119 protein-coding genes, 4 tRNA genes, 2 pseudogenes and 2 riboswitches (1 of these 127 only partly in view) are annotated in these 115,343 nt (G+C 43.3%); of the genes and pseudogenes, 17 read left to right on the forward strand and 108 right to left on the reverse strand.

Annotation, left to right across the window (positions count from 1 at the left end; genetic code table 11):
- Positions 1 to 740 (forward strand): annotated as a pseudogene (locus tag CALPO_RS13040) (IS3 family transposase); the annotation flags it as partial.
- Between the two features lie 48 nt (positions 741 to 788).
- On the opposite strand, the gene CALPO_RS0101890 reads toward CALPO_RS13040, so the two are convergent.
- The 12 genes from CALPO_RS0101890 to argC form a co-directional block, all read right to left on the reverse strand.
- Positions 789 to 1,220, reverse strand: a complete 432-nt coding sequence (locus CALPO_RS0101890) for an ACT domain-containing protein (protein WP_026485812.1) — start codon at positions 1,218 to 1,220, stop codon at positions 789 to 791.
- Between the two features lie 12 nt (positions 1,221 to 1,232).
- Positions 1,233 to 2,531: a phenylacetate--CoA ligase family protein gene (locus CALPO_RS0101895; RefSeq protein WP_026485813.1), complete on the reverse strand. Its 1,299-nt coding sequence runs from the start codon at positions 2,529 to 2,531 to the stop codon at positions 1,233 to 1,235.
- Between the two features lie 5 nt (positions 2,532 to 2,536).
- Positions 2,537 to 3,112, reverse strand: coding sequence for an indolepyruvate oxidoreductase subunit beta (locus CALPO_RS0101900; RefSeq protein ID WP_026485814.1), 576 nt, complete (start codon positions 3,110 to 3,112; stop codon positions 2,537 to 2,539).
- Positions 3,109 to 4,848 carry an indolepyruvate ferredoxin oxidoreductase subunit alpha gene (gene iorA, locus CALPO_RS0101905; protein WP_026485815.1) on the reverse strand — a complete coding sequence of 580 codons (1,740 nt, stop codon included), beginning with the start codon at positions 4,846 to 4,848 and terminating at the stop codon, positions 3,109 to 3,111. Before iorA ends, CALPO_RS0101900 begins: the two co-directional genes overlap by 4 nt.
- Positions 4,845 to 6,146, reverse strand: coding sequence for a phenylacetate--CoA ligase family protein (locus CALPO_RS0101910; RefSeq protein ID WP_026485816.1), 1,302 nt, complete (start codon positions 6,144 to 6,146; stop codon positions 4,845 to 4,847). Before CALPO_RS0101910 ends, iorA begins: the two co-directional genes overlap by 4 nt.
- Positions 6,147 to 6,261: 115 nt before the next feature.
- On the reverse strand, positions 6,262 to 7,341 hold the full coding sequence (aroB, locus tag CALPO_RS0101915; protein ID WP_218915132.1) for a 3-dehydroquinate synthase: 1,080 nt from the start codon (positions 7,339 to 7,341) through the stop codon (positions 6,262 to 6,264).
- 1 nt (position 7,342) lies between these two features.
- Positions 7,343 to 10,579, reverse strand: a complete 3,237-nt coding sequence (gene carB, locus CALPO_RS0101920) for a carbamoyl-phosphate synthase (glutamine-hydrolyzing) large subunit (RefSeq protein ID WP_026485818.1) — start codon at positions 10,577 to 10,579, stop codon at positions 7,343 to 7,345.
- A 12-nt stretch (positions 10,580 to 10,591) separates the two neighbouring features.
- Positions 10,592 to 11,647, reverse strand: coding sequence for a glutamine-hydrolyzing carbamoyl-phosphate synthase small subunit (gene carA, locus CALPO_RS0101925; protein WP_026485819.1), 1,056 nt, complete (start codon positions 11,645 to 11,647; stop codon positions 10,592 to 10,594).
- A 2-nt stretch (positions 11,648 to 11,649) separates the two neighbouring features.
- The gene (locus CALPO_RS0101930) at positions 11,650 to 12,837 is read right to left on the reverse strand and encodes an acetylornithine transaminase (protein WP_026485820.1); all 1,188 of its coding nucleotides are present in this window, start codon (positions 12,835 to 12,837) and stop codon (positions 11,650 to 11,652) included.
- A gap of 11 nt (positions 12,838 to 12,848) precedes the next feature.
- Positions 12,849 to 13,733, reverse strand: coding sequence for an acetylglutamate kinase (argB, locus tag CALPO_RS0101935; RefSeq protein ID WP_051585778.1), 885 nt, complete (start codon positions 13,731 to 13,733; stop codon positions 12,849 to 12,851).
- Complete coding sequence (gene argJ / locus CALPO_RS0101940; protein ID WP_026485822.1) at positions 13,730 to 14,947, reverse strand: bifunctional ornithine acetyltransferase/N-acetylglutamate synthase; 1,218 nt, start codon at positions 14,945 to 14,947, stop codon at positions 13,730 to 13,732. The genes argB and argJ overlap by 4 nt, the downstream gene beginning before the upstream one ends.
- A 32-nt stretch (positions 14,948 to 14,979) precedes the next feature.
- Positions 14,980 to 16,017 (reverse strand): N-acetyl-gamma-glutamyl-phosphate reductase, encoded by a 1,038-nt coding sequence (gene argC, locus CALPO_RS0101945; protein WP_026485823.1) that lies wholly within the window; start codon positions 16,015 to 16,017, stop codon positions 14,980 to 14,982.
- Between the two features lie 291 nt (positions 16,018 to 16,308).
- Positions 16,309 to 16,415: riboswitch (SAM riboswitch) on the forward strand.
- Positions 16,416 to 16,498: 83 nt separating this feature from the next.
- On the opposite strand from argC, the gene CALPO_RS0101950 reads away from it, so the two are divergent.
- The 4 genes from CALPO_RS0101950 to CALPO_RS0101965 all read left to right on the forward strand — a co-directional run bounded on the left by CALPO_RS0101950 (position 16,499) and on the right by CALPO_RS0101965 (position 19,832).
- Positions 16,499 to 17,770, forward strand: a complete 1,272-nt coding sequence (locus tag CALPO_RS0101950) for a homocysteine synthase (RefSeq protein ID WP_035171977.1) — start codon at positions 16,499 to 16,501, stop codon at positions 17,768 to 17,770.
- 5 nt (positions 17,771 to 17,775) lie between these two features.
- On the forward strand, positions 17,776 to 18,894 hold the full coding sequence (gene metX, locus CALPO_RS13045) for a homoserine O-acetyltransferase MetX (RefSeq protein ID WP_035171980.1): 1,119 nt from the start codon (positions 17,776 to 17,778) through the stop codon (positions 18,892 to 18,894).
- Positions 18,895 to 18,975: 81 nt separating this feature from the next.
- Positions 18,976 to 19,524, forward strand: coding sequence for an adaptor protein MecA (locus CALPO_RS0101960; RefSeq protein ID WP_026485825.1), 549 nt, complete (start codon positions 18,976 to 18,978; stop codon positions 19,522 to 19,524).
- A 68-nt stretch (positions 19,525 to 19,592) separates the two neighbouring features.
- Positions 19,593 to 19,832: an HPr family phosphocarrier protein gene (locus tag CALPO_RS0101965; protein ID WP_026485826.1), complete on the forward strand. Its 240-nt coding sequence runs from the start codon at positions 19,593 to 19,595 to the stop codon at positions 19,830 to 19,832.
- 137 nt (positions 19,833 to 19,969) lie between these two features.
- On the opposite strand, the gene CALPO_RS0101970 is transcribed toward CALPO_RS0101965, so the two are convergent.
- Both CALPO_RS0101970 and CALPO_RS0101975 read right to left on the reverse strand, forming a co-directional pair.
- Complete coding sequence (locus tag CALPO_RS0101970) at positions 19,970 to 20,701, reverse strand: YesL family protein (RefSeq protein WP_026485827.1); 732 nt, start codon at positions 20,699 to 20,701, stop codon at positions 19,970 to 19,972.
- Positions 20,695 to 21,447, reverse strand: coding sequence for a 2-phosphosulfolactate phosphatase (locus CALPO_RS0101975; RefSeq protein ID WP_026485828.1), 753 nt, complete (start codon positions 21,445 to 21,447; stop codon positions 20,695 to 20,697). Before CALPO_RS0101975 ends, CALPO_RS0101970 begins: the two co-directional genes overlap by 7 nt.
- 162 nt (positions 21,448 to 21,609) lie before the next feature.
- On the opposite strand from CALPO_RS0101975, the gene CALPO_RS0101980 reads away from it, so the two are divergent.
- The 3 genes from CALPO_RS0101980 to CALPO_RS0101990 all read left to right on the forward strand — a co-directional run bounded on the left by CALPO_RS0101980 (position 21,610) and on the right by CALPO_RS0101990 (position 24,333).
- The gene (locus CALPO_RS0101980) at positions 21,610 to 22,554 is read left to right on the forward strand and encodes a slipin family protein (protein ID WP_026485829.1); all 945 of its coding nucleotides are present in this window, start codon (positions 21,610 to 21,612) and stop codon (positions 22,552 to 22,554) included.
- Positions 22,555 to 22,681: 127 nt separating this feature from the next.
- Positions 22,682 to 23,170, forward strand: coding sequence for an Lrp/AsnC family transcriptional regulator (locus CALPO_RS0101985; RefSeq protein WP_026485830.1), 489 nt, complete (start codon positions 22,682 to 22,684; stop codon positions 23,168 to 23,170).
- The gene (locus CALPO_RS0101990) at positions 23,167 to 24,333 is read left to right on the forward strand and encodes an aminotransferase class I/II-fold pyridoxal phosphate-dependent enzyme (protein WP_026485831.1); all 1,167 of its coding nucleotides are present in this window, start codon (positions 23,167 to 23,169) and stop codon (positions 24,331 to 24,333) included. Before CALPO_RS0101985 ends, CALPO_RS0101990 begins: the two co-directional genes overlap by 4 nt.
- Positions 24,334 to 24,362: 29 nt before the next feature.
- On the opposite strand, the gene CALPO_RS0101995 is transcribed toward CALPO_RS0101990, so the two are convergent.
- Positions 24,363 to 24,881 (reverse strand): sigma-70 family RNA polymerase sigma factor, encoded by a 519-nt coding sequence (locus CALPO_RS0101995; RefSeq protein ID WP_026485832.1) that lies wholly within the window; start codon positions 24,879 to 24,881, stop codon positions 24,363 to 24,365.
- Positions 24,882 to 25,092: 211 nt separating this feature from the next.
- Positions 25,093 to 26,286, reverse strand: coding sequence for a methionine adenosyltransferase (gene metK, locus CALPO_RS0102000; RefSeq protein ID WP_026485833.1), 1,194 nt, complete (start codon positions 26,284 to 26,286; stop codon positions 25,093 to 25,095).
- A gap of 144 nt (positions 26,287 to 26,430) precedes the next feature.
- Here metK and CALPO_RS0102005 point away from each other — a divergent pair.
- Positions 26,431 to 26,512: transfer RNA gene (locus tag CALPO_RS0102005), tRNA-Tyr, on the forward strand.
- 63 nt (positions 26,513 to 26,575) lie between these two features.
- Here the strand turns inward: CALPO_RS0102005 and CALPO_RS0102010 are convergent.
- The 3 genes from CALPO_RS0102010 to CALPO_RS0102020 form a co-directional block, all read right to left on the reverse strand.
- Positions 26,576 to 26,647, reverse strand: a tRNA-Thr gene (locus tag CALPO_RS0102010).
- Positions 26,648 to 26,656: 9 nt separating this feature from the next.
- Positions 26,657 to 26,728, reverse strand: a tRNA-Glu gene (locus CALPO_RS0102015).
- Between the two features lie 19 nt (positions 26,729 to 26,747).
- Positions 26,748 to 26,820: transfer RNA gene (locus CALPO_RS0102020), tRNA-Pro, on the reverse strand.
- 251 nt (positions 26,821 to 27,071) lie between these two features.
- Between CALPO_RS0102020 and CALPO_RS0102030 the strand changes: the two genes are divergently transcribed.
- Positions 27,072 to 29,429 (forward strand): phosphodiester glycosidase family protein, encoded by a 2,358-nt coding sequence (locus CALPO_RS0102030; RefSeq protein WP_026485834.1) that lies wholly within the window; start codon positions 27,072 to 27,074, stop codon positions 29,427 to 29,429.
- Positions 29,430 to 29,533: 104 nt separating this feature from the next.
- The gene (gene yyaC / locus CALPO_RS0102035; protein ID WP_245589873.1) at positions 29,534 to 30,064 is read left to right on the forward strand and encodes a spore protease YyaC; all 531 of its coding nucleotides are present in this window, start codon (positions 29,534 to 29,536) and stop codon (positions 30,062 to 30,064) included.
- On the opposite strand, the gene CALPO_RS0102040 is transcribed toward yyaC, so the two are convergent.
- From CALPO_RS0102040 to CALPO_RS0102080, 9 genes are all read right to left on the reverse strand, one after another.
- Positions 30,050 to 31,705: a methyl-accepting chemotaxis protein gene (locus CALPO_RS0102040; RefSeq protein WP_026485836.1), complete on the reverse strand. Its 1,656-nt coding sequence runs from the start codon at positions 31,703 to 31,705 to the stop codon at positions 30,050 to 30,052. The genes yyaC and CALPO_RS0102040 overlap by 15 nt on opposite strands.
- Positions 31,706 to 31,751: 46 nt before the next feature.
- A complete protein-coding gene (locus CALPO_RS0102045; RefSeq protein WP_026485837.1) occupies positions 31,752 to 32,777 on the reverse strand; it encodes a LacI family DNA-binding transcriptional regulator in 1,026 nt (341 codons plus the stop codon).
- A 104-nt stretch (positions 32,778 to 32,881) separates the two neighbouring features.
- Positions 32,882 to 34,459 carry a citramalate synthase gene (gene cimA / locus CALPO_RS0102050; RefSeq protein ID WP_035171984.1) on the reverse strand — a complete coding sequence of 526 codons (1,578 nt, stop codon included), beginning with the start codon at positions 34,457 to 34,459 and terminating at the stop codon, positions 32,882 to 32,884.
- A gap of 79 nt (positions 34,460 to 34,538) precedes the next feature.
- A complete protein-coding gene (locus CALPO_RS0102055) occupies positions 34,539 to 35,930 on the reverse strand; it encodes an RsmF rRNA methyltransferase first C-terminal domain-containing protein (protein ID WP_026485839.1) in 1,392 nt (463 codons plus the stop codon).
- Positions 35,931 to 35,983: 53 nt separating this feature from the next.
- Positions 35,984 to 37,141 (reverse strand): DUF4097 family beta strand repeat-containing protein, encoded by a 1,158-nt coding sequence (locus tag CALPO_RS0102060; RefSeq protein ID WP_026485840.1) that lies wholly within the window; start codon positions 37,139 to 37,141, stop codon positions 35,984 to 35,986.
- A 5-nt stretch (positions 37,142 to 37,146) separates the two neighbouring features.
- Positions 37,147 to 37,527, reverse strand: a complete 381-nt coding sequence (locus CALPO_RS0102065) for a DUF2089 domain-containing protein (RefSeq protein WP_026485841.1) — start codon at positions 37,525 to 37,527, stop codon at positions 37,147 to 37,149.
- A gap of 157 nt (positions 37,528 to 37,684) precedes the next feature.
- Positions 37,685 to 37,963 (reverse strand): SHOCT domain-containing protein, encoded by a 279-nt coding sequence (locus CALPO_RS0102070; RefSeq protein ID WP_026485842.1) that lies wholly within the window; start codon positions 37,961 to 37,963, stop codon positions 37,685 to 37,687.
- Position 37,964: 1 nt separating this feature from the next.
- Complete coding sequence (gene thiI, locus CALPO_RS0102075; RefSeq protein WP_026485843.1) at positions 37,965 to 39,122, reverse strand: tRNA uracil 4-sulfurtransferase ThiI; 1,158 nt, start codon at positions 39,120 to 39,122, stop codon at positions 37,965 to 37,967.
- A gap of 4 nt (positions 39,123 to 39,126) precedes the next feature.
- Complete coding sequence (locus CALPO_RS0102080; protein ID WP_026485844.1) at positions 39,127 to 40,278, reverse strand: cysteine desulfurase family protein; 1,152 nt, start codon at positions 40,276 to 40,278, stop codon at positions 39,127 to 39,129.
- Positions 40,279 to 40,386: 108 nt separating this feature from the next.
- Here CALPO_RS0102080 and CALPO_RS0102085 point away from each other — a divergent pair, with 108 nt between their 5' ends.
- Positions 40,387 to 41,421 carry a hypothetical protein gene (locus tag CALPO_RS0102085; RefSeq protein ID WP_026485845.1) on the forward strand — a complete coding sequence of 345 codons (1,035 nt, stop codon included), beginning with the start codon at positions 40,387 to 40,389 and terminating at the stop codon, positions 41,419 to 41,421.
- Positions 41,422 to 41,465: 44 nt separating this feature from the next.
- Here the strand turns inward: CALPO_RS0102085 and CALPO_RS0102090 are convergent, their stop codons facing one another.
- Positions 41,466 to 41,687, reverse strand: coding sequence for a NifU family protein (locus CALPO_RS0102090; protein WP_026485846.1), 222 nt, complete (start codon positions 41,685 to 41,687; stop codon positions 41,466 to 41,468).
- A gap of 324 nt (positions 41,688 to 42,011) precedes the next feature.
- Here CALPO_RS0102090 and CALPO_RS0102095 point away from each other — a divergent pair, with 324 nt between their 5' ends.
- The 3 genes from CALPO_RS0102095 to CALPO_RS0102105 are packed head-to-tail and all read left to right on the forward strand — an operon-like array spanning position 42,012 to position 44,747.
- A complete protein-coding gene (locus CALPO_RS0102095) occupies positions 42,012 to 43,262 on the forward strand; it encodes a magnesium transporter (protein ID WP_026485847.1) in 1,251 nt (416 codons plus the stop codon).
- A 5-nt stretch (positions 43,263 to 43,267) separates the two neighbouring features.
- Positions 43,268 to 44,509, forward strand: coding sequence for an Nramp family divalent metal transporter (locus CALPO_RS0102100; RefSeq protein WP_026485848.1), 1,242 nt, complete (start codon positions 43,268 to 43,270; stop codon positions 44,507 to 44,509).
- 22 nt (positions 44,510 to 44,531) lie between these two features.
- Positions 44,532 to 44,747 (forward strand): DUF3006 domain-containing protein, encoded by a 216-nt coding sequence (locus CALPO_RS0102105; protein ID WP_026485849.1) that lies wholly within the window; start codon positions 44,532 to 44,534, stop codon positions 44,745 to 44,747.
- Here the strand turns inward: CALPO_RS0102105 and CALPO_RS0102110 are convergent.
- The 17 genes from CALPO_RS0102110 to CALPO_RS14740 all read right to left on the reverse strand — a co-directional run bounded on the left by CALPO_RS0102110 (position 44,744) and on the right by CALPO_RS14740 (position 59,906).
- Positions 44,744 to 46,159, reverse strand: coding sequence for an AAA family ATPase (locus CALPO_RS0102110; protein WP_051585864.1), 1,416 nt, complete (start codon positions 46,157 to 46,159; stop codon positions 44,744 to 44,746). The genes CALPO_RS0102105 and CALPO_RS0102110 overlap by 4 nt on opposite strands.
- A 68-nt stretch (positions 46,160 to 46,227) precedes the next feature.
- Positions 46,228 to 46,752, reverse strand: coding sequence for a hypothetical protein (locus tag CALPO_RS0102115; protein WP_026485851.1), 525 nt, complete (start codon positions 46,750 to 46,752; stop codon positions 46,228 to 46,230).
- Positions 46,753 to 46,870: 118 nt separating this feature from the next.
- The gene (locus tag CALPO_RS0102120) at positions 46,871 to 48,619 is read right to left on the reverse strand and encodes an NADH-dependent [FeFe] hydrogenase, group A6 (protein WP_026485852.1); all 1,749 of its coding nucleotides are present in this window, start codon (positions 48,617 to 48,619) and stop codon (positions 46,871 to 46,873) included.
- 20 nt (positions 48,620 to 48,639) lie between these two features.
- Positions 48,640 to 50,442, reverse strand: coding sequence for an NADH-quinone oxidoreductase subunit NuoF (gene nuoF / locus CALPO_RS0102125; protein ID WP_026485853.1), 1,803 nt, complete (start codon positions 50,440 to 50,442; stop codon positions 48,640 to 48,642).
- A 15-nt stretch (positions 50,443 to 50,457) separates the two neighbouring features.
- Positions 50,458 to 50,826 carry a (2Fe-2S) ferredoxin domain-containing protein gene (locus CALPO_RS0102130; RefSeq protein WP_026485854.1) on the reverse strand — a complete coding sequence of 123 codons (369 nt, stop codon included), beginning with the start codon at positions 50,824 to 50,826 and terminating at the stop codon, positions 50,458 to 50,460.
- Positions 50,813 to 51,361, reverse strand: coding sequence for an ATP-binding protein (locus tag CALPO_RS0102135; RefSeq protein ID WP_218915133.1), 549 nt, complete (start codon positions 51,359 to 51,361; stop codon positions 50,813 to 50,815). Before CALPO_RS0102135 ends, CALPO_RS0102130 begins: the two co-directional genes overlap by 14 nt.
- A gap of 11 nt (positions 51,362 to 51,372) precedes the next feature.
- Positions 51,373 to 51,867, reverse strand: a complete 495-nt coding sequence (gene nuoE, locus CALPO_RS0102140; RefSeq protein ID WP_026485856.1) for an NADH-quinone oxidoreductase subunit NuoE — start codon at positions 51,865 to 51,867, stop codon at positions 51,373 to 51,375.
- A 176-nt stretch (positions 51,868 to 52,043) separates the two neighbouring features.
- The gene (locus CALPO_RS0102145) at positions 52,044 to 52,730 is read right to left on the reverse strand and encodes a PHP domain-containing protein (RefSeq protein WP_026485857.1); all 687 of its coding nucleotides are present in this window, start codon (positions 52,728 to 52,730) and stop codon (positions 52,044 to 52,046) included.
- Positions 52,727 to 53,059 carry a DRTGG domain-containing protein gene (locus CALPO_RS0102150; RefSeq protein WP_026485858.1) on the reverse strand — a complete coding sequence of 111 codons (333 nt, stop codon included), beginning with the start codon at positions 53,057 to 53,059 and terminating at the stop codon, positions 52,727 to 52,729. Before CALPO_RS0102150 ends, CALPO_RS0102145 begins: the two co-directional genes overlap by 4 nt.
- Positions 53,056 to 54,372 (reverse strand): [Fe-Fe] hydrogenase large subunit C-terminal domain-containing protein, encoded by a 1,317-nt coding sequence (locus CALPO_RS0102155; protein WP_026485859.1) that lies wholly within the window; start codon positions 54,370 to 54,372, stop codon positions 53,056 to 53,058. The genes CALPO_RS0102150 and CALPO_RS0102155 overlap by 4 nt, the downstream gene beginning before the upstream one ends.
- A gap of 11 nt (positions 54,373 to 54,383) precedes the next feature.
- A complete protein-coding gene (locus CALPO_RS0102160; RefSeq protein ID WP_026485860.1) occupies positions 54,384 to 54,800 on the reverse strand; it encodes an ATP-binding protein in 417 nt (138 codons plus the stop codon).
- A 15-nt stretch (positions 54,801 to 54,815) separates the two neighbouring features.
- Entirely contained in the window at positions 54,816 to 55,151 is a 336-nt protein-coding gene (locus CALPO_RS0102165) for a hypothetical protein (RefSeq protein ID WP_026485861.1), read from the reverse strand.
- A gap of 10 nt (positions 55,152 to 55,161) precedes the next feature.
- A complete protein-coding gene (locus CALPO_RS0102170; RefSeq protein WP_026485862.1) occupies positions 55,162 to 55,944 on the reverse strand; it encodes a hypothetical protein in 783 nt (260 codons plus the stop codon).
- Positions 55,945 to 55,992: 48 nt separating this feature from the next.
- The gene (gene typA / locus CALPO_RS0102175) at positions 55,993 to 57,831 is read right to left on the reverse strand and encodes a translational GTPase TypA (protein WP_026485863.1); all 1,839 of its coding nucleotides are present in this window, start codon (positions 57,829 to 57,831) and stop codon (positions 55,993 to 55,995) included.
- Positions 57,832 to 57,946: 115 nt separating this feature from the next.
- Positions 57,947 to 58,849: a C40 family peptidase gene (locus CALPO_RS0102180; protein WP_026485864.1), complete on the reverse strand. Its 903-nt coding sequence runs from the start codon at positions 58,847 to 58,849 to the stop codon at positions 57,947 to 57,949.
- A gap of 2 nt (positions 58,850 to 58,851) precedes the next feature.
- A riboswitch (cyclic di-AMP (ydaO/yuaA leader) is annotated at positions 58,852 to 58,986 on the reverse strand.
- A complete protein-coding gene (locus tag CALPO_RS0102185) occupies positions 58,983 to 59,579 on the reverse strand; it encodes a lactate utilization protein (RefSeq protein WP_051585779.1) in 597 nt (198 codons plus the stop codon). It overlaps the preceding riboswitch by 4 nt.
- Before the next feature lie 153 nt (positions 59,580 to 59,732).
- Positions 59,733 to 59,906, reverse strand: a complete 174-nt coding sequence (locus CALPO_RS14740; protein ID WP_169736175.1) for a hypothetical protein — start codon at positions 59,904 to 59,906, stop codon at positions 59,733 to 59,735.
- A 274-nt stretch (positions 59,907 to 60,180) separates the two neighbouring features.
- On the opposite strand from CALPO_RS14740, the gene CALPO_RS0102195 reads away from it, so the two are divergent.
- Positions 60,181 to 60,864 (forward strand): 4'-phosphopantetheinyl transferase family protein, encoded by a 684-nt coding sequence (locus CALPO_RS0102195; RefSeq protein WP_026485866.1) that lies wholly within the window; start codon positions 60,181 to 60,183, stop codon positions 60,862 to 60,864.
- Here the strand turns inward: CALPO_RS0102195 and CALPO_RS0102200 are convergent.
- The 5 genes from CALPO_RS0102200 to CALPO_RS0102220 are packed head-to-tail and all read right to left on the reverse strand — an operon-like array spanning position 60,854 to position 64,071.
- A complete protein-coding gene (locus CALPO_RS0102200) occupies positions 60,854 to 61,078 on the reverse strand; it encodes a YlzJ-like family protein (RefSeq protein WP_026485867.1) in 225 nt (74 codons plus the stop codon). The genes CALPO_RS0102195 and CALPO_RS0102200 overlap by 11 nt on opposite strands.
- Before the next feature lie 2 nt (positions 61,079 to 61,080).
- Positions 61,081 to 61,800 carry a ClpP family protease gene (locus CALPO_RS0102205; RefSeq protein WP_051585781.1) on the reverse strand — a complete coding sequence of 240 codons (720 nt, stop codon included), beginning with the start codon at positions 61,798 to 61,800 and terminating at the stop codon, positions 61,081 to 61,083.
- A 53-nt stretch (positions 61,801 to 61,853) separates the two neighbouring features.
- Positions 61,854 to 63,071 (reverse strand): aspartate kinase, encoded by a 1,218-nt coding sequence (gene dapG / locus CALPO_RS0102210; RefSeq protein WP_026485869.1) that lies wholly within the window; start codon positions 63,069 to 63,071, stop codon positions 61,854 to 61,856.
- Positions 63,072 to 63,098: 27 nt separating this feature from the next.
- Positions 63,099 to 63,356, reverse strand: a complete 258-nt coding sequence (locus CALPO_RS0102215; protein WP_026485870.1) for a YlmC/YmxH family sporulation protein — start codon at positions 63,354 to 63,356, stop codon at positions 63,099 to 63,101.
- A 10-nt stretch (positions 63,357 to 63,366) separates the two neighbouring features.
- Positions 63,367 to 64,071 (reverse strand): polysaccharide deacetylase family protein, encoded by a 705-nt coding sequence (locus CALPO_RS0102220; RefSeq protein ID WP_026485871.1) that lies wholly within the window; start codon positions 64,069 to 64,071, stop codon positions 63,367 to 63,369.
- A gap of 146 nt (positions 64,072 to 64,217) precedes the next feature.
- Here CALPO_RS0102220 and CALPO_RS0102225 point away from each other — a divergent pair, with 146 nt between their 5' ends.
- On the forward strand, positions 64,218 to 65,075 hold the full coding sequence (locus tag CALPO_RS0102225; RefSeq protein ID WP_026485872.1) for a P-loop NTPase family protein: 858 nt from the start codon (positions 64,218 to 64,220) through the stop codon (positions 65,073 to 65,075).
- Between the two features lie 106 nt (positions 65,076 to 65,181).
- Here CALPO_RS0102225 and CALPO_RS14370 read toward each other — a convergent pair whose 3' ends face one another.
- The 57 genes and pseudogenes from CALPO_RS14370 to flgB form a co-directional block, all read right to left on the reverse strand.
- Positions 65,182 to 65,358 (reverse strand): Spo0E family sporulation regulatory protein-aspartic acid phosphatase, encoded by a 177-nt coding sequence (locus tag CALPO_RS14370; RefSeq protein WP_169736176.1) that lies wholly within the window; start codon positions 65,356 to 65,358, stop codon positions 65,182 to 65,184.
- Between the two features lie 187 nt (positions 65,359 to 65,545).
- Positions 65,546 to 67,648: a polyribonucleotide nucleotidyltransferase gene (locus CALPO_RS0102240; RefSeq protein ID WP_026485873.1), complete on the reverse strand. Its 2,103-nt coding sequence runs from the start codon at positions 67,646 to 67,648 to the stop codon at positions 65,546 to 65,548.
- Positions 67,649 to 67,718: 70 nt separating this feature from the next.
- Positions 67,719 to 67,988, reverse strand: coding sequence for a 30S ribosomal protein S15 (gene rpsO / locus CALPO_RS0102245; RefSeq protein WP_026485874.1), 270 nt, complete (start codon positions 67,986 to 67,988; stop codon positions 67,719 to 67,721).
- Positions 67,989 to 68,081: 93 nt separating this feature from the next.
- On the reverse strand, positions 68,082 to 69,029 hold the full coding sequence (locus CALPO_RS0102250; protein ID WP_026485875.1) for a bifunctional riboflavin kinase/FAD synthetase: 948 nt from the start codon (positions 69,027 to 69,029) through the stop codon (positions 68,082 to 68,084).
- A gap of 2 nt (positions 69,030 to 69,031) precedes the next feature.
- A complete protein-coding gene (gene truB / locus CALPO_RS0102255) occupies positions 69,032 to 69,901 on the reverse strand; it encodes a tRNA pseudouridine(55) synthase TruB (RefSeq protein ID WP_051585782.1) in 870 nt (289 codons plus the stop codon).
- Between the two features lies 1 nt (position 69,902).
- Positions 69,903 to 70,871: a DHH family phosphoesterase gene (locus CALPO_RS0102260; RefSeq protein WP_051585783.1), complete on the reverse strand. Its 969-nt coding sequence runs from the start codon at positions 70,869 to 70,871 to the stop codon at positions 69,903 to 69,905.
- Positions 70,855 to 71,223 carry a 30S ribosome-binding factor RbfA gene (gene rbfA, locus CALPO_RS0102265; protein ID WP_026485878.1) on the reverse strand — a complete coding sequence of 123 codons (369 nt, stop codon included), beginning with the start codon at positions 71,221 to 71,223 and terminating at the stop codon, positions 70,855 to 70,857. Before rbfA ends, CALPO_RS0102260 begins: the two co-directional genes overlap by 17 nt.
- Before the next feature lie 15 nt (positions 71,224 to 71,238).
- Positions 71,239 to 73,338 (reverse strand): translation initiation factor IF-2, encoded by a 2,100-nt coding sequence (gene infB, locus CALPO_RS0102270; protein WP_026485879.1) that lies wholly within the window; start codon positions 73,336 to 73,338, stop codon positions 71,239 to 71,241.
- Between the two features lie 128 nt (positions 73,339 to 73,466).
- Complete coding sequence (locus tag CALPO_RS0102275; protein ID WP_035171995.1) at positions 73,467 to 73,787, reverse strand: L7Ae/L30e/S12e/Gadd45 family ribosomal protein; 321 nt, start codon at positions 73,785 to 73,787, stop codon at positions 73,467 to 73,469.
- Positions 73,765 to 74,046, reverse strand: coding sequence for an RNase P modulator RnpM (gene rnpM / locus CALPO_RS0102280; RefSeq protein ID WP_026485881.1), 282 nt, complete (start codon positions 74,044 to 74,046; stop codon positions 73,765 to 73,767). Before rnpM ends, CALPO_RS0102275 begins: the two co-directional genes overlap by 23 nt.
- Before the next feature lie 14 nt (positions 74,047 to 74,060).
- Entirely contained in the window at positions 74,061 to 75,098 is a 1,038-nt protein-coding gene (gene nusA / locus CALPO_RS0102285) for a transcription termination factor NusA (RefSeq protein ID WP_026485882.1), read from the reverse strand.
- A 16-nt stretch (positions 75,099 to 75,114) separates the two neighbouring features.
- Positions 75,115 to 75,573: a ribosome maturation factor RimP gene (locus CALPO_RS0102290; protein ID WP_026485883.1), complete on the reverse strand. Its 459-nt coding sequence runs from the start codon at positions 75,571 to 75,573 to the stop codon at positions 75,115 to 75,117.
- 124 nt (positions 75,574 to 75,697) lie between these two features.
- Complete coding sequence (locus CALPO_RS0102295; RefSeq protein WP_026485884.1) at positions 75,698 to 79,837, reverse strand: PolC-type DNA polymerase III; 4,140 nt, start codon at positions 79,835 to 79,837, stop codon at positions 75,698 to 75,700.
- Between the two features lie 9 nt (positions 79,838 to 79,846).
- Entirely contained in the window at positions 79,847 to 80,470 is a 624-nt protein-coding gene (locus CALPO_RS0102300) for a glycosyltransferase family 2 protein (protein ID WP_026485885.1), read from the reverse strand.
- A 15-nt stretch (positions 80,471 to 80,485) separates the two neighbouring features.
- The gene (gene ispG / locus CALPO_RS0102305; protein WP_026485886.1) at positions 80,486 to 81,529 is read right to left on the reverse strand and encodes a flavodoxin-dependent (E)-4-hydroxy-3-methylbut-2-enyl-diphosphate synthase; all 1,044 of its coding nucleotides are present in this window, start codon (positions 81,527 to 81,529) and stop codon (positions 80,486 to 80,488) included.
- A 4-nt stretch (positions 81,530 to 81,533) separates the two neighbouring features.
- Entirely contained in the window at positions 81,534 to 82,550 is a 1,017-nt protein-coding gene (rseP, locus tag CALPO_RS0102310; protein WP_026485887.1) for an RIP metalloprotease RseP, read from the reverse strand.
- The gene (locus CALPO_RS0102315) at positions 82,551 to 83,693 is read right to left on the reverse strand and encodes a 1-deoxy-D-xylulose-5-phosphate reductoisomerase (protein ID WP_026485888.1); all 1,143 of its coding nucleotides are present in this window, start codon (positions 83,691 to 83,693) and stop codon (positions 82,551 to 82,553) included.
- 12 nt (positions 83,694 to 83,705) lie between these two features.
- Complete coding sequence (locus CALPO_RS0102320) at positions 83,706 to 84,470, reverse strand: phosphatidate cytidylyltransferase (RefSeq protein WP_026485889.1); 765 nt, start codon at positions 84,468 to 84,470, stop codon at positions 83,706 to 83,708.
- Positions 84,470 to 85,195 (reverse strand): isoprenyl transferase, encoded by a 726-nt coding sequence (locus tag CALPO_RS0102325; protein ID WP_051585784.1) that lies wholly within the window; start codon positions 85,193 to 85,195, stop codon positions 84,470 to 84,472. Before CALPO_RS0102325 ends, CALPO_RS0102320 begins: the two co-directional genes overlap by 1 nt.
- Positions 85,196 to 85,209: 14 nt before the next feature.
- Positions 85,210 to 85,731 carry a ribosome recycling factor gene (frr, locus tag CALPO_RS0102330; RefSeq protein WP_245589901.1) on the reverse strand — a complete coding sequence of 174 codons (522 nt, stop codon included), beginning with the start codon at positions 85,729 to 85,731 and terminating at the stop codon, positions 85,210 to 85,212.
- Between the two features lie 40 nt (positions 85,732 to 85,771).
- Positions 85,772 to 86,482, reverse strand: coding sequence for a UMP kinase (gene pyrH / locus CALPO_RS0102335; protein ID WP_026485892.1), 711 nt, complete (start codon positions 86,480 to 86,482; stop codon positions 85,772 to 85,774).
- A 95-nt stretch (positions 86,483 to 86,577) separates the two neighbouring features.
- Positions 86,578 to 87,228, reverse strand: a complete 651-nt coding sequence (gene tsf / locus CALPO_RS0102340; RefSeq protein ID WP_026485893.1) for a translation elongation factor Ts — start codon at positions 87,226 to 87,228, stop codon at positions 86,578 to 86,580.
- 21 nt (positions 87,229 to 87,249) lie between these two features.
- The gene (rpsB, locus tag CALPO_RS0102345) at positions 87,250 to 87,957 is read right to left on the reverse strand and encodes a 30S ribosomal protein S2 (RefSeq protein WP_026485894.1); all 708 of its coding nucleotides are present in this window, start codon (positions 87,955 to 87,957) and stop codon (positions 87,250 to 87,252) included.
- A 122-nt stretch (positions 87,958 to 88,079) separates the two neighbouring features.
- Positions 88,080 to 89,396 (reverse strand): DUF342 domain-containing protein, encoded by a 1,317-nt coding sequence (locus tag CALPO_RS0102350; protein ID WP_169736177.1) that lies wholly within the window; start codon positions 89,394 to 89,396, stop codon positions 88,080 to 88,082.
- A 14-nt stretch (positions 89,397 to 89,410) separates the two neighbouring features.
- Complete coding sequence (locus CALPO_RS0102355; protein ID WP_026485896.1) at positions 89,411 to 90,145, reverse strand: sigma-70 family RNA polymerase sigma factor; 735 nt, start codon at positions 90,143 to 90,145, stop codon at positions 89,411 to 89,413.
- Positions 90,146 to 90,167: 22 nt separating this feature from the next.
- Complete coding sequence (locus tag CALPO_RS0102360) at positions 90,168 to 90,650, reverse strand: chemotaxis protein CheD (RefSeq protein WP_026485897.1); 483 nt, start codon at positions 90,648 to 90,650, stop codon at positions 90,168 to 90,170.
- A complete protein-coding gene (locus tag CALPO_RS0102365; RefSeq protein WP_051585785.1) occupies positions 90,650 to 91,270 on the reverse strand; it encodes a chemotaxis protein CheC in 621 nt (206 codons plus the stop codon). The genes CALPO_RS0102360 and CALPO_RS0102365 overlap by 1 nt, the downstream gene beginning before the upstream one ends.
- Positions 91,270 to 91,701 (reverse strand): chemotaxis protein CheW, encoded by a 432-nt coding sequence (locus CALPO_RS0102370; protein ID WP_026485899.1) that lies wholly within the window; start codon positions 91,699 to 91,701, stop codon positions 91,270 to 91,272. The genes CALPO_RS0102365 and CALPO_RS0102370 overlap by 1 nt, the downstream gene beginning before the upstream one ends.
- 14 nt (positions 91,702 to 91,715) lie before the next feature.
- Positions 91,716 to 93,662 (reverse strand): chemotaxis protein CheA, encoded by a 1,947-nt coding sequence (locus tag CALPO_RS0102375; RefSeq protein ID WP_026485900.1) that lies wholly within the window; start codon positions 93,660 to 93,662, stop codon positions 91,716 to 91,718.
- Positions 93,663 to 93,667: 5 nt separating this feature from the next.
- A complete protein-coding gene (locus CALPO_RS0102380) occupies positions 93,668 to 94,273 on the reverse strand; it encodes a flagellar brake protein (RefSeq protein WP_026485901.1) in 606 nt (201 codons plus the stop codon).
- Entirely contained in the window at positions 94,264 to 95,115 is an 852-nt protein-coding gene (locus CALPO_RS0102385) for a MinD/ParA family protein (RefSeq protein WP_026485902.1), read from the reverse strand. Before CALPO_RS0102385 ends, CALPO_RS0102380 begins: the two co-directional genes overlap by 10 nt.
- 3 nt (positions 95,116 to 95,118) lie before the next feature.
- Positions 95,119 to 96,108 carry a flagellar biosynthesis protein FlhF gene (locus CALPO_RS13050; protein ID WP_051585786.1) on the reverse strand — a complete coding sequence of 330 codons (990 nt, stop codon included), beginning with the start codon at positions 96,106 to 96,108 and terminating at the stop codon, positions 95,119 to 95,121.
- Positions 96,105 to 98,150 (reverse strand): flagellar biosynthesis protein FlhA, encoded by a 2,046-nt coding sequence (gene flhA, locus CALPO_RS0102395; RefSeq protein ID WP_026485903.1) that lies wholly within the window; start codon positions 98,148 to 98,150, stop codon positions 96,105 to 96,107. The genes CALPO_RS13050 and flhA overlap by 4 nt, the downstream gene beginning before the upstream one ends.
- A complete protein-coding gene (gene flhB, locus CALPO_RS0102400) occupies positions 98,147 to 99,235 on the reverse strand; it encodes a flagellar biosynthesis protein FlhB (RefSeq protein WP_026485904.1) in 1,089 nt (362 codons plus the stop codon). Before flhB ends, flhA begins: the two co-directional genes overlap by 4 nt.
- Positions 99,235 to 99,993 (reverse strand): flagellar biosynthetic protein FliR, encoded by a 759-nt coding sequence (gene fliR, locus CALPO_RS0102405; protein ID WP_026485905.1) that lies wholly within the window; start codon positions 99,991 to 99,993, stop codon positions 99,235 to 99,237. The genes flhB and fliR overlap by 1 nt, the downstream gene beginning before the upstream one ends.
- Positions 99,990 to 100,259, reverse strand: coding sequence for a flagellar biosynthesis protein FliQ (gene fliQ / locus CALPO_RS0102410; protein ID WP_026485906.1), 270 nt, complete (start codon positions 100,257 to 100,259; stop codon positions 99,990 to 99,992). Before fliQ ends, fliR begins: the two co-directional genes overlap by 4 nt.
- Positions 100,260 to 100,268: 9 nt before the next feature.
- Positions 100,269 to 100,937 (reverse strand): flagellar type III secretion system pore protein FliP, encoded by a 669-nt coding sequence (fliP, locus tag CALPO_RS0102415; protein WP_026485907.1) that lies wholly within the window; start codon positions 100,935 to 100,937, stop codon positions 100,269 to 100,271.
- Positions 100,930 to 101,208 carry a flagellar biosynthetic protein FliO gene (gene fliO / locus CALPO_RS0102420; RefSeq protein ID WP_026485908.1) on the reverse strand — a complete coding sequence of 93 codons (279 nt, stop codon included), beginning with the start codon at positions 101,206 to 101,208 and terminating at the stop codon, positions 100,930 to 100,932. The genes fliP and fliO overlap by 8 nt, the downstream gene beginning before the upstream one ends.
- A 1-nt stretch (position 101,209) precedes the next feature.
- Positions 101,210 to 101,571 (reverse strand): annotated as a pseudogene (locus CALPO_RS13055) (response regulator).
- Positions 101,572 to 101,587: 16 nt separating this feature from the next.
- The gene (fliY, locus tag CALPO_RS0102430) at positions 101,588 to 102,679 is read right to left on the reverse strand and encodes a flagellar motor switch phosphatase FliY (RefSeq protein ID WP_035172007.1); all 1,092 of its coding nucleotides are present in this window, start codon (positions 102,677 to 102,679) and stop codon (positions 101,588 to 101,590) included.
- On the reverse strand, positions 102,669 to 103,664 hold the full coding sequence (gene fliM, locus CALPO_RS0102435) for a flagellar motor switch protein FliM (RefSeq protein WP_026485910.1): 996 nt from the start codon (positions 103,662 to 103,664) through the stop codon (positions 102,669 to 102,671). Before fliM ends, fliY begins: the two co-directional genes overlap by 11 nt.
- Before the next feature lie 9 nt (positions 103,665 to 103,673).
- Positions 103,674 to 104,090, reverse strand: a complete 417-nt coding sequence (locus CALPO_RS0102440) for a flagellar basal body-associated FliL family protein (protein WP_026485911.1) — start codon at positions 104,088 to 104,090, stop codon at positions 103,674 to 103,676.
- Between the two features lie 59 nt (positions 104,091 to 104,149).
- Positions 104,150 to 104,830, reverse strand: coding sequence for an OmpA family protein (locus CALPO_RS0102445; protein ID WP_026485912.1), 681 nt, complete (start codon positions 104,828 to 104,830; stop codon positions 104,150 to 104,152).
- Positions 104,823 to 105,623: a motility protein A gene (locus CALPO_RS13060; protein ID WP_035172010.1), complete on the reverse strand. Its 801-nt coding sequence runs from the start codon at positions 105,621 to 105,623 to the stop codon at positions 104,823 to 104,825. Before CALPO_RS13060 ends, CALPO_RS0102445 begins: the two co-directional genes overlap by 8 nt.
- Positions 105,624 to 105,824 carry a flagellar FlbD family protein gene (locus CALPO_RS0102455; RefSeq protein WP_026485913.1) on the reverse strand — a complete coding sequence of 67 codons (201 nt, stop codon included), beginning with the start codon at positions 105,822 to 105,824 and terminating at the stop codon, positions 105,624 to 105,626.
- 14 nt (positions 105,825 to 105,838) lie between these two features.
- Positions 105,839 to 107,104: a flagellar hook protein FlgE gene (locus CALPO_RS0102460; protein WP_026485914.1), complete on the reverse strand. Its 1,266-nt coding sequence runs from the start codon at positions 107,102 to 107,104 to the stop codon at positions 105,839 to 105,841.
- Positions 107,105 to 107,122: 18 nt separating this feature from the next.
- On the reverse strand, positions 107,123 to 107,497 hold the full coding sequence (locus CALPO_RS0102465) for a flagellar hook capping FlgD N-terminal domain-containing protein (protein ID WP_407638200.1): 375 nt from the start codon (positions 107,495 to 107,497) through the stop codon (positions 107,123 to 107,125).
- Between the two features lie 21 nt (positions 107,498 to 107,518).
- The gene (locus tag CALPO_RS0102470; RefSeq protein ID WP_026485916.1) at positions 107,519 to 108,829 is read right to left on the reverse strand and encodes a flagellar hook-length control protein FliK; all 1,311 of its coding nucleotides are present in this window, start codon (positions 108,827 to 108,829) and stop codon (positions 107,519 to 107,521) included.
- Between the two features lie 15 nt (positions 108,830 to 108,844).
- On the reverse strand, positions 108,845 to 109,381 hold the full coding sequence (locus CALPO_RS0102475; protein WP_026485917.1) for a MotE family protein: 537 nt from the start codon (positions 109,379 to 109,381) through the stop codon (positions 108,845 to 108,847).
- On the reverse strand, positions 109,382 to 109,825 hold the full coding sequence (fliJ, locus tag CALPO_RS0102480) for a flagellar export protein FliJ (RefSeq protein WP_026485918.1): 444 nt from the start codon (positions 109,823 to 109,825) through the stop codon (positions 109,382 to 109,384).
- 2 nt (positions 109,826 to 109,827) lie between these two features.
- Complete coding sequence (fliI, locus tag CALPO_RS0102485) at positions 109,828 to 111,138, reverse strand: flagellar protein export ATPase FliI (protein WP_026485919.1); 1,311 nt, start codon at positions 111,136 to 111,138, stop codon at positions 109,828 to 109,830.
- Positions 111,131 to 111,862 carry a FliH/SctL family protein gene (locus CALPO_RS0102490; protein WP_026485920.1) on the reverse strand — a complete coding sequence of 244 codons (732 nt, stop codon included), beginning with the start codon at positions 111,860 to 111,862 and terminating at the stop codon, positions 111,131 to 111,133. Before CALPO_RS0102490 ends, fliI begins: the two co-directional genes overlap by 8 nt.
- The gene (fliG, locus tag CALPO_RS0102495; protein WP_026485921.1) at positions 111,855 to 112,862 is read right to left on the reverse strand and encodes a flagellar motor switch protein FliG; all 1,008 of its coding nucleotides are present in this window, start codon (positions 112,860 to 112,862) and stop codon (positions 111,855 to 111,857) included. Before fliG ends, CALPO_RS0102490 begins: the two co-directional genes overlap by 8 nt.
- Before the next feature lie 8 nt (positions 112,863 to 112,870).
- Positions 112,871 to 114,424, reverse strand: a complete 1,554-nt coding sequence (gene fliF / locus CALPO_RS0102500; protein ID WP_026485922.1) for a flagellar basal-body MS-ring/collar protein FliF — start codon at positions 114,422 to 114,424, stop codon at positions 112,871 to 112,873.
- Positions 114,425 to 114,442: 18 nt separating this feature from the next.
- Positions 114,443 to 114,745: a flagellar hook-basal body complex protein FliE gene (fliE, locus tag CALPO_RS0102505; protein ID WP_026485923.1), complete on the reverse strand. Its 303-nt coding sequence runs from the start codon at positions 114,743 to 114,745 to the stop codon at positions 114,443 to 114,445.
- An 11-nt stretch (positions 114,746 to 114,756) separates the two neighbouring features.
- On the reverse strand, positions 114,757 to 115,200 hold the full coding sequence (gene flgC / locus CALPO_RS0102510) for a flagellar basal body rod protein FlgC (protein WP_026485924.1): 444 nt from the start codon (positions 115,198 to 115,200) through the stop codon (positions 114,757 to 114,759).
- Positions 115,197 to 115,343, reverse strand: partial view of a flagellar basal body rod protein FlgB gene (gene flgB, locus CALPO_RS0102515; RefSeq protein ID WP_035172013.1) — the end only. 252 nt of this gene lie beyond the right edge of the window; only the last 147 of its 399 coding nucleotides appear in the window; the start codon falls outside the window, past its right edge — the gene reads right to left on this strand; the stop codon is at positions 115,197 to 115,199. Before flgB ends, flgC begins: the two co-directional genes overlap by 4 nt.

Consider the following 115,343-nt stretch of genomic DNA (forward strand, 5'->3'; position numbering starts at 1 on the left):
GCCAGATAAATATGTCGAAATCAAGGAATTAATACAAACTATCTATCATGAGAATAAAGGCAGATATGGGTACAGAAGAATTACATTGGAATTACCAAACCGTGGATACTGTATTAATCATAAAACAGTACTAAAACTCATGAATGAATGCGGAATTAAATGTCAAGTAAGAATCCGTAAATACCGTTCCTACAAAGGTGAAATTGGGAAAGTTGCTCCGAATTTACTACAGCGTGACTTTAAAGCAGAAAAGCCAAATCAGAAATGGGTTACCGATGTAACGGAGTTTTCGCTGTTTGGTGCTAAACTTTATCTTTCACCTATACTTGATTTATATAATGGAGAGATTATAAGCTATAATATTTCAGATAGACCAACATTTTACCAAACCATGGATATGTTGGATAAAGCCTTTGCTAAAATTCCTGATGGCACAAACCTTATTTTGCACTCAGACCAAGGTTGGCAGTATCAGATGAAACAATACCAGTACAGACTACGAAAGAAAGACATAATTCAGTATGTCCAGGAAGGGCAATTGTCTTGATAATTCTGTTATGGAAAATTTCTTTGGTTTATTAAAATCAGAACTGTTATACTTACAGGAATTTGACTCTATTGACCATTTTAAGAAAGAATTAGAGGAATACATAGACTATTACAATAATAAGAGGATTAAGTGTAAACTAAAAGGACTGAGCCCGGTTCAATACCGGATTCAGTCCCAAGGAGTAGCTTAATTAAACTGTCTAACATTTGGGGTTCAGTTCATTATCATCAACTCTCTTTTATAGTCCATACACCTCTTCATCTGTAAGCACCCTCAGATCGGTTTTCTTCAACAATTCTACGACCTTTTCAGGCTGCTCCACTTTTAAAAGCACAAAGGCTTTATCTGCTGTCCTCTTAACAAAAGAATAAGCGTATTCTATACTTACCTTTTGCTCCTCCAGCACTTTCAATACATCCGCAAGTCCCCCTGGTCTGTCCTCCACTTCCACAGCCAGGACCTCGGTGGTTTTGACGGTAAAGCCATTATCCCTAATAATCTTCACAGCCCTATCGGGGTCATTTACTATAATCCTCAGTATGCCGAAGTTAGTGGTATCAGCTAAAGACAGCGCGCTTATATCTATGCCATTGTCCCCTAGTAATTTTGTAATATCAGCAAGCCTGCCAGGTTTATTTTCTAGAAATACAGACACCTGTTTAACCAGCATATTATCACCTCATCATATTTTACGCCTGTCTATTACCCTTCTGGCTTTTCCTTCAGACCTTTCAATGGTCTTAGGCTCCACCAGTTTTACAGACACGTTTATCCCTACAGTGCAATAGATTTCATGGGCTATTTTCTTTCTCAAATCCTCCAGCCCTTTTACCTCATCAGAGAAAAATCTATCGGATACTTCAACCCACACCTCCAATTGGTCCAGGTTATCCACCCTATCTACTACCAGCATGTAATGGGGCTCCACCTCTCCTACGTTTAAAAGAGCCGTTTCGATTTGAGATGGAAATACATTCACACCCCTTATTATCAGCATATCATCGCTCCTGCCCAATATCTTATCTATCCTGGCGTGGGTTCTCCCACATGGACACTTCTCGCTATTTAAGGCCGTTATATCCCTGGTCCTGTACCTTATGACAGGTAAAGCCTCTTTAGCGATTGACGTTATGACCAATTCCCCTTTTTGTCCTTCAGGTAGCACCTCTCCTGTAACAGGGTCTATTACCTCGGCTATAAAACAATCTTCGTAGATGTGCAACCCGTTTTTACACTGGCACTCCATGGCCACGCCTGGGCCTATCAATTCGCTCATACCGTATATATCCAGAGCTATAATGTGCAACTTTTGCTCTATTTCCTTCCTCATGTTTTCACTCCAGGGCTCAGCGCCGAATATACCGGCTTTCAGCTTGAGATCTTCCGGTTTAATTCCCTCCTCTTCCATAGTTTCAGCCAGATAAAGGGCGTAAGAAGGAGTACATGCGAGGATAGTGGTGCCAAAGTCCTTCATAAACATTATCTGTCTCCTGGTATTGCCACCTGACATAGGGACTACAACAGCCCCCACTTTTTCAGCGCCGTAGTGCAGCCCCAAACCCCCTGTAAAAAGGCCGTAACCATAGGATACCTGCACAATAGAATCTCTTCCACCACCGGCGCTTACGATGGCCCTGGCTACCAGCTCTGACCACGTATCTATATCCTTTCTGGTATAACCTACTACCGTGGGCTTGCCTGTGGTGCCCGATGAAGCGTGTATCCTCACCACCTCGCTTAAAGGCACCGCAAACATCCCAAAAGGATAAGTCTGCCTTAAATCGTCTTTTGTGGTAAAGGGGAGCAGTTTTATATCCTCAAGGGCATTTATATCCTCTGGGGTCAATCCCGCTTTTTGCATCTTCTCCCTGTAATAAGGCACGTTATGGTATACCCGCTTCACAGTATCCTTCAGCCTTTTTAGCTGAAGCTCTTTTAACAGTTCTCTGTCCATACATTCAACTGTCTTGTTCCAATACATTTTACCTACTCCTCATATCCCATATTAAAGGCTTTCACATTTAAATCTACCGTCTTTGGCGGCACACAATTCTTTAGCGCTTCAAGCCATACGCTTTTGGGCACCTGCGATCTTTTCGCCAACACCCCTATCAAAACCGTATTCACGGCCTTGGCACTTCCGCACTTCTGGGCCAATGACAATGCGTCCACCTGTATACAGTTAATACCGCGCTCTTTAAAAGAGTGAAATATATTATCAGGATAACGGGCAAATCCAAGGACTACAGGAGCTGGAAGGATCTTCTGGGTATTGACGATGGCCATGCCTTCTGGCTTCAGGTATTCTATCCACCTCATCGCTTCCAGTTGTTCAAATCCCAGTATTATGTCAGCCTGACCTCTTTCGATAAGAGGAGAAAGCACTTTATCACCGTACCTAACGTAGGTAACTACGCTACCACCTCTCTGGGACATGCCGTGGACCTCGGATACTTTTACATCATAGCCCATAATCTGGGCCATTTTCCCTATTATACGGCTGGCTAAAAGCGTACCCTGGCCTCCTACCCCCACTATCAATATACTCTCTACCTTGCTCATACATCATCACCAGCTTCCAAAATAGACTGCGCAGGGCATATATCAGCGCAAAAGCCACAACCGTTGCACAGCGCGGCATCAATTCTATAAAAACCCTGTTCCTTTTTTATAGCAGGGCATCCTATACCCAGGCACATCTCACACTCTATGCATATATTCTCATCAATAAAAAACGGCTGGTACGTACGCTTTTTATCCAACAATATACAGGGTTTCCTGCTTATTATAACAGAAGGTTCATCGCTACACACAGCCTTTCTAACGGCCTCTTCTACCTCATGAACCCTATAGGGATCTACAACCGCCACGTCGTTTACGCCTATAGCCTTTATCAGAGCTTCCAGATCCAGTTTATACGCAGGATCCTTTCTTATGGTAAAACCTGTAGCCGGATGATCCTGATGCCCTGTCATACCTGTGGTGGAGTTATCCAGTATAATCACCGTAGAGGCGCCCTTGTTGTACACAATATCTATTAGACCTGTTATGCCAGAGTGTATAAAAGTAGAATCACCTATCACAGCCACCACTTTTCTGGAAAAATCCCGGCCTAAAGCTTTTTCCATGCCGTGAGCCATGCCGATGCTGGCACCCATACACACGCACGTATCCATGGCGTTTAACGGCGGCAGCGCTCCCAGGGTATAACAGCCTATATCCCCTGTCACCACCAGTTTCAGTTTATTTAACACATAATAAACACCGCGATGAGGGCATCCAGGGCACAAAGCCGGTGGCCTTGCAGGTATTCCCTCATCAGCCTTAAAATACTGACGGCTATACGAACCTCTTATGGCTTTTTCTATAATCTCTGCGCTCAACTCGTACATCGGCGGGAATAGCTCTTTGCCCACTACCCTTATGCCCAATGCCTTTATTTCCGTTTCTAAAAATGCATCCAGTTCTTCTACCACGTATAAGTTTTTAACCCTGCCAGCGAACTCCCTTATCATTTTCTCAGGCAGGGGATACACCATGCCCAGCTTTAAAACCGACGCTTCAGGCACAGCTTCTTTCACGTAATGGTAGGAAATACCGCTGGTTATTATACCAGTTGTCAAATCATTCCACTCTATCCTGTTTACGCTTGACGCCTCGGCAAATTCTTTTAACTTTTTTATGCGCTCTAATACCAGTGGGCGGCGCTTTTTGGCCATAGCCGGCATCATAACGTACTTATCCATATCCTTTTTATAAGGCCTTATATGCTCTTCCCTGCATCCCAGCTCTACAAGACCTCGGGAATGGGCTGTCCTCGTAGTCATCCTGACAAAAACAGGGGTATCGTATTGTTCACTTAACTCAAAGGCCAGCTTTGTAAAGTCCTTCGCCTCCTGGCTATCCGATGGCTCCAGCATGGGCACAAACGACGCCCTGGCGTAGTTGCGGCTATCCTGCTCATTTTGCGAGCTGTGAAGCCCCGGGTCGTCAGCTACCAGGATTACCAACCCGCCATTTACCCCCGTGTACGAAACGGTGAAAAGGGGATCAGCCGCTACATTTAAACCCACGTGTTTCATTGACACAATAGCCCTTGCACCGGCAACAGATGCACCTATAGCCACTTCCAAAGCCACCTTTTCATTAGGCGACCACTCGCAATAAACCTCTTTGTACCTGGCGATGCTCTCTGTTACCTCTGTGCTAGGGGTGCCCGGATAAGCTGTGGCGACTTTCACCCCAGCTTCAAACGCCCCTCTGGCAACAGCTTCATTTCCCAGCAATAATTCTTTCAACGATCATCACCCCTCAGATCTATAACCCTTTTTGCCTTTCCTTCAAACCTCTTGAGAGTCCTAGGCTCTACCAGATTCACCTTTGCCTCTACCAGCAATGCCACCTTTAACCTGTGCCTTATGCTCTCCCTCAACATCTCCAGCTCCCTATACCTTTCCAGCAAAGATGGGTCCAATACTTCTACGTCTATCTCCAGCTCATCCATATAGCCATTCTTCCTCACGATGATCTGGTAATGGGGTCCTACTTCTGGTATGTTGAGTAAAACCTCTTCAATCTGAGACGGAAAGACGTTGACCCCACGGATTATGAGCATATCGTCAGTCCTGCCCCTAACCTTAGACATCCTGGCCATCGTTCGCCCGCACGCACATGGCTTAGGGCTTATGCTCGTAACATCCCTGGTCCTATAGCGAAGCACAGGCAATGCCTCCTTGGTAAGTGGGGTTATTACCAGCTCGCCGGTACACCCGTAGGGCAATGGCTCGCCGCTTTCGGGATCGATTATCTCGGCTATAAAATGGTCTTCTGCTATATGCATGCCGTCTTTGTAAACGCATTCTCCAGAAACCCCTGGACCCATGACCTCGCTTAAACCATAGTTTTCCGTGGCCAGGATACCCCACCGTTTTTCAAGCTCAGCCCTCATCTCCTCTGTAGAGCCTTCTGCGCCAAAAAGTCCAAGGCGCACAGGCAGCTCCTTAGGATTTATCCCCATGTTCTCCGCTACCTCCGCCATGTACAGTGCATAAGAAGGGGTGCTCACCAACACCGTTGAGCCAAAATCCCCCATCAGCTTTATCTGCCTTTCGGTGTTTCCGCTGGATACAGGCACCACCGTGGCTCCGATTCGCTCCAACCCATAATGCAAGCCAAAAGCCCCTGTAAAAAGGCCATAGCCAAAGGCTATCTGAGCCACATCTTCATCACTGGCTCCCGCTTCTACAGCTATCCTTGCTACCAGTTCAGCCCAGGTGTTCAGATCGTTTCTGGTATAGCCCACCACCGTAGGTTTACCGGTAGTACCCGAGGAAGCGTGTATCCTCACCACTTCTTTCATAGGAACGGCGAAAAGCCCGTAAGGGTAATTATCCCTGAGATCGTCCTTGGTTGTAAAGGGGAGTTTTACTATATCCTTTACACTTTTTATGTCCGCAGGCTTTATCCTCGCTTCTTCAAACCTTTTCCTGTAAAAAGGAACCCTGTCGTACACATATTTTACCAGCTGCCTCAACCGCTCTGACTGTAAATTCTCAATTTCCGATCTCGACAGCTTTTCATTATCAGACCATATCAAAGCAATGCCCCCTTAAAAGTATATGAGATTATATTATTCTACAAAACCTATAAAAAATCCTTTAAACACAAATTTTAACGTTTATCACATTTTTTTAATAAAAAAATAAAGAGCGTCAGTTGTAAAGAACGCTCTCTATCTCGCAGGGGTTTATCTCTAGTCGGAAAAACTTCCTATTTTCATCCACTAGAGCGAAAACTATTTTGCCGTCATAGGCCTTTTTATCGCTGGTCAGCTTGTTTAGCACATCTTCAAAGGGAAAAGGGTCAAAGACCGTGGGCAAGCCTGCCCTCTCGATTAGACTAACTATGCTGTTAAAAAACCCCTCTGATATCATTCCTCGCCTTAAAGCTATTTTAGAGGCGTACACCATGCCCACAGCCACCGCTTCCCCATGGGTGTACTTTTTATACCCCGTCAACGCTTCAAGGGCATGGCCCAGCGTATGGCCGAAATTCAATACAGCCCTCAGGCCGTGCTCGGTTTCGTCCTGACTCACGACCTGTGCTTTTATCTCGCACGAACGCCTCACAGCGTGCTTAAGGACATCCATATCCAATGAGAGCAATTTCTCCATGTTCAAGTCAAGCCATTTAAAAAACTCATCATCCCATATAATTCCGTATTTTATAACCTCGGCAAGACCCGTCTTTAACTCCCGCTGAGGCAGCGTCCTCAACGCCTTTACATCGATGAACACTGCCCTGGGCTGGTGAAAGGCGCCTACAATGTTTTTGGCTTCCGGGAGGTTTACAGCGACCTTTCCACCTACGCTGCTGTCCACCTGAGCCAGCAACGTCGTAGGTATCTGGATAAAATCTATACCCCTCATATAAGCAGAGGCTACAAACCCCGCTATATCCCCCACCACTCCCCCACCTAAGGCTACAATACATGAGCTCCTGTCCAATCCATAGCTCAACGCGTCCTGCAATAGCTTTTTAGCCATTTCCATAGTCTTGCTCTCTTCCCCTGCAGGGATCACTGAATAGGCCACCATGTACCCAGCTGCTTCCATGGAACGGCGCGCGCTTTCAAGGTAATGTCCTTTTACATTTTCATCGGTTACAATCATGATCTTCCTTGAGCTTACGCGCTTTAACAGCCTGTTGCCCACATCGCCTATATCGCAGAACTCTATTGGGTAACTCTTCGCACCTAGATCCACCACAAGATCCACGTTACCACCCCTCAATTCATGCCTCTTTTCTCGTTCCAATTTTTCTTATATTGTCATATTCATTCATGGAATAATAGCTTACGTCAAGGCCCTTTTGCATCTCCTCCAGGACATAACAGAACGCAGCTGCTGTGTCTAATGAAGTCATGCATGGCACACCGTACTGTAACGCCGCTCTCCTCAGCTTATACCCTGCTGTATGGGCATCTTTTCCTTTTGTAGGTATATTAATGACGAAGTCTATGGCATTGTCTTTGATCATATCGATAACCCTTTTAAGGCCATCTTCTGTTTTTATATCGATGCACTGAGCCACTATTCCGTTTTTCTGTAAAACCTTATGGGTATCTTTTGACGCCAGCACCCTGTAACCCATGGCAACAAGCCTGGGAACAAAATGCAAAGCATCTTTCTTAAAATTATCACAAAGGGAAATAAATACCCTCTTATGAACAGGAAAATCCATCCTAGCCCCTTTAAAAGCCTTGTAAAGGGCAGCCGCAAAATTAATGTCTATGCCTAAAGCCTCTCCTGTGGATTTCATCTCAGGACCCATGACCAGATCAGATCCAGCTAGCTTTTGGTGAGAAAAAACAGGCGCCTTCACAACCCAATAATCCGGTTCTGGCCACAACCCATCAGTATACCCCATCTCTTTCAACGTTTTTCCCAAAGCTACATTTACGGCCACCTTTACCATGGGAATACCGGTGACCTTGCTCAATATAGGAACAGTACGGGATGCCCTAGGGTTCACTTCTATCACAAAGACCCTGCCGCCCTTTAAGACATACTGGATATTTATCAGCCCTTTTACGTGTAACGCTTTGGATATCTTCCTTGTGTAGTCAATTATAAGCTTTTTCTCGTCTATAGTCAAAGTGCGGGGAGGATATACAGCGAAGCTATCTCCTGAATGCACGCCCGCTCTTTCGATATGTTCCATAATACCCGGTATCAACGTACACTCACCGTCGCATACAGCGTCGACCTCTACCTCTTTGCCTTCGATGTACTTGTCTATGAGCACCGGTAAATCCGGAGATACCTTTATGGCATTTTCCACATAGCTTACCAGCTCTTCTTTTCTGCGCACCACGTCCATAGACTGCCCTCCTATAACGTAGGAAGGCCTGACCAGCAGCGGATAACCCAACCTTTCAGCTACATCCAGCGCTTGTTCCACCGTCGTAGCATAATCCCCTTCTGATTGAGGGATATTAAGGCTCTTGAGAAATTTCGCAAATTTCTCCCTGTCCTCTGCAACGTCGATGTACTTCTGCTGCGTACCTAGAATGGCCACGCCGTGCTTAATAAGACCTTTAGCCAGGTTAATGGCGGTTTGGCCACCAAACTGCACCAAAACACCTATAGGCTTTTCTTTGTCCACAATGTTCATAACATCTTCAACGGTCAACGGTTCAAAATACAGCGCATCAGCCGTATCAAAATCAGTGCTCACGGTCTCAGGATTGTTGTTCACAATGATGGCCCTCATACCTGCTTCCTTTAAAGCCCATACAGCGTGAACCGAACAGTAGTCAAATTCTATGCCCTGCCCTATCCTAATAGGACCTGAGCCCAGCACCAGTACACAGGGCCTTTTTTCTTCCACTACGTCGTCTTGCTGTTCATAAGTAGAATAGTAATAAGGCGTAACGGACTCAAACTCCGCCGCACATGTATCCACCGTCTTATAGACAGGGACAATTCCGTACTCTATACGCTTTGCCCTCACATCCTCTTCGCTTACCCCGGCTAATTCTGCAATCATCCTGTCTGAAAAACCCAATTGCTTGCTGGCTTTAAGGACATCCCTTTGATGCCATTTCTCTGCTATGACCCTTTCGTGCTTTACGATGTTTTGTATTTTATCTAAAAACCACATGTCTATGCTGGTGATATCGTGTACCTCTTCCACCGTCCAACCGCGCCTTAAAGCTTCCGCTATATAGAACAGCCTCATGTCATTGGGCTTACGCAGCTTAGAAACTATCTCTTCATCAGACCAACTGTGGCTTTCTTTCACTTTAAGGCCGTACACTTTTATCTCCAGCGACCTTATGGCCTTCTGAAGAGAGGCTTCAAATGTCCTGTCTATGGCCATTACCTCACCGGTCGCCTTCATCTGAGTACCTATAGTTCTGTCAGCGGTATAGAATTTGTCAAAAGGCCAGCGCGGTATTTTGGTAACTACATAATCTAGAGCCGGTTCAAAACACGCAGTGGTCTTACCTGTCACCGGATTCGTGATTTCGTCAAGGGTTAATCCCACGGCTATTTTAGCAGCAACCCTGGCAATGGGATACCCTGTGGCTTTTGACGCCAGAGCACTGGATCTGCTAACCCTTGGGTTTACTTCGATGACGCAATACTCAAAGCTGTGGGGATTTAAAGCAAATTGTATGTTGCACCCGCCTTCTATCTTAAGAGCCCTGATTATTTTCAAGCTGGCAGATCGAAGCATCTGATACTCCACATCAGACAGCGTCTGAGAAGGAGCTACCACGATGCTGTCACCGGTGTGCACGCCTATAGGGTCCAGGTTCTCCATGTTACATATAGTTATGCAGTTATCATTGCTGTCTCTCATGACCTCATATTCTATCTCTTTCCATCCATAAAGGCTTTTCTCGATTAAGACCTCGTGCACCATGCTCAATTTCAAACCGACTGAAACAATCTCCACAAGCCTTTCTTCGTCTTGCGCAATTCCTCCCCCTGTACCCCCCAGTGTATAAGCAGGACGGACTATAAGAGGATATCCTACTTCGTGGCCAAACTCCAGCGCTTCTTCTACGCTGTGTACAATCCTGCCCGGGGCAATGGGCTCATTCAGATCGTTCATGAGTTTATTAAAAAGCTCGCGGTCTTCTGCTCTTTTTATGGATTCTACCGATGTCCCCAGCAGCCTTACGCCAAATTTATCTAAGACGCCAGACTCCTGCAATTCTACAGCAAGGTTTAGCCCTGTTTGACCCCCTAGTGTAGGCAAAATTCCGTCAGGCCTTTCCTTTTCGATGATTCTGGACAGCGTATCCTTGTCAAGAGGCTCAATGTACACCTTATTCGCCATATTCTCGTCAGTCATGATGGTAGCAGGATTGTTGTTGACTAGCACGACCTTTATACCCTCTTCTCTTAAAGCCTTGCAAGCCTGGGTACCGGAGTAGTCAAATTCTGCTGCTTGACCTATGACAATAGGTCCTGATCCTATAACCAATACTTTGTTTATTCCATCTTTAACCGGCAAAATAACATCCCCCTACGTGAGATAATCGATAAACTCCTTGAAAAGATACATTGAATCAGTCGGTCCCGGTGAAGCCTCCGGGTGATATTGCACAGAAAATACCGGCAGGTATTTGTGCCTTATGCCTTCCACTGTATTATCATTTAAATTCACATGGGTAACCTCTATATCACTTCCAACGCTTTTTGCGTCCACTGCATAACCGTGGTTTTGCGATGTGATGTAGACCTTGCCAGACCGTAAATCCTTTACAGGGTGATTGGAACCCCTATGGCCATACTTGAGCTTATAAGTATCAGCACCTAAGGCCAAGGATATAACCTGATGGCCCAGGCAAATACCTAGGATAGGCAATCTCCCTTTTAGCTGGGCAACCAGTTTAATCGCGTCGATGGCGTTTTTGGGATCTCCCGGGCCGTTACTCAAAAACAAGCCATCAGGTCTAGCTTCCATAACCTGCGACGCTGTGGCGTTATAGGGAAAAATCACCATGTCCAGGTCAAAACGGGAAAGACACTTCAATATGTTCTTCTTAACCCCAAGGTCGATCACTGCCATTCGCTTGCCTCTGCCTTCTATACGGTAAGGCTTTTTCACGCTCACATATTGCAACAGATCCACCTTTTCCTCTGAAGACAATTCCTCGATATATCCAGATAAATTCCCTTCCTCGGTAGTTATAAGGCCTTTCATGGTACCGGAAGATCGGATTTTTTTTACCAATGAGCGGGTATCAATCCCTGATATCCCTATCACGCCATGCGCTTTAAGGTAATCTTCTAGGGTCATACTGGAGCGAAAATTAACAGGTCTATGCTCAATTTTTTTAACGACAAACCCTCTGACTTTGGGACTATCAGACTGTGAGTCGTCGCCGTTTACACCGTAATTGCCTATAAGGGGGTATGTCATGACGACGATCTGCCCTGCATAAGAAGGATCTGTCAATATCTCCTGATATCCCGTCATCCCCGTGTTAAAGACGACCTCTCCCTTTGTAACACCGCTGGCCCCAAAGGATTCACCCTGGTATATAGTACCATCTTCCAGCACCAAGAAAGTCTTCATCGTTAAACCTCCATTTCTTTCAACACCTGATCTAATATCTCAACAGCTTTATCCACTTCTGCTTTTGTGATAATAAGAGGGGGCACCATCCTCACGACTTTATGCCCTGCGGATAAAACCAATAAACCCTTTTTCATAGCCCTGTTGACGACTTCTGCTACCTCTTGCATATTGAATTCCACGCCCAGCATCAACCCTCTACCCCTTACTTCATTTATAACAGGGTGGGTCTTATTGAGCTCCAACAGCCTGGATTTCAAATACTCACCTATTTCCCTGGCGTTATCAATCACGCCACCTAAAAGCTCTTTTATGACCGCAACCCCTGCCGCGCAGGCAACAGGGTTGCCCCCAAAAGTAGAGGCGTGATCTCCCGGTTTAAACGCTGAAGCGACTTCATCGGTAGCAATCATCGCCCCCAGAGGTAGTCCTCCCGCAATGGCTTTGGCCAAGGTCATGATGTCAGGTTGAACCCCGTAATGCTGATAGGCAAAGAGCTCACCGGTTCTACCCATCCCACACTGAACTTCATCAAATATCAGCAACAGCCCCTTCTCATCGCACAATTCCCTCACTTTGCGCAAATAACCTTCATCTGCTTCATATATACCCCCTTCTCCCTGAATAGGCTCCATCATTACGGCACATGTGTTTTCGTCAATGGCGTCTTTTAAGGCATCGATATCGTTAAATGGTACGTACTTAAACCCTTCTACCAGGGGCTCAAACCCCTCATGATACTTTGTCTGCCCTGTCGCTGTCAACGAACCCAACGTCCTGCCGTGAAAAGAGTGCTGCATAGTTATAATGCCGTATTTATGTTCACCGTATTTTTTCTTAGAATATTTCCTCGCAAGCTTTATCGCTGCTTCATTGGCCTCTGCGCCGCTATTGCAAAAAAAGACCTTGTCGCCAAAAGAGTTTTCTACCAAAAGCTTAGCCAACTCCACCTGGGGTATGTGCCAGTAGAGATTGGAACAGTGAATCATATTTTCAACCTGTCCCTTGATGGCTGCAACTACAGAAGGATGACAGTGACCCAGGTTGTTGACGGCTATACCTGCCACAAAGTCCAGGTATTCATTGCCCTGCTCATCGTACACCACAGCACCCTTACCCTTTACTAGCACCACAGGATACCTATTGTACGTATTCATTACGTACTCTTTGCCCATCTGGATGTAATCCATTTTAATCCTCCTTACCGCACGACCATCGTCCCTATTCCTCTGTGAGTAAAGATCTCCAAAAGCATAGAATGAGGCATACGGCCGTCAATTATATGGGTTTTCTTTACACCTTTCTCAATGGCGTTTATACAGCATAACACCTTCGGGATCATTCCGCCATCGATGATCCCCTTCTCAATATAGCTCAGCGCAGTTTTTATATCTAAAGAAGATATCAAAGAACCTTTATCCCTGTAGTCTTTGTATATTCCCTCTACATCGGTTAGCATTATAAGCTTTTCGGCGCCAAGGCTTCCAGCTATCTCACCCGCTACAGTATCGGCGTTTATGTTATAGGTCTCGCCGTCCTCACCTATAGCCACAGGCGCTATGACCGGAATATAATCTTCCCTTACAAGCAACTGAATCACTTCTGTGTTGACATCCTTGACATAGCCCACAAATCCCAGATCGCCATTGGACAGATCTTTACCGGCGGTTACCAGCCCGCCGTCTTTGCCGCTTAAACCAATGGCCTTTCCTCCATAACGGTTTATATAAGAGACAATTTCTTTGTTAACTTTACCTGTCAATACCATCTCCACTACTTCCATAGTTTCTCTATCGGTAACCCTCAGGCCATTTACAAACTGTGGCTTTTTGCCTAATTTCCTTAGAACGTCGTTGATCTCCGGACCACCACCGTGTATTATCACCGGATTTATACCGACAAACTTCAAAAGCACTATGTCTTCCATGACCATGTGCTTTAGCCGGTCATCTACCATCGCATTGCCACCGTACTTTATGACAAAGGTCTTTCCCCTGAAATTTTTGATGTAAGGCAGGGCTTCTACCAAGATATTGGCTTTTTCAATAGCCTCCATAATCTTATTCTCCTCCACAACCGCTATCATGTCCTGTAACTCCCGTTTATCTTTACATAATCGTAAGACAGATCGCATCCCCACGCTGTAGCGTGGCCGTACCCTTGCTTTAAATCCACAATCACCTTTATATCCTTCTCTTTCAGTATTTCTCTTGCCTTGTCCTCAGAAAAATCCAATCCCATGCCATTTTGGGCTAATATCAATTCTCCTGCCTTACTGCAAATGTATATGTCCACCAGCTCTGGATTAAAATCTATACCTGAATAACCCACTGCACATATAATCCTTCCCCAATTGGCGTCCTCGCCAAATATTGCCGCTTTCACCAGATTGGATCGAGTTATCGATCTGGCCGCTTTGACAGCGCTGAGCTCATCAGGGGCATTTTTAACCTCCACTTCCATAAACTTAGTGGCGCCTTCCCCATCCCTCGCCATCATCTTAGCCAATTCCACGCACACTGTCTCCAGCCCTCTATAAAACGCATCAAAATCCTCTGTGCCCCATTGAATGGGTCTGTTGCCAGCCAGACCGTTAGCCAATACCACAGCCATATCGTTGGTGCTGGTATCCCCATCCACACTTATCATATTAAAAGACCTGACAGTGGCGCGTCTAAGAGCTTTTTCCAACGCATCTGCCTCAATACTGGCGTCGGTAGTGATGAAGCACAACATCGTGGCCATATTAGGGTGTATCATACCTGAACCTTTTGCCATCCCACCTATCGTCACTTTTTTACCGCTAACATCTATTTTTACAGCCATCTCTTTCTTAAACGTATCCGTGGTCATAATCGCACAAGCCGCATCAACCCCGCCTTCCTTGCTTACATTCCTGCAGCATTGAATAATGCCATCTCTCACCTTTTCCATGGGCATCCTAACGCCTATAACCCCCGTGGACGCGACCACTACATCCTCAGTCCTGCACCCCAGCTCTTTGGCAGTCAACTCCGCCATTTCTTTGGCGTCCTTCATACCCCTCTCACCGGTACAGGCATTGGCATTCCCGCTGTTGGCCACAATAACCTGAGCCCTTTTGTCCCTTAAATTCTCCATCGTTATTTTTAGCGGCGCCGCTTTTACTCTATTTGTAGTAAAAACCCCTGCCGCAACAGCCGGTACCCGAGAGTATACCACTGCCACGTCTTTTTTATATCTCTTAATTCCACAATGAACTCCTGCCGCTAAAAAGCCTTCCGGAGCCGTAACACCGCCTTCGTTGAATATGACATCCATGACTACTCTCCTCTCACCACCAGTTTCGCAGGTCACGGGTAAATCGCCGGAAAATCCAACCCCGTATTTTCCGGTAATCCAAAAAGTGAATTCATATTTTGGATAGCCTGACCTGATGCTCCTTTAACGAGATTATCTATAGCAGATATTATAATAAGCTTACCCGTGTGCTCATCGTATGCCAAACCGATATGGCAGTTGTTTGACCCATAGGTATCCTTTGTACGGGGAAACTGCCCTTCATCCAGTACCTTGACGAAAAATTCTTTGCTGTAAAATTCCCTGTAAGCCTCTCTTACCGTAGATAATGTAACGTCATCTTTTATATCACAATAGATGGTGCTCAAAATTCCTCTTGTCATAGGCACAAGATGAGGTATAAAAGTCACTTTAACATCGTTTCCTGAAAGATAACTTAACTCCTGTTCAATCTCTGGCGTATGCCTGTGATGTGTAACGCCATAGGCCTTTACGCTCTCATTGCATTCTGTGTACAGGTTATTGAGGGTTGGATTATGACCTGCACCAGATACCCCCGATTTAGAATCAATGATTATACCTTCCGCTTTTATAAGCCCGCACCTTAGCCCAGGAGCCAGTCCCAATATCACACTGGTGGGATAGCATCCAGGGTTAGCCACTACGTTGGCCCCTTTCAGCTCTAGCCTGTGTATCTCCGGAAGGCCATATACTCTCTTTATCCGCTGGTCAATAGGAGGAACAGGTCCATACCACTTCTCGTATACAGAAAAGTCATTAAAGCGAAAATCTGCACTTAAATCTATGAGCTTTTTATGCTTTGCTACAACCTCATTGGCCAGTTCATGGGCATGGCCATTGGGCAGCGCCGAGAAAATCACATCGGATTTTTTTATAATGTCTTCTTTATGTAATTCTTCAAATTTCATACCCACATACCCTTTTAAACTGGGATACAGATCGCTGTAGTCTTTATCTTTATAGTTATAAGACGTAACGCTTACGATCTCTACTTCGGGATGCAAAGCCAGTAACCTTATAAGCTCTACCCCTGTATATCCAGAAGCTCCTACGACGCTTGCTTTTATCATATCTACCCCCCTTTCTTTTTTACTTCCTATAAATTGTATAACAATCTCTGTTTCAATACAATAACTTTTGATTTAATATTTATACATAAAATAGACGTCAATACAGGGACAAAGGACATCATTTTCGCATAATTAATAATTATTATGTATAATAATTCATCGTTTATTACATTATACTCGCTAATGAATAAAAATGCAATATTTTTTACCATTAAATTTTGGCTATTGCGTTAATTCAATTTGTATGCTATAATTTCCGTAATTAAAAAATAAAATAATCAGTAAAAAAACCTCTTATCAAGAGTGGCGGAGGGACTGGCCCGATGAAGCCCGGCAACCGGCACGTTGGTGCGACTGGTGCCAATTCCTGCAAAACGATGAGTTTTGAGAGATGAGAGGGGGTACATAGAGTATGCGCCCTCTTCTCATTAGAAGAGGTTTTTTAATGCCTATTTTACAATTATAAGGAGGAATCTGCTCTATGAAATTTGACACACTGGCATTGCACGCAGGGCAAAAACCCGATCCAACTACCGGTTCTCGGAGCGTGCCTATCTATCAGACTACATCGTACGTGTTCAACAGCCCAGAGCACGCAGCAAACCTCTTCGGTTTAAAGGAAGAGGGCAATATATATACAAGAATTATGAATCCAACGGTAGACGTCTTTGAAAAGAGAATAGCCGCTTTGGAGGGCGGTGTAGGAGCTCTTGCTACCTCTTCAGGGATGGCAGCTATCACTCTTTCAATACTCAACATCGCTTCAGCAGGAGACGAAATCGTAGCCTCCACCAACCTGTACGGGGGCACCCACACTCTTCTAGCGAATACATTGCCTAAATTTGGCATTAAAACGGTATTTGTAGACCCAGAAAGACCTGAGGAAGTAAAAAATGCCATAAATGAGCGAACTAAAGCCATATTCGGTGAGATCATCGGCAATCCCAAAACAGATATTTTTGATATAGAAACCTATGCTCAGATCGCCCATGAAAACCACATACCGTTGATAATAGACAATACATTTGCCACCCCTTACTTATGCAGACCTTTTGAATTTGGAGCAGACATAGTCGTGCATTCTGCCACGAAATTTATCGGCGGTCACGGGACTTCTATAGGCGGCGTCATCGTGGATTCAGGCAAATTCAACTGGGATAACGGTAAATTCCCCGAATTGGTAGAACCTGACCCAAGCTATCATGGCTTAAGCTATACCAAGAGCTTTGGCAAAAGCGCTTATATTGTAAAAGCGCGGGTGCATCTTATGAGAGATATAGGAGCGTGTTTGAGCCCATTTAATGCCTTTTTGTTGCTGCAAGGGCTTGAGACGTTATCGTTGAGGATGCAGAGGCATTGTGATAACGCTCAGAAAGTCGCCGAATACCTTTACAAAAGCCCTTATGTAAATTGGGTAAATTACCCAGGATTACCTGACAACAAATACCATAACTTGGCTCAAAAATACATGCCAAAAGGTTGTGGTTCTGTTTTCACTTTTGGAATAAAAGGGGGACTGGAAGCAGGCAAAAAATTTATAAGCAGCGTTAAGCTGTTCTCCCACCTAGCCAACGTAGGTGACGCCAAATCCCTTGTCATACATCCTGCCAGTACAACTCATCAGCAGCTTTCAGAGGAAGAACAACTGGCATCAGGCATTACAGCGGATACGGTAAGGTTATCCATAGGCATAGAAGACATAGACGATATAATCGAAGACCTGGATCAGGCATTAAGAGCATCCCAGGGGTGAAGCCCATGATCGTAAAAAAGAGGTACCTCCACCTCACTAAGGACGAAATTGCTTTTACCACTGAAAGCGGCTACACCTTTGATGAGCTCACAATAGCATATGAGGTATACGGAAAACCTGATATATACAAAAACAACATCGTGCTTGTACTACACGCCTTGTCAGGGGACAGCCATGCTGCTGGCAGGTATTCAGAGGACGACAAAAAACCAGGTTGGTGGGATGGACTCATAGGGCCAGGCAAGTACATTGACACTGAAAAATACTGCGTGATCTGCTCCAACGTCCTGGGAGGATGCCAAGGTACCACAGGCCCATCGTCTATTAACCCTCGAACAGGAAAACCATACGCTTCTGACTTCCCTGAAATCAATATAAGGGATATGGTCAGGGTGCAGAAAATACTGTTGGACTATCTTGGGATATCCCATTTAAAAGCCGTCATAGGTGGTTCTATGGGAGGAATGCAAGCGCTGGAGTGGGCTGTTACTTATCCCACCATGATGGATAAAACCATTGTGATAGCAGCAACCCCTGTGCTGTCTCCATTTAACATAGCTTTTAATTACATTGGAATTACTGCAATATTAAATGATCCTAACTGGAACAACGGTTATTACTACGATAAAAAATTAAAACCTGACAAAGGCCTCTCCCTAGCAAGAATGATAGGAATGATAACCTATAAAAGCGATGAATTGTTTGACATAAGGTTTGGCAGAGAACAAGATCCTCAAGGGAAGTTCCAGTGCGAAAGATACCTGGAACACCACGGCCAATCGTTTCTTAAGCGGTTTGACGCAAACTCTTATATATGCATTTTAAAAGCCATGAATGCCCACGACATCTCAAAACCCTATGGCACGATGAAAAAGGCTCTGCAGAGAATAAAATCCGAATTACTAGTTGTAGGCATTGACACCGATATCATATATCCGCCTAAGTATCTAAAAGAATTTGTAAGCAACCTCAGCCGAGTAGGTGGATGTGCTGTATACTGTGAAATATCCTCAAATCAGGGACATGACTCTTTTCTGGTGGATATAGACCTATTGGGGCCAGCGGTAAAAAACTTTATTGAACAAACAGAGACAGATGAAAAACCCAAAATCGTGGAGCTGTAAAGCTTCACGATTTTTTTAAATTACTTTTTTAAGAAAAAAGTGATATAATATTACTGTAAACAAAATATGGAGGTGGGGAAAATGAAAATTGAAAAAATCAGCGATAACAAGCTAAGGATTTTGATCACCGCCTCAGATTTAAGGGAACGCGATCTGGATATAGAAGACCTCTACCGCGATAACTCGAAAGCCCATTCCCTTTTCTGGGATATAATCTATCAGGCATACCTGGAAGAGAGCTTCGACGTAGATGACTCCAAATTGATAATCGAGGTAGCACCCGTTTCCTCTGATAGCTTTGTGGTAATAGTAACGCGGATACCCAACAACATTATATCCAAAAAGATCATGCGAGAAAATACCGCATTAAAAAACGTGTATTCCTTTGACGCCATAGAGGACTTGATGAATTTATCTCACAGAATATTAGGCCTATTCCGGGGTAGTAGCACCCTTTATAAATACAAAGATAAATATGTGCTCGTGATGTTTGGATACCTAACCAAAAAAGTACAGGCAATTATATCCGAATACGGTCACAAAGAAAATACCTCAGAAGCTTTGCTAAACGAGTACGGCAATAAGATAATTGATAAAAAGGCCATTGAAACCATGTGTCAATATTTCTAAACAAATCATTGACTAAACAGGAAAAATAAAATATTATATAGGTATAAAGGAATAAGGGGGAATACCGTATGAAAAAAGTAAACGTCGATCTTCACTCGATCGATAGGGTTAAAGAATTTGTGGAAATCACGAGCAAATATCCTTTTGAATTGGACCTGATATCAGGCAGATATGTAGTAGATGCCAAATCAATCATGGGCATTTTCAGCTTAAACTTGAGCAAACCCATTGAATTGGTAATTCACAGTGACGACGAAGCGGAAGTAAACAAGTTTATGGATGAAATAAAGGATTACGTAGTCAAATAGTAGTACACAAACTACCAAGCCGCAAACCTCCGTACATACCTCGTGGTTATACGGTGGTTTATGAAGAGCTCATTGCAACAGCCTGCCTTGTAATATATGGCTATTGGAAACCTCCAATAGCCATATATTTTATATACCTATCTCTGCGCCCCATCCTTATCAACGTCCTGCTCTTTTTTCATCTGCTCAACCTTCTTGTCTATGTACTGGTAAAACACCGACCGGCAGTAGACATTTACCAGTAACCCCATAAGGCTCAAGCTGATCAGGAAAAACGGTAAATAGGCCAACAACATGCTAACAATGGCAATGGCTATACATAAAAGCACTATGCCTATATTGTGAGGCAATTTAATCACCGTAAATATAAAAGCGTTTTTATACACATCCCGTATCCTTAACTCATAGGTGACCAGCAGGGGAAATATGTAAACATTCATCAACACAAAGACAAAAGCGATCATCAAGACTAAGTATCGCGCCACAACTCCTATAGTAGCCAATGGGACAGAAGAATAAAATTTGAAGTTAACATAGAGCACCAGTCCAACGGCGGCATTTATCAAAGAAACAGCAAAACTCTCCTTTAAATTCTTTAATGCTCCATCTTTAAAATCGCTCCACACCCATACCGGCCTACCCAAAGAGTAGTTTCTTAACACATAATTAAAACCAGCTAAAGCCGGTCCAATCGTGACAACAGGTATACTAAAGACGACCAGCAACAAGTTAAGCTGCACTAGTTTCCAGAAATGGTTTCTAAGCACATCAAAAAAACGAGCAGCTCCCCCCTTGGGTATATCTTCTTCTTTTAAATCAGGCCTGTGTTCATTTCCGTAATACCACCTGTTAAAAAAACCACCTAACATGATCCCCTGTCAGCCTCCTTTTGATAAATTCGCCCTTTAATAGTGCCGTTATAATATCTGGGCAATATATCAAATACACCCTCTTTTAAACAAAACTCCACATCCCTCTGATACCCGATGCTTATAAGGTAATTATAGTGATAACAATTCCGCAACAGGCGGTGCAAATCATGGCTACTCCCTTGATACAAAAGCACGCTGGCATAAGAAAGATCATCCAGCTGTGCTCCTGGCAAGCGCGATATAACGGCTCCCGCCGTCACGATGTCCTCCAGAGAAAACTTTCGCGTGGTTTTATCTTCCGTCCCCGCACACAGAATGATGACATCGGCATTAATGCCTTCTAAATAACGTGCAACAGCCTTTACATTGAGCATGCTGCATATGATAATTTCCTTAGCAGAAGATGCCTTTTTAATAGCTTTCGTGCCGTTAGTAGTCGTAAGTATTATGGTCTTATCTGCTACTACTTCATGGGTGTATTCCAAAGGAGAGTTGGAAAGGTCAAAACCCTCAATTAAAACGCCATTTCTTTCCCCGCCCAGTAAATACGCGTCCCTATCCAGCTTCTGGGCCAGCGACAACGCTTCTTCAACCTCCGAAACAGGTATAACCTCCTTGCATCCGTTGTTAATAGCCGTAACAATGGTGCTGGTAGCCCTCAGCGTATCTATCACCACGGCAATTTTATCAGAAAAATCCCTTGAAGTAGCACTTTCCAACGTGGCATATGTATCAATTCTCATACTTCACACCTTCTAAACTACAGTATAAATGTACAGTTTTTAATTATACCATAAAATCATCCGCTCGCAAACGTAAACAGCTACAAATTTCAAAATTCCTGGTCACTTATACAAATATATGCTATAATTAATCCAAGCGGCAGAAAAGCGAGGGGATATAATATGAATTTCCAGTTCGCTACAACCGCGCTGATGGTAATTTTTTTGATTGAAACCGGTTGGTGGATTGTCTGGATGGCAATAGCGTTAACCCGCAAGATTTACGCCAATTTTTACTTCATGCTGGCATCGTTTTTAGCCTGGGGCTTTGCAGACATCATGGCGCTAAAAGGCCTAAGCCGTTTAGAAAACGCGTATGCGGTAATTTGTGTAGTTTTGATCATTGTACCGTTTATATTGCTTCCAGGTATGGTTTCAATAATAGCAGAATACCAAAGAGGCGTTTTATTCAGATTCGGAAAGCTCAGCGGATTATTGCAGCCTGGACTTAACGTCATTTTCCCTTTTGGAATCGACAGGGTATGGAAAATCGATTTAAGGACCTTAACAATCGATGTGGCAAAGCAGGAGGTCATCACAAAGGACAACGTCCCCATTATGGTAGATGCTGTGGTGTACTTCAATGTTTCCAACCCCATCCTGGCAACAACACAGGTGGTAAACTATACCCAGAGCACCACTTTGCTCGCCCAAACTATACTCAGGTCCGTTTTAGGCCAGCATGAACTCGACGAAATGCTCACAAAGAGGGCCGAACTCAACGAGAAACTGCGAGAACTGCTGGATAAAGACACTGACCCTTGGGGGATTAAAGTAACCGCGGTAGAGATAAAGAGCGTGGAGCTCCCTGACACCATGAAAAGGGCTATGGCTAAACAAGCTGAAGCAGAGAGGGAAAGGAGAGCCAAAATCATTTCAGCAGACGGCGAATACCAGGCAGCGCAAAAGTTATTACAAGCAGCGCAGCTTATCTCTGAAGAACCCGCTGCACTGCAATTGAGGTATTTGCAAACGTTGCCGGAGATCGCTGCTGAAAAAAACTCCACAATACTGTTCCCATTGCCCATCGAACTGCTAAAGGCGTTTTCTAATTTAAATAAAAACTAAATCTGCCGCTTTCCCACCGCCTTAACTGGTGGTGGGTTTAATTTTGCCTTGATTGTACCCATGGATTGTTATATAATTTAGCTTAAATACTATTACAGAAAAATCAAAAAATCAGGAGGTTGCTACAATGGACAAATGTTTGGACATAATTGAGCTCCTCTACGAAAACAGCAGGCTCACCGACGAACAAATCGCCGCAATGACAGGACTAGATCTTAGCGAAGTGAAGGATATAATTAAAAAACTGGAAGATGACAAGGTGCTTTTAAAATACAGAGCACTGGTTAACTGGGAAAAAACGCAAAAAGACGTAGTTCACGCCTTAATAGAAGTAAGGGTCACACCGCAACAGGGACATGGCTTTAACGCCATAGCTGAAAGAATATGCCAGTTTGATGAAGTGACATCGGTGTCACTGGTATCAGGGGGATACGACCTGGCAGTAGAAGTAGAGGGAAAAACGATGAAAGAGATCGCTTTGTTTGTAGCAGAACGCTTGGCTCCTTTAGACGGCGTATTGAGTACAGCAACCCATTTTATACTGAAAAAATACAAGCAAGAGGGTGTTCTCTTCACCGATGGACCTGAAGACCAGAGATTGGTGGTAACACCATGAACACCGACAAGTACATATCAGACGTGGTAAAAAATATTCCACCTTCCGGAATTCGAAAGTTTTTTGATCTGGTGATAAATGCTAAAGACATAATATCATTAGGCGTAGGTGAACCAGATTTCACAACCCCATGGCTGATCAGGAAAGAAGGCATTGAATCCCTCGATAGCGGCAAGACTACTTACACCTCTAATTTAGGGCTCATAGAGCTGCGGATTGCCATATCTCAATTTCTAAAAAACCACTACCAACTAGATTACGATCCTGACACAGAGATAATGATCACCGTAGGCGCCAGTGAGGCTATAGATCTGGCGTTGAGATGCCTGCTCAACGATGGCGATGAAGTTCTCATACCAGAACCCAGTTACGTTTCTTATGCCCCGTGCGTTGCCCTTACAAGAGGTGTCCCCGTATACGTACCTACCGACGACAAAAACGATTTTATAATAACTCCTGACGACATTAAAGCGAAAATAACCTCAAGAACAAAAGCGCTAATACTTCCATACCCCAACAACCCCACAGGCGCCATAATGAAAAAAGACGACCTGGAAAAAATAATCGATGTGATCGTTCAAAACGACATCATAGTTATATCAGACGAAATATACAGTGAGCTCACATACGATGGAAACCACGTAAGCATAGCTTCACTGCCGGGCATGAAAGAACGAACGATAGTCATCAATGGCTTTTCAAAAGCTTTTGCCATGACAGGCTGGAGGCTGGGTTACATCGCTGCTGCACATGGATTTATAGAGGCTATGAACAAGATCCATCAGTACACCACCATATGCGCTCCTATAATGGCGCAATTGGCCGCTATAGAGGGTCTCAAAAAATGCGAGAGCGACATAGTGAAAATGCGCAATACTTACGACCTTAGGCGAAAGCTGATTGTAAAAGAATTTAGAGAAATGGGCTTGGATTGCTTTGAGCCCAAGGGGGCTTTTTATATCTTCCCTTCTATTAAGAAAACAGGTCTTTCCTCTGAAGAATTCTGTCATCGCCTTTTAAGAGAACAAAAAATTGCGGTAGTACCCGGCAACGCTTTTGGCCCCAGCGGCGAAGGATTTATAAGGGTTTCATATGCTTATTCTATTGATAAAATAACCAGGGCTACAGAGCGGATAAAAAATTTTGTATCAAAGCTGATTTAGAGGGTAGAGGTACTCCCTCACCCTCTAAATTATTTTATCAACTGTTTTTTCAGCTTGTCCAAAGCCCTCTCTTTTAACCTTACGACGCTCATGTAGTGTTTTTTATAACTTTTCGCGATTTCACTTAACGTTTCTCCTTTAAAATAGTAACGTATTATGACGTCTCTCTGCTTAGGGCTTAAAGTCATCAAAGCCTTCTTAAGATCAGCGATTTCCATGGCTTCAAACATCTCTGTCTCTTTTTCATCAGAAGATGATACCAAGCCTTCTATAAGAGGCAGGCTCTCTTTGCCCTTTCGCAGCTGGTTCAGAATATAGTACTTAAGCCTTGTCTTGAAATACGCCAGAAAAGGTCCTCTTTGTACTTCATAGTCTTTTACGCACTCAAGCAACATCACGTACCCGTCTTGTATTAGATCTTCAACCTCATAGCGATTGTATCTACAGGCACAAGACACAATAAGGGGCTTTAACCTCTGCGCCAGCACCTCAACGGCTTTTTTGTCGCCTTCTTTTCCTTTAATCGCCAGTTCATCGATGTAATCCATCGCGAAACTCCTTCGGGCCCTTTCAGATTTCCCGGGATAACTATATATTATATTATAAGTGTTATTAGAACAAATGTTCGGTTTTTAAAAACAAAGCAAATATATTAATTTATTTTTCTTCCTACCAACAAAAAACACTGCTTTTTTTAAAAACCCCGAATCCCATTTCTTTAGATTTAAAAAATAATAAAAAAAGGGCAAAAGCCCTTTTTTAACAACCTAACACCTGACGCCTAAGAATATCGGCTTTGTCCGTCTTCTCCCATGGGAGATCTAGATCAGTGCGCCCAAAAGGCCCGTATACTGAAATCTGCCTGTAAATAGGCCTTCTGAGGTCAAATGCTTTGATGATCGCGGCAGGCCTTAAATCAAAATTCTCTTTTATCAAGTCGACTAAGCGCTCATCACTCACTTTCCCTGTTCCAAAAGTATCTACCGAGATAGAAATAGGACGGGCAACGCCTATAGCGTATGCCAACTCCACCTCGCACTTATCAGCAAGCCCCGCAGCTACGATGTTTTTAGCCACATACCTGGCCGCAAAAGCGCCAGAACGATCTACCTTTGTAGGATCTTTTCCAGAAAATGCTCCTCCTCCATGTCTTGCAAAACCGCCATATGTATCCACTATAATTTTCCTTCCTGTCAAACCTGTATCGCCATGGGGCCCTCCAATTACAAATCTTCCCGTGGGGTTGATGAAATACCGGGTATTTTCATCCAATAATTCCGGCGGAATCACCGCTTTAATCACGTGCTGGATAATATCCCTTTCAATCGTATCGTGATCTACTTCCGGTGCATGTTGAGTTGACACCACCACCGCATCCACCCTGGTGGGCTTACCGTCATTGTACTCTACAGTTACCTGGGTCTTGCCGTCAGGCCTCAAATAGCCCAACTCTCCGCTCTTCCTCACATCTGCCAGTTTCTTAGCCAGCTTTTGTGCCAACATTATAGGCATAGGCATCAGCTCAGGGGTTTCATTGCACGCGTAGCCAAACATCATGCCCTGATCTCCTGCCCCTATCATGCTCAACTCTTTATCTTCATCAATCCCTTTTTTCAACTCTAAAGACTGGTTAACTCCAATAGCAATATCCGACGATTGCTCTTTTATAGATGTAATAACAGCACAGGTTTCTGCATCAAAACCGAACTTAGCCCTGGTATAGCCTATATCTGCAATAACCTCTCTCACTATACGGGGTATATCCACATAACAAGATGTGGTTATCTCACCCATGACAAGAACCATACCTGTAGTTGCAACCGTCTCGCAAGCAACCTTTGCGTCGGGATCATTAGCTATTATCTCATCTAGAATAGCATCGGATATCTGATCGCATATCTTGTCAGGATGACCTTCAGTTACAGCTTCCGAAGTAAAAAACGATCTTGCCATTTGTCTTTATACACCACCTTTATCTTTATTTATCGCATTAGATCGACTTATAGTATAACATATTTATATAAGTATGTCTACTTGGATAGAAATTTTTATATTGACAAAGCCGCTTATCCGTGTTATTATATAAGTCGTGAATACGGAGGGATACCCAAGTGGCTAAAGGGGGCAGACTGTAAATCTGTTGGCTTGGCCTTCGATGGTTCGAATCCATCTCCCTCCACTGCGTAAAGGCTGAAAAAGCCTGTTTTTTTATGCCCTTTTTACATCTGAATAAAAATAAAAAAGCTGGCAATAGGGCTCGAACCTACAACCTGCTGATTACAAGTCAGCTGCTCTACCATTGAGCTATGCCAGCATACTACAGTGACCCCGACGGGATTCGAACCCATGTTACCGCCGTGAAAGGGCGATGTCTTAACCACTTGACCACGGGGCCTTATTTATTCAATTTAAAATCGGGGCGGAGGGATTTGAACCCCCGACCTCATGGTCCCAAACCACGCGCGCTCCCATCTGCGCCACGCCCCGAGCAGCACTATATATTTTACTAAATAAACATATAAATTTCAACTGTAATATTCAACTGAAATTAACTATTTTCCTCATGTTTTTGCCTTTTTTCTCTTAATATCTCTCTATAACTGTTATTTTCTCTTTATTTTGTATATACCATTTTGTAACTCAAATGTAATACCATTGTAACATACAGCTATCGTTTATATTGTACAATAAATGCGTCCACATCGTGATCATTTTTGTCTAAATTAGGAGGTATTGTTATGAAAAAATTCATCCTAAAGTCACTCCTGCTGGTTATGGCATCATTAATGTTTACTGTAAACTTAAAACCGGCGTTTGGCTATAGCGCACTGGACACAAGAGTACAGACCGAAATCGTAACAGAAGGCGTTACGCGGCAATACATAACAAAATATACCACAGCGGGATGGCTATACCTCAGCGTGCTAAAAGTAGACCTGCACAACCCTTACATAACCCTCAATGCAATTTTTAATGATAACAAATTATCAACTAAAAAAACAGTGCTACAAATGGCTACCACATCAGGTGCCCTAGCCGCCGTAAACGGGAATTTCTTTGATCCAGCTTCCAGCAACGTCCCTTCCCAACCCATAGGGGTTATTATAAGCGACAACCGCATAATATCGTACTCTGATCCTGGTAAAGATTTTGCAACCTTCAGCCTTACATCTGATAAAATTCCCGATATTTCCCTCTGGAATGCCGTAGGTTTGAAAGTTGTAGCCCCTGATGGCACTAGTGCGCCTATAGACCGCGTCAACAAATTCAGTGATTTCAACAATATCACCTTATACGACAGGATGTGGAGGGACACCACTTACGGAGTATCTAAAGGATTTCCAGGAATGGTAGAAGTTATAGTAGATCAAGACAACACTGTCGTAGAAGTAAGGGACAGACAACCCCCTGCCAACATACCTGTAGGAGGATATGTACTGGCTTCTTCCAATGCAGATAAGAGGAATTTTCTGCTAAAGTTAAAGCCCGGCGATGGGGTTAAAATTCAAGCATCCCCTCTATTAGAAAATTTGAAGACAGCTTTAGGCGGAGGTTCTATGCTGGTAAAAGAGGGCAAGGTACTCCCGCCACCATCTAACAAAAACGCTTTTCCATCCTACAATTCTCAGGCAGCCAGGACAGCTATAGGTTATACCCAGGACAAGCGTTACATCATCCTGCTGGTCGTAGACAAGAGTAAGCCCAACTCTATAGGCCTGACGTATAATGAACTGGCACAGGAGATGAAATCTCTGGGGGCATATAATGCCATGAGTTTTGACGGCGGAGGATCTTCTTCCATGGTAGCAAGGCCTTACGGCGATACTGAATTAATAACTGTAGCCAATGGAAGTCAGGGAAATTGGACAAGACCTGTAGTAAGCGGTCTTGGGATATTCAGCACGGCACCCTCAAGTGGCGTGGCAAAACTGGTGTTAAAAGCAGATGATTACAACACATACCCCGGCGTGCCAAGGACTATAAAGGTAGTCGCATTGGATTCCCATGAAAACCCTGTAAACATCGATACATCCAAAATAACATTTAATGTACAAGGCTCTACAGGAACTATGGACGGCAATGTGTTTACGCCTGACTCCCCAGGCGTTGCGGTGATATCAGCGGTTTACGAAAACATATCTAGCAGTATTTCCATAAACGTCCTTGAAGATGTGGCAGAATTAAAAGCATCTTCAATCGTGGCAAACCCAGGTCAGAAAAAAGATGTAGTTATATACGCAAAAGACAGCAGAGGAAAAAGAGCGCAATTGACCTTAAAAGACGTTAATTACAAAATCTACGGCGACGTAGGTACTGTCGACGGTATTGCGTTTATAGCGGGCAAATACAACAGAACAGGTGCTATTTCTGTAGAATTCATGGGATACAGGTTAAACATACCCGTCAAAGTAGGTACAGGTTCCCAATTCGACTCAAGCCAGTTGCCTCAGGCTACTAATTTTATAGACATAGACAAAGGCAATCGAGAGATAACAGATCCGGACCTCAAAATAGCTGTCATAGGTCAAACAAAAGTAAAAACCTTATTTGACCTATTGATGTTAAGGAATTTCATAGAGGAAGCCAATAAAAACAATACGCTGGTCGTAGCCATGGGGGATAATGAAAGCAATTTGTTAAAAGAATTGAACATAACTCCTATCGTCACCACAAACAAAGGCTCATATACATACGGAAATTCTACTTTTATAGTTCTGAACACCTCCAAAGGCGGCATCAAAGACACAGATCCTGCCCAATGGCCATGGTTTAAAGATCAGCTTCAAAAGGTTAAGACCGACAACGTATTCATAGTACTGCCCACCAACGTATGGGGAACAGGTGGCTTCAAAGATCCGGAAGAATCTCGATTATTTGAAGACGTATTGATGAACATAAAAAACAGCGGCAAAAATGTCTGGATACTTCAAAACGGCTATGATAGGGTATACACCACTGTCAACGACGGAATAAGGTACATATCCACCAACGGTTTATCTAACAGCTCTCTGAAAAACATTCACGGCAATGTATACATCAACATCTACGTAAAAGGAAACGTCATCTCCTACACCGTAAACCCCATATTTAAATAGCGCCAATATAAAAGTGTACTTAAAGTTTTTAAATCCTTTAAGTACACTTTTTATTCGTCTGGAATATATTTATTAATAAATGAAATAGATGAGGAGATGAGAAAATGGCCTATACATCCCACATCGATGAGAGAATAAATCACACTCATCCCCAAGCCATTAACTTTTTAGCTAAAATGCTCCAGCGCCTTTTTATAGGATATAACGACGTATTTCTGTGCATCGGAACCGATAAATACATAGGAGACGCATTAGGTCCCCTGGTCGGAGACAAACTTACAAAGATGCACCGCGATCTCATGGTCTACGGCACGTTAAAAGAACCGGTTCACGCTGTCAACATAGTAAAAACGCTCCACCTTGTTAGGAAAAAACACCCTCAATCCCGTATTGTGGCTATAGATGCATGTCTTGGGGAACCATCCAGTATAGGTGACATATGTATAAAGGATCAGCCATTGTTTCCGGGAAAAGGGGTTGGGAAAAACCTCCCCCCTGTAGGTGAAATTTCCATCGTGGGCATTGTGGACGTATATGATGATATGTACTCATTGCGCAATACCCGGCTTAACCTGGTCATGGATATGGCTGACGTAATATCTAAAAGTATATATTCAGCATTACATAGCCTTTAACGCAGACATAATCTCTGACAAATTTTTATTCTGCACATTTATATCGTTTATCTGTTCATATATTTCATTTACATTTTTTCTGTTGTTTTCGTTTACAGCGTTAAGCATTTCCTGGATTTGCTCAGAAGCAGCCAACAGCTCCTGTACCTGCGCAGAAATCTCTTCTGAAACAGCCATAACCTGTTCCACTCCCTGCTGGGATTTTCTCACACTGTCTACATTTTCCGCAGATATTTCTTCCACACTGGCTACCATTGAAGTTATGGTATCGAAAATCTCCATTATCCTCTTAAAAAGGCCGTTTACAGCGTATACCTTTTCCACTGCTGACTTGGATTTGGATAGATTATCCCTTATTTTCGCCGACGCTCTATAAGCGTACTCCATTACGTCTTTTACAATAGCATTGATGTTGTCGGCATTTTCTGCCGATTGACTGGCAAGCTTTCTGATTTCCGTAGCCACCACAGCAAATCCCTTTCCATGAGCTCCAGCTCTGGCCGCTTCGATAGAAGCATTTAAAGCCAAAAGGTTTGTCTGCGAAGAAATCGACTGTATGACGTTGAGGATCTCTCCAATCTGTTGAATTTTGGAATTTAATGTGGCTATCTCTTCTGAACTGGAATCAATTTCCTGCATAATAAAATTAAGGCTTTGCACTGTATCAGCTACACTCTTGCTGCTCTCTTTTACCCTATGGGACATTTCTTTGATCTCATTCACCGCTTCAGAAACGCTCTCTTTTAAGGCGTCAGAAGAAGAAACCAGCTGATCGTTTACCGTAGACACAGTGGATATAGCTTGTACCACTTCACTAACCCCACTGGTAATCTGCTTCACACCGTCTACCAGTGAATTAAGTGAATCCGTAGCCTCTTTGAGGCTTATAGTGTTGTTCTTAGACATCTCCTGAATGTTACTGGATTTAGAGGAAACGCTCTTTGCACTGCGCTCTATGCTTTCAACGTTCTCGTGGATATTCTTTACAAAAATATTCAATTTTACCAAAAGCCTTATACCACCTATAAGGCTCAACAGTACTGCCGCTATCCCTATTACCAGCGAAAAACTCTTGACCCTCTGATAATTGGCTATCATGCTATTAAACCGATCGGTATAGTATTTCGTGAAACTTATATTAAACTGCGTCAGTATATCCGACAAGGTCTTAGAATCCACCATAATACTGCCTATCAGACTAGCGTCTTTATCGGGGTTATTGGACAGTTTTTTAGCGTTATTCAACACGTTCTTGCTGGTCTCCAACAACGAATTCATCTTCGAACTGAAGTCATTGTAATAAGCAGTACCTTTAGCTTCTTCCAGCGTATCCTTAAAATCCTTTAGCTGGCTATCTATATTAGAAGCATCGTATTGCAAAGTCTGAGCCGTATAATTGCCAGATAGATAATTACTCAAATTATCGTTAAAGGATGAAACCTCAACCGCCAGCATATTAAATTTTACAATCTGGCTGGAGACCATATTCTTGGTGTGGCTTAAGTTTTCCATATTCATCATTACGTTGATATATGTGAAAAGTGAAAGAAATAAAATGATGGTGAAAAATAATACAAACAACAGTATAATTTCTCGCCTCAACGTAAAGCTCAAAGATAAGTTAAACCCTTGTTTTTTCAAATTAAACCTCCCCTTTTTATGTATTTAAGCGGCTTGCGCCGCTTAATCACTTTCTTCTCTTTTTTGCTTTCGCACTGGTATCTCTTTCAATCAACTGATAAGGCAAGTTCACAGAGATCTCGTCCAATTTTTCACCATTCAATTTCTTTATAAGCATTCGGGCAGCCACCGCACCTATATCGTATATAGGCTGCCTGATCGTGGTAAGCGCCGGCCTTATTATCGAAGCAAAAGGTATATCGTCAAAGCCGACTACAGAGATATCCTGAGGTATCTTATAACCCCTATCCAGAATACAATTTACAGCACCTATAGCCATGATGTCATTGGCCGCAAACACCGCCGTTATATCCTTGTGAACATCGAGAATATCTCCCATGGCTTCATAACCGCTCTTTATGCCGATCTTAGACACACGCACCAGTTCCTGTCTAAAATCTATTCCGGCATCATAAAGAGCCTGTTTATATCCTTCAAACCTTTTCATCCCTAATATCTCATCAGACAGCGGACCGCCGATATAAGCGATTTTCTCATGGCCTAGCTCTATGAGGTAATTGGTAGCATCATAAGCTGCGTTATAATTATCTATGCTGACATAAGGGATATCCATGCCCTCAATGTGCCTGTTTACAAAAACCGACTTTACATCATTCTCTTTAAACCACCTGACGTGTTCCTCCGTGAGGTTTGTGGTCATAAATATGATTCCGTCTACCTGTTTCTCTGTCAACAGATTGAGGTACTCCATCTCCTTTTTGAGCTCGCCGTAAGTATTGCAAAGCAATATGCTGTAATTGTACATGTTGGAAATCTCTTCGGTACCCTTAACCAACTCTGAGTAATAGGCGTTAGATATATCAGGCACGATAATTCCTATGATATTCGTCTTCCTCAAGACGAGACCCCTAGCCAACAGGTTAGGCCTATAACCTGTCTCCCTTATGGCCTCAAGTACCCTTTGCCTTATCTCAGGAGAAACGGGTTTGGAATTATTCAAAACCCTGGACACAGTTGAAATAGAAACACCAGAACGCTTAGCCACATCTTTAATAGTGACTTTTATTTTCAATCACCTCACTTATAAATATCGTATTGCCATAAAAAAACTTAAGAGCAATCTATAAAATTTTTACACACAACTATTATAGGAAAAATTTTTCCCACTGTCAACATTTAATTTTTCCTCTTTTCCTCTTCTTTTGCCAACTTGTATTCAATGGAATCTACCAATGCATCCCAACTGGCCTGAATTATATTTGTAGAAACGCCCATGGTACTCCAGCGCTCTTCTCCGTCCCCGCTCTCTATTAAAACCCTTACCTTTGCAGCAGTAGCTCCGTCGCTGTTCAATACCCTTACCTTATAGTCCGTCAGCACTACCGTCTTCAGCACAGGGTAAAAGTACTCCAGAGCCCTTCTAAGCGCTGCATCTAGAGCGTTTACAGGTCCATTGCCCTCAGCGGCAGTGACCTCTTCTACACCATCCACCGCTACCTTAACCATAGCTGTGGCGCTTGTATTTAAATCCCACGGTATCTGATCGATAACCTTAAAGTACCTGATGTCAAAGTGTTTTTTAAATTTCCCCAAAATCTTTTTAACGATCAGGTAAAACGATCCCTCTGCTCCTTCAAACTGATAACCTTCGTATTCCATTTTCTTTAATTCATCTATTATCCTTCTGGTCTCTGGGGAGTCCTTGGTTAACGTGGGCTCTATTTCTTTTATCTTGGAAAGTATTGTGCTCTTGCCCGACACCTCAGACATAAGGATACGCCTTTCATTGCCCACTGCCTCAGGATCGATGTGTTCATATGTCCTGGAATTCTTCAGCACTGCATCTATATGCATGCCGCCTTTATGCGCAAATGCGCTATCCCCGACGTACGGCATCCTGTTATCGTGCTGCAAGTTGGCTACTTCGCTTATAAACTTTGAAACAGATGTAAGCATTTTAATATTATCCTCAGGTATACATTTATATCCCATCTTCAATTGAAGAGCAGGAATTATAGAGCACAAATTGGCATTCCCGATCCTCTCGCCATAACCGTTGATACATCCCTGGACCATCGAAGCACCGGCTTTAACAGCTGCAATAGAGTTGGCAACAGCTAATTCAGAATCGTTATGGGCATGGATGCCTATAGCCACGGGAATGCTGTTTACAACCTCCCGAACAATTTCGCGCACTTCATCGGGAAAACTGCCGCCGTTGGTATCGCAGAGCACTACCCATTTAGCGCCTGCATCTGCCGCTACCTTTAAAGATTTTATCGCATACTCCTTGTTGGCTTTATAACCGTCAAAGAAATGCTCAGCGTCAAATATGACTTCATATCCCTTTGAGGCAAAAAACGATACAGTCTCGTATATCATATTTAAATTTTCTTCAAGAGAAGACCTTAAAACGTCTGTGACGTGCAGGTCCCAACTTTTCCCGAATATACATATCGTATCTACCTCTGCTTGCAGTAGCGCCTGCACATTGGCGTCCTGATCTACCTTTATTCCTGGTCTCCTGGTGCTGCCAAAGGCGACAATTCTAGCATTTTTTAACTTTATCTCCTTCAGCCTTTTAAAAAAATTAGCATCTTTAGGGTTAGACCCCGGATTTCCTGCTTCTATAAAGCTTATACCAAATTCATCCAATTTTTTGACGATTTTCAACTTGTCTTCCACAGAATAGGAAATACCCTCAGCTTGCGCGCCATCCCTTAGTACAGAATCATATATATATATCACTGCGATATTCCCCCTTTTGCAAAATATTAGAATATTGCTTATATTTTATTGCCAACGCCATGTTTTGTCAACACATTTGTCTCCTTTACCAATCAATCCTAAGCCCTTTAGGATAATGGTTCTTAAAAATTCCCCCAGCAACCTTTCCCCAGCCCAAAGCAAAACCGTCAACGCACACCAGTAACCATCCTTTTTCTCTGGCCATATCCCCCGACAATTCTATTGGCTGTCCCCGTAGGTAATTCATAACTGCCTCTCCATCGGATTCTAGGTCAACATACCGCAGGACGTCATTAAAACGCAACGATAAAGCCATAGCGTGGGAAGGCTCAAATCTGCCCTTCTTCAACTGCCCAAGGTGCCAGCCATAGCGCAATACCTTCAAATTTCTAAGATCAGGTAAAAGGTCTGGCACCTGGTATACATCATCCCCTATTGTCACTATTCTACCATCGTCAAAAGGCTTCGCCATGGTTTCCCGGCAAAAATCGTAGAAAAACTGCAACCTAGCATCACCTGTTTTTAACATTCTACTGTTGCTCTTGTTACCTGTATATCTTATATCATCACTTTCCAGTTTCTTTAAAATCGCTATAAAGTGCCCTTCTCCTCTTATTCTGTGGGGCCACAACCTCATACACTTGGCCAATTGGGGATTGCCATCGCCCCAATCAGGCCTGCCTCTTGAAAACAACCTGCTAACAGGCACATCTATCAGCTCAAAATCAGGTCGTCTTTTAAGAAACTGAGATATCACCTGTTCGTTTTCCTCAGGCGAAAAGGTGCACGTAGAATAACTCATAAGCCCTCCCGGTTTTAGCAGGTCTGCAGCAACCTCCAGTATCCTGATTTGTGTCCTCGAGCAGGATCTAACCATACCCTCAGACCAGGAGTAACAGACCTCCGGATCCTTTCTGAACATCCCTTCACCAGAACACGGTGCGTCCACTACGATTTTATCAAAAAAGTTTTTAAATGAATGTAAAAGACTATCCGGAGAATTGTTTAACACCACAGCGTTTTTAATCCCTAACCTTTCAATGTTTTCAACCAGCGCCCTGGCCCTCAGCGGATTTATCTCATTAGCTACCAACAATCCCTTTTCCCCTATTTTATTCGCTATATGGGTAGCTTTACCTCCAGGTGCGGCACTAATATCCAACACAACCTCTCCAGGCTGTGGAGACAGTGCCTCTACCACCGCCATAGCGCTGGGTTCTTGAACATAATAAAGCCCTGCAGCGTGGTAAGGATGTTTGCCGGGTTTTATACCTTTTTCATAGTAAAAACCGGTTGGACACCATGGCACCCTTTGAAGCTCATGGGGAAATATTCTTGCAAAATCCTCTACAGCCACCTTGGAGGTGTTAACCCTTAGCCCGTAACACCTTTCGCTGTAATAGCTTTGTATAAAATCATTGTACTCATTCCCTAAAAGTTCTTTCATTCTCTTAAGGTAAGCATCAGGTAAAATCAAGCGCTACACCACTTTCTCTATAAAAATCAAGTAAATAGCTCAATTACATCTAATTATATCACAACTTTCTTTTCACAAGGCGTCTCTCGATATACACTTATACTGCCATTACTGGAAATCGCCTTGATGTTCACGCTAGATTGCGCCAATTCATAATCTTTGCTCTTATATTTAAAGCTATTCTTTCCTGAGTAATTTATATTGCCTAAAGCCACTGTAACCCGCCCATTACAGGTAGAAAGCCCTATTTCATAAGCCCTGTCGTCACCATCTAAAATGCCAAGGCTTATACTGCCATTAGAATTGGTAAGCTCTATGCGTCCGTTGCGCTTTTGCATCATTTTTAAACTAACAAGCCCAATACTCCCATTAGACGTGATAAAGTTTACGTCCCCTATTTCACTACTGGTGCACTCTATTTTACCGTTAGATTTCATCACAAGGACACTCGATGCGTAAAGGGTATCAAGAGATACTTTGGCATTGGATGTCTTGCATTTTACTTCATCAGATCTTGCATCTACGACTTCTATCCTTCCATTGCTGGATTCTGCGGTTAATTCTAAACAAGTAAGTTTTTCTATACATATTTTCCCGTTGGACGTCCTTAAATGGACCTTTTTGTAGTCCTTATGAGGAAGCCACAAAATAATGTTTAAGTACTTTGTCATGTCTTTATCATAACCTACTGAAAAGTAAGGATCTTTCTCTGAGTTCAACATATCGACTATTTTAATGCCTGTTAAATCACCGTCAACTTCTGTATAAAAGTCCGACCTTACACCCCAATTCAGCTGCGCTCTTAATTCATCCCCGCCGTATACCCGTAACTCTATTTTACCGTTTAATCCATTGACATCTATACTTAAACCCTCAGGTATGTTAGCCCAGGACTTCGTCGTACTTAATTCGCGAACCATACCGTTAAAAGGCGATATATCAAACAACTTGATACCAGTTCCGCTTAAGAATTTCTCTATAAACCGCTCGGCGAGACTAGCCGCTTTTTCCCCTATGCTTTCACCAATGCTCCCTATTTTCTCTCCAAAATCCTCGCCCCACCTGTTCAATTGCTCGATTTTTTCTTCAAAGCTCTCTCCTCTTTTTGTCTTTTTATCTTCTCCCAGGGCCTGTAGCAAAAGCATCGCCTCTTTGCTGTTTATTTTCCCTTCTTCCAGCATTTTTAAAATCATCATCTTTTCCTCATCCATCCACTTTACCTCCCATCATTTAACAATTTAATCGCCTCACTGGCCGAAATCTCTCCTCTGTCCAGTTTAGCCAGTATCCCCATTTTTCTATTGAAGTCGTCAGCAGGCGTGTAAGCTGTGTCGTCTAGCCCAAGTGCTGATATCACATTCTCTAACCTGTTTTTAACCGTGGGATATGAAATGCCCAGTTCTTTTTCCACATCCTTTATATTACCTCTGCATTTGATAAAAACCTCTAGAAACTCCTTTTGTTCTCTGGTCAGGTGACAAAATCGGCAGAGTTCAAATTGTCCTTTGATGTCTATATCGCATTGAGGGCAGTGCAAGTGGGTTACTTCCAGTCTTTCACCGCATATAGGGCAGAGACCCAGCACTTCCTTCTTCAAATACAACACCTCTTCCCCATATTTATTAATATTTTTATTTTCTGAATACATTATAGTTTTGTTTGTAAATAATGTCAACTCACGTATTAAAATATTTAATATGTACATTAAAATAATTTATACATCCAATAAGCGTAAAAAAAGAGCCTTGCGGCTCTCATTCTTTCAGCTTTTGTTTCATCCTGTCGTACTCCTCATCAGTCAGCTCTCCCCGAGCGTAACGCTCCTTAAGTATGTCCAAGGGATCGCTTTTTCTACTTAACCTATTACCGTCGTAGTCGTAGTAGGACCTTCCACCCTGTAAAAGCCTCACAAGCAAGTAAACCACCAGTATCACTATAAGCACGTAAAATATCATCATTATTAATCCTCCCAGGCCGAACATGTGCATATATCCCCACCAGCCATCGCCGCTCCACCAGTTATTCCACATCATATCACTCACCACCTTTAATCTGCAACAACTCTAATTTACCCAAAGCATCCTCAACCATTCCGTTTACGTCCAGCACCTTCTCCGCTTTTTCCACATCGTCCAACCTGGGCCTTATCAGAGGATGTTTTGGTACAAATACAGTACAGCAGTCCTCGTAAGGCAACACCGATATGTCATAGGTGCCTATCTTTCTGGCTAGCGCTATTATCTCTTGCTTATCCATCCCTATGAGCGGCCTGAATACAGGTAAATCCGTTACAGCATTCGTGACGTACATGGCTTCAATGGTCTGACTAGCAACTTGCCCGATGCTCTCACCCGTCACCAAGGCAAGAGCCCCTTCTCTTTTGGCAATCCTGTCAGCTATCCTCATCATCATCCTGCGCATCAAAATCGTCATCATTTTAGGAGGACAATTTTCGTACAAGCTCTTTTGTATATCAGTAAAATGCACTACGTAAAGCTTAATGCTGCCAGCGTACATGGACAACACCCGGGTGAGGTCAATGACTTTTTCTTTTGCCCTCTCGCTGGTAAAGGGAAAGCTGTGAAAGTGTATCCCTACTATCTCGACACCCCTTTTCATGGTCATCCAACCAGCCACAGGGCTGTCTATGCCCCCTGACAGCAACAAACAGGCTTTTCCGCTGGTTCCCAAAGGCAACCCACCGGCTGCCGGTATTTCTTCACTGTAAATATACGCTTCCTCTCTCACCTCTACGTTTATGATAAAATCGGGTTTATGGACATCTACCGAAAGGCCTTCTACCTCTTGTTGCACCCTCGCCCCTATTGTGGCATTTATATCAGGGCTTTTATAAGGAAAAGCCTTATTGGGCCTTCTAGTTTCCACTTTAAAGGTCTTAAAACCCTTTTTAAACATATCACCGGCAATTTCAACTGCCTTTGACGCCATTTTGTCTAAATCCAGTTCTACCTGCGTCGCTAGGCAAATACCTACGATGCCGAAAATCTTTTTCAACCTGTCTATCACCTGATTTTTGTCCAGATCTGTCCTTAAGAAAATCCTGCCGTTTTCTCTTTTGACTTCACCTTTGGCTCCAAAGCGCTCTGTTATATTTTCAACCAGTCTTTTCTCAAAATACCCTCTATTCTGTTTTTTAAGAGCTAATTCCCCGTATTTAATCAAGTAAAGCATTCAGCTACCTCCGATAAAATTTTCTGTATTCCAAAACTATATCCTTTAATACATCTACCGTATAATCTATTTCTTCTTCTGTGTTCAAAGGACACAGGCTAAACCTTATAGCGCTTTCAATCCTATCCTGGGGCAATCCCATGCTTTTTAGCACATGGCTTATTCCTCTTTTGCGAGAAGAACATGCGGAACCCGTTGACACGTATATACCCTTTTCTTCTAGAGCATGTAGCAGCACTTCCCCTCTTATGCCCAAAAATGAAACGTTGAGTATATGAGGCGCTCCTTTTTCCACCGGCGGGCCATTTACAAAGCAATCCTCCACATTCTCCCTTAACCCATTCCACAGGCGCTTTTTTAAACACATCATGTATTCCCTGTATCTTACGGCATTTTCCCAGGATATGCGAGCTGCAACGCCAAATCCCACTATACCCGGTACGTTTTCTGTACCCGACCGCATATCGCCTTCTTGGCCCCCGCCGTCCATAAGGGGTTCAATCCTCACACCTTTCCTCACGTAAAGGCCCCCTGAGCCTTTGGGACCATGGATTTTATGGGCACTCAGCGACATCATATCTACATTTAACGACGTCACATCCAAGTCCACTTTACCATAGCCCTGCACGGCATCTACATGAAATAAAGCGCCCTTTTGCTTTGCTATATCTCCTATTTCCGCCACGGGTTGAACACTGCCTACCTCGTTGTTCACAGCCATGACGCTTATAATCGCCGTGTCATCCCGTATGCTGTCCTTTATCTCATCTAAATTAACTATCCCGTTTGAATCAACACTCACATATTGTACCTCAAAACCCTCATGTTCCAGCCTCTTTACTGTATTTAAAACAGAGGGATGCTCTATCACAGTAGTTATAACGTGGCGCTTGCGCTTTTTCAAAAAATGCACAGCTCCTTTAATAGCCATGTTATTGGCCTCCGTGCCACCGGATGTAAAAAATATCTCCTCTTTTCTAGCGCCAATTACCCTGGCCACGCTTTGCCTCGCTTCGTCAACCATTTTTTCCACTTCCATAGCAGGACGGTACATAGAAGAAGGATTGGCAAAGTGCTCATTCAGCGCATCAATCATTTTTTCCACTGCTTCCTTATAAGGCTTTGTTGTGGCACTGTTATCAAGGTATACCTGCATCGCTATCATCCTTTCATTTAAATATTATTATATATCAACTGAAAATTCAATATGAATAAAAGGATTTTAGCCTCAATATACATAAGTGTAGAAACGCGAGGTGGTAAAATGTACGCTTTAAAAAGGCAATGGATAACAGTGCTGGTAGGATCTATGCTTATTATCGCATTTTTATACCTGCAAAGAGAAAGGATATACCCTGTATTATCTACAGATGTTCATGCTACCATATCAGAGCAAGATGTAAATACCTACTTTCACATTTCTTCAACTCACAGAGGAGAAGCACTGCAAAAAATAGCGCTGACAACCATGAAAAACCTAAATATCGATTGGAATAAGGAAAAAATAAAAACTATTGTGAAAAAAGGGAGGATATTTGGAAACAAAGCCGATGACCTCATAGTGGCAATTTCCCTGCCGCCTGACAAAGGCTCTTTGTGCATCTATCGCAAAAATGGCAAAAGCTATGAATACTTTCAAGGGATAAACAACATCCTACCGATAAACGCCGTAGAGGTAATTAACTTTGGCGATGAAGATAGATTTGTATATTTGGAAGAGGAACTGGATGAGAAAATGGGGGCATTTTATAAAACCACCCTGGCCGAAATGTACCAGATCAGCGATAAAGGCGTAAAGTTGGTTTTTAGTGCCAATAAAGATTATGAAGCGGACTGGAGCGAAGCCTTTGACAGTAAAAACAATTCCACATGGTTGAAGTTAACGGAGAATTCGGATATAAAAATAACAGATAAAGGCAATTTAAGGATAATAGTTACAGCACAGCAAAAATTACTAAAATCCAATGCATCAGATTCTGTAAGCGCTCCTCAGGATGAAGATTACAAACTCGTAAAATCCAGAGCACTAAGTGAGGTATTTTACTGGGAACCTAAAATCTCAGCTTTTATAATGGGCAAAGCACTGGTGATCAACGATAACGCAATAACTTACAGCTACGATGGACTAAACTTCAATCCCAGCGGAAAATTGGCAAAAGGACAGGTGGTCAACATAGTAGACGACATGGAAGACAATATAGAAAGCCTTGTAAACGACAATAGCAATTATGTCATGGCCATTACGCAAGAGGGAAAAACCGTATATCTATTGAAAAAAGACATAAACATATTAAAATAAAGCTCTATAAGAAAACTTATAGAGCTTTATTTTAATGTCAATTATCAAACAGAAACTACTTTTTTAACTTCAGGCACCCTTTCCTTTATGCTCCTCTCAATGCCCTGCTGAAGCGTCAACAGTGCAAAAGGGCAGCCTCCACATGCACCTGTAAGTTTTACTTTCACAACGCCATCCTCATCTACATCCACCAGTTCCACATCACCGCCGTCTGCTTGAAGGGATGGCCTGATCAATTCCAAAACTTCTTGTACTTTCTCTTTCATATAAGAAAGCCTCCTCTCTCTTATCGTAAATATATTATACCACATCCTCACTCAAAATAAAAGGAAACCTATTACGGGTATAAGGCGGAAGTCTTTTGCCAAACTAATTACCAGGAAATAAAAATTGTTGACAACGCCGTACGTATGATATAGAATAATTTTGCCACGAATAGCTTAATTTTAGCCTTTAAGGAGTGTGTTTTTTAAATGGACAGTAGTCCTTATTATCAACATTACTTAAATAAGGAAGGATGTATGTCCATTTTAATTATGTCCTGTCGCTAAAAAAGGCCATGCATCCTTCCGAAAAAAGGAGGATGCATTATGCCAATCATGAGCCTTTACCTGAGCAGGGTGCTCGGGAACAAAATCTATTCTCGTGAAAGGGAAGTACTGGGAAAGCTCCTGGACATAGGAGTCTCTTCTGAAATTCAGCACCCCATTGCATTGGCGGTAAAAGTTAAGACAGTTTCTGGAATTAAATATTTTAAATGGAATAATTTTAAAATAACTAAAAAACACGGTCAATACGAGATTTCCTGCACAAAACCGATAGAAATTAAAAATACAGAAAACTTACTGTTCTTAGCAAAGTACGTGCTGGACAAACAGATCATAGATATCAACGGGAGAAAAGTGGTCAGAGTTAACGACGTGCGCCTGGTCCTTTTAGAGTCAGGCCTTTATGCCATTGCTGTAGACATCGGCATAGAAGGCCTTCTGAGGCGCCTGGGTCTGGCCAAACCCCTTAAGAGATTATTGAAGAAGTTTAACATAAATATTTCCAGTAAATTTATACTATGGGAAGATATTGAAACAATTCCTCAAGCCAACGAGAATATCATGCTATCAAAAACCCACCAAAAGCTATCTACACTGCATCCATCAGATCTAGCTGACATCATCGAAGAATTGGACATTAAATCAGGCATGGCGATATTTTCTAGCCTCGACAGGTCTCGAGCTGCCGACGTGCTGGAAGAAATGGAATCAGATACTCAGAGGAATATTTTAAACACTCTTTCAGCGGAAAAAGCCGCTGATATACTGGAAGAAATGTCCCCTGATGAAGTGGCAGATATCCTGGACGACTTAAATGAAGACAGGGTAGAAGAACTGCTCAACGAGATGGAAAATACCGTGTCCACGGAAATAAGGGAACTCATGGAATACCCGGAGTACACCGTGGGAAGCCTTATGACCACCGATTATATATCATTTAAACACACGTTGACCGCTGAAGAGACTATACAGGAACTCAGGCGAATTAAACCAGAAGAAGATACCATTTATTACCTCTACGTAGTTGATAGCAAAAACAGACTGATAGGTGTTGTATCCCTAAGAGATCTGGTGATATCAGAGCCCGATGTGCCACTGGAAAAGATAATGAACACAGACGTGATATACGTATACGACATGGACCCCATAAGCTCTCTCATTAAAACCGTGTCTAAATACAGTCTTATGGCCATTCCAGTAGTAGATAAGAATATGGAATTATTGGGTACCGTAATAATAAATGACATCATATACGAGCTTATGAAAAGCAGGAAAAACTACGTAAGGAGGTAATAAAGATGAAAGCAAAGAGAAAAAACTGGTTGACCAATATGCTTATTTTTTTATCGATATTAGGCCCTGGAATAATAGCAGGCAGTGTGGACAACGATGCCGGGGGAATAACTACGTACTCGGTTGCAGGGGCAGCATATGGATACAACCTATTGTGGACATTACTCCCATCATTTATCGTTCTGATCGTAATACAGGAGATGAACGCCCGAATGGGAATCGTCACCGGTAAGGGACTTGCTGACCTCATAAGGGAAAATTTCGGCGTGAAAATAACTTTTTTTATATTTCTAGGTTTACTCATTGCTGACATCGGAAATACAGCCACAGAATTTGCGGGAATAGCGGGTAGCATGGAGATCTTTGGTATAAATAAGTACGTTATCGTGCCCCTTGTAGCTATAGGTGTGTGGCTTCTCATCGTTAAAGGCAATTACAAAATAGCCGAAAAAGTATTTTTGCTTTTTAGTATATTTTTGCTGTCTTATATAATCTCTGCGCTTATGGCAAAACCGGATTGGAAAAGCATAGGCATGGCTATAGTGAGACCATCTGTAGAAATAAGTCCCAATTATTTAAGCATGGTCATAGGTATGGTGGGTACCACTATAGCTCCGTGGATGCAATTTTACATGCAGTCATCAGTCATCGAAAAGGGGATTAAGGTAGAAGATTACAGGTATACCCTCTGGGATGTCATAATAGGATGCATTGCGACGGTATTGGTGGCCTTTTTTATCGTAGTAGCCTGTGCGTCCACGTTGCACATAAATGGAATAAAAATTGAAGAAGCCAAAGATGCGGCTATGGCCTTAAAGCCGTTAGCCGGAACACTGGCTTCACAGGTCTTCGCATTTGGGCTCTTTATCGCTTCAGTTTTCTCTGCAGCCATATTGCCAGTAGCTACCGCCTTTTACATATGCGAGGCCTTTGGTTTTGAAGCCGGAATCGATAAAAAATTAAGCGAAGCCCCTCAGTTTTACACGCTTTTTACAGTCATCATAGTAATCGCGGTAGCCATTATCCTCATACCCCATGCGCCATTGATAACCATTACTATATGGACTCAGGTCTTAAATGGAATTTTGTTGCCTGTGGTCTTGATATCGATGATGTTGTTGGTCAATAACAAAGAAATAATGGGCAAATACGTAAATACCCCACTGAAAAACGCCATAGGCTGGGTTACCACTGTAGTCCTAATAGCGCTCACGCTTACGCTGTTTGTCTTTTCTCTGATAAAATAAACAGTAGAGAGGATGGTGGAATATGGGTTTTGGCGTCATCGATAGATTTGAAGGCGATATGGCTGTAATTGAAACAGAAGGCAAAACGGTTATAGTAAAGCGACATCTCCTACCTCCTGACGCAAGAGAAGGAGATGTCGTAGACATGAGCTCCATGAAAATCGACCGCAACAAAACGCGGAATAGGAAAAACAAGATCAATCGGCTTATGAGAGATGTATGGGAAGACAGCGACTAAAAGCTAGAGTTCAATATACTCCTCAGCTCTTCCCCCGAAATCGTCTCTTTTTCCCTTAACACATCGACTACTTTGTGTATCACAAAGTGATTGTCGATGAGCAACTCCGTAGTCTTTTTTTCCAGGCGACTTATTATATTGGTCACCTCGTCATTGACCTTTTTAGGCGAAATGTCATCTTTGCTTATTATTCCCAGCGATGACAGCCCTGAGAAGATTATTTCTTTTGCCAGCTCTACCGCTTTTTCAAAATCATTGCTGGCACCCGTGCTCTTATTGCCTAATATGACTTTTTCCGCGGCAGAACCTGCGAGGCACACCATTATCTGATTTTCCAGCTGTTCTCTCGTGTAAATGTACCTGTCCTCTTCCAGGGACTGCCGCAAAAAGCCCATGGCGTTACCTCTGGGGACAATAGTGAGATTAGCCACGCTCCCTCTTTCCAACATCTCGCTAACTATGGCATGGCCTGCTTCGTGAACGGCTATCCTGTAAAGCTCTTCTGAACTAGGCTTTTTGTCGATTTTCTCGCCCAGAATAACTTTGTCGATAGCCTGAAGAAAATCCTTCTGGGTTATCTTATCGCTTTTATTTCTCATGGCGTTTATAGCCGCTTCATTGGCCAGGCTTTCCAGGTGAGCCCCAGAAAAGCCAAAGGTCTCCCTCGCTATCGCATCAAGGTCTACATCGTCAGCCAAAGGTTTATTTTTTACGTGTATTTTTAATATCTGAAGTCTGCCCTCCTTATCAGGTAAATCAACTTTTACCTGTCTGTCAAACCTTCCGGGCCTCAAAAGTGCAGGGTCCAGCATATCTGGCCTGTTAGTAGCGGCCAAAACCAATATCTTGACGTCATCGTCTGCATTTATTCCGTCCATCTCCACCAACAGCTGGTTGAGCGTCTGGTCATATTCCATGTGACTTTCATGGGTACCTCGCCTGGCGCCTAATATGTCGATTTCGTCGATGAATATAATGGCGCTCTTTTTGTTTTCGGCCTTGGCCCTATCCCTGGCACTTTGAAACAGCTTTCTCACTCGCTGAGCACCCACCCCAGCGTAAACCTCTATAAACTCACTACCAGACGTAGCTATAAAAACTGAATCGGTGTAATTAGCTGCTGCTTTCGCCAGCAACGTTTTACCAGTGCCAGGAGGCCCTGTAAGCAACAAACCCTTTAACGGCCTTATCCCCATTTTCTCAATCTTGTCGCTGTCCAGTATAAAGTCAAGGGCTTCTTTCAACTCGGATATAGCAGTGCTTTGCCCGCCAATGCAGGAAAAATCCTCTTGAGGAACCCTTACCAGAGTGCCAAACCCGTGGGTTTTAAGCAATCCCTGATTTACCATAAATTTGTAAAATATATAAAGCAAACCTCCCACAAAGATCAAGGGAAATATATTTACGCTCATAAAGTACGCAAAAACCACCACCGCTATTGCAATACCCAAATACACTTCCTTCAATTTCTGTTCCCCCTTTAAGGTGCACCTGTCTTTTGAGTCTGCCGTGGGACAATTTCATAAAGATATTTGCTGCCTTTTATCAATTGCACGTATACATTATAATCATCTACAAAAATCTTATAACTGTCAAGGTTATTATTTGCCAGTTCTTTATCCACTTCTCTTTTCATATCTAAAAAATTACCCTCAACTGCCGCTTCGTAAATAGCAAAGTGAATGCCGTAATAAATGTTCTCCAAGACAGAATCCCTATTGTCTACAACTTTTATATTATATTTCCCATAGCGGGCCTTGATTACATCTCGTGCTTTTGTATACACATCTTTAAAATTGCTTACCTTTCCGATTTTAACCCATACAGTATAACTGTCACCGGACTTCTCTATACTCGCATCCAAAACGCCGTGGATCTGTTTCACATCCTCAATGGTCCTATTATTGTACACACCTTGGTACGCTTTAAAACCACCTGCCAAAATTAACAAAGTGAGCACAAAAGATAAGACGGCATTTTTATACCTTCTTGCGCCAGGAATCAAATTACCACCACCTGCATAAACACATGATATATGACATTATATCATAATTTATATATACATTCAATAAAAAAAAACAGGCCTGTAGCAGACAGCCTGTTTTTTTAAGATATTATAGATTTTACTTTACATTGTAAAGCTTTCTCTCTTTATACTTCGTGTGCAACAGTTCATGGGACCTGTGCCCCAGAGGCTCTTTTAAGTATTCCTCGTATAATACCACTATTTGAGGATTCTTATGGGATTTTCTTATTGGAAGGTTTTTATCTTCCTCATATATAGCTTTGGCTCTAAGCGCCCTCACATCCACTTCCCTCTGCATCTTAGAAGACACAATAGGCTGACCGCCTCCATTGATGCATCCACCAGGGCAGCCCATGACTTCGATAAAGTGGTAATTAGCCTCTCCTGCTTTTACCTTATCCAGCAACTTTCTGGCGTTGCCTGTGCCGTTGACCACTGCTAATCTAAGTTCAAAATCCCCTATCCTCACGGTAGCCTCTCTGACGCCCTCCAAGCCTCTCACATCGGTGTACTCAAACTCATGTAAATCTTTTCCTTCCACAATATCTGCCACCGTTCTCAGCGCTGCTTCCATAACCCCTCCGGTGACTCCAAATATAGCTCCAGCACCTGTAGCTTCTCCCAGAGGATCGTCAAATTCTTCATCTTCCAGCCTGTTAAAGTTTATATTGGCTTCTTTTATCATCCTGGCTAATTCTCTTGTGGTCAGTACAGCGTCTACATCTCTCAATCCATCATGTTCCATCTCCGGCCTGTCGATCTCAAACTTCTTTGCGGTACATGGCATTATAGACACCACGTATATCTTTGACGGATCTATGCCCATTTTCTCAGCGTAATAACTTTTGATTATAGCACCCAGCATCTGATGAGGCGATTTGCACGTTGAGAGATTGTCCAGGAATTCAGGATAATAGTGCTCGCAGAATTTTACCCAACCAGGGCTGCAGGATGTAATCATGGGGAGCTTGCCACCGTTTTTAAGCCTGTGCAGCAACTCGTTGCCTTCTTCCATGATAGTCAGGTCTGCGCCAAAGTTGGTATCAAAAACTTTATCAAATCCCAATCTCTTTAAGGCCGCTACCATCTTGCCGGTAACCCTGGTCCCAATGGGCATTCCAAATTCCTCTCCTAATGCCACCCTCACTGCAGGAGCTGTTTGAGCGACCACGTATTTTTCAGGATCTGCCAGCGCCTCCCATACCCTGGCGGTATGATCTTTCTCATAAAGAGCACCCGTAGGACATGAAATCACACACTGACCGCAATTGATGCACGGGGAATCCGCCAGGCTCATGCCGTATATAGGGGACACCACCGACCTAAAACCCCTCTCGTTTACCCCAATGGCGTTAACGGTCTGAACATTGGAGCACATGGATACGCATCTGCGGCATAACACGCACTTATTGGAATTTCTGACGATGGAGGCGGATAAATCATCTATTTCACTTTGGTGCCTGGCTCCTTCAAATCTTAACTCAGAAATATTAAACTCATTTGCCAGCGCTTGAAGTTCACAATTGCCGTTTCTTATACAGGTTAAACAGCTTCTGTCGTGATCTGAAAGTATAAGCTCTAGCGTCGCCTTTCTGGCCTCTCTAACCACAGGCGTATTGGTCCTAACCACCATGCCATCGGAAACCGGGGCAACACAGGACGCTTGAAGTGCCTTTGCGCCTTGTACCTCCACCACGCATATCCTGCAGGCGCCGATTTCATTTATTCCCTTTAGATAACATAGCGTAGGTATGTCAACACCAGCCTCTTTCGCAGCCTGCAATATAGTGTAATTCTTAGGCACTTCCACTTTTACCCCATCTATAGTAACACTAACCTTATCCATTTCTTCACTCCTCCTCCCGTTTACTTCTTGACTACAGCTTTAAACGGACAATTGTCAAGGCACGCACCGCATTTTATGCATTTATCCTGGTCGATTACATGGGGCTTCCTGGCTTCACCGCTTATAGCACCTACAGGACATCCTGCAACACACCTGGGTTTAGCACAGCCACGGCACTTGTCAGGGTCTATATAGTACGAGATTAACGACTTGCATACCCCTGCAGGACATTTTTTGTCCCTGATGTGCGCCTCGTACTCTTCTCTAAAATACCTTATGGTAGAAAGAACAGGATTCGGAGCTGTCTGACCTAACCCGCACAAAGCCGACGCTTTAATAGATTTCGCTAATGTCTCTAATTTTTCCACATCTCCCTCTTCTCCACGACCACTGGTGATCTTATCCAGCAACTCCAACATCCTCTTTGTCCCTATCCTGCACGGAGGACACTTACCGCAGGACTCATCAACGGTAAACTCCAGGAAGAACTTAGCAATATCCACCATACACGTATCTTCATCCATGACTATAAGTCCACCTGAACCCATCATCGACCCTATGCTTATAAGGGAGTCATAGTCGATGGGCACATCTAGATGTTCAGCCGGGATACAGCCCCCTGAAGGCCCACCGGTCTGAGCTGCCTTAAACTTCTTGCCGTTGGGTATTCCACCACCTATATCGTATATTATTTCCCTTAAAGTAGTACCCATGGGCACTTCTAACAAGCCGGTATTGGTTATCTTGCCGCCCAACGCGAACACCTTTGTACCTTTGGATTTCTCGGTACCTATAGAAGCAAACCATTCAGCGCCATTTAATATTATGGGGCAGATGTTGGCATATGTCTCAACGTTATTTATTAGTGTAGGCTTACCCCACACACCGCTATTGGCAGGAAATGGAGGTCTTGGCCTGGGCTCACCTCTTCTTCCCATTATGGAATTTAACAGAGCCGTCTCCTCTCCGCATACAAAAGCGCCTGCGCCTAACCGTATTTCTATGTCAAAATCAAAGCCAGTGCCAAATATATCCTTTCCCAGCAACCCGTATTCCCTGGCCTGTTGGATAGCTACGGTTAGCCTCTTAACAGCAATAGGATACTCTGCCCTCACGTATATATATCCCTGATTGGCTCCTACAGCGTAACCGGCTATCGCCATGGCCTCTAGCACGCTATGGGGATCGCCTTCCAGAACGCTTCTATCCATAAACGCACCCGGGTCGCCTTCATCAGCGTTGCACACCACGTACTTCTCGTCCCCCGGCGCATCATGGGTAAACTGCCATTTCAACCCTGTAGGGAATCCACCGCCTCCACGTCCTCTCAATCCCGAAGCTTTTATCGTATCTATGACCTGCTGCGGCGTCATCTCCTTCAAGACCTTTGCAAGGGCTTTATACCCATCGAAGGCGATATACTCCTCGATGTTTTCAGGGTCTATTACACCGCAATTTCGCAAGGCGATCCTCTTTTGCGTCTTAAAGAACTTGGTATCTTCCAGCGGCTTGATCTTGCCTTCGTCTATGGACTCGCCGTATACCAGCCGCTTTACAATACGCCCTTTCAAAAGGTGTTCTTCCACAATCTCCGGAACATCCTCCACCTTTACCCGGCTATAAAAAACCCCTTCGGGGTATACGACTACCACAGGCCCCATCTCGCACAGGCCAAAGCAACCTGTTCTGACAACTTGAACTTCACGATCGAGATTGTTGGATTTTAATTCCTCGTTAAACCTCTCAGCGATTTTATCTGAATTTGACGAGGTGCAGCCAGTCCCTCCGCATATCATCACGTGCGATCTGTACAATTTTGGCATTTAAATCCCCCCTATTTATTGGATTACATTTTCGATTGTCCACTCTTTTAATACATGGCCATTTATGATATGCTCCACGACTATCTGTCTGGCTTTTTCTGGATCCACTTTGACGTACGTCACTTTTTCTTCGCCGGGACGGGACACCTCTACTATAGGCTCAAATTTACACAGCCCTATACATCCTGTTTGAGCTACTACCACATCGGTTATATTCCTCTTTTCCAGCTCATCCATTATAGCCAGCATGACGGGTCTTGCCCCTGCAGCTATGCCACAGGTAGCCATGCCCACTACAACCCTGGTACCTGTCCTGTCCTTCCTCAAGTTAACCCTTTCAAGGGCTTCTTGCCTTATTTTCTCCAGCTCCTCAATGGTCTTCACTTTTTACACCTCCATAAAGGTTAGACATACCTTCTCTTAAATATCCGTTGATCCATTTAATAACAGCAAAATCGTCAAGGGGTACTTCCCCAAGTTTTTTTCTCAATTTCCTTGTATCCAGCTCAAAGGTGCGGTCATCATACCTGTGGACGTATAAAAAATCGACTTGTGGATTTGCCGCAATAAGGGCAGCAAAAGTTCCTGCCATATCCCCCAGCGGTGCCCTGTCGATATGGCTCCATTTAAATACCCCCTTTACACTTGCGCCTCTGCCAGGCTCCGACTTAATCGTAACGTCGCCTCCGCATCTCCTGGCGGCTTCTCTAAAAAGAGGCAAACCCAATCCCACTTTTCTCGTAGCTCTGGTAGTGTAAAAAGGGTCAAACACGTTTTCCAGCATTTTACCGTCCATTCCACAGCCGTCATCATCCACCTGTACGATCAGTAAATCCCTTATGGGATCCTCTACTACGGTTACCTTTATAAAATGAGCTCCCGCTTTTATGGAATTCTGCACCAGATCCATGATGTGCATGGATAATTCTCTCATTTTTCGTTCTGGTACTTTTCAATGATCTTTACCACTTCATCAGGAGTCAATCGGCCATAAACCTCATCATTTATCATCATCACAGGGGCAAGGCCACAAGCGCCAAGGCACCTGGTAGCATCCAGCGAAAATTTGCCGTCGCTGGTAGTTTCACCGGCTTCAATACCCAATTTTTCTCTGATCTTGTCCATCACTAACGCTGCCCCTTTTACGTAGCACGCCGTTCCCAGGCATACACCTATCTTGTATTTGCCTGCTGGCTTCAACGTAAATCTGGAATAAAACGTGGCAACGCCGTACACTTCCGATATAGGAACGTTCAGGCCCTTTGCGATCATTTCCTGTACCTCATAAGGCAGGTACCCAAACAATTCCTGCGCCTCGTTCATAACAGGTATCAATGACCCTCTCTTATCTTTGTAGTACTCTATTATTCCTTTTAGTTTTTCCACCTTTTCTGGATCTAGATTTTTTGATAGCAGATCTGGCATTGTATCCCCTCCTTTTTTTCCTTTATATTTTAGCATATTTTCGTAAGTTTTTTAACTATCAATTTTAATTTTTTGCCCTAATTTGCGCAATAACTTTAAACAATTTTAGGCGATAATCTTAAAAATACGTAATTGTTAGTTAATATTCAAACACATATTTAAAACAAAAAAATCTCTCAATAGAGGTTTAAATCTGGTATACATATCTCAACGGCATCGTATCTTTCCAGTATGTCCCCCAGTTGATGGGCATCAGAGGACTTTATGATGTGGTATTTCATGAGCTCAGGATGTGCCCTTAAAAAGTCCGGTATATCGCAGTGACGGGACACCTCTAGGTGGGTAAAAAGCAGGTTATCAGGTATAAAACCCAACTGATATAGCATGCCAAACCCTTGTCTGTCCACATGGGCAGGTATAGATATGCCACCGCAATCGCGGCTTAAAGCGCATATATCCTCAACGGACAAATTTACCGCATTTAACAACAACCTGTCTTCAACGCCAACTATATCGTCATTGCAGTCCATAATTAGCTGCCTGCCAAAAATCTCTTCCCTATTGCTCACAGGAGGGAGATGGCGATAAATCACCTCTTGAAATCGTTCGGCACCTTCACAGCTATCAAACAAGCACAATATATGCACATCTTCCCTGCTCTGCACTTCCATACCCGGAATAACCTTTATCCTGCCTTTGGCAACCTGTACCACAGCGCGCACATTTAAAGAGGAATTGTGGTCTGTCACAGCGATGGCGTCTAAACCCTTTAGCAACGCCATGTTTACGATGTTATTAGGTGTCATATCGTCAGATGCACATGGTGATAGCGCTGTGTGAATGTGAAGGTCCACATACATCATCTGTCACCTGATAGATAAATATCTATCGCAACCTGATATGCTGACTTGCCCGTGGATAAAATGGGAATCCCCTCTTCATCAGCTTTTTTCACCGTGTCCTGGCTGACTTCTATACCTTCGGGGATGATGATGCAAGACACCTCTGTCAAAAGAGCTACCGCTACCACATTTAAATGCACCTGTATTGTTACCCATGCGTCATTTTTTTGCGCATGGGACATAACCCAGCTCAACAGGTCGCATATATATACCCCATTTATCTCTTTTTCCACATCGGCATTGGGCGTCAAATTCTCATAACCTTTATCTAAAAGGTCCACAACCTTCATTTATCTTCCTCATCTCCTCTCTTTATAACAGGGGGCAATTTTACCGAAAGGTCTAGCACCTCTTTAGCGAGTTCCGAAACCCTTTCCCTCAACTTAAAAATGCAGTCCACTTCACTGGCGTGACCCATCACAATATCTTCTGCCAGCGCTCTGCAGTTGGGCGCACCGCAGGATCCGCAATCAAGCCCGGGCAACTCTTTGTATATCCTATCTATTTCTTCCATCTTGCGTAAAGCTTCAAACAAATCGCTATCCAGCTTCATGACGTCTTTTTTCTCTATCTTTTTATCCAGCTTTATTTCTTCCTGATCGATATATCCCAGTAAGTCTTTTAGAAACGGCGACCCTCTTTTACTTCCTGACAGCCTCTTAATGCGGTTTTTAGCGATAAAACAGTTTTCAACAGTAAGGGGACCGCCTACACATCCCCCTGTACACGCCAACCCCTCAAAGAAGTCTATATCGTTCATCTTCCCCATCTCAATCTCTTCCAGCGCCTTTATACAATTTTGAACGCCATCTACCGAAATGCAGTTTTCGGTACCAGTGCCGTATGCTTCTCCTCCTGATACAGCCCAACCTACACCTACATCCCCAGAAAAGCGCTGGCGTCCATCCTCAACCCTATCTATCACATCGAGGGTATGGGAATAAACGTCCTGCATGCTCAATACGCCATTTACATAGCTTTTGCTAATACCTAAAGGATTTTTAACGCTGGTCACTTTAGCCGCACACGGAGATATAAAAAAAACTCCAATATCTTCTTCTTTTAACCCTGTCTTCTTGGTCGCCAATTTTTTAGCTACCTTCGCCGCCACCTCCATAGGTGATTCCAGTTTTAAAATGTTGTCTATCAGCGACGGAAAACGTATCTGTATAAGCCTTACAACTACAGGACACGCAGAAGATATCACGGGTTTTTTGACTTTTTCTGACTTCAAAATCCTTGCGGTGTAAAAGGACACGATCTCAGCAGCTGCTGCAACCTCAAATACCTCATCAAAGCCTATAGCTATCAGCGCCCCTAGTATCCTATCCACGCTGTAATTCTTATACTGCGAATAAAACGTAGGTGCAGGTAAAGCGATTTTATAACGGTAACCATTGATCACGTCCATGGTATCTGTTACAGCTTCTTTGGCATGGTATGGACAAACCCTTATGCACTCGCCACAATCAATACACTTTTCTTGAAGTATAAATGCTTTGCCGTCTCTTACCCTTATAGCCTCTGTGGGACAGCGTTTGATACAATTGGTACACCCCATGCACCTGCTCTTATTTAATGTCACTGAATGCGTATACGGCATAATCTATCACCTTATTTTAAATAAATTATCGCTTTAAGATGAGTTCCCTTTGCGTTGGTCGATATGTCCAGCTTGTCAGAGCACTTCTTTATATTGGGCAACCCCATACCGGCACCAAAACCCATCTCCCTTATTTCATCAGGTGCAGTAGAGTACCCTTCCTTCATAGCCAGGCTTAAATCCTTTATACCCGGACCGGTATCATCTGCATACAGCGCTATGCACTCAGGGCACACTTCCAAAACCAGATATCCCCCTGAAGAATGTATGACCACATTCATCTCAGCTTCATAAGCCACAATGGAAGCTTTTCTTACAATTGCTTCGTTTAAACCCAAGTGCTTTAAAATATTTTTTATCTCGCTGGAGGCCTCTCCTGCCCTGGCAAAATCCCTAGCCGCAATTTTGTACTCTCTTCGATAGCCCATAGGTCAAAACAACACCTACCTCAACCCGTTTACGTAAAGCAGGCCACAGGCATCGTACATGTTTAAATCCGTCTTCATCAAAACTATGCCTTTCTGCTCTGCCAGGCGTATTACCTCATCGCCGGGGCATTTCCCTCTTACAAAAACCACGCATACCACATCTATTATCTCTGCTGTCCTTATAACCTGCACGTTTGCCAGACCGGTGAGCAAAAGAGATTTACCTTCCGATGCAGATAGCAAGTCACTCATCAGATCAGCTCCATAAGCTGCCTTCACATCTCTATACAGGTATTCTTCACCTGTTAAAACCACTGCATTTAATAATTCTTTTACTTCTTTAAGCGTCAAACCGCAACCCTCACTTGGATATATTTTCCATCATATTTTTGTAAACATCTATGCTCTGGATATAAGCGTCTTCCAGGATCTTATACGCATTACCGTCCTTTAAGTTGAGAGAAACCGTAGACCTGTCAATAGCCGAAATGTTGATTTTGGATACAGCCATAATTGAATCCTTTATGCGAGTAAATGCTACATCTTTAGTTTGATAAGAAGCCACGCTGTTCTCAATAGAATTAAAGCGGCCTTTAATTTCATTCAGACTGGACGCAAAAGCATTATCATCTATCTTGTTAACCGCATATTGGCACAGCACCTCTGATTGCGCTACAAGTAATTTCTGGAAATCATTGATGTATTTCTGTATCACTTTTATCTCTCCATGGTTATCGCCGCTATAGCTCAAGGAAAATCTATCGTATTTTAAAGCGTATATCTTTGCATTTAACCCTTTCTGATTTACCTTTTTCAATACGTCCCTGGCGTCGCTCTCTTTTAAAAATACCCCCACCCAATACCTCCCATCGTATTCTCTATGATATATATTGTTAAAGCTGGCGACAGCCAGGCCATCCTTCTCAAACTCGACGCTAAAAAAGGTTATAGATGGAATATCGTAGGTATACTGAAACGGTGCTTTCGCATTATCCTGTCTGGAATTTAACAAAGGTACCACTGCATAAATGGCCAGAAAATAACCTGTCACCAGCACAAAAAAAGGCATCAATAAAAACAATATAAAACTTAACGCCTTGACTTGAGCTTTTCTGCTCTGTACCGCGGCTCTTTTTGATCTCATTCACGCTCACCAATAATATATTTCTTCAAAAAAGGCCAAATTCCTTTTTTACGAATTATTTTTTATCTGTCGACCCATTTCTTTGTATCTCTCTTGACTATCAAGTATCTTTTTTCTTATCCTTATGCTCTTAGGAGTAACCTCCACCAGCTCGTCGAAGTTGATAAAATCCAGTGCATCTTCCAGCGTCATAATCCTGGGAGGCACGAGCCGCAAAGCCTCATCTGCTGTAGAAGATCGTAGATTTGTCAGGTGTTTTTTCTTGCACACATTGACGTTCACATCCTGCTCCCTGGAGCATTCCCCAACGACCATACCCTCGTAGACCTGGGTACCAGGGGTTATAAACAGAATACCTCTTTCCTGAGCATTATACAGCCCATAGGTGGTAGCCTCTCCTGTCTCAAAGGCTACAATAGAGCCTGTACTTCTACCAGGTATGTCGCCTTTATAGGGTTCATAGCCTACGAATACGTGGTTCATTATGCCGTTGCCTTTGGTATCTGTCATGAACTGCGATCTATAGCCTATAAGCCCTCTGGAAGGAATTTTAAACTCCAGCCTTACCCTGCCATCAGGCATTGTGTGCATGTTCTTCATCTCCGCTTTGCGAGGCCCTAGTTTCTCCATGACTATCCCCATAAACTCTTCAGGGATTTCCACTGTGAGTTCCTCTACGGGTTCGCACAGCACCCCGTCTATCTTTTTCATTATAACAGTAGGTTTGGATACCTGAAATTCATACCCCTCTCTCCTCATGGTCTCAATGAGTACAGAAAGGTGCAATTCCCCTCTCCCAGAGACTTTAAAGCTATCCGGAGTATCCGTCTCCTCCACTCTTAAGCTCACATTGGTCTTCAGCTCTTTAAAAAGTCTATCCCTCAAGTGCCTTGAAGTCACATACTCTCCTTCTCTGCCTGCAAAGGGACTGTTGTTAGTGCTAAAAGTCATGGTAACAGTAGGCTCATCGATGTCCACAAAGGGAATGGCTTCAGGAAAATCCACATCGCATATTGTCTCCCCTATGTTTACATCTTCAAGCCCAGCTACAGCTACGATATCGCCCACACAGGCGCTCTCTACCTCTACCTTTTTAAGGCCATTGTACATAAACAATTGGGCTATTTTAGCGTTAACGATAGTGCCATCTTTTTTGCATACAGCTACATTTTGACCGTCTTTCACCGTTCCCCTCTCCACACGGCCTATGCATATCCTGCCGATGTAGTTATCGTATTCTAAAGTTGTAACCAACAGCTGCATAGGCGCATCCACTACTCCTTCCGGAGCAGGTATATATTCCAGTATGGCATCAAAGAGGGGCTTTAAATCCGAAGAATTTTCATCCATGGTCCTTTTTGCAATCCCTTCTCGCGCAGATGCATACACCACAGGAAAATCAATCTGCTCGTCATTGGCCCCCAACTCAATAAATAGGTCAAGGACTTCATCAACGACCTGTTCTACTCTCGCATCAGGTCTGTCTATCTTGTTTATCACCACAATAGGTTTCAGGTTTAATCCCAATGCTTTTCTCAGCACAAACCTTGTCTGGGGCATAGGCCCTTCAAAGGCATCTACCAACAAAAGTACCCCGTCCACCATTTTCAGGACCCTCTCTACTTCGCCGCCAAAGTCAGCATGCCCCGGGGTATCCACTATATTTATAGTAACGTCGTTGTACTTAACAGCCGTATTTTTTGCCAGTATGGTTATGCCTCTTTCTCTTTCCAGTGCATTGGAGTCCAATACCCTCTCCTCGACCTTTTGATTAGCCCTAAATATGCCGCTTTGCTTTAACATACCGTCTACCAGGGTGGTTTTACCGTGATCCACATGAGCTATTATTGCAATATTTCTGACATCATTTCTTACAACTTTCTGCATCAACTTACCCCTTTCCAGTAAATAAAAAAAGGATACACGTTGTACCCATCACTTTATATAAATTATATCATATTTTTAAATACGCTGCAAAAGTGCTCCAACCCCGTTGTCCAATCTACTCGCTCAAACATCGCCTGGCAGTCACATATGTGTCGCTGTAGTAGCCTTCCAGTTTGCTGATGATTACGCCTCTGCGCGATGAGGAACTGTGTATAAACTGATTGTCGCCTATGTAAATCCCTACATGGGTTATATTCCTACCTCCACTTGTCGCGAAAAACACTAGATCTCCGGGCTCCAAATCATCCTTAGAAACATACACGCCGTAGTTGCCCTGGTCGCTTGCCACCCTTGGCAGCGTTATACCGAAGTGTTTATATACATAGGAGGTAAACCCTGAACAATCAAAACCCGATGGCGACGTTCCACCGTAAACGTACCTCGTTCCTAAAAACTGTTTCGCGTATTCTACTACGCTCTGGCCATTCAATCTGCTTTCAAAACCCCTGGAAGAAATACCGTTCAAAGAAATATAATCACCATATACCCAGCCCGTCCGGCCATCTGCCAGTACGACATTATACCAGCCGTTTTTCTGACCCTTGACAGAAACAGGCTGGCCTTTTTTTAACGTAGCGATTACTTTGGCGTTTATGCTGCCATCGTTTCTCAGGTTTACACCGTCACTTGTGATATAAGCCCTTTTCATATCCGCTTCTCTAGAAACAATGACAGTAGGTTGTACCTTTATGTACTTGCTGTATACCCATCCCTCTTTGCCATTGGACAGCCTTACTCTATACCAATTACCAGTCAGTTTTACGCATACGACTCGGTCATTCTTATTAAGAGAAGTTATGACTTTCGACGCAAGACTTGCCTCACTTCTCACATTGACTCCATCCCCAGTAATAATCCCAAGGCTATCCGCGTATACACGTTTTATAGAAAAAGGAGCAAAAAGTACAAAGCCCATTATCAGCGCTCCGTAAAAAAATCTTTTGTAAATCCTATTCATTTTTTTCTCCTTCCTTTAGCCTCCGGGGTTAGCTGACGGACTCGGAAAAGGAATAACCCTACCACAGCACACTTTCGCTATGGATTAGCCCCTGACAATGGTTTCCCCGTACCTTGCGGATTCGGCTGATTTTTTAAAATCCCAGAACATCACCTATTATTATCACGTGCATCCTGTTCTCCGGCTGTTTGCCAATTATAACTGTGCAATTGCTAATATCTTCCGGACTACAATTAAACCTCCTGGCATTCATTACTGCCGCTACTTCTCTACACCTCTTTATACCCTCTTCTACATCCTTTACGACTTTATTTATCCCTGCCACCACTATGACCTTTTTTGGCCCATATATCATAGCAGCAACTCTGTTGCCGTTGCCATCTAAATTTACAAGATGTCCATCTAAAGTTATGGCATTGGTACCTGTGACAAAGACATCTGCCAAAAGAGAATTTCGCTTGGCTTCCTCTATTTCCTGGCTAGATGCCCCTTCTCTGTACCTGTCGTACAGCTTGTATTTACTGGACCTGAATTCGCCTATTAAGTCCAGTTCATTAAGAGTCATAGAACCGCCCAAACCTATGGTACTGCCTTCTGGTATCAAATCCAGTACCTTTTTGCGAGCGCTGTCAATATCCTTTACATAATAGCCTTTTATATTGTTTTTCTCCAATGACTTTATGGCGTTACTTGCCATAAACTCATAATACCACAATCTGAAATCGTTCAATCTTTTCCCCCCTTTCTATCACCTTGCATCCAGCATCGTTGTTACTATTGAATATAATTCTACATTTAAGTAAAAAATCCTCTATAAATATTAATAAAATATTTATAAATTATTAATAAAGTAAAAAAGCAAAAAAATAGTGAGCTCTTAAGCTCACAGAAGGTTTACGCACACCTTGTATTTTTTCAACACGCTGCCGTCTACGTCGTACTCGTATACAAGGGCACCCCATTTTTCCACTTTAAACTCACATGCACAGTCTCTGCAAAAGTACATCTTTTTACCTATCTTCCCTATATTTGTACTTTTGCAGTGTGGACACTTCATATTCTTCACCTCGCTACTTGAAGCGCTACTCTATATAACTATTTTACCCTTTTTTTGTAATAATTATAATCAACCGCCTAGCGGGTAAATTTCAGCCTTAACCTAAACTTACCTATTATTATATCATCAAAATGCATATCTTCAAGACTTTTTACTCATTTTTTTGACTCTTCTACAATATTTTTTAATCTGTTGAAACTAAACCCGCGTTAAAATATAATTAAAGATATAATTAAATAAATAAGACAAAACCAGAGGAGCGATATATCCCATCATGAAAATTTACGCGGTAAAAATCCCTGAAAAAATTGAATCCATTATATTCGATGAGCTGCTCAAATGTTTACCCGATGAGAAACAGAAGAGGATTAAACGCTGCATAAGGCCAGAAATCGCCATGCAAAGGCTGGTCGCCGACATACTTGTAAGGTCCCTGGTGCAAAAGCACCTCTCTATTAAAAATAGCCGCATTGAAATTAAGGTCAACAATCATGGCAAGCCTTACATACCAGGAGCAGACAATTTTCACTTTAACATTTCTCACTCCCATCAATGGGTAGTATGCGCTGTAGACGATAAACCCATAGGCGTTGATGTAGAACTCATAAAGCCGGTAGACTTCAACATCGCCAAGAGATTTTTTTGCGATGAAGAATATAAAAGTCTTATGGAAAAAGATGGCTTAGAAAGGCTGCACTATTTTTACACCCTGTGGACATTAAAAGAAAGCTATCTCAAAGCAATAGGCACGGGTATGGCAATCTCATTGAGATCCTTTTCCATTAAATTGGATGGCGACAAGATAACCCTAGAAAATCCCACTGAGTTCAGGGATTGCTACTTTATGACTTACGACATCGATGCAAACTACAAGCTCTCTGTATGCGCTAAAAACAACTCATTTCCGGGCCGCATAACCGTCAAGGACTTCAATGAGCTGTGTTTTTTTAAGGGATAAACCACTTTATTTTTATCTTATGGCCAGGTGCAAAATGCGGATCCATATAATCCCACGGATTAGTGGAAAAAACGCTTACTATCTCCATCTCGCTGTCTGAGCTCTTTCTAAGCGTCAAGATCCTATTGCCAACACGGCACTCCAGTAGGTCTTTATTGGACATCTTCTCTATCCCGTCGTACAGGACCTCAAAAGGAACCACTGTATAATACATAATCACAACCTTCTTTCAGCATTTGTCTGTTCAATAAGCTGTCTCAACTTCGCAAGCGCCTGGCTTACGCCCCCTACTTCGTCAATAAGCCCGCAGTCCACCGCTTCTTTGCCTACAAGTATTGTCCCCACATCTGTAGCCAGCTCTCCCGTCCTCAACATGAGATCCAAGAATTTCTCTTTGGTTATCTTAGAATTCCTCGCCACAAAATCCACAATGCGATCCTGCATTTTGTTAAAATATTCAAAGGTCTGCGGTACTCCTATGATCAAGCCGTTCATCCTTATAGGGTGTATTGTCATCGTAGCACTGGGAGCTATAAATGAGTAATTGGAAGATACGGCCAGTGGCACCCCTATGCTGTGCCCTCCTCCCAGCACGATAGAAACAGTGGGCTTTGACATGCTAGAAATCATCTCCGCTATAGCAAGACCTGCCTCCACGTCACCGCCAACGGTATTTAAAATCACCATAAGACCTTTTATTTTTGGATCCTGCTGAATGGCAATAAGCTGTGGTATAATGTGCTCGTATTTCGTCGTCTTATTTTGCGGAGGAAGCACTATGTGTCCTTCTATCTGGCCTATTATAGTAAGGCAGTGAATATCCCCTACAGCATCAGGTATATCTATGGTTCCAATGTTTTGAATGTTTTGTAATTGTGGATTAGCCGCCTCTGAAGGAACAGGAGGCGCTACTGTGTTTCTTTTGCCCTTTTCCAATGACCTCACCTCAAAATTATTTTGCACATAAAAAAGCGATAAAATACAAGATTTTATCGCTCAGAAAGGTTAAACTCATTATGAAGTGCTATTACGGCCTTTTTTATATCGTCGTTTTTTATAAGGCACGATATGGTAGAATGGGAATCAGACGTCTGCAAAATCCTTATGTTTTCCCTGCTCAAGGCCTTCACCACTCTTGCCATGACTCCAGGCACGCCTCTCATCCTCTGACCAATTACAGATACAATTCCACAATTGTGATATACATTGTATCTTAAAGAATACCTGTTCAATAACTGCTCCAGCTGCTGGCTTTTATTCTCATCTACCGTAAACACCAGCTTTCCCGGGAATACATTTATAAGGTCAATGCTTATGTGATTTTTAGACAATTGATCAAATATCTCGTTTTCTAGCCGATCATCCTCTGACCCCAATTCTATCTGGAACTGAGCCCTATCGGTTACATGAGCTATAGCTGTTATTAACCTACCGCCCTCGGCTGAACTGTACACGAGCTCATTATAGTTCCCTATGATAGTTCCGGGATGATCGCTCATGGTGTTTTTAATGATCAACGGTATATTAGCCCTCATAGCCACTTCCACGGCTCTGGGATGAATGACCTTTGCTCCCTGCTCGGCCATCTGAAAGACCTCGTTGTAATTTATCTTATCAATAATCCTGGCATCCTGGACGATTCTGGGATCAGCTGTCATAATTCCATCCACGTCGGTATATATCTCAATGGCTTCAGCTCCTAACGCTTCGCCCAAAATGCTGGCAGTAAAGTCGCTACCTCCTCTGCTCAATGTCGTTATATCGCCCTTTTCTGTAACGCCTTGGAAGCCAGCTACTACGGGTATATAATCTTCTTCCAGGTACTCCAGAATCCTAAACGGCTCAACTCTCAACACTTCCGCGTTCCCGAAGGTATCGTCCGTTATGATGCCGGCCTGAGCCCCCGTCAACGCTGCTGCTTTTACGCCTTTGTTTATGAGGCTACATGCCATAACCGCAGAGGATATGACCTCACCGCATGACATCAAAAGGTCCAGCTCTCGCAGCGAAACATAAGAATTCTGCGCTTTAACCAAGTTTATGAGGGTATCCGTGGCATACGTATCCCCTTTTCTTCCCATAGCAGATACCACTACCACGCACTTGTATCCTTTTTCTCTAGCTTTTAGTATTTTCTGTATGACCATTTCTCTTCGCTCAGGCGTTGCTACAGATGTACCTCCGAATTTCTGCACCAATATTTTCATCAAAATCCCCCTAAACACTATATTTTATTAACTATTATATCTGCTATTTTTATTAAATTCAACCACGATAATATCCGATCCTATCTTCCTTATGTTTTCCCAGGGAATCCTGATATTGGTTTTCTCTGCAGCCCTAAAAGAAAGCTTCCCTCCGCTGTTGATTAAAAAAGCCTCAATTTTACCGGTGTTTTCGTCAATGAGGAGATCCGCATCTTCCAGCAGCCCTAGCTTGGTTCCATCGCTTAAATTTATAATTTCCTTTCCTCCAAAACGGCTAAGCCTCACGATAATCACCTCACAAAACGTCTGAAACCCTACCTATTTTAAAGCCGTTGCGCTTTAGCTCGTTTACAATAGTAGGTAGGGCTTCCACGGTATCCTTGGTCGGATGCATGAGAATTATGGCGCCATTATGGTACTTTTTTATGACTCTGTTCACCACAGCGGGTGCTCCATCACCTCTCCAATCTATGGTATCCACGCTCCACATAATCACCTTATGCCCCAGAGCCTCTGCTACTTTGACCGTAGTATCATTAAAATCGCCGTAAGGCGGAGCAAAAAGCAGAGGTTTCTGCCCCGTGATTGATTTAAGCAACTCGTCGTTTTTTACTATATCATTTTTTACCTGTTCAGCGGATAAAGTGCTGTATTTTACATGGGTATAGCCATGGCTTCCTATCTCATAGCCTTTCTGATAAATTTCTTTTATAAAATTTTTATTTTTTTCGGCCCAGTTTCCCTCAAAAAAAAAGGTAATCTTTATACCTTGATCATCAAAATAATCCAGCATCTGCCTCAGGTAATCATCTCCCCACGCCACATTACAGGCAAAAGCCACAATCTTTGTCTTATCGTCCCCTTTATAAATAGGATCCTGGTTCATGGTGTTGATAGCCTTGCCGGCAAAAAGCAAGACCATGAGCACTACAATGAGAATTATAATCGCTATCGCAATAAGCAAATGAACCTTTTTGGGCTTTACATAATAAATCTTCATTAGGTACCCCTCCTTTTATCTTTACATTCTATGTGTATTTTCGAGTATAACATTTTATAACCAAAAGTAAAAACATAGAAAGCAGTTCTCAATTGTGCTAAAATTATATAGAAACAGATCGATTATCGTTGAAAGGGGATTTTTATATGGAGAAAAAGTTTCCACGCACCAATGTAGGCGGTGTGTCTCTGTCCAGGATGATCATAGGAACTAACTGGATACTTGGTTATAGCCACACCAGTAATGCTGCCGATAACTTTATAAAGCGACAAAATTCAACGGTAGAAGCTATTACAAGCATACTGGAGGTATTTTTAAACTCGGGTGTTGATACAATTATGGGGCCTTTTGCAGGCAATAGACAATTAATCGACGCTGTCAGAGCAGCGGAAGACCGCATGGGGAAAAAAATGATTATCATAGATACGCCGATAATCAATGTAGACGATAACGCCATGGCCCGCAAAGAAGCTGAAGAAGTTATCGCTTTAAGTAAACGAATCGGCGCAACCTTTTGCCTCCCCCATCACACCTCTGTAGAACAGCTGGTCAATAAGAACAAAAAGACTATAGAAAGGTTACCAGATTATCTGAAGATGATACGCGACCACGACATGATACCAGGATTATCCTGCCATATGCCAGAACTTATCGTCTATTCAGACCTTAATGGATATGACGTAGAGACGTATATACAGATTTACAACTGCGCAGGTTTTTTAATGCAGGTGGAAATTGAATATGTACATAAAATAATATGGAGTGCTAAAAAACCTGTGATGACTATCAAACCTATGGCAGCAGGACGCGTAAGTCCTTTTGTAGGCCTGACGTTCTCATGGCACACCATACGGCCATGTGATATGGTAACTGTAGGCTGTTTGACCCCTGAAGAAGCCGAAGAGGACATAGAAATCTCTCTGGCTGCTTTAGAAGGGCGTCCGCCTATGCTAGAAGGACGTGACAGCCCTAACAAAACGGAAATAATGAAAAATCCCTTATAAGTGCAGGAATAGATTAAACCTCTTTAGCATTGTTTATTTATTCCACCCTTTCTTTAAATCATAAAAACACGCCCTACATTTCAACTACAAAAGTCCTGACTTATGGTCAGGACTTTTTATTTAACTCTTTTATATACATATAATATTTGGTTATATACTCATCTAATTCCTTACTTTTTTTTATAACTTCCTCGTCAATCCCCTGTTCTTCAATTAAAAGTTCAAGTTCTGCTCTGAGTAATTCAATGTTTTTTAGCAGGATGTCAATTTGCTTTTTATTCATTTTAACCACCTCGGATGTAGTTTTCCAAGGTGGCATGAGGTTTTATTCCCGGACATAAAAAATACGCCTTATGGCGTACTACCAGATATAATACGTTTTTTCTTCATTTTGCTGATAAAACTCACAAAATGGCTTGAACAACATATTTTGAAATAAAAAAACATAAACCACGTGGTTTATGTTTTTTTTATTTGCGCTTTTCATTTTTGCTGTCCTCCAGGGCATCTTTACGCGAAAGATTAATCCTCCCCTGTTTATCTATGTCCGTAACCTTTACCAGTATCTTATCTCCTACGCTCACTGCTTCCTCTACGGACTTAATCCTCGTCTTAGACAATTTGGATATATGCACAAGGCCTTCTTTGCCAGGCGCTATCTCCACAAAAGCGCCAAAAGGCGTAATCCTTGTAACTTTCCCTAAATACGTGGTACCTACTTCCACGTCTTTTGCTATGCTCTCTATCATCTCTATAGCCCGCTTGCACGCTTCAATATCCGGGGCAGAGACGTAAATCCTACCGTCCTCCTCTATGTCTATCTTGGTATGGGTTTCATCGATGATTTTATTTATAGTCTTGCCTCCCGTTCCTATTATATCCCTGATTTTATCTACATCAACCACAGTGGTAAGTATCTTTGGCGCATATGGCGATAAATGAGGTCTTGGCTTATCAATGACCTGAAGCATCTTTTCCAATATATAAAGCCGGCCTTTTCTCGCTTGCTCCAGCGCTTTTTGCAGTATCTCTTTTCCTATCCCATGGATCTTTATATCCATCTGAATGGCGTTTATGCCCTTTGCCGTACCTGCCACTTTAAAATCCATATCCCCTAAAAAGTCCTCTAACCCCTGAATATCCGTCAATATAGCTACTTTGTCCCCTTCTTTTATAAGGCCCATAGCTACGCCGGCTACCGGTGCCTTTATGGGAACGCCTGCGTCCATCAGCGCCAGGGTGCTTCCGCATACGCTGGCCTGGGATGTAGAACCGTTAGAACTTAAGACCTCTGAAACCAGCCTTATGGTATAAGGGAACTCGTCTTCTGAAGGTATGACAGGTTCTAATGCCCTCTCTGCCAGAGCTCCATGGCCTATCTCCCTTCTGCCCGGTCCTCTCAAAGGCCTTGTCTCACCCACGCTATACGGCGGGAAGTTGTAATGATGCATAAACCTCTTAAATTCTTCGTCTCCAAGGCCATCCAATATCTGTATATCTCCCATGGCGCCAAGAGTAGCTACCGTGAGAACCTGGGTTTGGCCCCTGGTAAACAAACCAGAACCGTGAGCCCTGGGCAGCAAGCCTACCTCGCAGTAAATAGGCCTTATTTCATCTAGTGCCCTCCCATCTACCCTGTAGCCGTCTTCTATCACCATCTTTCTCATCTGCTCTTTGGTGATGTTGTACAGGATCTCGTCGATGTCCTGCTCCTTATCTGGATACTTTTCCAGGAAAACCTGCATCACTTCTTCATTGACCTTATCCAGATTTTCTGTGCGCTTTTGTTTGTCATCGCTTAAAAGGGCCTCTCTTATTTTTTCGGTGGCGTATTCTCTAACCTCTTTATCCACCTGTTCATCAGGCGTAAACACCGTGTACTCCATCTTGGGCTTACCCACTTCAGCTACTATCTTCTCCTGAAATTCCACGATCTTTTTGATCTCTTCATGGGCAAACATTATAGCATCCAGCATTACATCCTCGGGTATTTCATTGCCACCGGCCTCTACCATCATAATAGCATCCTTAGTTCCAGACACCGTAAGGTGCAATGTGCTCTTTTCCCTCTCCTTGAGAACAGGGTTGAGAACCAATTTGCCATCCACAAGCCCTACAACCACAGAGCCCGTAGGTCCATCAAAAGGTATGTCGGATATAGAAAGGGCTACGGACGAGCCTATCATAGCAGCTATCTCCGGTTGGTTATCAGGATCTACCGACAAAACAGTGACTATGACCTGCACATCGTTTCTGAACCCGTGAGGGAATAGCGGTCTTATCGGCCTATCTATTAAACGGGCTGTCAAAATAGCCTTGTCTGACGGCTTTCCTTCCCTCTTTATAAATCCGCCGGGGATCTTGCCTATAGAGTAAAGCCTCTCCTCATATTCCACGCTTAACGGAAAAAAATCCACGTCTTCCCTGGGCTCCTTTGAAGCACAGGCCGTAACCAGAACCACCGTATCCCCATAGCTCACCAGAGCAGAGCCATTAGCCAGCTGTGCCACCTTACCCAAGGATACTCTAAGCTTTCTCCCTGCCAATTCCATTTCGTAGATTTTCTCTTCCATAAATTTAACCTCCTTTCACAATATTATAACCTTGCGGCTTTTAAATTAAAAGAGCGAGTGCTTCTCGCCCTTATTTTCTGAGATTTAATTCTTCTATAAGTTGCTTATACTTATTGTAGTCTTTTTTCATAAGGTAATTTAGCAAAGACCTTCTCTTGCCCACCATTTTCAAAAGACCTCTTCGGGAATGGTGGTCTTTTTTGTGCACAGCCAGATGCTCATTTAAATCGTTTATCCTCTTGGTCAACAGAGCAATCTGAACTTCCGGTGACCCCGTATCGCCCTCGTGCTTTTTGTACTTGTCGATTATCTCCTTTTTGACTTCTTTGCTCAGAGCCATAAATTTCACCTCCTCAGCATATCTTTCACCGATTACCTAGAAGCCGTCGGTGACTCGGCTTTCTAAGTAATGGCATCTATAACCTTTACTATTTTAACACAAAACGTGGCGGTTGTAAAATAGATTGTCGTAATTTAAGGCATATCTCACATCTTCCTGTAATTGTCTCTTTAAATCCCCTATCCTCTCAAACTTTATCTCGTCTCTTATGCGCTTTAAAAACACAATCTTAACAGCTTCACCGTATAAATCCCCAGAATAACCTATTAAATGGCTCTCTACGGTCATCTCACTGTCGTCCTTTACTGTGGGTTTCACTCCCACATTGGTTATGCTTAAATACCTATTCCCACAAGCAAATGTGTGCGTTACATATACGCCCTTTTTAGGCAAGCACCTATTTTTACAGCAATTTAAATTCACCGTTGGAAAACCTATAGTGCGACCCAATTGCTTTCCCTTCACCACCACGCCTTTAATCTCGTAATACCTACCCAGATAGTCTTTCGCCACATCCACCTGGCCTTCAGATATGAGATTTCTTATATAAGTGCTGCTTACTACATTGCCGTAAACCTTAGCAGGAGAGACAACTTTTAAATAAACGCCATGGGCATCGCAAAGGTCTGCAATCTTTTGGGCATTTCCCATACCTCTATAGCCCATCCTAAAGTTCTCACCGATAACCAGTGCTTTACATCCCAGCCTGTTTACCAGAACTTCTTTAAAAAAATCCATGTAGCTCATCTGGGACAGCGAACAGTCAAAGTCCAATGTTATGATAAAATCGGGGTTACATTTTTTTAAAAACCGGATTTTATCGTCAAAATCGGTCAGAAGGCAGAGGCTTTTACGTGGATATAAGATAGACGATGTATGGCCTTTAAATGTAAATATGACTTTATAAAGCCCCTGACTGGACGCCACATTTTCTAGGGCGCTTATCAGCTTTTGATGGCCTACATGTACACCATCAAAATTCCCTATGGTAATAGCTGTGCTATGTAATTTTACATTTTTTATATCATTCAAGATCTCCATGTTTATCTCCTCGGCGTAAATACATTTAATACCTTTATAATCCCGCTGGCCCGCTGTCCAATGGCCAGGAAACTCCCATTTTCAGAATATATGCGCACCTTTTGATCCTCTCCTTTATACGATGCCGATAGCCTCCCACCGTTCAAAGCCTTTATCGCATCACTTTCTGAAACCACTATTTTCTCTAAGTCTTTAAGAGGGTAATCCACAGGCAGCATATCATCCTCTCTCAAGTGCTCTACATCTACCGATTCCTTTAATGAAAAGACCCCCGATTTTACCCGCTCCAACGACAGCATATAACCGCACGTTTTTAAAGACGTCGCTATGTCATTGCACAATGTCCTGATGTACGTGCCTTTTGAACACCTTACCCTGAATTTAACGAGATTAGGCTTAAAATAGTTTAAAATAGCTATATCATATACTGTTACCTTTACAGGTTCCCTTTCCACAGTAAGCCCTGACCTGGCGAATTCGTATAGCTTTTTTCCACCTACTTTCTTAGCTGAGTACATAGGGGGTACCTGCAGGATATCGCCTTTAAATTTCTCCATTACTTCTTCCAAATCATCAGCGCTTATATCGGGCACAGGTTTTATTTCAACAACATTTCCATACCTGTCCTGGGAATCTGTAGCTATGCCCAAAAGCATGGTGGCGATGTATTCTTTATCCTGTTGCTCAATGTGCCTTATGACTTTAGTAGCGGCATTTACAGCTACAGGCAATACGCCAGAAGCACCAGGGTCCAGCGTCCCTAGATGCCCCGCTTTTACTTTAAAACGCCTTTTTACCATCTCCACTACTTCATAAGACGTCATGCCCACAGGCTTATAGACGTTAAAAAAACCATCCAAATAGCACTTCACCTCATCGTCCGCCTTTTATTGCATCAGCGCAGGCCCTGACCACTCTTTCAATAGCTTCTTCCATGGGAGCTTCTACAAAACAGCCCGATGCCAGAACATGTCCTCCTCCTCCAAAAACAGCCGCCACCTTGCTTACGTCTAGGGCCTTGGACCTGAAACTGACTTTTATCCTGCCATCTTCTTCTTTAAACAAAAGCCCGATTTCTACGCCATCAATGCACCTAGGATAATATACCAATCCCTCCGTATCCGACGGCTTTGCGCCACACTTTTCCAGCATAGCTTTTGTAACCACTATATAAGCTATAGAACCATCTTCTACTACCCTCAGCGTCTTCAACGCTTCACATATCAGCAACACCTGACTTAATGTCTTTTTTTCGAAGATTTCTTCGGAAATCTTCCTCAAATCAGCTCCGTTGTTTAACAGGTCTGCCGCTACCTCATGGGTTATGCTGGTAGTATTGCCGTACATAAATCTCCCCGTATCTGTAGCCAGACTGCAATAAAGGCACGTGGCAATACGGTTATCAAATTCTACGCCTAAAAGCTTTATTAATTGATAGACGAGCTCAGCGCAAGCGCCGGAATTGGAGTCGACCACATTGTAATCAGCGTACATGGTATTGCTTATATGGTGATCTACGTTTATTTTCACGGGAACCTTTGAGTACAGCTCTTCAGCCCTTCCCATTCTGCCTTCATCGCTGCAATCAATGGCCACAGCAGCATCATAGTGATTTTCTATTTCAGGGCTGTACTTCAGGATCTTATCGCTTTTGGGTAAAAACCTAAAATCGCCGGGAACGTCATCATCTATGACTATATCTCCTTCTATGCCTAACTTGTTTAAACCGTGCAAAAGAGCCAGGGTTGAGCCTATCCCATCGCCATCAGGGGAAATGTGGGTTACGATCAACACCTTTTTAGAGCTCTTTAATATCCTTACGATTTCACTCATCACCATCATTTTTTTCTACCTCGTTTCTCAGATTGTCAATTAACTTCGTTATGTGGATGCCTCTTTCTATAGAGTTATCCAGTTGTACGTCTATTTCAGGCGTATAAAAAGTCTTTATTTTACTACCCACCTCTTTGCGCAAAAAACCAGAGGCCTTTTTCAGCGCCTCAATAGTAGCGGCTCTTTCTTCATCGCTGCCGTATACGCTTACGTAAACCTTGGCATGTCTCATGTCCTTTGATACGTCCACATGAGTCACACTGGTTAACGGAGCTATCCTAGGGTCTTTTAACTGGTTTTTTATGAGGTCGCTTATAACCTTCTTGATCTCCTCAGCAACCCTGTTTGCCCTGTAATTCATAGCCAATAACCTCGCTTATCTTTGTACTTCTTCCGTCGTAAATGCCTCTATAATATCACTTTCCTTGATGTCGTTAAATTTTTCCAGCATCAAGCCGCACTCGTAACCCGCAGCCACTTCTCTCACATCATCTTTAAACCTCTTTAACGATATAATCTTGCCTTCATAAACCACCGCACCGTCTCTTACCAGCCTCACAGACGCAGTCCTAGTAATCTTACCGTCCAAGACATAGCATCCTGCTATAGTCCCCAGTCCCGATACTTTAAACAACTGCCTCACTTCAGCTCTTCCCAAATATACTTCACGGTACTCGGGTTCCAGCAAGCCCTTTAAAGCCTTTTCTATATCGTCTATTACGTCATATATGATCCTGTACAGCCTTATATCTACTTTTTCTCTTTCAGCCAGATCCCTAGCCTTAGAATCAGGTCTCACATTGAAGCCTATTATAATGGCATTGGACGCAGAAGCCAGCATTACATCCGTCTCTGTTATAACTCCAACGCCTTCGTGCAGAATGTTAACCCTAAGCTCATCGCTGCTCAGCTTTAAAATAGCCTGCTTTAACGCTTCCACAGATCCCTGGACATCAGCTTTAACTATGACGTTCAGTTCTTTTATGTTGCCCTGCTGCATCTGGTCAAACAGGTCTTCCAGCGTCACCTTCTGCGCCGCGGACCTTGTCTCTTTCATCTTTTCTTTTCTTGCCTCTGCCAATTCCCTGGCTTTTTTCTCGTCTTCTACTACCACCAACAAATCCCCTGCTTCCGGTACCTCGGAAAGCCCCAATACCTCTACAGGCGTAGAAGGACCTGCCTGCTTTAGCTTTCTGCCCTTGTCATCAAACAAGGCCCGAACTTTGCCGTAAGCGGTTCCCACTACAATAGCATCCCCTACTCTTAGCGTGCCGCTCTGTACTATAACCGTCGCCACAGGGCCACGGCCTTTATCCAAAAGCGCCTCTATAACGGTACCTCTGGCCTGCTTGTCAGGGTTAGCTTTTAATTCCTGCATTTCGGCTACCAACAGTATCATTTCCAGCAGGTCGTTTATGCCTTGTTTTTTCGTAGCCGAAACCGGTATGCAAATGGTGTCTCCTCCCCACTCTTCTGGTATTAACCCATATTCCGTAAGTTCCTGTTTTACCCTGTCAGGATTGGCTTCGGCCTTATCTATTTTATTTATAGCGACAATTATAGGGACTTTAGCTGCTTTTGCGTGGTTGATCGCCTCGACGGTTTGAGGCATTACCCCATCGTCAGCAGCAACTACCAAAACCGCTATATCCGTCACCTGTGCTCCTCTTGACCTCATAGAGGTAAAAGCCTCATGCCCAGGCGTATCGAGAAAGACTATCTTTTTGCCATTGAGCTCTACTGTAGAAGCGCCGATATGCTGCGTAATGCCTCCTACTTCCCGAGCTGTCACATTGGTGTTTCTTATAGCGTCCAGTAACGAGGTTTTACCGTGATCCACGTGACCCATAACCGTAACAATAGGCGGCCTAGGTTTCAGGCTTTGAGGATCGTCTTTTTCTTCATCCAAGACCTCACCGCTGTCGGCCTCTTTCTTTTCTACTGTTATACCGTATTTATCCGCGAGCTTTTGCACCACTTCGTAAGGAAGCACATCGTTTATCTTTAGCATGTATTTCATAAAAAGGAGATCTCTAACCACTTCAGAAGGATTTTTCTTTATGAGCTCAGCAAACTCCCTTACGGTCATGCCTTCAGCAAACTCAATTTTATCCACCGGTGCGTTCTGCTGTTGCTGGACAGCGGTGCTTTCCATGGCCGCTTTTTTATTTTTCTTCTTCTTAACACTTTTCCTCTGCTTAAACCTGTCTTCCTCATTAAATTCGGCCTCATATTTATCAAAATCGTCCTTATCCTCGCTATCATCCCGCGCCTCTAAAGATATAGTCTCCTTTTTCTTTGTGGCTTCATCGCTCTTTGTCTCTTTAACCAATTCCACTATCATATCCACCTCCTCATCTTCCAATGTACTCATGTGATTTTTCACATGGACACCCAAATCCAGCAACTTGGATATTAAATCCTTGCTGGATATGTTGAGCTCTTTAGCTAACGTGTACACCCGCATTTTTGACATGGCATTACCTGGTTCAAAAGCTTAACTGCATTGCAGTTAACGGCCTTCCCATGACCAGGCTTTCCTCCTTTCGATAAATTTGCCCTCTATGAGGGCGTACAAGGCAGGAAGACCTCCCCTTCCCCTACCTATCTGCTGTCTGCTGCGCCGCTTATCGCATCCGCAAACCCTTTATCCACAACGCATACAACAGATCTCGGACTTTTGCCCAAAAAGTGCCCCAGTTCATCTTTCCGCCCGCTCACGATTACAGGGACATTGGATCTGTGACATAAGTCCATAATTTGCCGCACCGTGTTATCCGCTGCGTCTTCCGCAATTATCACTAATTTTGCCTTTTTTTTCGTTATAGCCTGTCTTGTTAAAAAAATTCCCGATTTAATCTTGCCCGCGCGCTGGGCAAGCCCTAACAATGAGTAAAACTTTCTATTGTCCCTCAATTTTATCATATTCCTCTCTTATCCTCACAAGGTCTTGCTCGGAAATCTGCGTGTTTAAAGCCTTTTCCAGCTTTTCTTTAATCAACGTCTTTTTAAGACAATCTTCATTGGGACAAAAATAAGCCCCGCGACCAGACACCTTTCCTGTGGTATCCAGCTGTATTTCACCCGTCTTGGCGTTTTTAACTATCCTTATAAGTTCTCTCTTGGGCTTTGATTGCATGCACCCCAGGCACTTTCTCATAGGCACTTTTTTCACCGCAGCCATCAGACATCACCACGCTATTTAGATTCTACGCTGTTTATGTCGATTTTCCAGCCCGTAAGTTTAGCCGCCAGTCGGGCATTCTGCCCTTCTTTACCTATGGCCAAAGACAGCTGAAATTCAGGTACAAAAACTCTGGCCACTTTTTCTTCTTCATTTATATCAACTTTTAGTATAGTGGCAGGGCTCAGCGCGTTGGATACAAATTCGCCGACGTCTTTGCTCCACTTCACTATATCTATCTTTTCTCCTTTTAATTCGTTTACTACAGCCTGGACCCTAGTTCCTTTAAAGCCCACACAGGCACCAACGGGATCTACATTCTCATCGTGAGAAAATACCGCCATTTTTGTCCTGGACCCGGCCTCCCTGGCTATGCTCTTAATCTCTACCAATCCCTCGTAAATTTCAGGTACTTCTTGTTCAAAAAGCCTTTTTACAAGCCCGGGATGGGTACGTGACACTATCACAGCAGGGCCTTTTGTGGTTTTCTTGACCTCTACCACAAAGAGCTTTATCCTGTCTCCAGGTTTATACGATTCTCCCGGAATTTGCTCGGAAAAAGGCAGCGTCGTCTCCATCCTTCCCAGATCTATAAGCATATTTTTGGTTTTTTTATCCACCCTAGTTACAACACCTGTTATTATGTCATTTTCTTTTGTCAGAAAATCCTCGTACAAGACGCCCCTTTCCGCTTCACGGATTTTCTGAACCACCACCTGTTTAGCTGTTTGAGCTGCTATTCTTCCAAATTTTTTCGGGGTGATTTCCACCTCCACTACGTCGCCGATCTGGTAAAGCGCACTTATCTTACGAGCCTCTTCAAGGCTTATTTCCATTTTGTCGTCGTGCACCTCGGGAACCACTACTTTTTGCGCCATAACCTTTATAATCCCTGTATCCCTGTTTATATAGACCTTGGCGTTCTGCGCCGTTCCGAAATTCTTTCTGTACGCTGTCATCAAAGCCGTCTCTAAAGCGTCCAAAATGACATCTTTGCTTATACCTTTATCTTTCTCTATTTGATCCAGCGCCTCAATTAATTCCCCGTCCATGATATCAAACCCCCATCTAAAATTCAAAATACAAACGCGCCGAGGAAATTTTATCCAACGGTATCAACATATCCTTTCCTTCCTCTACTTCTACATAAACATTGCCTTCGCTGTAACCCTTAAGCACCCCTACGATTTCCTTTTTGCCATCTACTTGCTGATAAAACCTTAAATAAGCCTTTTGTCCTTTAAAGCGCTCGTAATCTTCAGGCCTTTTAAGGGGCCTTTCTACACCCGGCGAAGATACTTCCAGTATATAACTATTTTTTATCGGGTCCACTTCGTCCAACCTATCGCTTAAATACCTGGATAAGTCTTCGCAATCGTTTAAAGTCACGCCTCCTGGTTTATCAATATACACCTTTAAGTGCCATTCTTTGCCCTCTTTTACGTATTCCACATCCACTATTTCGATGTCTTTGCCCTCTAAATACGGCTGTATCAATGATCTAGTTATATCTTCTATTCTTGACATAAAAATCCTCCTGATTATTCACTCGTAATAACACGAAAGAGTGGGTACTACCCACTCTCTTCCAATGCTCTACTGGTTATTATAACACAGTTGTATCGATAATGCAATAAGGTGCATCCACCCGTCAAATGTCAAATAAAGACAGCTGGCTGGTCTCAGACATGCCTTTCAAACACCCGTGCTTGCTCAAGATCTCTATAACCGTTTTGCTCAGTCTGGCCCTCTCTCTCAAATCTTCAACCGAGACAAATTTACCCTCCTGGCGAGCCCTGACTATGTTTTGAGCAGCAGCCAGTCCTAATCCGGCGAGAGAATTAAGAGGAGCCAGTAAGCCATCCTCTTTGACTATAAACTTTACCGCGTCAGATTGGTATATATCCACAGGATAGAGCTTTATCCCCCTCATGTACATCTCAAGGGCTACCTCCAGAATAGTTAGCATGTTCTTTTCCTTGGGCGTCATGTCATTTCCCTTGTTGTTCAACTGACTTATAACCCGCCTTATCTCTTCCTCTCCCTTTACTACCACATTTGCGTCAAAATCGTCGGCTCTTACTGTAAAGTACGTAGCGTAAAACTCTTTGGGGTAGTGCACTTTAAAGTAAGCTATCCTAAAAGCCATCATAACATAAGCTGCAGCATGGGCTTTGGGAAACATGTACTTTATCTTTTTACACGACTGAATAAACCATTCAGGAACGCCCTTTGCTCTCATGGCTTCCACGTCTTCATCGCTGAGCCCTTTGCCTTTCCTTACTTTTTCCATGATCTTAAAAGACAGCTTGGGTTCTACTCCTTTTTGCAGGAGATATAGCATTATATCATCCCTGGTACATATGACTTCTTTTAAAGTCGCAACGCCGTCCCTTATCAGGTCCTGAGCGTTATTTAACCACACGTCTGTCCCGTGAGATAGGCCGCTTATCCTTATCAATTCCGCAAAAGTGGTAGGACGGGTATCTACCAGCATTTGCCTTACAAATTTAGTACCAAATTCTGGTAGCGCCAGCGTGCCCACCTCGCAATTTATATCTTCGGGCTTTACCCCTAAAGGCTCTGTAGACGTAAATAATTTCATGGTATCTTTATCGTCTAGAGGAATAGATCTGGCGTCTACCCCTGTCAGGTCTTCCAGCATCCTTATCACAGTGGGATCGTCGTGGCCGAGTATATCCAGCTTCAGCAGCCTGCCGCTTAACGAATGATAGTCGAAGTGAGTGGTTATCACTGAAGAGCTGCTGTCATCAGCAGGGTGCTGTATTGGCGTAAACTCGTATATCTCGTTGTCTTTGGGGACAACCATAAGCCCCCCTGGGTGCTGCCCTGTAGTGCGCTTTACCCCAGTACAGCACTGAACAAGCCTGTCTATTTCAGGCAAATGGACTTTTAGATTGTGGTCGTCGATGTACTTTCTGACAAAACCGTAGGCGGTTTTATCGGCTAGGGTTCCAATGGTTCCAGCCCTAAAAACATGGCCTTTGCCAAAAAGCTCTTCTGTGTACTTGTGAGCAACGGGCTGGTATTCCCCAGAAAAATTGAGATCTATGTCAGGCTCTTTATCGCCGTCAAAACCTAAAAACACCTCAAAAGGTATGTCAAAACCGTCTTTTCTAAGGGCTGTACCGCAAACAGGGCAATCCTTGTCTTCAAGGTCAGGCCCTGACCCTACGCTGCCATCGGTGTAAAACTCTGAATACTTACACTTGGGGCACACATAATGGGGAGGCAAAGGGTTGACTTCTGTAATACCGCTCATGGTGGCCACCAATGAAGAGCCTACAGATCCCCTGGAGCCCACAAGGTAACCGTCGTCATTGGATTTTTTCACAAGCCGCTGGGCAATGATGTACAGTACCGCGTATCCGTGGTTTATTATAGAGTCCAATTCCCTTTTCAAGCGCTTATCCACTATATCCGGCAGAGGGTCCCCGTATACCTCATGGGCCTTGTTAAGCACCATCTCCCTGAGCTCTTGTTCTGCTCCGGGGATTTTAGGCGTATACGTCTCATCGGGTATTGGCTTTATAAACTCCACCATGTCAGCTATCTTATTGGTATTTTTTACTACTACTTCTTCTGCCACATCAGAACCCAGGTACGAAAATTCATCCAGCATTTCGTCAGTGGTCTTAAAGTACAGAGGAGCTTGGTCGTCGGCGTCCTCAAAGCCAGCACCGTACATCAAGATCCTCCTGGCGACTTCGTCTTGGGGATCCAGAAAGTGTACATCCCCTGTGGCAACCACGATTTTTTTAAGTTTTTTGCCCAGCCGGTATATTTTTCTGTTGATCTCCCTGAGGTCTTCTTCACTGGATACCAGCTGTTTTTTCAACATAAACCTGTTGTTTCCCACAGGCATTATCTCCAGGTAATCGTAAAACTCCGCTATGCTCATAAGCCTCTTTTCGTCAAATCCGCTTAAAATACCCCTGTACAGCTCACCGGCTTCGCAAGCCGAACCCAGGATTAGCCCTTCCCTGTACTTCCTCAAAAGGCTTCTAGGTATCCTGGGCCTTCTATAATAGTGCTTAAGATGGGCCTCTGATATTAACCTGTACAGATTTCTCAAGCCCACCATGTTTTTTACCAGTATCACCGCATGATAATGTTCGCTCTTATTGTTTATTTTTCCTGAAAAGCGCTCGTTTAATTCCGCCAGCTTTTTTACCCCTTCAAACTTCAAGGATTCAACGCATTTTATGAATATGTCCGCCGTCGCCTCTGCATCATCCACGGCCCTGTGGTGGTTTTTAAGCTCCACGTGGAGATGCTTGGCTACGGTATCCAGCTTGTGGTTTTTTAGATCAGGGAACATTCCCCTTACCAGCTGTAATGTATCCAGCACCGGATTGTCAAAGGCTATGCCGTATGCCTGTGCTCTGTTTTTTATAAAGGCGATGTCAAAATCAGAGTTGTGCGCAACCAGGACAGCATCTCCTACAAATGACTTAAATTCTCTTAGGACTTGCCCCACCTCAGGTGCGCCTTTTACCATCTCATCGGTTATACCTGTAAGCCTTACGATGTTCTCCGGAATCTTTACGCCGGGGTTTACAAAAGTTGAGAATCTATCCACCACCTCGCCGCTTTTTATCTTAACAGCTCCGATCTCAGTTATGCGGTCTCTTTTTGTATCCAACCCTGTGGTCTCTATATCCAGCACCACGAACTCACAACCTAAGTCCCTATCCCCAGGGTTATAAACCACAGGCATGCCGTCGTCGTATATATACGCCTCTACGCCGTAAATCACCTTTATTCCGTACTTTTTAGCGGCATCGGCAGCTTCAGGATACGCCTGTACCACACCATGATCTGTTATAGCGATGGCCTTATGGCCCCATTGAGCGGCTCTCTTTATGAGGTCCTCTGCTGAATTTACGCCGTCCATGGCGCTCATCCTAGTATGTAGATGAAGTTCCACCCTCTTTTCCTCGGCTTTATCCGCCCTCTCCTCATGCTCAAATACCTCAATATCGCTACACACCATCACCGTATCCCGCACGAAGTTATCGTACCTCACCGCGCCCCTGAATTTGTACCAGTTGTCTTTTTTCACTTTTTCCTTTACATGTCCGTTTTTTTCATCGAGAAAAACCTTGACGTAAAGAGAATCCGTATAATCCGTCACTTTCAAAGTGAGGAGCAATTTCCCTTTTTTCAATGGCCTTTCTTCCACATCAAATACCTTGCCCACTATCGCGGCCCTTTCAATCCCCTCATCTATCTGATTTATGCTTATGCACTGATCTTTAATAGGTTTACCCATTATGACCGGGTCATTGTCAATTTTACCCTGCTCAATTTTATCTTCGCTCGCAATCTCTACGCTGTACATTACATCGCCATCAGGTAGCGCATTTTTCTCCTCTACCAGCTCAAATTGGACCCTGGCCAAAATTCCCGTATATTTAAATATAAGCGAGGCGATAAACTTATCAACGCCTTTTTTCTTCATGAATTCCATACCAAACCTATTGCAAACAGATAAGATAAAGTCTTCGCCTGCTACTTTGTAACCTCTTACAAACTGCTTAGCTATGGGGTACTTATCTGTTATCGCCTCTAGGATATTGGTCCATTGAGACCTTAAATATCCCTCTACGGAATCATACCATATCTCAGGTGCTTTTACTACGACATCTTTAATGAATTGAAACCTCTTCTTTATATCGTCCTTCAACACCTCAGGGTCTTCGCAACCATCTGTATCGACTTCCAGCGTCCTGTTTACAACGTCAAATTTTACGCCTTTTATCACCATATCACCTCCTCACGGAGAGGCAATACACTTTATGATATCCCAGTACATCTTTAACCTCGCTTTAAACCCCGCTATAAACCCAAGCTTCTCTTCTTTCATCACGTGGGTAAGGTCTTTTAAGTACACGTTTTTTACTTTTATACCAGAGCGTCTCGCATACCTGGTAATGGCGATTTCAATGCCGTACTTCACATCTTCCAAAGCCCATATATCCTCCAAGACAAAGCGCTTTAAGGCCCTTTGACCTGACAGATGAGGCGCTATTACCTGGGCAAAATCAGTGGACAACCTTCCGCTAGAAAAAAGCCCTATCGTCATGTCAGCTTCTCCACCCAGCACAGGTCCTAGCAGGTCTCTGATGTGTTCCTCTTTTAACCCTATGAGGTCAGCGTCCAGCATCAATAAAATATCGCCCCGCGCCACCTCAAGGCCTTTTTTCACCGCGCCTCCCTTGCCTACATTTTTTTCTAATTCCACAACCGTGGCGTATTTCCTGGCAATATCTGCTGTCCTGTCAGTGGATCCGTCGTTTACCACGATTATATCGTCGCTGACGCCAGAAGCCACTACCGCCTTGAGTACGCCTTCTATGGTTTTCTCCTCATTATATGCCGGAATGATAACAGACACCATAGACTATCATCCACCTTACAGTTCATTTATACCCTTCATGAGCTCTTGGATTATGTCTTTTTCCGCTATCTTCTTTACTACCTTTCCTCTCTTAAACAGGACAGCGCAGTCCCGACCTCCTGCAATACCAATATCCGCATCCCTGGCCTCTCCAGGTCCATTGACCACACAGCCCATAATAGCCACTTTTATGTCTTTTTGTACCCCCTGCAATCTTTTTTCTATTTCATTGGCTATATTTATAATGTCAACAGTGCACCTGCCGCACGTGGGGCACGATATTATCTCAACGCCTTTTTTCTCAAGGCCGAGCGATTTCAGTATCTGATGTCCCACTTTTACCTCTTCCACAGGATCTGCCGTCAGCGAAACCCTCATGGTATCCCCAATGCCCATCCATAGAAGTATACCCAAACCCACAGAGGATTTTATCGTCCCTCCCCACATAGTACCTGCCTCAGTAATACCTATGTGAAGGGGATAGTCCAGCCGTTGAGACACCATTATGTAGGATTTAACAGTGGTGCTTACGTCAGAGGCCTTCAGAGAAATGACTATGTCCTCAAATCCAAAATCCTCCAGCATCTTTACGTTTTTCAATGCGCTCTCAACCAACGCCTCAGGGGTTCTGCCGTACTTGTCCAGGTATTCTTTTTCTATGGAACCCGAGTTTACGCCTATCCTGATAGGGATGCCGCGATCTTTTGCCGCATCTACCACAGCCTTTATCCTATCAGAAGACCCAATATTACCCGGGTTTATCCTGATTTTATCCGCCCCGCTTTCTATAGACTTAATAGCAAGCCTGTAGTCAAAGTGAATATCAGCCACCAGCGGAATAGCAATCCTTTTTTTTATCTGGGATATGGCAGCGGCTGATGCCTCATCGGGAACCGCGACCCTTACTATGTGGCAACCCGCTTCCTCAAGCCTTTTAATCTGCTGACACGTCGCTTCCACATCTGCGGTATAAGTGGTGGTCATGGATTGAACCGCAATGGGGTGGCCGCCTCCTATTATCACATCGCCTATTTTTACCTCTCTCGTCTTTTTGCCCATGTTCTCACCTGCTCAATCTCAATATGTCCTTGTAGGTCATAAAAATCATAAACAAGATGAGGAATATAAAACCTATGAAATGTATCAGCCCTTCTTTTTCCCTGTCTATAGGTCTCCTCCTAACGGCCTCCACCAGTAAAAATAACAGTCTGCTGCCATCTAAAGCCGGTATAGGCAAAAGATTGATTATCGCCAGGTTAAGGCTGATTAATGATGTAAGGCCTAGTAAATTGTAAAAACCCGACCTGGCCGCTTCTCCTACCACGCTTATAATGCCCACAGGCCCCATAAAATCATTCACAGAAACCCTGCCCGTTACCAAGCCCGTCAAAGATGACAGCATTACCTGTGTTATATAAAATGACTGGTATATGCCGTTTTTAACGTTGACCGCCAGAGATGCTTTATTATTGTAACCTATCTTTCCCTTAGGCGTTATGCCTATCATTGGCTTTTTGTTTTTTTCATCGTACACAGGGGTAACTTTGAAGTCCAGGATCTTACCAGCCCTATTTACTTCGATGGTTACTGGCTTATCCACGCTCTCACTTACTGCAGCTTGAAGGTCGCTCCACGTCTTTATGCTGTAGCCGTCCACCTTCACTACAACGTCTCCAGGCATAATACCGGCTTGAGCAGCAGGGTAATCGGGTATCACCGACTGAACTACAGGCACAGGAGTCACGGTTATAAATCCCATTGCGATGAATATCAATACAGCTACAAGGAAATTCATCAAAGAACCAGCAGCAGCCACCGCAAACCTCGCCAAGACAGGCTTATTGGAATAAGCCCTTATGTCAGTAGAGGATTCATCTTCACCCAGCATCTTGCAGTAACCCCCTATGGGGAAAAGCCTTAGGGAATAAAGGGTTTCGCCCTTTTTAAATCCCACCAGCTTAGGTCCCATTCCGACAGAGAATTCCTCTACCTTTATATCAGAGAGCTTGGCCGCTATAAAGTGGCCCAATTCATGGAAAACTATTAAAATACCGAGAACGATTATAGATATTGCTATCAATTAATTCACCACCATTTTTTTCACTGCATCTCTTGTGCGCCAATCTGCATATATTATATCCTCAAGAGACGGATTGTAAATCGGACTATGCCGATTTAAAGCCTCTTCTATAAAAACAGGGATATCCAAAAACCTTAAAGCGCCTTTAAGAAATAAATCTACCAGCACTTCATTGGCCGCGTTTAAAACCGCAGGGTACGTACCACCTTTAAGCGCTGCATCGTAGGCCAATTGTAAGCACCTAAATTTTTCGCAATCAGGCTTTCTAAAAGTTAGTGTTAGACCGCGCAAGTCCAGTGGTTTAATCATACCTCTGAGCCTTTGTGGATAGGACAGGGCGTACTGAATAGGCAACCTCATGTCAGGAACACCCATCTGAGCCAGAACGGCGCCATCTATAAACTCCACCATAGAGTGCACAACGCTCTCCGGGTGTATCACCACTTCTATGTCATCATATTCAACGCCAAAAAACCAGTGAGCCTCTATGACCTCAAAGCCCTTGTTCATAAGCGTTGCCGAGTCTATAGTTATCTTTTGGCCCATACTCCAGGTCGGATGTTTTAACGCTTGATCCACTGTCACATCTTTTAACATATCAACGGTATAATCTCTAAAAGGCCCTCCTGATGCCGTCAAAATGATCCTCTTGATCTCCCCGTACCCCTCAGGCTTTTGAAGGCATTGAAATATGGCTGAATGCTCGCTGTCCACAGGCAAAATAGCTGTGTTTTTCTCTCGGGCCATGGATACGATTATTTCACCAGCTGTAACCATTGATTCTTTGTTGGCCAGTGCCAGTGTCACACCCTTTTTAAGAGCAGATACAGTGGGCATAAGGCCTGCTATGCCCACAATGGAATTTAATACAATATCAGCAGCGCAAGCTTCCACCAGGCGCGCAGGTGCATCTTCTCCAGTAATGATGTGGCATTTATAATTTAACAGCTCACTGATACAGCTGCTATCTCTCACTATAGCGACCATAGAGGGCTTGAATTCGTTGGCCTGCTGTGCCAGCAATTCTGAATTGTCAAATGCCGACAAGCCCACTACTTTAAATTCCTCTGGATGCTGCTTTATAACTTCCAGAGCCTGCCTACCTATAGAGCCTGTTGAACCCAATATCAAAACCCTTTTCATACCATACCTCTCTTATAAGTATATTTTATCTGCTAGAAAATAAATGACAACACTTACGTAAATTATACTGTCAAATCTATCCAGCACACCACCATGTCCTGGTATTACATTTCCGAAGTCCTTGATCCTGCAATTTCTCTTGATGTACGAAGCGCTTAAATCCCCTATCTGAGATACCACCGAGCCCACAAAGGATATGATCAAAAAAACATAGCTGCTGTGCAAGTAAACCATGGCATAAAAATATACCGTTATGACACACCCCACCACACCACCCACAAAGCCCTCTACGGTTTTGTTGGGGCTTACATCAGGACAAAGCTTTTTTTTGCCAAAAAACCTCCCTATAAAGTAAGCAAAGGTATCAGTGGAAAAAGCTATTATAAAAACCAGCCAAAAGAGCTTCGCATCTACGTCCCTTATCCTTAGAAGAAATACAAAGGGAATTACAGCGTATATAAAACCTGCAATCCTCAAAAAAACCACATTTACACTGCGCTTATTCAATATAGCAAAGGTCATGAGTACAATAAAATAAACATATATCAAGATATCAGAAGACACCACTTCATTCAATACAAAAAAAACCGCTATGTACAGATAGCCGATTAAATCCAGATAACCCGATTGGCCGTTGCTATTGGCTTTATTAAACTCGCGATACGCAATTGCCGCCAGGAGGAACATGGCTACTTTCAACGGTATCCCGCCGTACACTCCAACGGCGATCAACATAGGTATTCCGATTAATGCGCTCAAAACTCTTTGTTTTAGCATTATAATCCTCCAAAACGCCTTTCCCTTTCCTGATAATCGGCTATAGCCGACAATAGGTCTTTTTCGGAAAAATCCGGCCACAAGGTGTCAGTATACCATAATTCTGAATAAGCGATCTGCCAGAGTAAAAAATTGCTCACCCTGTATTCTCCCCCTGTGCGTATCAAAAGATCGGGGTCAGGCATCCCCGCTGTGTAAATATAATTTGAAAACAGCTTTTCATCTATATCCTCTTCGCTTATCTTTGAGCTCTTAACGCCCTTAATTATCTCTTTAACAGCATTTACGATCTCCAGCCTGCCACCGTAATTTAAGGCCAGATTTACAATTAAGCCGTCATTGTCCTTCAATAATTGTTTGGCTCTCTCTATTTCAAACCTTACGTCATCTTTAAAAGAGGATATATCGCCGATGAAGTTTAACCTTACATTGTTTTTGTTTAACTCCATTACTTCACGCCGTAAATAATACACCAATAATTTAAAAAGGGCACTTACTTCTCTCTCAGGGCGTTTCCAGTTTTCCGTGGAAAAAGCGTACAACGTAAGGTACTTAACCCCTATTTGGGAACAAAACTCTATAATTCTCTTCACCGTCTTTATACCTGCCCTGTGCCCAGCGGTTCTTGGCATACCTCTCTTCTGTGCCCACCGGCCGTTCCCATCCATAATTATAGCGATGTGCTGCGGTATCTTACTCCCATCTATGTCCATGGTTTCATCCATTAATCTCACCTTTTTTATATCTCCATGATCTCCGCTTCTTTTTTAGCGCAAATCTCGTCTACTTGCTTTATATACTTGTCCGTCAGTTTCTGCACCTCGTCCTGGCCTTTTTTCATCTCGTCTTCCGATATCTCCTTGTTTTTCTCCATCTTTTTAACCTGGTCAATAGCCTCTCTGCGGACATTTCGTATAGCAACCCTGCTGGTCTCTGCGATTTTGTGTACCATCTTGACCATTTCCTTTCTCCTCTCTTCTGTCAATTCAGGCAGGACCAGCCGTATCACCTTGCCGTCACTGGTGGGATTCAACCCAAGGTCAGAAGTCTGAATGGCCTTTTGAATCAAGTTAAGGGAAGAAACATCCCACGGCTGAATCACTAAAACCCTGGGTTCAGGTACACTAATTGTGGCCAGCTGATTGACGGGCATAGCGGTACCGTAATAATCCACCTTTACCCTTTCTAATATAGCGGGATTTGCTCTCCCCGTCCTTATAGATGCAAGCTCTTTTTTAAAATTCTCTACTGCTGCTTTCATATTTTTCTCAGCCGCTGAATACACATCCTTTAACATAAAATCACTCCTTTACCACTGTTCCTATATTTTCTCCGAGGATTACCCTCTTTATATTGCCTTTTTTAGTTAGATCAAACACGATTATAGGTATGTTGTTGTCCATGCACAGTGAAGTAGCTGTGGAATCCATCACCCCTAAGCGCATATTTAAAACATCTTTATATGTAAGCTCATCAAACTTTTTAGCTTCCTTATTTATACGAGGATCGCAGTCGTACACGCCGTCTACCTTTTTTGCCAGGAGTATAACATCTGCATCTATTTCAGCAGCTCGCAGAGCCGCTGTAGTATCCGTTGAAAAAAAAGGACTGCCAATTCCCGCTGCAAATATAACAACCCTGCCTTTTTCCAGATGCCTTATAGCTCTTCTCCTTATATAAGGTTCTGCAACCGCTCTCATCTCAATAGCGGTCTGCACTCGTGTAGGGATATTTCTTTTTTCCAGAGAGTCCTGCAGCGCCAGGGCATTTATAACCGTCGCCAGCATCCCCATGTGGTCCGCTGTGGACCTGTCCATCCCTATGCCACTTCTTCCTCTCCATATATTTCCCCCACCTACCACTACACCTATATCCACGTTAAGTTTTTTTACCTCCGCTATCTCCTCAGCTATCTGATTCACTGTATCAAAATCTATCCCAAAGCTTTTATCTCCTGCTAACGCTTCTCCCGATATTTTAAGTATAACCCTATTGTACACGGGTTTTTCCAATTTTAGCCCTCCTCAATGATATATTATATTCTCTGTAACTTATAAAAATCCTCTTTAATTCGTGAAAAAGGGAACACCATGGTGTTCCCCTTGATTTAACGATTAAGCTCCCGGGCCACTTCCTCAGCTATGTCGCATTTCTTCTTTTCTATGCCCTCGCCTAATTCAAATCTCGCAAATCTCCTTATAACTACGTTTTCGCCAATCTTGGCAATTAACTCATTTAAAAGCTGCTTTATGGTCTTGCTGTCGTCCCTGATAAAAGGTTGCTCCAAAAGGCAGACCTCTTTATAATATTTTTCCAACCGCCCTTCCACCATTTTCTCGACCACTTTATCAGGTTTGCCCTCGTTCTTCGCCTGGGTCCTGTATATCTCTTTTTCCTTCTCCACGACGTCCTCAGGCACTTCTTCCCTACTTATATACTGGGGATTGGCAGCAGCGATCTGCATGGCGATGTCGTGCACGAAATTCTTAAAATCTTCCGTCCTAGCCACGAAATCCGTCTCACAGTTTACCTCAACGAGAACGCCAATCCTGCCACCGCCATGGATATAGGACGTCACAATGCCCTCCGCGGCAACCCTTCCTGCCTTTTTAGCAGCAGCAGCAAGGCCCTTCTCTCTCAATATTTCAATAGCTCTTTCCATATCGCCTTGGGCTTCGGTCAAGGCTTTTTTGCAATCCATCATACCGGCACCGGTACGCTCTCTAAGCTCTTTAACCATTGATGCAGTTATTTCCATCTCGAGATACCTCCAATTTTATCATTCTTGTTCTGCCGTCATCTGCTCACCCTGCCGACCTTCTAAAACGGCATCTGCCATTTTCTGCGTGATCAACTTGATAGCGCGGATAGCGTCATCATTACCGGGAATAGGATAATCTATCTCATCGGGATCACAGTTGGTGTCCACTATGGCCACCACAGGTATATTAAGGCTTCTTGCCTCTTTTACCGCTATTTGCTCCTTGCGAGGATCAATTATGAAGAGCGCATCAGGTAACTTGGGCATATTTTTAATCCCGCCCAGGTTTTTCTCCAGCTTTTCCTTCTCTTTTTTCAACGCGTTAACTTCTTTTTTAGGCAATACATCAAAAGTGCCGTCCTGCTCCATTGCCTCTAACTTTTTCAAGTACTCCACGCGGTTCCTAATAGTCTTATAATTGGTCAGCATTCCTCCCAACCATCTCTGGTTGACGTAATACATGCCACACCTTTCAGCTTCTTCCTTGACCGCATCCTGGGCCTGCTTTTTCGTGCCTACGAACAAAAGTATGCCGCCCTCTGCAGCCAAATTCCTCACAAATTCATAGGCCTCTTCTACCTTCTTTTCTGTTTTCTGCAGGTCGATAATGTATATGCCGTTTCTCTCCGTGAATATATACTTGGCCATTTTGGGATTCCAGCGTCTGGTCTGATGGCCAAAATGCACGCCTGCTTCCAACAATTGTTTCATTGAAATAATTGACATCAAAGCACCTCCATTGGTTATTCCTCCATAATCCGCATTTTCGCACGGGGCCAGGGGCACCTCCATGCGAATTGGATTATGTGTGTTTTATTTTTATCATTATTATGATACCATCAAAGTCTTTATATGGCAAGTACTTTTATACGTCCCTCAGAGTAAATTATCTTGCAGTGCCTTATCTCGTCCTTTACAACCATTATTTCCTCTTTTATCTTTATCTTAACCCCTGAGTAAAGAATATCTGTAACCACCACATAGGGATTTTCACACTCTGACACTTTGGTGTTCTTCACAATCTCTTCAAGCTCATGTTGCTTTTCATCCAGTTGTTTTATCGCAAACAACGCTTTTTTTAGAAGTTCTTTTTCTCCCGAAGACAAAAAGGGTTTTCCCCTGAGGTATTTAACCGTTTTCGCCAATTCCTCTATTTCTTGTCTTACTTTTTTTAACTCGCCGTTTGCAATGTCGTAACTTTCCTTTTCTTTAAAGTCACACCCTACTTCTATCTCTGTATAAGTAGCCATAGGTGAACCTATGATTTTCGCTTCTATGAATTTATAAGCGCACACTCTACCGCCCACTATCAAGCCCTTTTTACCACTTACAATTATATTGCCGTTAGCCTTCACATAACTGTGCATTATGGCGCCGCAGCGTATATCATTGTTTACTTCAACTTTAGTATTTTCCAGATAATAGGCTTTGAGACTGCCTTCTGAGACAATTGAAGCTCTATTTTTGCCCTTTACCCCTCTTCCAATCACTATATCACCTTTACTATACAGCACGCTGTCTTCCACATTCCCCCCTATTTTTATATCCCCTTCTGCTTTTATCTCAAACCCTGAATACACGTCGTTGCGAACCACGATGTTGCCCACGAAATTTATGTTACCCACCGACATATCTACATTTTCTATCTCTAAAACAGGTAGCACGCTTATTTTCCCGTCTTTGATAAACAGCTGACCATCTGTCATAGAAACAAACGCGCCGTTTGCCAATATCACGTTTTGGCCACACTTTATCTTAAGAGGTCTGCCCGGTTTAGGCTTAACAGAAGTTCCCATTACATCTTTACCTTCTGTGCCCGGTGTTGCTTCTGTAACCACAGCTATTATGTCCCCTTTTTTTACATTATGGACTATGTTGAGAGACCTGTAATCCACGCTGCCGTTGTCCATAATTTGCGGCTTTCCGCCCTGTACCACACGCCTAAAGTCCACACGGGCATCTTTCCCATCCTTGGGTTCTTTTCCTTGAGCGATTAAAATGTCCTCGCCGTACACCGGCGCATTAGCTAATTCTTTGATCACGTCGTGCATTATGCCGTATACGACTTTTCGCTCAGACAGAAATTTCTCAATGTCTTTTACATCGGGTCTCACGCCCTCCTGTAGGTTTATATACGCCTTCATCCTGTCATTGCTTATACGCAATTTTATGCCATCCATTATATCACCTGGCTCAGGAAGTTTTCCCTTTTTAAAAACTCCTTCAACTTTTTTATAGCCTGAGAGTGTATCTGAGATATTCTGGACTCTGTAACCCCTAATATCATCGCGATTTCTTTATACGTCAACTCCTCCACGTAATAGAGAGACAACACCAACTTTTGCTTTTCTGGAAGCCCTTCAATAAACTTTTCTAAAGATTCCCTCATCTCACGGTCTTCCACGATTTTATCAGGGGTACCAGTTGACGGGGGGATGTTTAATGTCCCATTTTCAAATATTTCTTCCAATGACAATATATTGCTGATATTGGCATAATTCAAAAGCTTATAGTACTCATCCAGAGAGATGCCCACCTCTCGTGCGATTTCGCTATCGCTTTTATCCCAACACCTGTCCACAACCTCCTGCAGCGCCTTATATTTTTTGCGCAGGGATCTGGGCATCCAGTCCATCTTCCTAAGATAGTCGATAACCTCACCTCTTATCCTGTATACAGCGTAAGTCTCAAATTTTACTCCTTTCGAGCTATCGTACTTTTCCACCGCATCTATAAGCCCCAGTATACCTTGATTTAAAATGTCGTCGTAATCGCTGCTCTCGTAATTAATTAATATGCGCTTTATCACGTATTTCACCAGAGGCAGATAATAAAGGACTATCTGGTTCCTGACTTCAATAGTGCGTTCTTTTTCATACTCATGCCACAATTTATCGATATCCAGGTCCTGCATTGTTTAAATCACCCCGCCAGCATTAAAGAATTTTCACTCCCCGGCCTATGGTCTTTACCACAAGAGATCCATCTTCTAGATGCAACTCGATAGTCCTGCCGTATGTTCCCCCCACATCTTTTGCCACTATGGGTATTCCTCTGGACTTAAGGACTTTTATAGCTGCCTCGATATTCCTATCACCGATTTTCAACCTCTCGTCAGATGACTTGATTTCAAACATCCTGGCACCTCCTGCCAGCTTGCTCACAAGCCTGTCGGTAACAGCACCCATCGCTTTTAATTTTTCCAATACCACATCTATGGCAGTATCTGCAAACTTGCCTTTAGTGGAATTAGCGCTGTACTGATGACTGCAGGGAAGCATTATATGAGCCAGACCACCTACTTTTAATACAGGATCATACAATGTCACTCCTACGCAGGATCCTAACCCTATGGTCACGAGCACATCAGGAGCTTTGGAAACACCGTAATCTGCCATGCCTATCCTGATGCAACTCATCAGCAACCTACCCCGAGGTGTTTCATAATTCTCCCTATGCCTTCTACATCAGGAATTAGGAATATATAACCGTCGATCCTCTTATCGTTCTCTAAAAATTCAGTCTCGATGTACAGCGCGTAATCGCCTACTTCGCCAAACTGTACAGCAGGAACGCTTAATATAGCTCCAGCCATATCTGCCGAATAGGCGGGGGGAGATATCGTCAATTTCAAGTTCATCAAATGGGAAAGAGCGTTGACGTAGCTGGCTACCAGGATATTGGATATTTCCGAAATAGCAGAGACTTCCATGTCGCCGAAATCCCCGTCAGCCCTATTACTGCCTAGCACAATGTCTACAACCTCTCTGGCTGAGCTCATATTCAACACAAACAGTATATTCGCCTTGATATCCCCTGTCATCTCAAAAAAAACTCCTGCTACCTTTTCCTCGGGGTTCCCCATCAAATCCGGCACCTGACTCAATTTGAGTATCTTCACCATGGGCACATGCATATCCAATTTCTTACCTGTCATCGCCGATAAAGCAGTTAACGCATTGCCTGTCCCGATGTTGCCCAGTTCTCTGAGGACATCCAGATAAAGGCTGTTTAAATTGCTGACATCCACTGTTTCCATTATATCATCACCTTTTCAGGAGTCGTCAGCTTCTCTACATTGAGGATGTTTACAATCCGTTCTTGATGCCTTATTATGCCGCTTATGTACATCTTATCTGATTCGCTCAAATCAACCGCATCTCTTTGAATGAGATGCTCGTCTATATCTACTATAGAAACCTCGTTGCCTATGAGCAAGCCAATTTTATAATCCTCTCTGCTCACTATAAGCACCTTATGAAAGTTAGACAAATCCCCTCCATCGTCCTGTTTTAATAAAGCCGATGGATTGATAATAGGTATAATTTCACCCCTCAGGTTAATCACACCTACAAGGTAATCAGGAGCTAAGGGGACTCTTGTAATAGGCAATCTTTTTTCAATGCTGACCGCCGACTGGATATCCACTCCAAAGCTCTCGCCTGATATCTGAAAAATCACGTATTTCATAACAATCATCTCCTTTACAACAGCAGTATAATGTCAATGATCAGCGAGATATCGCCATTGTTCAAAATAGTAACGCCTGATATAAACTTGTAATCTGATAGGTACTTGCCAGGTGATTTTATGACGATCTCCTCCTGTCCCAGCACCTGATCTACTACCACCCCTACCAGCCTATCTCCTTTTCTCACCACGAAAACCTGCATGGCCTCGTCATCAGATGACCCATCGATTTTCAGCAAATCCTTTAACCTGACCAGAGGTATTATATTGCCATTGTATACAAAGGTATCCCTGTTCCTAACCTTTTTAACCTGTTCTCTTTTTATATCAACTATTTCAATGATGGTACTCAAAGGTACAGCAAATGTCTCATCGCAGACTTTTACCAATAAAGCTTCAATCATCGAAAGGGTGAGGGGAAAACTCAATAGAAATGTAGTGCCTTTGCCTTTTTCTGTTATAACGTCGATATTGCCTCCCAGCTCTTCCACCTTGTTCTTTACCACATCCAGGCCTACGCCTCTTCCCGATATCTCTGTGACCTGTTCAGACGTGCTAAAACCTGACATAAACAAAAAGTCAAGAATCTGGCTTCTGGTAAGTGAGTGAGCTTCTGAAGGATCCACAAGCCCTCGGCTCACCGCTTTTTTTATTACCCTGTCCATGTCTATTCCCTTGCCGTCATCAGAAACCTGAATCACAATCTTATTACCATCATGATACGCTTTGAGGGACACCGTACCCGTCTCAGGCTTTCCCAACCTCAGGCGTTCCTCAGGCCCTTCTATACCGTGGTCTATGGAGTTCCTTATAAGGTGTACAAGGGGATCTGCCAGTTCGTCAATTATGGTCATATCGACTTCTGTGTTCTCCCCTTCCATTACAAAGTCGATCTTTTTGTTCAATGTCCTGGACAGATCTCTCACCATGCGGGGAAATCTCTTAAATACCCTCTCTATAGGTTCCATCCTCAGGCTCATTACCGCGTCGTGCATGTCTGACGTTATCCTGTCAAGGTAATCTAACGCTGCTGTGATTTCTTCGCTTACATTGCCCAAGTAGGACTTCACCCTGGACTTAGTTATTAAAAACTCTCCTACGAGGTTCATCAATTCGTCTAGCTTGTTCACGTCAACCCTTATGGACTTGGTAAGTTTCACTACACTTTCGCCGTTCTTTTTAAGCGAAGGGGTATTTTCTTTGCCAGCGCTGTTGTCGTTGTCAAATTTCAGCGGAGCTACTTCCACTCCTTGTATTTCAGAAATATCCAAAATGGCCTGTTTTAAATAAGATTCATCGGCTTTAGTTATAATATCCAGCAGAAGTTTCTCGCCGATATTGCCTTTTTCGATTTCCTCCACACCAGGCTCTGAATTGATTATATCACCCATATTCTGGAGCGTATTGAACACCACAAAGGCCCTGGCGGCTTTCAGCTGGCTTTCTCTGTCTATGGTTATGTTGACCCTGAATACATTATATCCCTGCTTTAATGCGCTTTCTACCACGCCTTTTTCGTATTCCTCGGCAGACCCTCTGATTTGCGCTGACACAACCTCGGCGCGTCCACTCTCTCCCTGTCCGCTGCCTCCCGTATACTTATTCAGCGCTTGTATCAGCGGACCTACATCAACTTCTCCCTCCTGGGCTGTCCTTTTGATGTTGTCCATCATGCGCTCAATGGCATCAAGGCACTTAAACAGCATATCTATAACGCCGTTATCCACAGATAACGAGCCGTTTCTTATGCCTTGAAGCAAGTCCTCCATGCCATGGGTCAAATCCGCCAACCTGTTAAAACCCATAGAAGCAGCCATTCCCTTTAACGTATGGGCGGATCTGAAGATCTCGTTTACCAACTCAGGCGATTGACCCGCCTCTAAGTTCATTATACCGTCGTTGAGGTTTTCCAGGTGTTCCTCACCTTCATCTACAAAAGCCTGTAGGTATTGAATATCCATAAACCTCACCCTTTCCTAATCCTTTTTCGCTGGCTTTCAAATATAAATTTTATTATCTGCTCTCTCTCGAACCTTTTGATATTTATAAAACAGATACCTAAATCAAACCCTTTTTCTACTTTACTGCACCTTATAACTTTTCCCGTTAAATTTAACTCTTTTCCATCCAGCGGCAGCAATATGTCGATCACATCGCCAGTTTTCAGTTCTAAATCGGCTACCATCCTCAATCCACCGCCGCTTACGTCCTTTAATATACCGCTGTGGTAATCTTCCTCATCGCTTCTTTTGTACTTTACATCCCTCACCGTCTGAAGTCTGTAATACTCCCTGCGCTGTATCCTCATTACCTCACTAATCCTACGAACTACCAGGCCATCCACGTTTCCATTGCTCTCTTTAAGGTCTACTACACCGTAAAACTCATAGATGCCATTGGGCCTGAAAAACCTTATATTGAGCATTTCTCCTAAAGGAATAAATACATTGTAGCCGTGAGATACAGGAACCGCTATGAAATACCTCTCACCGTCGTAAATATCCTGTACCTGCGATACATAAGTATTTCCCTCAAATATTACCTCAATTCTTTCACCGACGCTTAAGTCCAAATATTTTCCCCCCTCCGGAAAAAGCTTAAAAACCTTTTTATCCCTTCATAGTTGACATTATCCCTATTGGTCAGTTTCAACGCTATGTCATACAAGCAGCGGGCTGCATTGCTCTTAGGAAAACCTATGGCAATGGGCTCCTGGGCTTTTACAGACCTTACCACGTTCTTGTCGTCCAACACATACCCAAGGCTTTTTACCCTCATTGATAAAAAACGACCGATCACATCAGAAAACTTCTCTGCTATTTGCTGTCCTTCCCGCGGGGATTCAACCTTATTCACTATAAAGCTAAATGACTTGCTGCCATCTACCTTGCTCATGGATTTCACCAGAGCGTAGCCATCGGTTATGGAGGTGGGTTCAGGAGTGACCACCAGTATAGGCTCATCAGCTGCATATACAAATTTTCTAACCATCTCTGATATTCCCGCACCTGTATCTACAATAACATAATCTGCACAATAATCCAATAACAAAAAATTTTGAATTAAAAAATCCAGCTGTTCCTTTTTTATATCTGCTAGCTCCTCAATACCGTTACCGGCAGGAACAATTTTTACATCAGCAGGACCCTGGATCATTATATCTAAAATGCTCTTTTCTCCGTTGATCACATCGGATAAATTGTACTTTGAGCTTATGCCCATTATCACATCCACATTGCCCAATCCCAGGTCTGCATCAACTATAACCGTCCTGTACCCCATTTTGGAGAGAAATATGGCAAGGTTCACCGCTATGTTAGATTTTCCCACGCCGCCCTTGCCGCTGGTTATGGTTATCAGCTTTGATGACCTTCTGGCTTTAACCTTCTGTCTCAAGCTCTCAGCTTGATCCATAGCTCAAATCCCTCCCAGTATTTGCTCTACGACCTTTGCAGGATTTAAGATCTCGATGTCATCAGGAACGCTTTGCCCCACCGTCACATATGAAAAAGGAGCATCTGTAAGGTATCTGGCTTCCACTATCCCACAGAGATTCTCCGCTTCATCCAGCTTGGTAAATATAATTTTGTACTTTAAAAAGGAAAACTCTTTGAGTATTCTCGCTATATCGCCGTATTTGGAGGCGGAATTTATAACCAGATAGATTTCGTCCATCTTAACGTTTTTAATCAGGTCTTTGAGGTTTTGCATCTGATACGGGCTCCTGTGATTTCTTCCCGCTGTATCCACAAACACGATGTCCTTGTCTTCAAATGCCTTTATAGCGAGGGATAGCTCAAAACTGTTGTCTACAACCTTTATAGGCGAACCGATCATGTCCGCGTATGTTTTCAATTGTTCAGCAGCAGCTATTCTATACGTATCTGCCGTGATAAACGCCACATCTTTATCGTAATTTAACGCATAATTAGCAGCCATTTTGGCAATGGTAGTGGTCTTACCTACTCCTGTAGGCCCCACAAAGAGCACCACTGTAGGTTTTGAGGTAATTTTAAGAGGTGATGCAAAGCCTATTTTTTTGATAAAATAGCTCTTTAACTCTTTTATATCTTCCATATCCTGACCGGCTATTGCAATTTCCTTGGCTACCTCAGGGCTAAAACCAGCCTTCAACATCTTGTTGTATAGATTATCGTCATCGCTTTGGCTTTTTTGAGCGTGTATCTCCTGCCTCAACAGCTCAATGTCTTTTTTAATGGTGCGCAGGTGATCCTGCTTTGAGTCTACAGCTGCTATAACCTCTATCTTGGACCTGCCAAAAAGCCCTTTTATTCCTCTCTCTCTGTACTTGGCTGTGTGGAGAATAATGGCATCTTCACCTAACTCGGACTTTATTTTCATACGCGCTTCCAGCATATCGTTAACTATATACTTTTTTATCATCATGAAACGGTCACCTTCCAAAGAACATCAACTGTGATCTCCGGCAGCAATTCATTATAAGAGAGCACAGGGATATCTCTAAATACATGTTCTGTAATCTGCCTGACATATGGCCTTATAGCCGGCGACGTGAGTATCACCGGTTGCTGTTCTGAAAAAACAAATTTTTTCAACCCTTCTGCTATGCTGTTTACTATAGCGTTAATAGTCCTGGGATCCAATGACAGATAAGAGCCCAACTCCGTCTTTTTCACAGAATCAGATATGAGGTTCTCTAACTGTGGGTCCAGTGTGATGGCGTGGATTTTGTTGTTGACAGCAAAGAGATTGCTTATAGTCCTCCTGAGGGACTGCCTTACGTACTCTGTAAGCACATTCACGTCTTTTACATGGGGACTGTAATCAGCCAGCGTCTCCAGTATGGTCACCATATCCCTCACCGGTATTCGCTCTCTCAACAGATTGCAAAGCACTTTTTGAACGTCGCCTAAAGACATGTTCTTCGGTATGAGGTCATTTACAAGGGCCTCGTCCTCAGATTTGATGTTATCTATGAGCTGCTGCACATCTTGCCTCGTTATTATCTCATGGATATGCCTCTTCAACACCTCTGTTAAATGGGTAGCGATAACAGAAGTAGCATCTACAACGGTATACCCTGCCATTTCCGCCTTTTCCCTCTGGCTCTCGCTGATCCATACAGCAGGGAGCCCAAAAGCCGGCTCTTTTGTCTTGATCCCTACAAGCTCTTCTGTGGCGCCTCCAGGGTTCATTGCCAAGTAGTTATTGGGTATAACCTCAGCTCGGGCAACTACATTGCCGCGAATCTTTATGGTGTATTCGTTGCTACCCAACTGTATATTATCCCTAAGCCTTATCATAGGTATCACAACCCCCAGTTCCAGCGCCAACTGTCTCCTTATCATGACTATCCTATCCAAAAGGTCGCCGCCTTGCTTTACATCCGTAAGGGGTATAAGCCCATAACCAAACTCCAGTTCAATAGGGTCAACTTTGACAAGAGGTAATACATTTTCAATTTTCCGCATCTCTTCCGCCTCTTTAACGGATTTTGCTTCCACTTCTTTTGCTTCATTGACCTTGTAGGATTGCTGAAGGGTGTAACCAAGATAGCCAAAAATGCCTGCCATTATAAAATTGGGTAGTTTAGGCAAGCCTATAAGCCCCATAAAGGCCAGCAGAACTGCCGCTATCATGAGAATCTTTGGCTGAACCAACAGCTGCTTTAAGATGTCGTTGCCCAGATTGGAATCAGAGGCAGCTCTGGTAACAATGATACCTGTGGCTGTGGAGATTAAAAGCGCAGGTATCTGGGATACCAGGCCATCCCCCACTGTAAGCAATGTGTACTTTTGGAAAACCCCCATTATATCCATTCCTGTATTAAAGACAAGTCCTATCACTATGCCGCCGATTATGTTTATCAACGTTATTATAATGCTGGCTATTGCATCACCTTTGACGAACTTACTGGCACCGTCCATAGCCCCGTAAAAATCCGCTTCCCTTTGTATTTCCTGCCTTCTTCTTCTGGCCTCCGCTTCGTTTATGATACCTGTGTTCAGATCCGCGTCTATAGCCATCTGCTTTCCCGGCATAGCATCAAGGGTAAACCGGGCTGCTACCTCCGCTACCCTTTCCGCTCCCCTGGTTATGACGATAAACTGTACTACGATGATTATGAGAAAGACTATAAGGCCTACGACAAGATTGCCTCCGATGACAAAATTCCCAAAGGCCTGTATGACATCTCCTGCATAACCGTCTTTGAGTATAAGCCGTGTACTGGATATATTGAGAGCCAGCCTAAACAGGGTTGTTATGAGCAACAGCGATGGAAATATAGAAAAATCCAGAGATTTATTTATAAACATAGTGGTGAGCAATACCATTATTGAAATGGATATATTAAGGGTTATCATCACGTCAAGTACATGGGGAGGTAAAGGAATTATTATCATCATCACCACAACGAGTATGATCACAGATACGGTAATATCCCCATATTTTAACCTTCCACTCAATCTCTCACCCTCTTCTCCCGATTGATGCTGTAGACAAACGCTAGCACTTCTGCCACAGCATAATAAAGCTCTTCAGGTATCATCTGCCCTATGTCTACCATATGGTACAGGTTTCGCGCCAGTTCCTTGTTCTCCATGATGGGTACGCCATTTTTCTTAGCTTCTTCCTTTATCCTCTGGGCCAGGAAATCAACGCCCTTTGCTACCACTACAGGGGCAGCAGCGATCTTAATATCGTATTTCAGCGCTACAGCGTAATGGGTAGGATTAGTTATAACCACATCCGCCTCTGGGACCTGGCTCATCATCCTCCTCAGCGCCGACTTGCGCTGTCTCTCCCTGATCCTGGACTTTACATGGGGATTACCTTCCATCTCCTTTATTTCGTCTTTTACCTCCTGTTTTGTCATCATAATACCACGTTCAAAATCCCACCATTGATACAGGTAGTCCAAAACCGATATTCCCAGGATCAACATACCGGCTTTTAATCCTATTTCTACCACTGCTTTTACCAGATAATTGTTGATCTCCTCAATGCTCATATCTAAAAGCTGTGGAAGCATATCTATCTGCGACTTCACTGTGGTGTATAGCACAAAACCGATTAGCGCTACCTTTACCAACGACTTTATAAGCTCAACAACTCCCTTGGTGGAAAATATCCTTCTAAGCCCTTCTAGTGGGTTAAGCCTTTCCAGCTTAAAGCCCAAGGCCTCTCCTGTAAAGATAAATCCCACCTGACCGTAATTGAGAAGCAATCCTGTAGCCGCGGTCAATAGAGCTATGGGAACTACTATCTTGGCCGCTGTGGTGAGAATAAATACGAAAAATTTCTGAAGATTTGCCACGGTGTACAAATCGCTGTGATTGAGCACATAGGATGTGAATAAGTCTTTTATAAAGCTCTCCATTGTAACGGCGATGAAGGGAAACAAAGCGTTAAAAGCCAGAATAGACACCAATATAATAGCAGCAGCGGTCAAATCCCTGCTCTGAAAAACGTATCCTTTTTTCTTTAAATCCTGCCTTTTTTTAGGGGTGGCTTTTTCAGTTTTCTCTTCCGCAAAAAGCTGCAATAACATCACATCAACCTCAATATCCTAAGGTTATTGTAATCTATCCTGTTAAACAGCACATCCAATACCACGAGAAACATAGGCAACATAAGCATTATCACCCCAAACCCTATGAGTATTTTTAAAGGCAGCCCATTTATAAACACGTTCAGCTGAGGCACCGCCCTTGAGAGCAAAGCCAAGCTTACATCTGTAAGAAATATGGCTATTAAAACAGGGGCGCTTATTTTAATTCCCAAAACGAGCATTTCACCGAATACCTGTACCAGCTGACCTATCATTGAATCACTTATCACCATGCCGCCCACAGGTACCATGCGGTAACTGGCCACTAAAGCCTCAATGAGCCTATGATGTCCATTGGTAACAAGATAAACCATCAGCGAAAAATAGAATATAAAATTTCCCATAAGAGGCATGGGAGCCTGGGTAAAAGGGTCAAAGAGATTGACCATGCCAAATCCCATTTCCAGATCCATGACTTCACCTGCCACATAAAGGGCATTGAACAACAAGCGGCTTACAAAACCCATGGCCATGCCTGTGATAAATTCTTGCAAAAGCACAAGGGTCAACGTTATAAAATCCTTTGGAGGAGCAGCAGTTATAAAAGCCGATTGACCCACTATATAAGTCAGCGCTGCTACCAATACCGCCTTTACGTACATCGGAATGACCCTCGAACTAAAAAATGGAGCGAATGCAAAAAGTCCCGAAATTCTAAACAATACACATACGTATTTTAAAAGCGCCGCAGAAATCATCTTATATACCTCTGTATATTCAACAAAAGATCTTGAGTGTAATTGGTCATTACCGTCATCATCCACGGTCCAAAAATCAGAAGCACAATTACCACAATAGCAATTTTAGGTATAAACGTCAAGCTCTGCTCCTGTATTTGCGTCGTAGCCTGAAACACGCTGATAATCAACCCTATGAGCATGGATAGAAGCATAATAGGCCCTCCTATAAGCAGTGCCGTATATATAGCTTTTCTAGCCAGATCGATTACTATTGCCTGATCCATTTAACCACCTCATCTAAAACTCATAACGAGGGACTTAACCACCAGGTTCCAACCGTCGACCATTATAAACAGCAGCAGCTTAAAAGGCAAGGAGATCAGTACAGGAGGGAGCATAAACATGCCCATAGACATAAGGACACTGGACACCACCATATCGATAATCAAAAAAGGGATATATAGTATAAATCCTATTTCGAAACCCGTCTTTAACTCGCTTATAATAAACGCCGGAATCAGCGCAGAATTAGGCACCTGATCCAGCGACGTAACTTTTTGCCCTTTCATATCCATAAATAAGGCCAAATCGGCTTTGCGCGTCTGTTTAAACATAAACTGGCGCAATGGCTCCATTGCCCTTTTATACGCCACATCCTGGGTTATCTGCCCTTTGATATAAGGCTGTAAGGCGTTCTTGTTTATATCCGCTGCCACAGGGCTCATTATATAAAAAGTGAGAAACAAGGATAGCCCTATGAGGACCTGATTGGGCGGAATCTGCTGGGTACCCATTGCATTTCTCAAAAAAGAAAAAACTACAATTATCCTGGTAAAGGACGTAACCATTATTAAAATAGATGGCGCCAGCGTAAGCACCGTAAGCAGCAACATAAGCTGAACAGCCGTGGACATATTGTTGGGGTTATTCAATGCGTTTTTTAATAAATCAAGGCTATTCATCCTGGTCACCTGTGCTATTTACATCTTTTGCTTTGCCCAGATCCTGTATTAAATTCACGCTGCTATTTGTAACGCCAATGAGCATGCGCTTCTCCTCCACTTCCACCACCATCAGTTGTTTATCCTGTCCTATCTGCAGCACATCCACAACCTTGATGTACTTGCTGTCCGTCCTTACCATGCCCTTCTTTTTCAGCAACAACAATATAAAATACGCTATGGATATTACAATAACCAGGGAAAAAATCGTCCACAATATCTGAAAAAGCATATCACTTACCTATTATTTTTTTAACGGCTTCTATAACTCTATCGTGCTGAAAGGGCTTTACTATAAAATCCCTGGCCCCTGCCTGTATCGCCTCTATGACCATGGCTTGTTGCCCCATAGCTGAACACATCACAATTTTCGCATCAGGATCTATGGCTTTTATATTTTTCACTGCTTGAATGCCATCCATTTCGGGCATCGTTATATCCATTAAAACCAGATCGGGCTTTTCTTCTTTATATTTTTCTACTGCTACAACCCCGTTTTCAGCTTCGACAACAGATTCGTACCCATTTTTTTCAATATATCTTTTAACATCATCCTCATAAAAGCCGCATCATCTACAATAAGAATCTTCTTCATAATCTCACCCTCCATTTTATAGAATTTCTATGATCCTAACGCCAAAATTCTCGTCAATAACCACAACCTCGCCCTTTGCCACATTTTTGCCATTGACCAGGATATCCACAGGCTCCCCTGCTGCCTTATTTAATTCAATAATGGAACCGGGACCCAATTCCAATATTTCTTTAATAAGCTTATGAGTCCTGCCCAACTCCACGGTAACCTCAAGGGGCACATCTTTTATAAGTCCAATATTGGTGGAAAAATTTCCCGCAGGCTCCTCGTCGAACTCCTGAAATTTAACTGGGGAAACTTTAACAGCTTCTCCTTTAGGCTTATCTGCTCCCTCCATAGCAACGCCAGCAGCCACGGTAAAGTCTTCTTTTTCTTTAGCACCGCTGTTTTCAGCAGGTGCTGCCATCTCTTTAGTAGCATCTGCTGAATCATCCTTCTGCTCGCCATTTAATATCCTGCCTACCAGATCTTTGGCAAAATCCAGTGGTAGCAGCTGCATAATCTCGCTGTTTATTATATCTCCTACCACCATCTTAAAGGCAACCTTGACTATCTTCTGGCCGTATATAGGTATATCCTTTATTTCATCAGAATCAAAATTAACCACATATACTTTAGGTGGAGATATGTTTATATTCATGTACAGCATGCTGGAAAGAGAAGTAGCAGCAGATCCTACCATTTGATTCATGGCCTCTCCCACAGCGCTTAAAACTATCTCGGACATTTCCATTTGGGTATTGGTGCCGTCTCCACCCATCATGAGATCAGCGATTTTTTTAGCATCCTCTTCTTTTAAAATCAGCATGTTAAACCCTTTTAGGCCTTCCACGTACTCCACCAAAATGCCCACATAGGGTATATGATACTCCTCTTTAAGTTCTTCCCATGTCAATACCTCTACCTCAGGCGTGGTTATAGATACTTTGTTGTTGAGCAACGTGTAAAGAGTGGTGGCAGATGTACCCATACTAATATTGCCTATCTCGCCCAGCACATCTTTTTCCTGCTCCGTGAGATCTTGCTCTGGTTGAGAAGAGTCTCCTTCGTTGCTTACCGCTCTAAGAAGCGCATCAATCTCCTCTTGCGACAACATATTATTGTCCATCGCCTTCACCTCCTTCGACTGTACCCATCACCTTTACCGCAAGCTTTTTTTTGTATAAACCAGGTCTTGCGCGAAATTTGGGCTTCCCGTCTATCATTACTATTATATCGTCGTTTACGGTGTTATCCAACCTTATAACATCACCTATTTTTAAATCCAGAAACTCCCCTACGCTAATATGAGTTTTACCCAAAATTACCTTAATGTCAACATAAGATTTTTTTATGCTCTTTTCTATCTTTTCAAAAGCTCCATGGTTTGTGATTTCGTTGTTTCTTGTAAACCACGACTTAGTGGTTAACTTTGCCACGATAGGCTCTATAACCAGGTATGGTATACAAAAATTAATAAATCCCTCTTTATTGCCTATCGTTATCTTTATGGGCACTACGACGACTACGTCATTGTGCGATACAATTTGGACAAACTGGGCATTGGTCTCTATCCTCTCAATGCTTGGCTTTAATTCAACCATCACCTGCCAGGCATCTTTTAATATGTTGACGATACGGCTGATTAACTTGCGCATCAGCGCCAGCTCTATCTCTGAAAAATCCCTGTCTATATCAGACCCTTCACCATTACCCCCTAGTATCCTGTCCACCATGGTGAATACCGTATCGTTGTATATCTGCATTATGATAGAACCCTTAAGAGGTGAGAAGTCAATAATCGTAAAAAGAGCCAAATTGGAAGCAGCAGCTATGAACTCGTAGTAGGTTATTTGTTCAGGGGTATTGGTCTCCATGTAGACATTGGTACGCAGGTAACCTGACAAAAAAGTTGATAGAGACCTGGAGAAATTTTCAAAAAGAAAACCTATAGTCCTTAACTGCTCCTTTGACAATTTATTGGGTTTTTTAAAATCGTAAACTTTTAGCGTCCGCTCTTTCTGTATGTTTTTAGTCTCGTTTATATCTAGAGCCCCCGAATTCAAGGCGTTAAGAAGTTCATCGATTTCGCTCTGGGACAGTACATCTGCCATAAAATTCACCTACTGTACTATAAAATTGTCGAAATATACGTTGATGATCTTGCCTCTCTGCAATATGGCGTTAACCTTAGAGAGTATCAATTGTCTGATTTTATCCTGGCCTTCTGACCCAGCCACTTGATTGGATGTTTGATTCCTCAAAATCGCTATAATGGCATTGCGTATAACAGCATTTTTCTCCTTCAGCTCTTCTTCAACCTTTTTATCGTTTATCTCAAATTCCACATTTATCTTTATGTACCTGTTATCATCCTTAAGGTTTGTTATGAGATCACCGTCAATAGTGTAGAAATAAGTTTGAGGCTGAACGCTGACGTTGGTACTGCTGCCCATGGTTTGCATGTATATAAAGTAAGCAAGGCCACCAGCTACTAACATCAACAAAATAATTATTACTACCAGATATCCATTCTTCATTTTAAAACCGCGTACACTACCTGTGGTAGATACTACGGATTGCACCTCCTTACTTCATACTATGAGCCATTTCTCAATATAACTATGTCTACCCTTCTATTTTTGGCTCTATTGCTATCGCTGGTATTAGGCACAATGGGGCGATACTCACCAAACCCCTCTGCAGATAACCTCTCGGGTGAAATCCCGTGTTTGTTCACCAGATGCTTCAACACAGTTACCGCCCTATCTGTAGAGAGCTCCCAGTTGCTAGGATATTTGCTGTTGTATATTGGAACATCATCAGTGTGTCCCTCCACTTTTATAGGATAATCACAACTTTTCAAAACAGATGAAATCTTGTCTAATATCATTATAGACTCGGGTTTTAAATCAGCTTTTCCAGTATCAAAAAGTACCCCATCTACAAATCTTATAATGAGACCTCTCTCATTTAACACCAATTTTACACTGCCTTTTAATTGGTTTTCGCTTATGTACTTATTCAAATTGTTGTAAATCTTCCGCAATTGGTCGTTACTACTTTGTTGATTTGAGCCTAAATCCAGATTACTTATTTGCTTTACACCCATCCCACCGCCAATCGACTGGATAAACGTCTGAAACTTGTTTGCGTTTACAGAAGACATGGAAAAAAGCAATACAAAGAAAGTCAAAAGGAGCGACATTAAATCGGCATAGGTATTGAGCCAATCGTTGGGGGCACCTTCATCTATTTCAAACCTGCGTTTCTTACGCATTTATTTCACCTTCTAAACCTTTCCTGATACCTTCATTTTTTTTGAATTTTTCAGGATACCTGAAAAAGGCCCACAACTTTTCCTCTATAATCCTGGGATTTTCTCCTGCCTGTATGGACAAAATGCCCTCAATCATCACTTCCCTTAACAGCGATTCCTCTTTACTCCTTATACCTATCTTCTTTGCAATAGGTATAAATAACATATAAGCCAGTATAGAACCATAAAATGTAGTTATAAGTGCCACTGCCATACCAGGCCCTATCTTCGAAGGATCGTTGAGGTTTTTAAGCATATTTATTAAACCGATGAGGGTACCTATCATTCCAAAAGCTGGGGCAAATGTAGCTAAAGTTCTGAATACCCCTCCTTCCTCTTTACTCCTCTCCTCCATAAATGTCAATTCTGTCTCCAGTATATCCCTCACCAGTTTAGGATCGGTGCCATCTACAACCAGCAGTATTCCCTTTTTTAAAAATTCATCTTTTATATGAGAAGCCTCATCCTCCAGAGCTAATAATCCTTCTCTCCTGGCCGTCGTAGCCAAATTTATTATTTGATCAATGAGTTCCTCAGGTTTTATGAGTTTTTGAAAAAATACCTTTTTAGCTGATCTAAACGCCCGCGCAATATTGGACATAGGACAGGAGAGAAGGGTACTGCATATAGACCCTCCTATAGTTATCAACACCGACGGAATATCAATAAACGTGTCAATGCTGCCATTTAAATATATCGACCATATTACGACTACAAATCCGGCTATAAGTCCTATTAAGGAAGCTATATCCAATTAATTCACCGCCTTAAAAAAGCCATTTACATCCCTTTTATACTCTTTCACCTTTTCTATTATCTCATCTATGCTCTGCTGTACCACGTATTTGTTACCAGTGGTAAGGGTTATTACCGTATCTGGAGTAGACTCCACACACTCTATGAGATCCGCGTTGACCACAAACTCTTTTCCATTCAACCTGTTTACTTTTATCAAAGGATATCACCTAATCAGCGCACTATATTCACAAGATCCTGTAGCATCGCGTCTGATGCGGTTATAACCCTGGCATTAGCTTGATAACCCCTCTGGGTTACAATCATATTGGTAAATTCCTGGGCCAAGTCTACGTTGGACATCTCCAGCGATCCAGGGTTTAACACACCACGACCTCCCGTACCCGCTGTTCCGTAATCAGGATCTCCTGAGTTAGGCGTAACTTTATAAAGATTATCTCCTGCCTTTTCCAGCCCCATGGGATTAGGTATATTAGCAATAGCCAATTGGCCTATGATTACATTTTGACCATTGGAATACGTGACATTTACGTTGCCGTACTGATCGATTTCAAAGCTCTCCATAGATCCTGCGGGATTGCCGTCCTTGCTCACTTCTTTAACCGTGTCTTTTTCCATGCCCACCCCTGCGTATTGCGTAAGATCCGTTATGTCCAGGTTGATAGTCTGCGGGCTGTTTGCTCCATCGCTATCTGTTATACTCAGTTGTATAATCCTCCTGCCATTGGAATCCGCCGCAGGGCTTGTCAATTTACCGTTGGAATCAAAGGCAATACTAGAAGTATTTATAGTTATATTTGTTAATGCCGAATCAGCGGAGGAAACGGAGATATCCCATGCGTTGACGCCTGTCTTAGTAAATTTCAGGTTAATTATATGTGACCTTCCCAGTGAATCGTATATCATCTCGTCATATGTCATGAAGTCATCAACAGCAAGGTTTGCGTTTAGATTCCCGCCGATTTTGACATTTTGAGTTGCAGACGCCCCTTTGGAAAGTTGGGCGTACAGATTAAGCGGTACCAAATCCCCTGAAGTATCTACTTTCCCGGTGCTATCAGCCCGCCAGCCGTAGACGTAAAGCCCGCCTGCCGTGACCAGGTTGCCCTGGCTATCTACGCCAAAATTGCCTGCTCTGGTATAGCTTTTGCTTCCTGTAAGATCACCTACCGTAAAAAAGCCGTTGCCATCTATCATTACATCAAGGGGATTATCTGTCCTTTGGCTACTGCCTTGAGAAAACAAGGTGTCAATAGAACCTATGGCCACTCCCAAGCCAATTTGCTGCGGATTGGTACCTCCCATATTGTCCTGAGGCATAGATGCACCTTTTATAAGCTGGCTCATCACATCTTTAAATGTAACCCGGCTTGCTTTAAAGCCCACGGTGTTCACATTGGCTACATTGTTGCCTATCACATCCATAGCCGCCTGCTCTGCCTTCAGGCCTGATACTGCTGAATACATTGAACGCATCATCTTTCATACACCCCTTTTCTATTTTACACTCTTTACATCGCTTATGGGTATCAAACCATTTCCTACCAACAAATATACGGTGCCATTGGAAATGGACACGCTGTCTACTGTACCACTGATCGTACCTGTATCTACAGTTTTCCCTATGAGCTCCGTTGCCCTTAACATATCAATGCTGGTGTTCAAATTTTGCATCTGCTCCAGCGCGCTGAACTGGGCCATTTGCGCAACAAACTCTCTGTCATCAACAGGTTGCAAAGGATCCTGGTTGCTCAGCTGTGTTATGAGCAACTTGAGGAAGTCATATTTGCCCAATACCTGGTTTTTCTGAACTGACGTATCAGGTTCTATAGAATAACCTGAGGTTAAAGCGCTGACATCCACTATTTTCACCCCGTTTCTTCACATTGCGTTTTACACGAGATAATTTACGCTGGACACGCCATCGTACACAAAGGCTACGTCGTCAAAAGCCTTTGTGACAATCTTGTTGTTGTCAAACCTATACCTTTTTCCCTCATTCCACTGGTTGCCGCCATTGCTTTGGGCCAATTGGTCGTTCGTCCCTGTATCCACCATTACACTTATGCTCTGCACGTTTATGCCTTGGTTCTGCAGGGCATCTCTAAGCTGCATAAGATTTGACTCTATAACCTGCTTTACCTGATAATTTTGAACTTCAATCTTGGCCATCATAATACCTTTGTCTATTTCGATGTTTAAGGATATGTTGCCTAAAGACTCAGGTTTTAACTTGATGTCAGCACCGTATTTATCAGCGGTCAGGTCTATATTGAATCTTGCACCATCTACTATCTGGGATATCACGTCCTGAGCTTTTACCGGCGATGCATCCAACGGTAAAGCATTCAAAGATGCCTGAGATACCCTGGATTCTAAGCCAGGAATAGCATGCTCCAGGTTATGCGCGCCGGCTGAATAAGCCGGTATTCCACTTAACACCACCTTTAATCCATCTGCAGTCTTTGGCAGTTTATCATCCAGTAGATTTCTCTTTGCGCCTGCCAGGTCTTCTTGACCTCCCAGCTTTCCCTGCTCTGAGAAAACCTTCAACGCCTGGTCTGGACTATCGCCTTTTTTATCAAAGGACAAATATCCCTTTACATCAGTGGGCATTTGCTGCTTTTTAACCCCCGTATCAGCCGCATCAGCCACAGTGATTTGTTTTTGAGCAACCTCTTTTGCCCCTTTCGTTATCTCCTTTTGCGTGTCGCCGCTGTAACTCTCTTCTTTTCCCTCTTTGCCTTTCGCTACAGCGTATGCCGCCATAAGCCCCGTTGCTTCGCCCTTTGCAACGCTGACGGTATCCACATTCTGTCCGATTGCCTTTTTGTCTTCGCTGCTTATGAAAATACTATCCATGTAACTTTTAAGCTCCTCGTTCAGTTCCTGTAAAAGAGCAGGATTTTTAATCATTTGATTTAACAGGTCCTTTAGCATTTGATCCACTTTGATGCCTTTATCCGACAATGTGCTTTCTACCATATGTTCATCGATGGGCATATTCTGGGAGATGCCCATACTCAACAGCAAATTCAGTAGCGCCATTACATCAGACCAGTGGGATTTCAAAAGGCTTGCAAAATCCTCTTTCTCATCATCCAAGCCCTTAGCCACGGCCTTTATCGGCTGTTTTGTGTCGCCTATTGCATCTATTGACGCCTTATATCCCTTTACAACAAACAAAAAATCGCTTTTAACCAACAGCTCACCCCCTCTTTACTGGATCACCTGTCCCATCATTATCTGGGTGATCTTAGCAGCTGTATCAGGGTTCATATTCTGCATTATCTGAGCAGCCGACGACTTTTGCATGTTTTTGAGTATAAGAGCCACCTGATTGCTATCCTGCATCTTTTCCAGTATACTGGCAGCCGATTGAGGATCCATATTTTCGTAATATTTAACCAGGTCTTTTATCTGCACTTCTTTGGAATTTAATAGCTTTTCCCGGTCATCCAGGGACTTTTGCAACTTCATAAGCTTCTCCTGTTGAGTTTTTATATCCGCCTCTTTAGCGTTTAGCTGATTTTCCCTTTGCTGTAACTTCAACTTCTCGCTTCTTATATAATCCATTTCCTTAGCAATTTTTTCCTGAGTAGAGGACAGCGAATAAGAAACTACGACATTCTTTACCACAGGTATACTGGATAACTGTTTTATCACAGCATCCTTTATATTAAAAAAATTAAAATACACCACAACACCCGCCGCTACTGCCAGTATTAAAAAAAAGGGGAAAAATCTTTTTCTCATCTATATCACCTTTGTTATATACCTGTTGCTTACAAACTGATCTATATTGTTCTGCTCCAGCTTGTCCAACTTTTTTATATATTCTTTATAGCATTTTTCATCCAGCTTGTCTAACATTTTTATATCCTGTGAGGTCTTGACAAGCTCCTGCCGTATGCTGTCTAATTCTTTTTGTATTTTTTCTATCACTTCCAATTGATTTGAGAGGTCCTGGCGAACTCCCCAGAGGCTCCTATAAGAATACTGATATTCCAAGGCGCTTAACGGTTTGGTACTGGCGCTCTCTAGGTGATTTAATATCTCTTTTTCCTTATCAATAAATCTGTCTAAGACCTTTTTAGCACTTCTCAAATGGCTCATTTTTAATGAAAATTCGCTTTTTAATTTCTTTTGTCGCTGGAGGCTTAAATCAGCGATTCTCTTAAGTCTGAATACATATCCCACATTCAATCACCTACTATGCTTTTCATCTGCTTTAAAATATCACCAGGGTTAACAACCTCTCCGCTCTTCTGCCTTAAAAAGCTGTTTATCGCGCCTATCTTTTCTATAGCATAGTCCACCTCCGGGTTATTGCCTTTTTTATAGGCGCCTATGGATATCAGGTCCTCAAAATCCCTGTACACCGCAAGAGTATTCTTTATCTTCCCCGCTAACTCCAGATGTTCCTCAGACACCACGTCAGTCATAACCCTGCTTACGCTGGCGAGCACATCTATGGCCGGGTAGTGATTGCTGTTTGCCAGCTTTCTGGACAGGACGATATGCCCATCCAGTATGCTCCTCACAGCGTCAGTTACCGGCTCGTTAAAGTCATCACCGTCTACCAACACCGTGTAAAGTGCCGTTATAGAACCAACCTCTGCATTGCCGGTCCTCTCCATTAGCTTGGGCAACAGTGAAAACACCGAAGGAGTATAACCCTTTGAGACCGGCGGTTCACCTACAGCCAACCCTATTTCCCTCTGGGCCATAGCAAACCTGGTGACAGAATCCATCATAAACATAACGTCACAACCGCAATCCCTAAAGTACTCGGCGATAGCCGTAGCGGTATACGCCGCTTTTAACCTCACCATAGCGGGCTCGTCGGATGTAGAGACCACCAATACCGATTTTTTCATGCCTTCAGCGCCCAGGGCCTTGTCTATAAAGTCGTTTACTTCCCGTCCCCTCTCGCCTATTAACGCTATGACGTTTACGTCAGCTGAAGAAGATCTGGCAATCATCCCCATGAGAGTGCTTTTACCCACTCCACTTCCCGCAAATATGCCAAATCTCTGGCCTTTCCCGCAGGTCAAAAGTCCATCTATAGCCCTTATACCTGTATAAAACGGCTGTTTTATCGGCTTTCTCACCAGGGGATTGGGAGGGCTGGCGTAGATCTTTTTCCACCGCCCTTTTACTATATCGCCGTTGCCATCAATGGGTTTGCCCAAGCCGTTTAAAACCCTACCTCTAAGCTCTGAGCTAACCCGAACCCTCAGCGGCTCGCCATAGGACCTGACTGTACAACCCTGCCTTATACCTTCTGTATCACCGATAGCCATAAGTATGACGCCGTTTTTATCAAAGCCCACCACCTCAGCTAAAACCCCGCCGCCTTTGCTTTTCTCTATCCTACAAAGCTCCCCTACTTGTGCATAAGGCAGGCTGCACCTTATAGTGAGTCCTACCACCTGGGTTACATGGCCTATATAACTGTAAAACTTTTTGTCCTGTATCTCCTGGTATTTGTCTAAATCTACCTTATTCATTTAACAAAATGCTCCTCAGTTCTCTCTTCATGTTGTCCAACTGGGTCATTATACCACAGTCAATGCTGCCATCAGGGGTATCTATTATTATATCACCCTGCTTTAACGTAGGATCAGCAATCAATTTAAAACCCTGAAGTTCCGCGCTATCCGACAAAATCTTGTAATCATCGTCGCATACCCTTACCTCAAAATCTCCCTTTACGCTTAAATGAGACATGGCCTCATGGATAACCCTCTGGTATAATTCGCCTTTATTTATTTCTCCCAGGATCTTTTCTACACATGTGGATAAAAGCCTCACCATGTCCGACTCCATCTCTTGTAAAAGCCTCTGCCTTTCCTGTGTGATTTGCTCTTTTAGCCGATTGGCCTGATCCACTATGGCCTGGGCCTCTTTCCGTCCTTCTTCTAACCCTTTAGCCATGCCTTCTGCATAACCATCGGCATAGCCTTTTTGCTTGCCCTCCATATAGCCCTGTTGTTTAGCTTGTTCTTTCTGCTCTGAGGCTAATTTGCCTGCTTCTTCAATAATCTTGTCTCTCTGAACCAAAGCGTCTTTTATTATCCTGTCATGTTCGGCTCTCGCTCTTGACAGCGCTTCATCTATTTCATTTAGCCTTTCGTCTGCCCGGGATGGGACTTTATCTTTGTTGGCATTTGGCGGCGCTATGTAATAGATGCCCTCGTAATCCACCACCGTCGCTTTTATAACTTTACTCAATTAATTCATCACCACCGCCCCTGGATATAATGATCTCCCCAGCATCTTCTAATTTCCTTATTATGCTCACAATCCTCTGCTGAGCCTCATCCACATCCCTTAACCTAACAGGTCCCATATACTGGATGTCCTCTTTGATCATCTCGGCCAAGCGCTTTGACATGTTGTTGTATATAACCCTCGCCACATCCTCACTGGCTCCTTTAAGAGCTAAGGCTATGTCGTGGTTGTCCACTTCCCTTAAAATCCTCTGGATGGATCTGTTGTCAAGGGTGACTATATCTTCAAATACAAACATGCGCTTTTTGACCTCTTCTGCCAAATCTATATCCATGACCTCCAGGGTATCCATGATGTTTTTCTCGGTGGTTCTATCTACAGAATTTAAAATGCTGACGATAGCAGGAATTCCGCCGGTGACGGCGTAATCCTGGACCACTACATTGGACAGCTTTCTCTCCAGTATGCTCTCCACCTCTTTTATAATCTCCGGTGAAGTCCTGTCCATTTTGGCTATCCTGTAAGCTATATCAGCTTGTTTTTCCTGAGGCAACGCTGAAAGAACCATAGCAGCCTGCTCCGGCTGGAGATATGATAAAACCAGCGCTATGGTCTGCGGATGCTCATTTTGTAAAAAATTTAATATTTGAGAAGGATCGGCTTTTCGCATAAAGTCAAAAGGCTTTACCTGTAATGATGAAGTGAGGTGATTTATTATCTCTAACGCCCTCTGGGTGCCCAAGGCTTTTTCCAGCACCTCCCGGGCGTACTCTATACCTCCTTCTGCAATGTAACCCTGAGCCAGGCACATATCGTAAAAATCCTGCAGCACTTTTTCTTTTTCTTCTGCCGTTATGGATTTTATATTGGCTATCTCCAGCGTAAGCTGCTCTATTTCCTGTTCTTCCAGGTGCTTAAACACCTCTGCGGCGTATTCCGGCCCCAGGGCTATAAGGACCTTCGCGGCCAGCTCTTTTCCGTTGAAATTCTTTTGCACCATATATCACCTCAATCCTGTTGCATAAGCGTCTTTATTAACTGCGCTACGATATCTGGCTTATCTTTTATAAGCTTCTCCAGCTCACGCCTGTAAACCGGTTTCTCTTCTAATTTGTCCACAAGGGTGCCTGAGGCGCCTTCTTCAGGAGAGGGTAAGGAAGAAAGTGGAACGACCTCTGTTGGATGAGCAGGTTTTGTTTTTTTCCTCTTCACAGCGCTGTACGCAAACCACCCTCCTGTAGCCAATGCCGCCAACAAAGCGCCCATGAGTACATACCCTCGCATCCTGGCTGCTGCCTGCTGCCTTGCCAACTGCGCCATCTCGTTTGCAAGGCTCCTGTTAAATGGCATCGCATCCACCGTTACATTGGCATTTTTTGTACCTGTTGCACTGGCCACCAACTGAGCTACCTGCCGCCTCGTCGCAGCAGATAAATTATTGTCATTTACTACCACCGCTACAGTCAAGCTGTCGATACCACCCTTAGCCTTGTCTATTTCTCTCCTTATCTCATTTATTTCATAATTTATAGTCCTATTCGTTTCGCTGTAATTGCCATTGGAAGCATTGCCCGTAACGGTAGTATTTCCGCCATTATTAGTGGTTCCCGGTGTGCCACCAGGTCCATTGCCCCCTGTTTGATTTTTTCTTATCTCCTGTATACTCCTTATAATTCCATTGGTGTCAATCACAGGGGAATACTGAACCGACGTCTCTTTTTGCGTGTCAAAATTTAACCTGGCATTGACCCGTACCACCACATTGCCCGGCCCGAACACCTGCTCCAGCAGCGACTGCACGTTGTCTTTGATGTTTGATTCAATTTCTCGCTGCAACTGGTACCGAGAATCCACAGAACCTATATCAGTCCCGTTGACATCACTGTCCGACGTATTCAATATGGTGCCATTCTGATCGATTACCGTTATGTTTTGAGGTTTTAACTGCTGTATGCTCTTGGATACAAATTGAACGATGCCGTTTACCTGCTGTTTGCTCAACGTGACACCAGGTTGCAACGTGATTTTAATAGCAGCCGTAGCCTCCTGCTGATCATTGGACAGCACAAAAGTATTGCTGTCAGGGACCACAATCAACACCTGGGCATCCTGTACGCCGTTTATGGTCTTTATAGCGTCGGCGATCTCGTTTTGCAGGAAATACAAATACCTTTTCTGCCTCTCCATATCCGTGGTACCCAATGATGAATTTTTAAAAGCGTCGTCTATAGAAAATCCACTTTGGGGAAGCCCTTGGGTTGCCAGTTGCATTCTCACTTCATCCCTGAACTGCTGGGGAACCAATATGGTGCTTCCACCGTTTGACAACTTGTAAGGCACTTTCAAGTCGCTCTTCAGTTTTTCTACCACAGCGCCGGCATCTTTTTCGTTCAAACCGCTGTACAAGACCACGTAATTGGGCCTCGTCACAATCGTCATAAGGGTAAACACCGACGCCACGGTTATGGCTGCAATCGCTATAAGTTTTATTTTTTGTGATTTTGTAAGGTTATTCCAGTATTCCTTCAATCGCGCCGTGTATCTATTAAATATATCTTTCATATCTACTCCCATCCACTACTACAGCTGCATTCTCATTATTTCCTGATAGGCATTTACGATCTTATCCCTTATGCTTAACGCTGTCTGAAGAGCTATGCTCGCTTTTTCAGCATCAATCATCACCTGAGGTAAATCTATTTGGCCAGCAGCCAGCAAAATGTCGTCATTGCGCGACACTTTTTGCAAATTATCCAGTTCTTTTAAAGCATTGCTCAATACATCAGAAAAATCGAGATCAGGTATCGCAGAATTGCCGGAAGCGGAAAAGCCGCTTACATTATAGACGTTGTTAACACCTATAGAGGATACAGATTGTATCACAGGAATCACCTCTATTTACCGATATTCAGTGTCTTCATAGCCATATCCTTTGTGGCATTTACTGCGGTCACATTAGCCTCATAAGACCTGGTTGCAGATATCATATCCACCATTTCCGTGACGATGTTCACATTGGGCATCAAAACATAACCTTGGGCATTAGCATCAGGGTGACCTGGCTGGTATATTCTTTTAAACGGCGACTGATCCTGCTGTATGGAATCCACCGTAACACCTGTTCCATTAAACCTAGCCCTCTGGCTATCCAATATGCTTGCAAAATCAGTTGTTTGGTTCTCCCTAAATACCACGACTTTACGCCTGTAAGGCCCACCACCAGGTGTCCTGGTAGTATTAACATTGGCGATATTATCCGCTATGACGTCCATCCTTAGCCTCTGGGCGCTCAATCCTGTAGCGCTTATATCAAGAGCACTTAAGAACAAATTCGTCACCTCCCGCTATTAATGACATCCCTTATCCCATTAAATTCGCCGGATATCCTGGTTATAAGCGCGTCGTACCACACGTTGTTTTTCGCCAGCTGCGCCATCTCATTGTCAATATCCACGTTATTTCCATCCATCCTGTACGAGGT

The sequence above is a fragment of the Caldanaerobius polysaccharolyticus DSM 13641 genome, from assembly GCF_000427425.1.
GTDB classification, from domain to species: Bacteria; Bacillota; Thermoanaerobacteria; order Thermoanaerobacterales; family Caldanaerobiaceae; genus Caldanaerobius; species Caldanaerobius polysaccharolyticus.

Bases quoted from the DNA above. Each gene is read 5' to 3' on its own strand.
- CALPO_RS0101890 (WP_026485812.1), bottom strand. From the start codon at position 1,220: ATGCTGGTTAAACAGGTGTCTGTATTTCTAGAAAATAAACCTGGCAGG.
- CALPO_RS0101895 (WP_026485813.1), bottom strand. From the start codon at position 2,531: ATGTATTGGAACAAGACAGTTGAATGTATGGACAGAGAACTGTTAAAA.
- CALPO_RS0101900 (WP_026485814.1), bottom strand. From the start codon at position 3,112: ATGAGCAAGGTAGAGAGTATATTGATAGTGGGGGTAGGAGGCCAGGGT.
- carA (WP_026485819.1), bottom strand. From the start codon at position 11,647: ATGAAGACTTTCTTGGTGCTGGAAGATGGTACTATATACCAGGGTGAA.
- CALPO_RS0101930 (WP_026485820.1), bottom strand. From the start codon at position 12,837: ATGGATTACATCCAGATGGGCAAAGAGTACGTAATGAATACGTACAAT.
- argB (WP_051585778.1), bottom strand. From the start codon at position 13,733: ATGATAGCGGTTGTGGAGGAGAATAAGATTATGGAGGCTATTGAAAAA.
- argJ (WP_026485822.1), bottom strand. From the start codon at position 14,947: ATGGATGTCATATTCAACGAAGGCGGTGTTACGGCTCCGGAAGGCTTT.
- argC (WP_026485823.1), bottom strand. From the start codon at position 16,017: ATGATAAAAGCAAGCGTCGTAGGAGCTTCTGGATATACAGGGGTAGAG.
- CALPO_RS0101950 (WP_035171977.1), top strand. From the start codon at position 16,499: ATGAAATTTGACACACTGGCATTGCACGCAGGGCAAAAACCCGATCCA.
- metX (WP_035171980.1), top strand. From the start codon at position 17,776: ATGATCGTAAAAAAGAGGTACCTCCACCTCACTAAGGACGAAATTGCT.
- CALPO_RS0101960 (WP_026485825.1), top strand. From the start codon at position 18,976: ATGAAAATTGAAAAAATCAGCGATAACAAGCTAAGGATTTTGATCACC.
- CALPO_RS0101965 (WP_026485826.1), top strand. From the start codon at position 19,593: ATGAAAAAAGTAAACGTCGATCTTCACTCGATCGATAGGGTTAAAGAA.
- CALPO_RS0101970 (WP_026485827.1), bottom strand. From the start codon at position 20,701: ATGTTAGGTGGTTTTTTTAACAGGTGGTATTACGGAAATGAACACAGG.
- CALPO_RS0101975 (WP_026485828.1), bottom strand. From the start codon at position 21,447: ATGAGAATTGATACATATGCCACGTTGGAAAGTGCTACTTCAAGGGAT.
- CALPO_RS0101980 (WP_026485829.1), top strand. From the start codon at position 21,610: ATGAATTTCCAGTTCGCTACAACCGCGCTGATGGTAATTTTTTTGATT.
- CALPO_RS0101985 (WP_026485830.1), top strand. From the start codon at position 22,682: ATGGACAAATGTTTGGACATAATTGAGCTCCTCTACGAAAACAGCAGG.
- CALPO_RS0101990 (WP_026485831.1), top strand. From the start codon at position 23,167: ATGAACACCGACAAGTACATATCAGACGTGGTAAAAAATATTCCACCT.
- CALPO_RS0101995 (WP_026485832.1), bottom strand. From the start codon at position 24,881: ATGGATTACATCGATGAACTGGCGATTAAAGGAAAAGAAGGCGACAAA.
- metK (WP_026485833.1), bottom strand. From the start codon at position 26,286: ATGGCAAGATCGTTTTTTACTTCGGAAGCTGTAACTGAAGGTCATCCT.
- CALPO_RS0102030 (WP_026485834.1), top strand. From the start codon at position 27,072: ATGAAAAAATTCATCCTAAAGTCACTCCTGCTGGTTATGGCATCATTA.
- yyaC (WP_245589873.1), top strand. From the start codon at position 29,534: ATGGCCTATACATCCCACATCGATGAGAGAATAAATCACACTCATCCC.
- CALPO_RS0102060 (WP_026485840.1), bottom strand. From the start codon at position 37,141: ATGGATGAGGAAAAGATGATGATTTTAAAAATGCTGGAAGAAGGGAAA.
- CALPO_RS0102070 (WP_026485842.1), bottom strand. From the start codon at position 37,963: ATGATGTGGAATAACTGGTGGAGCGGCGATGGCTGGTGGGGATATATG.
- thiI (WP_026485843.1), bottom strand. From the start codon at position 39,122: ATGCTTTACTTGATTAAATACGGGGAATTAGCTCTTAAAAAACAGAAT.
- CALPO_RS0102080 (WP_026485844.1), bottom strand. From the start codon at position 40,278: ATGCAGGTATACCTTGATAACAGTGCCACAACAAAGCCTTATAAGGAA.
- CALPO_RS0102085 (WP_026485845.1), top strand. From the start codon at position 40,387: ATGTACGCTTTAAAAAGGCAATGGATAACAGTGCTGGTAGGATCTATG.
- CALPO_RS0102090 (WP_026485846.1), bottom strand. From the start codon at position 41,687: ATGAAAGAGAAAGTACAAGAAGTTTTGGAATTGATCAGGCCATCCCTT.
- CALPO_RS0102095 (WP_026485847.1), top strand. From the start codon at position 42,012: ATGCCAATCATGAGCCTTTACCTGAGCAGGGTGCTCGGGAACAAAATC.
- CALPO_RS0102100 (WP_026485848.1), top strand. From the start codon at position 43,268: ATGAAAGCAAAGAGAAAAAACTGGTTGACCAATATGCTTATTTTTTTA.
- CALPO_RS0102105 (WP_026485849.1), top strand. From the start codon at position 44,532: ATGGGTTTTGGCGTCATCGATAGATTTGAAGGCGATATGGCTGTAATT.
- CALPO_RS0102110 (WP_051585864.1), bottom strand. From the start codon at position 46,159: ATGAGCGTAAATATATTTCCCTTGATCTTTGTGGGAGGTTTGCTTTAT.
- CALPO_RS0102120 (WP_026485852.1), bottom strand. From the start codon at position 48,619: ATGGATAAGGTTAGTGTTACTATAGATGGGGTAAAAGTGGAAGTGCCT.
- nuoF (WP_026485853.1), bottom strand. From the start codon at position 50,442: ATGCCAAAATTGTACAGATCGCACGTGATGATATGCGGAGGGACTGGC.
- CALPO_RS0102135 (WP_218915133.1), bottom strand. From the start codon at position 51,361: ATGCACATCATGGATCTGGTGCAGAATTCCATAAAAGCGGGAGCTCAT.
- nuoE (WP_026485856.1), bottom strand. From the start codon at position 51,867: ATGCCAGATCTGCTATCAAAAAATCTAGATCCAGAAAAGGTGGAAAAA.
- CALPO_RS0102145 (WP_026485857.1), bottom strand. From the start codon at position 52,730: ATGATGTATGTGGACCTTCACATTCACACAGCGCTATCACCATGTGCA.
- CALPO_RS0102150 (WP_026485858.1), bottom strand. From the start codon at position 53,059: ATGAAGGTTGTGGACCTTTTAGATAAAGGTTATGAGAATTTGACGCCC.
- CALPO_RS0102155 (WP_026485859.1), bottom strand. From the start codon at position 54,372: ATGCCGTATACGCATTCAGTGACATTAAATAAGAGCAGGTGCATGGGG.
- CALPO_RS0102160 (WP_026485860.1), bottom strand. From the start codon at position 54,800: ATGGGCTATCGAAGAGAGTACAAAATTGCGGCTAGGGATTTTGCCAGG.
- CALPO_RS0102170 (WP_026485862.1), bottom strand. From the start codon at position 55,944: ATGAGATCAAAAAGAGCCGCGGTACAGAGCAGAAAAGCTCAAGTCAAG.
- typA (WP_026485863.1), bottom strand. From the start codon at position 57,831: ATGCAGAAAGTTGTAAGAAATGATGTCAGAAATATTGCAATAATAGCT.
- CALPO_RS0102180 (WP_026485864.1), bottom strand. From the start codon at position 58,849: ATGAATAGGATTTACAAAAGATTTTTTTACGGAGCGCTGATAATGGGC.
- CALPO_RS14740 (WP_169736175.1), bottom strand. From the start codon at position 59,906: ATGAAGTGTCCACACTGCAAAAGTACAAATATAGGGAAGATAGGTAAA.
- CALPO_RS0102195 (WP_026485866.1), top strand. From the start codon at position 60,181: ATGAAAATTTACGCGGTAAAAATCCCTGAAAAAATTGAATCCATTATA.
- CALPO_RS0102200 (WP_026485867.1), bottom strand. From the start codon at position 61,078: ATGTATTATACAGTGGTTCCTTTTGAGGTCCTGTACGACGGGATAGAG.
- dapG (WP_026485869.1), bottom strand. From the start codon at position 63,071: ATGAAAATATTGGTGCAGAAATTCGGAGGTACATCTGTAGCAACGCCT.
- CALPO_RS0102220 (WP_026485871.1), bottom strand. From the start codon at position 64,071: ATGAAGATTTATTATGTAAAGCCCAAAAAGGTTCATTTGCTTATTGCG.
- CALPO_RS0102225 (WP_026485872.1), top strand. From the start codon at position 64,218: ATGGAGAAAAAGTTTCCACGCACCAATGTAGGCGGTGTGTCTCTGTCC.
- CALPO_RS14370 (WP_169736176.1), bottom strand. From the start codon at position 65,358: ATGAATAAAAAGCAAATTGACATCCTGCTAAAAAACATTGAATTACTC.
- CALPO_RS0102240 (WP_026485873.1), bottom strand. From the start codon at position 67,648: ATGGAAGAGAAAATCTACGAAATGGAATTGGCAGGGAGAAAGCTTAGA.
- rpsO (WP_026485874.1), bottom strand. From the start codon at position 67,988: ATGGCTCTGAGCAAAGAAGTCAAAAAGGAGATAATCGACAAGTACAAA.
- CALPO_RS0102250 (WP_026485875.1), bottom strand. From the start codon at position 69,029: ATGGAGATCTTGAATGATATAAAAAATGTAAAATTACATAGCACAGCT.
- CALPO_RS0102260 (WP_051585783.1), bottom strand. From the start codon at position 70,871: ATGATGGTGATGAGTGAAATCGTAAGGATATTAAAGAGCTCTAAAAAG.
- rbfA (WP_026485878.1), bottom strand. From the start codon at position 71,223: ATGAATTACAGGGCAAACAGGGTTGCTGAGGAGATCAAGAAGGTTATA.
- infB (WP_026485879.1), bottom strand. From the start codon at position 73,338: ATGTCAAAAATGCGGGTGTACACGTTAGCTAAAGAGCTCAACATATCC.
- CALPO_RS0102275 (WP_035171995.1), bottom strand. From the start codon at position 73,787: ATGATAAAATTGAGGGACAATAGAAAGTTTTACTCATTGTTAGGGCTT.
- rnpM (WP_026485881.1), bottom strand. From the start codon at position 74,046: ATGGCTGCGGTGAAAAAAGTGCCTATGAGAAAGTGCCTGGGGTGCATG.
- nusA (WP_026485882.1), bottom strand. From the start codon at position 75,098: ATGGACGGGGAATTAATTGAGGCGCTGGATCAAATAGAGAAAGATAAA.
- CALPO_RS0102290 (WP_026485883.1), bottom strand. From the start codon at position 75,573: ATGTCAAGAATAGAAGATATAACTAGATCATTGATACAGCCGTATTTA.
- CALPO_RS0102295 (WP_026485884.1), bottom strand. From the start codon at position 79,837: ATGGTGATAAAAGGCGTAAAATTTGACGTTGTAAACAGGACGCTGGAA.
- CALPO_RS0102300 (WP_026485885.1), bottom strand. From the start codon at position 80,470: ATGGTGTCTGTTATCATTCCGGCATATAATGAGGAGAAAACCATAGAA.
- ispG (WP_026485886.1), bottom strand. From the start codon at position 81,529: ATGGGCAAAAAGACGAGAGAGGTAAAAATAGGCGATGTGATAATAGGA.
- CALPO_RS0102315 (WP_026485888.1), bottom strand. From the start codon at position 83,693: ATGAAAAGGGTTTTGATATTGGGTTCAACAGGCTCTATAGGTAGGCAG.
- CALPO_RS0102320 (WP_026485889.1), bottom strand. From the start codon at position 84,470: ATGCTAAAACAAAGAGTTTTGAGCGCATTAATCGGAATACCTATGTTG.
- CALPO_RS0102325 (WP_051585784.1), bottom strand. From the start codon at position 85,195: ATGGATGAAACCATGGACATAGATGGGAGTAAGATACCGCAGCACATC.
- frr (WP_245589901.1), bottom strand. From the start codon at position 85,731: ATGAAAGCAGCAGTAGAGAATTTTAAAAAAGAGCTTGCATCTATAAGG.
- tsf (WP_026485893.1), bottom strand. From the start codon at position 87,228: ATGGAAATAACTGCATCAATGGTTAAAGAGCTTAGAGAGCGTACCGGT.
- rpsB (WP_026485894.1), bottom strand. From the start codon at position 87,957: ATGTCAATTATTTCAATGAAACAATTGTTGGAAGCAGGCGTGCATTTT.
- CALPO_RS0102355 (WP_026485896.1), bottom strand. From the start codon at position 90,145: ATGCAGGACCTGGATATCGATAAATTGTGGCATGAGTATGAAAAAGAA.
- CALPO_RS0102360 (WP_026485897.1), bottom strand. From the start codon at position 90,650: ATGAGTTGCATCAGGATAGGCATGGCAGATTACGGTGTTTCCAAAGCT.
- CALPO_RS0102365 (WP_051585785.1), bottom strand. From the start codon at position 91,270: ATGGAAACAGTGGATGTCAGCAATTTAAACAGCCTTTATCTGGATGTC.
- CALPO_RS0102370 (WP_026485899.1), bottom strand. From the start codon at position 91,701: ATGAAATACGTGATTTTTCAGATATCAGGCGAGAGCTTTGGAGTGGAT.
- CALPO_RS0102375 (WP_026485900.1), bottom strand. From the start codon at position 93,662: ATGGATATTCAATACCTACAGGCTTTTGTAGATGAAGGTGAGGAACAC.
- CALPO_RS0102385 (WP_026485902.1), bottom strand. From the start codon at position 95,115: ATGGATCAAGCTGAGAGCTTGAGACAGAAGGTTAAAGCCAGAAGGTCA.
- CALPO_RS13050 (WP_051585786.1), bottom strand. From the start codon at position 96,108: ATGATGATAAAAAAGTATATAGTTAACGATATGCTGGAAGCGCGTATG.
- flhB (WP_026485904.1), bottom strand. From the start codon at position 99,235: ATGTTATTGCAGCTTTTTGCGGAAGAGAAAACTGAAAAAGCCACCCCT.
- fliR (WP_026485905.1), bottom strand. From the start codon at position 99,993: ATGATTTCTGCGGCGCTTTTAAAATACGTATGTGTATTGTTTAGAATT.
- fliQ (WP_026485906.1), bottom strand. From the start codon at position 100,259: ATGGATCAGGCAATAGTAATCGATCTGGCTAGAAAAGCTATATATACG.
- fliP (WP_026485907.1), bottom strand. From the start codon at position 100,937: ATGAATAGCCTTGATTTATTAAAAAACGCATTGAATAACCCCAACAAT.
- fliO (WP_026485908.1), bottom strand. From the start codon at position 101,208: ATGCTTTTTCAGATATTGTGGACGATTTTTTCCCTGGTTATTGTAATA.
- fliY (WP_035172007.1), bottom strand. From the start codon at position 102,679: ATGGACAATAATATGTTGTCGCAAGAGGAGATTGATGCGCTTCTTAGA.
- fliM (WP_026485910.1), bottom strand. From the start codon at position 103,664: ATGGCAGATGTACTGTCCCAGAGCGAAATCGATGAACTTCTTAACGCC.
- CALPO_RS0102440 (WP_026485911.1), bottom strand. From the start codon at position 104,090: ATGAAGAATGGATATCTGGTAGTAATAATTATTTTGTTGATGTTAGTA.
- CALPO_RS0102445 (WP_026485912.1), bottom strand. From the start codon at position 104,830: ATGCGTAAGAAACGCAGGTTTGAAATAGATGAAGGTGCCCCCAACGAT.
- CALPO_RS0102460 (WP_026485914.1), bottom strand. From the start codon at position 107,104: ATGATGCGTTCAATGTATTCAGCAGTATCAGGCCTGAAGGCAGAGCAG.
- CALPO_RS0102475 (WP_026485917.1), bottom strand. From the start codon at position 109,381: ATGAGAAAAAGATTTTTCCCCTTTTTTTTAATACTGGCAGTAGCGGCG.
- fliI (WP_026485919.1), bottom strand. From the start codon at position 111,138: ATGAATAAGGTAGATTTAGACAAATACCAGGAGATACAGGACAAAAAG.
- fliG (WP_026485921.1), bottom strand. From the start codon at position 112,862: ATGGTGCAAAAGAATTTCAACGGAAAAGAGCTGGCCGCGAAGGTCCTT.
- fliF (WP_026485922.1), bottom strand. From the start codon at position 114,424: ATGAAAGATATATTTAATAGATACACGGCGCGATTGAAGGAATACTGG.